Source organism: Mameliella sp. LZ-28, from assembly GCF_012274245.1.
Taxonomy (GTDB): Bacteria; Pseudomonadota; Alphaproteobacteria; order Rhodobacterales; family Rhodobacteraceae; genus Antarctobacter; species Antarctobacter albus.
The window spans coordinates 114,124-224,413 of record NZ_JAANYX010000037.1 but is presented as its reverse complement, the minus strand read 5'-3'; the positions used below and the strand labels follow the sequence as shown (position 1 = coordinate 224,413).

Here is a 110,290-nt window from a genome sequence, read left to right as displayed (position 1 = left end):
ACAGGATCCGCTCCGGCTTTGGCCGAGGCTGGGACATGCTGCGCCATCGCGGGCCGGGCCAGATCCAGTTCTGGTTCATCGCCTTGGGGCTGGGCGTGGCCTCTGGCCTTGCGGCGATCGCCTTTCGCTTCGCGATCGAGAGCCTGCAGACGCTGGTCTATGGCACACCGGACACGCAGACTCTGCATTCCTTTGCCGAAGGCCTGCCCTGGGTCTGGGTGCTGCTGATCCCGGTCTTCGGGGGCATCGTGGTGGGGATCATCCTGCATGTTGCCACGCCGGACGGACGGGTGCGCGCCGTGGCCGACGTGATCGAGGGCGCGGCGCTGAACGACGGGCGGGTCGAGAAAAAGGCCGGCATCGCTTCGGCGCTGTGTTCCTGGATCACCCTGTCGACCGGGGGCAGCACGGGCCGGGAAGGGCCGGTCGTGCATATCGCGGCGATGTGCTCCAGCTGGGTCGCCAACACGCTGAAGGTGGACGGGATCACCGGACGCGACCTGCTGGGGTGTGCGGTGGCGGCGGCGGTTTCGGCCAGTTTCAACGCGCCCATTGCCGGGGCGCTTTTCGCGCTGGAGGTCATCCTGCGTCATTTCGCCTTGCACGCGTTCGCACCCATCGTTGTGGCCAGCGCGGCGGGCACGGTGATCAATCGGCTGGTCTATGGCGACGTGACCGAATTCGTGCTGCCGGGCACGACCACGGTGGAATTCTACCTCGAGCTTCCGGCCTTCTTCATCCTGGGCCTCGTCTGCGGTCTGGTGGCGGTCATCATGATGCAGTCGGTGTTCTTTGCCGATGACATGGAAACGCAACTGCAGAAGAAGCTGGGTCTTCCCTATTGGCTGCGCCCGGCAGTGGCGGGGTTGTTGCTGGGCGGGATCGCGATCTTTTTCCCGCATATCATCGGGGTCGGGTACGAGACGACGAGCCGCGCCCTGACCGGCGGTCTTTTGATGCACGAGGCACTGGTCTTTGCGGTGGTCAAGGTGGCTGCGGTCTCGATCACGATGGCGGGGCGCATGGGCGGGGGGATCTTTTCGCCCTCGCTGATGGTGGGGGCACTGACCGGGCTGACCTTCGGCCATATTGCGACCGGCATTTTCCCCGAGGTGTCCTCGGCCTTCACGCTTTATGCGCTGGCAGGGATGGGGGCGGTGGCGGCCGCCGTCCTGGGGGCGCCGATCTCGACCACGCTGATCGTCTTTGAGCTGACCGGGGACTGGCAGACGGGGCTGGCGGTCATGGTCTCGGTCTCGATGTCGACGGCAGTGGCGTCACGGCTGGTGGACCGGTCCTTCTTCCTGACACAGCTGGAACGGCGCAACGTGCAGCTGGCGGCGGGGCCGCAGGCCTACCTGCTGGCGATGTTCCGGGTGCAGGGCGTGATGCGCAAACCCACGGACGAGGGCGCGGCGGACGAGGCAACCTGCGCGCAGATGATCGAGGACGGGCTATACGTCCAGGCGGGGGCAACGCTGAAGACGGCCTTGCCGATGCTGGACCGCACCGGGGAACCCTTCCTGCCGGTGGTGACGATGGACGCGGGCGAGCCGGTTCTCCAGGGGGCGCTGTTCCACGTCGACGCGCTGAAGGCCTACAACCGGGCCTTGGCGGCCACGGCCGAGGAAGAGCACAGTTGAGGCGGCACCCCTACTTCTGGATGTAGCGCAGGCCGTCGTCGCCGATTTCCTGCCCGGTCAGGTCGGTGTAGCTGGCCCCGGCGGCCTGGGCCATGTCCCAGACCTCGGCAAAGGAGCGGCGCACCTCCGGCGGCACGGTGCAGCCGCGGGTCTGTTCGATCCAGTCGAATTGCGCTTCGGCCATGCCGTGGCTACGAGACCAGTCCCAGACGTAGATTCCGTACTGGGCCGTCTGGCCCGAACAGTCGAAGCCGAGCGTGAACCGGCGGATCGTGGCGACAGGGTAATCGGTTTGGAACATGCGCAACTCATCCTCCGACCGGGGCGCCTGGCCCGAGGCGGTCAGTGACTGTTGCACGGCGCGGGCGGCCATCAGTCGATGCACGGGCCAGCCGCTGTCCTCTGACGGCGCGGCCTCTGCGGCGCGATCATAGGCCCGATAGGCAATGGTCAACGCCTGTGCGTGGTTTTCGGCGTCATGAAGGGCTTGCCAGAGGTCCAGCAGGGCCTGCGCATCGCCGGTGCTGGCGGCCAGGGTCAAGAGGCGCAGCAGCTCGTCCGGATCGGCAGGGGCGACACGTCCCGCGCGGATGTCCCCGGCCAGCCAGCCTGCGGCGCGGGGATCGCCCCCGGCGGCGGCCAGGCGGTATTCGACGGCGGCGGCCTCGTGGTCGGGGCTGTGCCCGTCCCCGTCCCGCAGCAGCAGACGCGCAGCATCCAGCCCCGCTACCGTGTCCCCGGCGCGCAGGGCGGCCCGGTACCATTCCAGCGCCTTGTCCAGGTCGCGGGCGGCGCCACGGCCATTTTCACGCGCGCGGCCCAGCCAGAACATTGCCTGGCCGTCCCCGGCCTCGGCAGCCTGGCGAAAGAGCGCGACGGCCCGTGCGTCGTCCTGCGGAAGGCCCTCGCCGTCCCAATGCAGGAAGGCGAGATTCGTCATGGCCATCGGCAGCCCGGCCTCTGCCGCGTCACGGAACAGGGTTATTGCGCGCTGCATGTCCTTTTCGACACCCCGGCCATCGGCATAGAGCGCGGCGAGATTGTTGATCGCCAAAGGAAACCCCGACTGGGCGGCGCGGTCGTAGAGGCGGGCGGCCTCTGCAAACTGGTCGTCCGAGGCGTCCAGCGCGCGGGCCAGCTGGTAGATGAGGCGCGGGTTGCCCGGTTCGGCGGCGAGGGCGGCGCGACAGGCGGGGATGGCGCGTTCCGCGTCCAGCTCCTCGAAGGGGACGCCCGGAAAGGCCGCGGGCAGGCCGCTGTCCAGGTTGCTGCCCGCAAGCCGGTGACAGGCCTCTTCCACGCCGGCAGTGGCGGGCAGGGCGGTTGCGGCCAGCGCCAGCGCGCTGACGGCGGCAAGGCAGAGGCGGTGTCCTGTCGAATCCATGTCGTCCTCGGGCTGTGTGCGGGCAATCCTAGCCAAGCCTCGGCAGAGGGAAAGGTCCGTGAATCCGGAACCTCCGGTCGGACAGCGCAAAGGCGGACCCCGAAGGGTCCGCCGTGCCGGCTGTCCTGGTATCGACTGGGCGGATCAGTCGATCTTGCCGAGGTTTCTCAGGACGCAGAGCTGCATGTCCTGGCCGCTGCGGCCCACGCAGGCGGTGACGGCATCGGCGAAGTTGTCATAGGTCTTGCCGTTCCTGCGTCCGCCGCCGTGGCCGTAGCGGTCGTCGCGGTCCCAACCGCCGCCCTTGTGGTTGTCCCTGTGGCCGTCATGGCGCCCGGCGTTCGGCGGCGCCACATAGCCCGGGTCACCGTTGACCAGGTAGTCGCCGTGGGCCCAGCCGGTCTTGCCGGAGGCATGGCGCAGGAGGATCCACTTGCCCTGGCGGCCAAGCTCGGTCACGCGGTCGCGCTGGTGCATGGTCATGACCACGGGGTAGTCGGTGCCGGGGCCGTTGCGGAGGTTCAGCCCGGCGTAGCCCGGTGCGTAGACATAGTAGGTCTGTCCGGCGTGGTCGCGGTCATGCCAGTGACCGTGGCCCTTGCCCGGACCCTTGCCATGTCCGGCGTCGACCTTGTGAGCGGAGAGGAACCGGCGGTGCGCATAGCCGACCTTGCCGCGATAGAAGACCTTGTACCACTTGCCGTCCTTGTCCAGCACCCGGAGCGCGTCGCCATGCGCCATCTTGTCGATGACGTGGTGCTTGCCCGACGGGCCGCTGCGCAGGTTGAGGTGGCCGTGGCGCGGCGCGTCGACCCAGTAGGGCTGCCCGCGGTCGTTGCCGCCATAATGGCCGCCATGACCGTGGCCGCGCGGGCGGTGATCGGACAGAAAGCGGCTGTGCGCCCAGCCGATGCGGCCGGAGACATGTCGGACCTTGACCCATTTGCCAGGAGCGCGCAGCAGTTCCACCTTGCTGGCGTGGGGCATCTTGCCGATCACCTGGTAGTGGGTCGAGGGGCCGGTGCGCAGGTTGAGAAAGCCGTCGCGAGGCGCATCGACCCAGAGGGTCGTGGCCGCTGCCGCGCTGGCGAAGAAAAGGGCCGAAAGAAATGTGAGCAATCTGAGCATGGGTTCGTCCTTTGTTGCCGGAAGCGATGACCCACACTTGGGCCATTTCGCTGCAATCAGGCAATTACGGGCGCTTGTTAGTAGATAGCATGCAATGATTTCAGAGGCTTCCGGCAGTCTCCCCGATTTGCCGATTTCCGCTTATTCGACGTTTGGGGCACCCTGTGACCGTGGATTCCGGCTTGGCCCAGGGGCGGCGACTGGGCTATGCCGCATCGACCCCCTGTGTAGCCGAAAGATCCGCCCGTGTCCCGAAGCCCGCTTGTCCTGGTCGTCGGCCCTCCGCACAGCGGCACGACGATTCTCGATGCCGCGCTGGGCGTCTCGCCGCATGTGGTGGGTGTCGGCGAGGCGTTGCGTCTGACCGCCGGGGCCAACCCCGGGCATCTCGACGGCGGCGCATCGGAACGGATCTGTACCTGCGGGACGCGGGCAGGGGACTGCCCGTTGTGGTCCGGTGTCTTGCCGCACCTGGGATCGGGTGTCAGCGTTGCCACGCATTTTCCGCTGGTCGCTGCCGCGGCGCGCGGATTGTCGCCCGAGGTGCGCCTTGTCCTCGACAGTTCACCGAACGCGCTGGACTATCTCGACGCGCTGGAGGCGTTTGACGTGCGGGTCCTGCAGATCACCCGCGATGTACGATCCTGGGTGGCCTCGCGCCGGCGCCGCAAGGGGGACAACCTTGTTTCGGCCCATGTGACCTGGTTGCGCAACGTGGTCGGGATCGACTCGGCGCTGACCGACAGCGGTTTGCCGCGTTTCCGGCTGGGCTACGAAGAGCTGGCCCTGCGCCCGCGCGAGGTTCTGGGGATGATCTGCGACTGGCTGGGAGTGCCCTTTGACGAGCAGATGCTGACCCCCTTCGGCAATACCGGCAGCCATATCATCACCGGCAACAGCAGCATCCGGACGCGCCGTCTGGCGGCGTCGATCCGCTATGACGGCAGCTGGATGGTCTCGGATGATTATCCGCTGGCCTCGGCTGTGCTGTCGGCGCTTTGTATGCGCACCAACCGGCGGCTGGTCTATTCCAACGATCTGCTGAAACGGTGCACCTGATCCGATGACAAAGGCCCCGTGCGCCGGTGCGCACGGGGCCGGAAACTTGCCGAAACGGCGTCTTCAGACGTGTTCGACCGTCACGCCGTCCTGGCCGTAGAAGGCCAGGTGATCCTTGATCTGGGCGACGTCGCCCTTGGGATCCTCGTAGGACCAGGCGGCGTTTTCATAGGTCTTCGACTTGGACACGATCGAGAAATAGCTGGCATCGCCCTTGTGCGGGCAATGCGTGCTGTGATCGGTCCGGTCGAGAAAGGCCATCGCGATGTCCGCGCGCGGGAAGTAGATGACCGGAGCATGGCCGTCCTCGTGCAGTTCCAGCGCATTGCCGGATTCACCCAGCACGGCACCGCCAGCGCGGACAACCCAAGTGCCGGTGGCCGGCGTGATGGTGATGTTGCTCATGTCTTATCCCCCATGTCTTTTCCCCGCATCACAGACACGGGCTTTGTAACGTTGTCATGTCAGATGACAGAACATGCGTCCGAGAGCCACTGCCCCGTTGCCGCATCCAGGTGCGGGGTCAGCAGGTCTTGCACCCGCCGGTGGTAGTCGTTGAGCCAGTTACGCTCATCCGCGGTGAGCAGGTTAGGGTCGATCAGCCGCCTGTCTATGGGCACCCAGGTGAGGGTTTCGAACTGCAGCATCTCTGCCACGGTCTGACCATAGAGCTTGGGCGCCATCTCCACCGCGATCAGGTTCTCGATCCGGATGCCATAGGCGCCTTCGCGGTAGAACCCCGGCTCGTTCGACAGGATCATGCCCGGTTCCAGCGGCACGGTGCCGGTGCGGGCGATGCGCTGCGGGCCTTCGTGGACCGACAGGTAGGCACCGACGCCGTGGCCGGTGCCGTGGCCGTAATCCAGCCCCGCCTCCCAGAGCGCCACGCGGGCAAAGGGATCTATGTCGCGGCCCGCCAGCCCCTTGGGGAATCGCAGGCGAGAAACGGCAATCATGCCCTTGAGCACGCGGGTAAAGGCCTCTGTTTCCTCGGCACCGGGGTTGCCGATGGCGATGGTGCGGGTGATGTCGGTGGTGCCGTCGACATATTGCCCGCCGCTGTCGACCAGCAGCAGCTCCCCGTTCTGCACCTTGCGGTTCGTGTTTTCGGTGACGCGGTAGTGTACGATGGCGCCATTGGGACCGGCGCCCGAGATCGTCTCGAAGGAAATGTCGCGCAGGGCATTGGTGGCGCGGCGTTCCTCCTCCAGCTTTTGCACGACGGCGATTTCGGTCAGGCTGCCCGGTGGTTGCAGGTCGAGCCAGGCCAGGAAACGCACCATCGCCAGCGCGTCGCGCAGGTGGGCGGCGCGGGTGCCTTCCAGCTCGGCGGCATTCTTGCGGGCCTTGGGCAACAGGCAGGGATCCGGCGCCTCTTCCGGGTCGTTCAGCGCCTCGGCCACGGCGACAGGGCAGGTGGCGGGGTCGATCTGGACCTTGCCTTCGAGGGCCGCAAGATCGCCAAGAAAGTCGCCGGGCGCGCGCAGCGTCACCTTGTCGCCCAGGTGGTCGCCCAGGTCGGCCAGCTTGGCCGCATCCATGTAGAGCGTCACACGCCCGTCACCGTGCAGCACGGCAAAACCATGCGGGACCGGGTTGCGGGGGATGTCGCTGCCGCGAATGTTCAGCAGCCAGGCGATGCTGTCGGGCAGGGTGATGACGGCGGCGCCCGCGGTCAGGTCTTTTGCCAGGCGGGCGATCTTGTCCTCATGCGCCTCGCCGGCCAGTTCCAGCGGTTGGGCAAAGACCGCGCCCTGCGGCGGGTCGGGCTGGTCTGGCCAGATGGCATCGACGAGGTTTCCGACCGGGGCCAGCGTCACATCGGGCAGCTTGGCCGACAGGGTGCGATGCTGCTCGACGCTCAGCAACCAGGGATCGAACCCCAGCCTGCCCTTGGGCAGGGCCGCGCCGATCCAGTCGGCCAGCGAGGTCTCGGGCCAGTCGACCTTTTCGAAATCCGCAGCCACCTGGGCCTTGACCTGCACGCGATAACGGCTGTCGACAAAGACGGCGGCGCGGTCGCCCAGGGCCACGCACCAGCCCGCCGAACCGGTAAAGCCCGTCAGCCAGGCCAGGCGGTCGTCCCTAGGGGCGACGTATTCGCCCTGGTGGGCATCCGCACGCGGCACGAGAAAACCGTCTAGGCCTGCCTCGGCCAGCTTGTCGCGCAGGGCCGCAAGGCGGGGCGGCCCCTGGTCGGGCGAGGCCGTCTCGGTGAAGGTCTGGAACATGGGTGACTCCTTTGCGGCGCAGGTTAGCGGGCGCGGCGGCGGTGACAAGGGTCGGCGAATTGATCCGGTTCGGGCTTTTTCGCACCGCCCGCGCAATTCATGTGCTAAGTCGCTGAAAACACGACAGGGGGAAACGAGCAGTGCAGGACGACGCGGAAGCCCGGCGCATCTTTCAGGACATGCTGGATCGCTGTGGGGAGGCCATGCTGGCGGGGGACATGGCGGGTGTTCTGCGCTGGTTCACGATCCCCAACACGGTCGAAAGTTTCGAGGGGCGCCGGGTGCTGGGGACGGTGGAAGAAACCCGGGACCTGTTCCGTACTATCATGGCGCGCCAGCGAGAGCTGAGCATCACGCATATGATCCGCAAGGTCACCCATGCCGAGTTTCGCGATGCGGACACGATCCGGGCCACGCATGAGACACGCTACATCCATCACGGAACGGTCCTGTCCGAAGCGCCGCATGTCGGCCTGTCGATTCTGCACCGTTACCCGGACTGCTGGAAGGTCCACCATGCCCAGTTCACGGTCGCGGGACGAAACCCGTTGAATAGCGCGATCCAGCGGGTGCCCGGGTCGAGCGACGGTCCGATCAGCCGGCGCGTTTGATCCCGGCAAAACGGGCCCGTGCACGCGGGTCGCTGTCAAAGAGCGCGGCAAGCTGTTCGGTCATCGCGCCCGCCAGCTGTTCGACATCGGTGATGGTCACGGCGCGTTCGTAGTATCGCGTCACGTCGTGGCCGATGCCGATGGCCAGCAATTCCACCTGGCGCTTGCGCTCGACCATCGCGATCACGTCGCGCAGGTGCTTTTCCAGGTAGTTGGCCGGGTTCACCGAAAGGGTCGAGTCGTCCACCGGCGCGCCGTCAGAAATCACCATCAGGATCTTGCGCGCCTCGGGCCGGCCCGACATCCGGCGGTGCGCCCACTCCAGCGCCTCACCGTCGATGTTTTCCTTGAGCAGGCCCTCTTTCATCATCAGGCCAAGGTTGTCGCGGGTGCGCCGCCAGGGCGCATCGGCGTGCTTGTAGATGATGTGGCGCAGGTCGTTCAGGCGGCCGGGCTGCTGTTCCCGGCCCGCGTTCAGCCAATCCTCGCGCGCCAGCCCGCCTTTCCAGGCGCGGGTGGTAAAGCCCAGGATCTCGACCTTGACGCTGCAGCGTTCCAAGGTGCGGGCCAGGACGTCGGCGCAGATCGCCGCAATCGAGATAGGGCGCCCGCGCATCGAGCCGGAGTTGTCGAGCAGAAGCGTCACGACCGTGTCGCGGAACTCCATGTCCTTTTCGACCTTGAACGAGAGCGGCGTCGTCGGGTTGGCCACCACGCGGGCCAGCCGCCCGGCGTCGAGGATGCCTTCCTCTCGGTCGAATTCCCAGCTGCGGTTCTGCTGGGCCTGAAGCCGGCGCTGCAACTTGTTGGCCAGCCGCGACACCGCGCCCTTGAGCGGTTCAAGCTGCTGGTCGAGATAGGCGCGCAGGCGTTCCAGCTCGATCGGTTCGGCCAGTTCCTCTGCCGAGATTTCCTCGTCGTGGTCGGTGGAATAGACGCGATAATCCGGGTCCGCCTCCGAGATGGGCTGCGGGGCGGGCGGCTCCAGCGGGGCCTCTCCCTCGGGCATCTCGGCCTCTTCACCCAGCTCCTGGTCGGCCATGTCATCCATCGTGACCTGGGCCTGGCTGGGGTCCTGCGTCTCTTCCTGGGATTGTTCGGGCGAGGCTTCGGATTCTTCGCCGTCCTCGTCATCCTCGCCGGTCGAATCGGGTTCCTGCTGATCGTCCTGCTGGTCGTCGACGCCCTCTTCCTCGGACTGGTCGTCGAGGTCGGGGTCATCGCCCAGCTGGTCGCCATAGCCCAGGTCGGTGATCATCTGGCGGGCGAATTTGGCAAAGGCCGACTGGTCGGCCAGCGTCTCGTCGAGCCGGTCCAGTGTCTCGCCGGCGTGATCCTCCATGAATCCGCGCCACAGTTCCATGACGTTGGCGGCGTCGGGCGGCAGGTCGCGGCCGGTGGCAAGATGGCGGATCAGGTAGTTGGCGGCCTGGGGCAGGGGCGCCTCGGCGGCCTCGCGGATCTGGCCATAGCCGCGCCGCGTCGCCTCGGAGGCGATCTTGGCGTCGATGTTGCCGGCGGTGCCGGGCATGTCGCGCGCGCCCATCGCCTCGCAGCGGGCGGTTTCCATCGCCTCGTAGAGCTCACGCGCCATGTCGCCCTGCGGCAGGTAGCGCGCATGGGTGCCCGCGTCGTGGTAGCGGTGGTACAGCGCCAGAGCGTCCGCGGTGCCACGCGCCAGCATCACCTCGTCCCGCGTCATCCGGCGCGAGACCTGCGGCAGGCGCATCGCCTCGCCGGAGACACCGGCGGGATCGACAGAGTAGCTGACCGAAAGATCCGGGTCGTCGGCCATCACCTTGGTGGCTTCGGCGAGGGCCTTCTTGAACGGATCGGCGGGGTTGTCGCTGGGCTTGTTCATGGCGCTTGTTATCCGTCCTTTGGACGCCGCCCGCAAGGGGGCGCGGGCTTGGTCAGGGCGGCTTCGTGGGATAGGATCGACGCATTCCCGGACCCATTTCCGACCTAAGAGGATTTCGATCATGCCGCGCTGGTTTCTTGCCCGAATGGTCTGCCTGTTGCCCGCCGCCGGGCGGGGCGATGTCACCTGTGCCGAAATGCAGGTTGCGCTGCATGTGCCGCCGCCCGTCGGCGCCGTGTCGGAGGACCCGGACGGCCCGCTTGGTTGCAGCCGCAAGGCGCTTGAGATGTTCGCGCTGAACACGGTGGCGGTGGCCGAGGCGTCGCCTGTGACGGATCTGTCGCAGCTGCACGGGGCCTGGCTGGGCGACCTGGTGCTGCCGTACCTGCTGGGCATCACCGTACCGGGGCAGGAGGTGCTTGTCTTTGCCCCGGGTGACGAGCCGGACACGGTCAGGGTGACGCAATACTGGATGCGGGCGCTGACCTTGCCACATTCGCCGCTTTGGTCCGATGAAGGGCAGTATGCCGGTGTGGCCGCCGAGGCTACGCTGGAACGTGACGACGATGGCCGGTTCAAGGTGGCCGATTTCGGCGAGTCGCTGCGCTATGGGACGCTGCGCCTCGAGGATCCGCGATCCTACGATCTGTTGGTGAAGGCGCAGCTCAACCATTTCGAATTGCCGTTTTCGCTGGGGCGGGCAGGGGATGTGCTGGTGCTGGACGGTGCGCTGCGCGATCCGACCACGCGCGATCCGGGTGCCTACAAACGCACCTATACCCGCATCGCGCCCGAGGCGGCAGAGCTGGCGCTGGCCACGGTTCTGACCTTCGAGTTGAGCCAGGCCCGCTACATGGACTGCCTCGCCCACCAGATCACCGAGGGGCAGGGGCCCCTGTTCGACGCGCTGGGAAAGGGCGGCTTGCCATCGCTGGAGCATTTCGTGCGTGAGTCCGTGGGCGATGCGATGGTCACTGACCGGCTGAGCGGCCAGTTGCGAAGTGCCACGGACGAGGCCGAGCGCAAGCGGCTCCGGGAGGTCCTGCGCGCCTCCGCCGAGGCGCGGGTCGCCCAGTTCAGCGATCCTGACCGGCGCGCCTTCATCGCGCGGATGATGGAGGCCTCCGGCGGTTTCTGTCCTGATTTCTTCTGAACGGGGTCAGCTCAGCAGCAGGGCAGAGCAGGGCCGCATGGCCTGCCATGCCGCCGCGGCGGCACGGCGCTTGCGGTCGGGGTCGGTGTGGAACGTCGCGATCTGCAGCAATTGTGCCTGCGCCATCTTGGCACGGATGCGCATGTCCAGGATCTGAGGTCCCGCCAGGCCCGAATTAGGCGCGACCGTGTCCAGCAGCATTTCGAACATCGCGCGGCGGTCCTGTTCGGCCTCTGCACCGCCACCGATCAGCCAGCGGTGTTCCATCTCTGCCGAGGCGCGGCCGAGACAGACGGCAAAGACCTGGGTTCTTTCCCGCGGCGCGTCAGTCAGTGCCGCCAGGGGCGTGGCGAGGAGGGAGAGGAGGCCAAAAAGGCCGATAAAAGTTTTCAAAGCGACCATAATTTGAGATTCGTAGCAGGATTTTCGCTCAAAAATAAGGCGAAATGAAAACTTTTCGTGCCGACGTGGCGCAGGCGACCCGGGCCAGTCACGCACCAGGCGGTATCCGCCCGATCACCAGGCGATCACAGGCAGAGAGTTGTTGAGAGATCACGCCCAGGGCGATCCGGCTGCGGCGCGGATCGGTGCCGAACCGTGCGGTGTCGAGCAGCCCGCTGGCGGCGTGTTTCTGGGCGATGCGAAAGCTGATCAATTGCCGCTTTATCTGATTTTGGTCCGGCGCGTCATGCAACGCCGCCGCCAGCATTGCGGCAAAGAGATCGCGCCGCATGGCGGCAGCCTCGGTGTCGCCCTGCATCAGCCAGGCATGTTCCAGAACGGCGGTATACCGCGCCTGGCAGGCGGCCAGCGTCAGTGCCTCTTCCGAGGGGGAGGCGGTGTTCGCCGCGTGCAGCGCCGATCCGAAAGCCAGGAGAAGCGCCGCGAGATATGTTCGCAAACCGTTCATGCAGGGAACGGTAGCAAGCAGAGATTTAAGAAGAGTTTTCGACACCGCGCGTCATCGGCGCAACGGGTGCTGTCAGGTGGCCAGGGTCTTGCGCCCGGTCAGAAGGTCGGCCAGTTCGGCCACATGCACGTCCAGCGCGTCGATTACCGGATAACCCGGGTCCTGCCCGTCGAAGGCAAGGCTGAGATCGGTGCCTGCCAGCACGATGGCCTCGGCGCCCTGGTCCTTGACCATGCGGCGCCCGGCGTCGTGAAAGACCCGGCGTTGCGCCTCTGTGCAGACCCCGGCAACCGCCATGTCCTGGTAGAGCTGGCCCAGCTCCTCGGTCTCGTCGTCGAGGGCCACGGCCTCTGTCCGGTCCAGTTGCCCGTAGAGACGCGTGCGCATGACCACGCGGGTGCCCAGCAGGCCGACACGGTGCAGCCCCCGTGACTGGAAATGCGCATCCAGTGGGGCGACGGCGGAGATCAACGGAAGGGCAGAGCGCCTGACCGTCTCGTCAAAACAGAAATGCCCGCCCAGCGAGGTGATCGCCACCGCATCGCATCCTGCCCGCGCCAGCCGGTCGATGTGGCGGGCGTAGATCTCTGCCTGCGCCTCGCGGTTGTCGGCCAGGTTGTTGCGGATCAAGGTCTGCACGTCCGCATGGTCGATGGTCAGGTCGCAGGCCCCGCCGACGACGGCCGTCAGGCGCTGGTAGTAGACGACGGTCGCGGCAACACCGATGCCGCCGATCAGGCCAAGGTGCATGGCAGGCTCCTGTCGGGAATGCGTCGGTTGAATGTTTACCGGCATATGGCCGGGCGCAAGGGGGCGCCGCGCATGACCTGGCCGCAAAAGAAAATGCCACCCGCTGCCGGATGGCATTTCGAAGGGATTGGCCAGTGTCGGCGGCGGCTCAGACCAAGCTGAGGCTGGCGGCGCTTTCCGGCAGTTCCTCGTCAAAGCAGCGCTGGTAGAACTCTGCCACGGTCTGGCGTTCCAGTTCGTCGCATTTGTTCAGGAAGGACACGCGGAAGGCATAGCCGACGTTGCGGAAGATCTCGGCGTTGGTGGCCCAGGCGATCACGGTCCGCGGGCTCATGACGGTCGACAATTCGCCGTTCATGAAGGCGCGGCGGGTAAAGTCGGCCACGGTCACCATCTGGCGGATCGTCTTGCGCCCCTTCTCGGTGTTGTAGTGGGGCGCCTTGCTGAGGACGATGTTGGTTTCCGCGTCGATCGAGAGATAGTTCAGCGTCGCGACCAGCGACCAGCGGTCCATCTGGCCCTGGTTGATCTGCTGTGTGCCGTGATAGAGGCCTGTCGTATCGCCCAGGCCCACGGTGTTCGACGTCGCGAAGATGCGGAAATACTTGTGCGGGGTGATGACCTCGTTCTGGTCCAGAAGGGTCAGCTTGCCGTCGGTTTCCAGAACCCGCTGGATCACGAACATCACGTCCGCGCGGCCGGCGTCGTATTCGTCAAAGACGATGGCGGTGGGGTTGCGCAGGGCCCAGGGCAGGATGCCCTCCTGGAACTGCGTGACCTGCTTGCCGTCCACCAGCTTGATCGCGTCCTTGCCGATCAGGTCGATCCGGGAGATGTGGCTGTCGAGGTTCACACGCACCGCTGGCCAGTTCAGCCGCGCTGCGACCTGTTCGATGTGAGTCGATTTGCCGGTGCCGTGGTAGCCCTGGATCATCACGCGGCGGTTGTTGCGAAAGCCCGCAAGGATCGCCAGCGTCGTGTCGGGGTCGAACTTGTAGGTGGAATCGAGGTCCGGCACACGGTCTGTCCGGTCGGGAAAACCGTGTACGATCATGTCCGTATCGATGCCAAAGACTTCACGGACAGAGATTTCCTCGGTCGGTTTCGCGTTGATATCGATCGTGCCGTCCGCCATTGTTCCCACGTCCCTCTGTCAAAGCTCGAATGCTTCGCGTTAGGTGCAACATATCTTCAGGAGTGGCAAGAGGAAGTGGTGAGACGATCCCTATGACTGCGCAGGATGAAATCGAGGCTCTGCTGGGCCAGGTGGCGGGTGGCGACCGTGGCGCCTTTCGCAGGCTCTACGCCGCGATGGCCCCGCGGCTTTACGGTCTCGCCCTGCGCATTCTACGTGATGAAATGCTGGCGCAGGACATTCTCGAAGAGGTTTTCACCGGTGTGTGGAAGGACGCGGGCCAGTATCGTGGCGCGCTGGCGGCGCCCGAAACCTGGCTGGTGACGATCACCCGCGATGCGGCCATCGCGCGGCTGGGCGTGGAACGGGCGGCGGGCCGGATGGCCGGGCCGCTGGAGATCACGGAGCGTCTTTATGCCACGCGCCCGGAGACAGAGGACCTGGCCGGAATGCGGGACGAGGCCCGCGCGCTGGAGATCTGCCTGCGGGAACTGCCGCGCGCCCGGGCCGACATGTTGCGCCATGCCTATCTCTACGGTGCCACCTACGATGACCTGGCCAGGAGTGCGGGAACCTCGAAGACTGCGTTGCGCGCGGCGGTGCGGACCGACCTTGTCCAGGTGCGTGAGTGCCTGAGCCGATGAACGCCCAGCTGGATACCGGACTGCCCGGCGGTGCCGAGGCGGGCGCGGCCGAGTATTCGCTTGGGCTGATGCCCAAGGCGGAAATCGCCGCCTTCGAGGCGCAACTGGCCGTCGACACGGACCTGCAGCAGGACGTGGCGGCCTGGACAGAGTACTTCGCCAGTTTCACCGACATCATCCCCGCCGAAACGCCACCGCCGCAGGTTTTGCGCCGGATCGAAGGGCAGGTCTTTGGCGCCGAGGATCGTCGCCCGGTGTGGCGTCAGGTACTGCCCTATCTCGTGGGGGCGGTCGCCGGGGCCGCGATTGCCTGGGTCGTGCTGACCTCCGGCCTGTTGGAGACGCAGGCGCCCACGCTGGGTGCGGATCTTGCCGGGGCGGAGGGGCTGGCATTGGACGCGCGGTTTGCGCCCGCGACAGGCGTTCTGACCGTGACCCTCCGGCAGGGCGATGCAGGTGAGGGGCGCGTGCTGGAGCTCTGGTTGCTGCCCGAGGATGGCGCGCCGGTGTCGCTGGCGCTGTTGCGTGGCGCCGAGACACTCGTCGCGGTCCCCCCGGCGTTGGCGGAGAGGATGGATGGGGCGCGTCTCGTGGTCTCCGAAGAGCAGCCCGGCGGATCGCCGGACGGCAGGCCCTCGGGCGATGCCCGGGCCGAAGGCGTCCTGGTCGGGCAATAGCAACGCGCCGGTCATCATGCAGTCACGCCAATTGGCCAGGCGGGGTTGCGTCCACGCAGGGCGGGGCCTAACGCTTTGCAGGAAATTCCTTTTGTATTGGAGAGTCGCGATGGTTCGCATGTTCAAATCCGCCCTGGTCACAACCGCCCTTGTCCTGGCCGGCGCACTGCCTGCTGCCGCGCAGCAAGGGCTGGTCGAAGTCCCGATCAACAACTCGTTTTCGGTCAATGAGCTGAACTGGGACAGCGCTCTCGGCAAGGTCGAGTTTGCCTGGGCGGTTCTGGATATCCGGGGTGTGACCTATGTCTGTGGAGCCAGCAGCGCCTCGACCAGCTTTGCCCATCGCAAGACCAAGACCGTCTTTCGCAAGGGCTGGGTCAAGGTCGGCAACACCAAGGTTCTGAAAGACCTGAGCTACTTCACCCGGGCGCCGCGCAACACCGACCTGGGCACGGTCAGGGCGCGCTGCAAGCCGCTACCGGGCAAAGCCGGCGCTGCCAATGACTTCCTGCTGGGGTTCGATCCGGTGCGCGTTCGGCTGTAAGCCCGCTTGCGGGGGCGAACCCATTAAAGGGCTTGGCAGTTTTGCCTCGCCCGAAAGGGCGGCGGCGCCTATAACGGCGCCGTGACGCCCGCGAAACCAAGGAGAGATCCATGACCGGAGAGCTGTCCCCGATCGACAAGGCCAAGTTCGCCGCGGCGAAACAGGCGGCGTCCCTGGTGGAGTCGGGCATGCGGGTCGGGCTGGGCACGGGATCGACCGCGGCCTGGCTGGTGCGCTGCCTTGGGGAACTGGTGCGCGAGGAGGGGCTGCGTTTTCGCGGGGTGCCGACCTCGAGCCGGACGGCGGACCTGGCGCGCGACGTGGGGATCGAGGTGGTTTCGCTGGACGAGGCGCGCTGGCTGGACCTGACGATCGACGGTGCGGATGAGTTCGACGGTGATCTGAACCTGATCAAGGGCGGCGGCGGCGCGCTGTTGCAGGAAAAGATCGTGGCCACCGCCAGCGACCAGATGGTCGTCATCGCCGATGCCGCCAAAGAGGTGGAAAGGCTGGGAAATTTCCCGCTTCCGGTCGAGGTGATCCCCTTTGGCTGGCAGACGACGCAGGCGCTGATCGAGGAAACTCTGGTGTCGATGGATGTCATGGGGCGCCAGACGACGTTGCGGATGAACGGCGAACGGCCCTTCTTCACCGACGAGGGCAACCACATCCTGGACCTGCACCTGGGCCGGATCGGGAATGCCCGGCAACTGGCGATGGTCCTGAACCAGATCCCCGGCGTGGTGGAGAACGGGCTGTTCATCGACATCTGCGACAAGGTCATCATCGGCTATGGCGACGGGCGGGTGGAAACCCGCGACATCAACGCCGGTACGGTGAGCGAAAGCCAGCTGGAATTCGTCGAGGACGACAACATCTTTCGCGACATCTGACCCTAGTCTGACGGTCGGAAAGTGAACCGTTCAGTCTGTACGTTTTGTACAAAACGTACGCTGTTTCCAGCATTTTGTACAAAGTGGCCGGGCAGTCTGGTGACAGCCCGGCCGGTCGATTTCATTCCATCGATTCAGGCACGGCGTATTCGTGGATGAATTCGATCACTGCCCGCGCGTCATCCGCGGCCAGAGTGAAGGCATCCAGCGAGCCGGAGTCCGAGGCATCGGTTCCCCCGAACACCGTGTCGTAGATATCGACGGTTTCGACCACGAAGGACCCGTCGTCCTGCTCGACCAGAACGGAGGCTGTCAAACCATCGTAGGTGTCGGACCGGTCATAGGAGAAATCCGAGTAGTCGATCACCGAATAGGTCACGTCGCCGGAGGTGGTCGTATTGATCCCGAGGAAGGCGTCGATGTAGGCGATCTCGTCGGAGGTGAACGCACCGGTCTTGTCCGTCGCGGCTGCGAGGAACGCAGCAGCGGCCTCGATGTCCGCGGTGGTGAACGTTCCGTCGACCAGGAAATCGAACTCCGTCCCGACCAGGTCATCGGGCGTAAGGCCCGGAATGCTGCCTGTGGTCAGGAGAGACACGTAGATCGCCAGGTTTTCCAGCGGCGAGTCGATGGTCTTTTCAACGCCATCGAGCGTCAGCACCAGGCGCCCCGCGGCATCCGTGGTGATCGCGGTCGCGCTGGACAGCACTTCGATCACTTCGGCGGCCCGGGTATCCAGGACCTTGTCGGGGGCGCGACCGACATTCAGCCGCCCAAGTTCGACCTCGACCGTCAGGGTCTCGTCGAGCGGATGCCCCTCTTCGTCGAGTGCGATCAGGTTGCCCTCGGCGTCGAGCGGCTGAACAAACCCGTCGTCCGTCAGGATCGGAACGCCGTTCTCGTCGCGCAGGATCACCCAGAGGTCGCCGAAGAGATCGCCCTTGTCCGGACCGGTATTCGCCGGCGGGCCGCCTGCGGTGCCACCGCCGCCGCCGCCACTGGCGGGTCCCGCCGTTGCCGGGCGACCGGTTCCCCGTTCAGCCTCGTCGGTGACGACAACGGGTGCATTGCCGCCACCGCCGCCGGTGATGTCGCGGAAGATAACGCCCAGGTCCCTGTCCGGGCCACGGTCGCCGGGCCCGGCACCGCCGCCGCCAGCACCGCCGCCGCCAGCTCCTCCGCCGCCAGCTCCTCCGCCACCGCCTCCGCCGCCGTTACCCTGGGCGTATGCGACATCGGGGGACACTGATGCGGTCGTCAGAACGGCGGCCGCGGAAAACGCAATGAGCAAACCACTTACCGATCCGAGAAACCTGTTTCGACTTTTCATGAGGTAAACTCCTGTATCGAGTGACCGCCAAACGGGCTCACGTTGTTGCAGCGGAACGCCAGCGGTGTGCAGGGGAGTGAAACAGAGCGGACAGGGGAGTACATTGACTTGAATCAACCGGCGCTTTGCCGCGCGTTTTCATGATCCGCGCGTCTCGAGCAGCCTGCCCCGGGACGCGGCGCCGAGGCAACGCGTCTAGCGGTCCCTGGGGTCCCACTCTGCCGGGGGCACATCGCGCCGCGCCAGCCGCAGGGCGAGACCAAGCCCGACGCCGACCGCGATCGCCACGGTCAGGTCTGTCAGCACCGTCAGTACCAGCGTCAGCAGCAGCAGCGTGACGTCAGAGGGACGCTCTGACAGGTAGCTGCGCCATTTGTGCGGCTCGGACATGTTCCAGGCGGTCAGGATCAGCAGGCCGGCAAGCGCGGGCATGGCCATGCCGCCGGCCAGCGGGGCGGCGAGGAACATCACCACGAGAATGGTCAGCGCATGGACCAGCCCGGCGACGGGCGTGCGTCCACCGGCGCGGACGTTGGTGGCGGTGCGGGCGATGGCGCCGGTGACCGGCAGCCCGGCAAAGAGCGACGACCCGATGTTGGCGGCGCCCTGGGCCAGCATCTCGGCATTGGGGCGGTGGCGGCCCGCGATCATGCGGTCGGCCACCATCGCCGAGAGCAGCGACTCGATTCCGGCCAGGAAGGCGATGACAAAGGCAGAGGGCAGCAGTTCCGTGACCCGCGCCAGGGTGATGTCCGGCAAGGCGGGCATGGGCAGGCCCCGGGGCAGGGCGCCGAAGCGGCTGGCGATGCTGTCGACCGGCAGGGCCAAAAGCGCGACCGTGGCAGAGACCGCGCCCACGGCGAGGATCAGGCCGGGAAAGCGCGGCCAGAGGCGGCGGAGCAGAACGATCAGCCCCATCGTTGCCAGGCCCGAGGCCAGCGCGGCGGTGTTCATCGTCTCGCGCGCGGCCCAGAGCGCGGCGAGCTTGGGCAGGAATTCGGCCGGAACCTCCTCCATCGTCAGGCCGAAGAGGTCCTTCAACTGGCTGGTGGCGATGATGATGGCGATGCCGATGGTAAAGCCGTTGATGACGGGCTCGGGCACCAGGGCGATCAGCCGCCCGGCGCGCAGGGCGCCCGACACCAGCAGGATCACCCCCGCCATGAGCGTTGCCAGCACCAGCCCATCATAGCCATGCTGGGCGATGGTGGCGAAGACCACGACGATGAAGGCCCCTGTCGGCCCGCCGATCTGCACCCGGCTGCCACCGAGGGCCGAAACGAGAAAGCCGCCGATGATGGCCGTGACCAACCCGCTGGCGGGATCGGCGCCCGAGGCGATGGCAATGGCCAGGCTGAGCGGCAGGGCGACCATCGCCACGGTCACGCCCGCCAGCGCATCGCGCGTCAGATCGGCCCGCGAATAGCCGGGCAGGGTGGTCAGCAGCTTGGGTTTCATGGGCAAAGAGCTACGCCTGCCGGGGTGGGGGCGGCAATGGACGCGTGGTCGCAGGAGCCGATCAGGCCTGAAGGATGAGCCAGCCGAGGTAGGCCGCGTATCCCGCCAGCAGCACCGCCGCCTCGCCGCGCGAGACGCGCGCGCCGGTGACGGCAAAGAGAAGCAACAACAGGGTTGTTCCGAGCATCACCCAGATATCCAGTTCCAGCACCTCTGCCGGGACCTGGATGGGCGCAACCAGCGCCGTCACGCCGAGGATGCCGAGCAGGTTGAAGATGTTGCTGCCGATGATGTTGCCGAAGGCGACCTCGCCTTCGCCCTTGCGCACCGCCATGACCGAGGTCACGAGTTCCGGCGTCGAGGTGCCGATGGCGACGATCGTCAGGCCGATCAGGGTTTCGGACACGCCCGCCGCAGCGGCCAGGCCCACCGCGCCGCCAACCAGCAGGCGGGCGCCGAAGATGGTCAGCGCCAGCCCCGCCAGCGCCATCAAAATCGCTGGCCAAAGTCGCTGCGGGCGGGTGGGCAACAGGTCGGCCTCACCCATGTAGACGGCCCCGGCAGCGGTGCTGCGGCGTCGCTCGGCAACCAGGGTGGCGGTCAGATAGGCACCCAGGACAACGATGAAACCGGCCCCTGCAAGACGCCCGATCTCGCCGCTGGTCAAGGCCCAGAGAGCCAGCCCCGTCGCCAGCAAAAGCATCGTGCCATCCCGCATCAGCGCCCGACGGTCGACGGCGATGGAGCTTACCAGTGCCGCGATCCCGAGGATCAGGAGCACGTTGCCGATATTGCTGCCCAGTACGTTGCCGACGGCGATGCCCGGCGATCCCGAGAGCGCGGCCTGCAGGCTGGTGACAAGCTCGGGCGCGGAAGTGCCGAAGCCGACAAGGGTCAGCCCGATGATCATCGGCGGCACGCGCAGCCCGCGCGCCACGGCCACGGAGCCGCGCACCAGGAGGTCGCCTCCGACGACCATCGCTGCCAGTCCGAGGAGAATGTAGAGCCCGTCGATCATCCCAGCGTTCCCGAAACTTGTCAGTCCTTACGGCGCAGGATGTGGGAGCGGGCGTTGCATGGTCAAGGTCATCTGCCGGGACCCACGCGGCCTGCCGGCAAAATCGCCGTCTGGTCATCGCGGGGTCCATGTGAAATACCTTGGCCCGCGGTATTGCAGGAGCGATGGATGAGCGATTTCGACTATGATCTCTTTGTCATCGGCGGCGGATCGGGTGGCGTGCGCGCGGCCCGGGTGGCGGCGGGCGAGGCGGGCGCGAAGGTGGGTCTGGCCGAGATGGACCGTTACGGCGGCACCTGCGTGATCCGGGGCTGCGTGCCCAAGAAGCTCATGGTCTTTGCCAGCGAGTATTCCCACATGCCCGCCGAGGCGCGCGCCTATGGCTGGGACATTGCCGATGGCGCCTTTGACTGGAGCCGGTTCCATGCCCAGCTGAAGACCGAGCTGGACCGGCTGGAGGGTGTCTATCGCAAGCTGTTGTCCGGGTCGGGCGTGGAAAGCTTTGACGCGCGGGCGCGGCTCAAGGATGCGCATACGGTCGAGCTGTCGAATGGCGAGGTGAAGACCGCGAAACACATCCTGATCGCCAGCGGCGGGCGCCCGGTGCGGCCCGACATGCCCAACGCGCACCTGGGACAGGTTTCGGACGACATCTTTCACTGGGAGCGGCTGCCGCGGTCGGTGCTGATCGTGGGGGGCGGCTATATCGCCTGCGAATTCGCCTGCATCCTGCACGGGCTGGGGGTCGAGGTGACGCAGTATTATCGCGGGGCGCAGATCCTGCGTGGCTTCGACGAAGAGGCCCGCGGGCTGATCGCCGATGCGATGAAGGAACGCGGCATCGACCTGCACACCGGCACGAACATCGTCGAGATGCACCGCGCCGACAGCCCCGAGGCGCAGGGCATGGAGGCGGCGCCGGTCGAGGCGAGCCAGTTCGGCGGTGCCCATGAGGATGCGCCGGGCAGCGGACCGGTCCGGGTCAAGGCGACCAACGGCAATATCCGCGATTTCGACGCGGTGCTCTTTGCGACCGGCCGGGCGCCCAACACCGCCGACATGGGGCTGGAGGAGCTGGGCATCGGGCTGAGCCGCAACGGCGCCATCGAGGTCGATGCCTACAGCCAAACCAAGGTGCCCTCGGTCTATGCGATCGGTGACGTGACCGACCGGGTGAACCTGACGCCGGTGGCAATCCGCGAGGGCATGGCCTTTGTCGAAACGGTGTTCAAGGGCAACCCGACCCCGGTGGATCATGAGCTGATCCCCTCGGCGGTCTTCACCCAGCCCGAGATGGGCACCGTGGGTCTGAGCGAGGAAGCGGCGCGCGACCAGGAGGAGATCGAAGTTTACTGTACCTCCTTCCGGCCGATGCAGACCGCCTTTGCCGACCGGCCCGACCGGGTGCTGATGAAGCTGATCGTATCGAAGGCCACGCGCAAGGTGCTGGGCTGTCACATCGTCGCGCCCGGCGCGGGCGAGATGATCCAGCTGGCGGGCATCGCGATCAAGATGGGCGCGACCAAGGAAGACTTTGACCGGACGGTGGCGGTGCATCCGACCATGTCCGAAGAGATCGTGACCATGCGCAATCCGATGCGGAGCGCTTGAATTCGCAGCCGGGGCGCACAGGTTACAAGGCAATCCGACAGACGAGGAAGGACCGAAGTTCATGGCAGGTAACAGCGGCGGCCCCTGGGGGGGCGGCGGTGGCAACCAGGGCGGAGGTGGCAACGGCCATCGTCCGCACAACGGCGGTGGCGGCGGTGGCCGCCGTCCCGACGACAACCAGATGCCCGAGATCGACGAGTTGATGAAGAAGGGCCAGGAGCGGCTGCGCGTCCTGATGGGCGGTCGCGGCGGCGGCAATGGCAGCAACGGCGGCGGCAGCGGTGGCTCGGGTGGACCCGGCCTGACCCGCGGAACCGTGGCCATCGGTGTTGCGATCCTGCTGGGTCTCTGGGCCTTTGGCAGCTTCTACACCGTGCGGCCCGAAGAAAAATCGGTCGAGCTGTTGCTGGGGCGTGAATTCGCCGTCGGCAACCCGGGCCTGAACTTTGCCCCCTGGCCCTTTGTCACCTACGAGGTGGTCAACGTGACCTCGGAACGGACCGAGACGATTGGCGGCGGCCGTGGCGGCAACGACGGGCTGATGCTGACCACCGATGCGAATATCGTCGACATCGATTTCCAGGTGGTCTGGAACATCTCGGACCCGGCGCAACTGCTGTTCAACATCCGCGACCCGCAGCTGACCGTGCAGGCGGTGTCTGAATCGGTCATGCGCGAGATCATCGCCGCGTCCAACCTGGCGCCGATCCTCAACCGCGACCGGGGCGCCATTGCCGACAGCGCGCGTGAACAGATCCAGGCGACGCTGGACGAGTACGAATCCGGCATCAGCATCGTCCGGATCAACCTCGACACCGCCGACCCGCCGCGCGAGGTCATCGACGCCTTCCGCGCCGTCCAGGCGGCGGAACAGGAACGTGACCGGCTGGAACGCCAGGCCGACGCCTATGCCAACCGCGTCGTGGCCGAGGCCCGAGGCAAGGCCGCCGAGATCCGCGAAGAAGCCGAGGGTTATCGCGCCCAGGTGGTCAACCAGGCGGTTGGTGAGGCCGCGCGCTTTACCTCTGTTCAGGAGGAATACGCGCTGGCGCCCGAAGTGACGCGCCGCCGTCTTTACATCGAGACGATGGAAAAGGTGCTGGGCGACGTGGACAAGATGATCCTCGACAATACCGTGACCAGCGGCGGCGGTGCCGGTGGCGGCGTGGTGCCTTACCTGCCGCTCAACGAGCTGCGTCGCAACAGCGGAGGTGACCAGTGATGCGCAAGGTAACCTATCTCCTGCCGGTCTTCGTGATCGCCATCGTGGTCTTCCTGTCGTCGATCTTCGTGGTTGATGAACGGGAAAAGGCCCTGGTGCTGCAGTTCGGCCAGATCAGGGCCGTCAAGGAAGAGCCGGGTCTGGCCTTCAAGATCCCGCTGATCCAGGACGTTGTCCGCTACGACGACCGTATCCTGTCGCTGGACACCCAGACCATCGAGGTCACGCCCTCGGATGACCGCCGCCTGGTGGTCGACGCCTTTGCCCGCTACCGGATCGCCGATGTGGTCCAGTTCCGGCAGGCCGTCGGCGTAGGCGGTCTGCGCACCGCCGAGGACCGCCTGACCGGCATCCTCAACGCGCAGATCCGTGAAGTCCTGGGCGCCGACCAGGTCACTTCGGACCGGATCCTGTCCGAGGATCGTCGTGAGCTGATGAACCGGATCCGCGACAGCGCCCGGGCCGAGGCGCTTTCCCTGGGTCTGGAAGTTGTGGATGTGCGGCTGAAGCAGACCAACCTGCCGTCGCAGAACCTTGACGCCACCTTTGACCGGATGCGGGCAGAGCGTGAACGCGAGGCGGCGGACGAACGCGCCCGCGGTAACGAGGCGGCGGCGCGCGTGCGCGCACTGGCTGACAGGACCGTGGTCGAGACGCTCTCCGAAGCGGACCGGGATGCCAACGTGATCCGAGGCGAGGCCGACGCCGAGCGCAACCGGATCTTTGCCGAGGCCTATGGTGCGGACCCCGAGTTCTTTGCCTTCTACCGTTCGCTGCAGGCCTACGAGGTCTCGCTGAAGGGCGGCAACTCGACGATGGTGATGACGCCGGACAGCCAGTTCTTCAACTACTTCAAGAGCGAAGTGGCTTCCGGCGATCCGTTCCTGGCACCGACGCTGCCGTCGCCTACGGCCAGCCCGGTGGCGCCTGACGCGCCCGCGCCGGAAACCGCCGAGGACCCGGCCCCCGAAGGCCCGGCGCCCAGCGACCCGGCCCCGGAACCGAGCGATCCGGCGCCCGCGCCGGAGGCCCCCGAGGCCGACGCCGCACCCGTCGACAATTGAGCGGGTCGGACATCCTGATGGGGATCGGAATGGTCCTCGTGATCGAGGGGCTGGTCTATGCACTGGCCCCTCAGCTTGTGGAGCGCCTGCTTGAGGCGCTCCGCGAGATGAGCCTGGAACAGCGCCGCCTGCTGGGCGGTCTGACGCTGGTCACCGGTCTGATCGTCCTGTGGCTGGCACGGGGCGGGCTGTTCTGAGGGGGGCGGTCTGGGTCTTGCGGCGGGGGAGCTGTCGATCTTTGCGCTCTGCGTAAATGTCAGCGAAGCGGGACAAAGCGCCAATTCGCTTCACCTGCACCAATGTCGGCTTTTGGTTGTCTAGCCGGTTTTTCCGGGGCGACCGGCTGCCCGTAAGAAGACGGGTGCAGCATTTCCATCCAAAACGGCAGCAGTCAACAACCCATTCGACGTGGCACCTGTGTCGATACAAATCCGATTGGCCTTAACCACAGGTTCGTCACCGGGCGTATGACCGTGTACGACCACATAGCCATGTTCCTCTTCGCTATCTAGGAAGCGCGATCTAATCCAGAGCATATCTTTGGTTTCCTGTTGATCGATTGGAACGCCCGGGGTGATCCCCGCATGAACAAACAGATAGGGTTCGACGGCTTTGTAGAGTGGTAGAGAATTCAGCCAAGCAATTCTATCTTCACCCAAACTTGCATGAAGTTCGTCAGGGTCGTAGCCGCCAAATCGAAGAGACATACCAAAGGACGAAAGTGTTTCCTCACCTCCGTTGGAAAGCCAAGTGTACCAAGCCTGCCGATTGTCCGTGGCCAGACATTCCAGCAGCATCGCCTCATGATTTCCGAGAAGGCATGTCATTTGAAAACCGTCTAGGCCCGACATCAGCCGATCAATGACTTCACGGCTATGCGCACCGCCGTCGATGTAGTCGCCGATGTGGATCAACTCAGCATCTCTGCCCGAGTGCATTAGTCGGTGGTAATCGCGAATGTGTTCGTGCAAGTCGCGAAGCAAGTCGTCGCGACCATGTACATCACCAATTGCATAGATAACTTTGTCCATGATTTCAGATTAGAAGCTATAAACAAGCAATGCCATCAATCCCGCGAAGCGGCCATTCGTACACGTTGCAGCATCGGTGACTTCGGGCTCGAAGCCGCCGTTCGCCGTGCGAGCCATTGATGGCGGTACTGGGCCGGTTCATTTCTTTTCCAACTGACAGGTCTCCCCAACCCGCACGCCCCCCCTTCCGCCCCTGCACAAAGCGGAAAAGCGCCGATCCACGGCCTGCACGCCTGCTCACAACCCGGTGAGGCTGCATTTCAGCCCTTTGGTGTTGCGCCTGCGCACCTATGTTTGTCACACTGATCGATAGGAGGCAGGCGGCATCGCGTGACCTGCGCGTCTGCTGACTGGCAGAGACAAGGAGACCCCATTGAAACCGCAATCCCTCGCTCTGACGCAGGAAAACAAGACACCGCTGAGGCTGTTCTGGCTGGCGACGCTGTCGATGTTCCTGATCGTTTCGCAATCCCTCATGGCCTCGGCCCGCGGCGCTCCGGACAGCTTTGCCGACCTGGCCGAACGGATCAGCCCGGCCGTGGTCAACATCACCACCTCGACCACCGTTGCCGGCCGGTCCGGCCCGCGCGGCATCGTGCCCGAAGGCTCGCCTTTCGAAGATTTCTTTCGTGACTTTCAGGACCGTGGTGGCCCCGACCGTCCGCGCCGCTCTTCGGCGCTTGGCTCCGGCTTCGTGATTTCCGAAGACGGGTTCATCGTCACCAACAACCACGTCATCGAAGGCGCCGACGAGATCACCATCGAGTTCTTCGAAGGCTTCGAACTGCCCGCCGAACTGATCGGCACCGATCCCAACACCGACATCGCCCTGCTCAAGGTCGAGGCGGACCGTCCGCTGACCGCCGTGCCCTTTGGCGACAGCAACACCATGCGCGTCGGCGACTGGGTCATGGCGATGGGCAACCCGCTGGGCCAGGGGTTCTCGGTCTCGGCGGGCATCGTGTCGGCCCGCAACCGGGCGCTGTCGGGCACCTATGACGACTACATCCAGACCGATGCGGCCATCAACCGCGGCAACTCGGGCGGGCCGCTGTTCAACATGGACGGCGAGGTGATCGGCGTGAACACCGCGATCCTGTCGCCCAACGGCGGCTCCATCGGTATCGGGTTTTCGATGGCCTCGAACGTGGTGGTCAACGTGGTCGACCAGCTGCAGAAATACGGCGAGACCCGCCGTGGCTGGCTGGGCGTGCGCATCCAGGACGTGAGCGAAGACATGGCCGACGCGCTGAACCTGGCCGAAGCCAAGGGGGCGCTGGTGTCCGACGTGCCGGAAGGCCCGGCAAAAGAGGCCGGTGTGGCCGCCGGTGACGTGATCGTTTCGTTCGACGGTGTCGAGGTGGTGGACACCCGCCAGCTGGTGCGCGTCGTGGCCAATACGCCGGTCGGCAAGACCGTCCGCGTGATCGTCAACCGCGACGGCGAGACCCAGACCCTGAAGGTCACGCTGGGCCGCCGTGAAGAGGCGCAGACCGCCGTGCCGGCTGCCGCGCCCTCGACCCCGGACGAGCCGCCGGCCAAGATGGAAACGCTTGGCCTGACGCTCAGCCCGCTGACCGATGCGATCCGCGGTGAGCTGGACCTGCCCGCAGCCATGCAGGGCCTGGCGGTCATGGACGTGGACCCTGCCTCGGAAGCCTACGAAAAGGGGCTGCGCGCCGGTGACATCATCACCGAGGCGGGCCAGCAGGCCGTGGCCAGCATCGAGGACCTGGAAACCCGCATCGCCGAGGCGCGCGACGAGGGCCGCAAATCGATCCTGCTGCTGGTGCGGCGGGGCGGCGGCGACCCGCGCTTCATGGCGCTGGGCCTGGCGGCGAACTGAGCCGGTCGGAGACCTTTGGACATGACAAGGGGCGGCCTGTCGGGCCGCCCCTTTTGCGTTCCGGGAGAGGGAGGCCTGGGCGTTCAGGGCCGCATGTCGCGGGCCTTTTGCGCGGCGGCGCTCAGCGCCTTTGAGATGTCGCCGCGCAGGGGGCTGTCCTCAAGCACCTGCAGCCCGGCTGCGGTGGTGCCGGCGTAATCGAGCATCTGGCGGACGTGATCCGCGGCGCGGGGCGGATCCTCGGCCAACATCTCGCCACTGGCGCGAAAGAGCTGCCGGATGGCGCGGTCGGCGGCCTCGGGCGGGATGCCCTGCGCTTCGGCGTGTTCGGTCATGGCGGCGGCAAACCAGGCGACGAAACCGGGAACCGGCCCTGTGAGGGCGGTGAAGTGATCCAGTTGCGCCTCGTCCTCGAGCGCGTCTTCGGTGCCGCAGGCGGACAGCAGGCGGCGGACGACCATGCGGTCGTCCTCGCTGGCCCCGGGGGCCGCGACCCAGGGCGAATAGGCCAGCCGCCGCGCGGCGGCGGGGCTGGACATGGCGCGGATGATCCGGGGGCTGCCGGTCAGGCGCTGCAGGTCCGCGATCGTGACGGCGGCCATGACCGAAAAGATCAGCTTGTCCCCGGCGGGCAGGTGTAGGTCGGGCACCCCGGCGGGCGGGATGCTGATCAGGATCGTGTCGCAGGCCCCGGCCAGCGTGGCGGGATCGTCGGTGACGGTGACCTCGGCGGGCAGATCGCCCCGCGTTCCGCTGCGGTTGGCGATCCAGAGGTCGCCGGGCGCGACGGCGTCGCTGTCCAGCCAGGCCTGCGCGATGGCGCTGCCCAGCATCCCCGAGCCTCCGACGATGCCGATGCTGCTCATGTCAGGTGTCCTTTCGTGGGGCCGCGCGGTCAGGTTTCGGGCAGTTCGACCGCCACCAGCCCCAGCGCGCGGGCGGTTTCCAGCGAGAGTTGCGCGCTTTCCAGTCCGCGTTCGGACTGGTAGGTGCGCACCGCTGCCGTGGTCGGCGCGTCCATCCTACCGGAGATATTGCCCGAGAAATAGCCGCGGGCGGCCAGCGCCCGCTGTACGGAGGAAATGAACTCGGGCGTCATCTCTTCGGGGCAGGGGGCCTCGAAGGTGATCTCGGCGCGTTCGCGCACCACCTTGGGTACGGGGGCCCTGCGGTAGATCGGTGGGCGGATCACGGTGCCGTCCTCGGCGATCTCGGCCTGAACCACCTGCACCTCGCCCATGACATGTTCGTAGACGGCCGGCCGCAGGTCGCGGGCCTGGCAGGTGCCATCGTCGAGATGTTCGGCAAGGGGGGGCGCGGTATCGGGACTTTGCGCCTCGCGGCTGACGGATTGCGGGGTGTCGCAGGCGGCCAGCAAGACCAGCGCCACCAGCGGGGCGGCCCGGGGCCGGGAAAAACGGGACATGACTGCTCGGGCCTCTGGTGTGCCTTTTCTTTGCGGCAGGATAGCCGGTTTGGCCCGGTCTGCCTAGAGGCTGGCGGCGGCGCGCGCGGGACCCTGCCTCAGGGCGTGTCAAGCAGCCGGTCGAGCAGGGGCGAGATGTCCTCGATCTGTTCGGAAATGACATGGGTGACGCCGTTCTCGCGCTGGACGCGGCCGGTGACGCGCAGCATGCGGCCCGCGATCACCGCGCGGCGGAAGCGTTCGTAGAGCTTGCGCCAGACGATGACGTTGACGACGCCGGTCTCATCCTCGAGCGTGATGAAGATCACGCCCTTGGCGGTGCCGGGGCGCTGGCGCAGGATCACCAGCCCGGCCACGGTGACGCGGGCGCCGTTGGGCGGCTCGCCCAGGCGGCTGGCGATCAGGCAGGAGGGGGGCTGTGGCCAGGTCATGCGAACGAATGTAGAACATGCGGCGGGGGCGACCAAGCCCTCCTGCCGCAATTGTCATCGGCAGGTGCGGCACACGCGGGGACGTGCGGCAAAAATATCGGATTCCGTCCATGTGCTGACGCAAATGGGACTGGCGGGGCAGGGGCGTCCCCACTAGGTAGGGGACGGATCAAGACGGAGCGGTGAAATGGCAAAGATCACCTATATCGAGCACAACGGCACCGAACATGTCGTGGAGGTGCCCACCGGGCTGACCGTGATGGAAGGCGCGCGCGACAACAACATTCCCGGCATCGAGGCGGATTGCGGCGGCGCTTGCGCCTGTTCGACCTGCCATGTCTACGTGGCCGAGGACTGGGTCGAAAAGCTGCCCGCGCGCGAGGACATGGAAGAGGACATGCTGGACTTCGCCTATGAGCCCGATGCCAAGCGCTCGCGCCTGACCTGCCAGCTGCGGGTGAGCGATGCGCTGGACGGGCTTGTCGTGCAGATGCCCGAGAAGCAGATCTGATGCCTGCCCGGGCGCCGCGTGTGCCGTGGCGCCCCTGGCGTGCGCCCGCCCGCGGCGCGTGGATGGCGCTGTGCCTGTGGCTGGCGGGCCTGACCCCGGTCGTGGCGCAAGAGGCGGTTGCCGCCAGGTACGAGGGCGAGGTGAGGCGTTATCCGCATGGCGTTCTGGGTGACGAGATCGAGTATGACACGCTGGCGGTGACCCTGTCGGACGGACGCGTGCTGCGCCGCCGATGGCAGGCCCCGCTGGTCTTCGAGGACCTCGCGCCGAGGCTCTGGGACGTGACCGGCGACGGGGTGCCGGAGGTGGTGACGGTCGAGAGCCACGCGGACCGCGGCGCCCGGCTGGCGATCTGGGAGGTGCGGCAGGGTGACCTGCAGCCGCTGGCCGCGACACCTTTCATCGGCCAGCGCTTTCGCTGGCTTGCGCCCGTGGGCGCGGCGGACCTTGACGGCGATGGCGCCATCGAGATTGCCTATGTCGATCGGCCCCACCTGGCAAAGACCCTGCGCATCTGGCGCTACCAGAACGGCACTCTGACCCAAGTGGCCGCCGCCGAAGGGTTTTCCAACCACCGGATCGGCTGGGATTACACCGTCGGCGGACTGCGGGTTTGCGGCGAGGGGCCGGAAATTGTCCTGCCTTCGGGGGACTGGCGGCACGTGATGGTGGTGGACCTGGCGGCGGGCAGCCTCGAGCGTTACGCCAGCGATCCCTACAGCCCCGAGATGCTGACCGCCGTGATGGAGTGTCGCTGAAACCGCGGCGCGGCGCCCTTGGCGGACCGGGTTTGGGTATTTTTGCCAAGAAGAAACACAAGGCGCGCGCCTGTGGCTTCTTCTTGGTTCAAATACCGCCGGGGGAGTCGACCGAAGGGAGACGGGGGCAGAGCCCCCTTTTCATCTCCTTTCGCGTGGAACGATTCGGGCTTAACTTTCCCGGACGCCCGAATTACCCATGTCGCCCATGAAGATACTCTTTCTAGGTGACGTGATGGGCCGCGCCGGGCGGCAGGCGATCACGGAGCGTCTGCCTTCCCTGCGCAAGGACTGGCGGCTGGATTTCGTCATCGTGAACGGCGAGAACGCGACCAACGGCCACGGGTTGTCGGCAGAGCATGCCAAGGCGATCTTCGAGGCCGGGGCCGATGTCATCACCCTGGGCGACCACGCCTTCGACCAGAAAGAGATGCTGACCCATATCGAGGGCGAGACACGCATCATCCGACCGCTGAACTTTGCCCGGCAGGCACCCGGACGGGGGGCGGCGCTGTACAAGGATGCGCGCGGGCGCAAGGTGCTGGTGGTGCAGGCCCTGGGGCAGGTCTTCATGAGCCGCAACTACGACAGCCCCTTCACGGCGGTGGACGAGACGCTGAAACGGCATCCGCTGGGCGGACAGGCGCAGGCCATCGTCGTCGACATGCATTGCGAGGCCACCTCGGAAAAGATGGGCATGGGGCATTTCTGCGACGGGCGCGCCAGCCTTGTCGTGGGGACGCATACCCATGTGCCGACCTCGGACACGCAGATCCTGCCGGGCGGCACCGCGTTCCAGTCGGACGCGGGCATGTGCGGCGACTACAACTCTGTCATCGGGATGGACCCGGCGGAACCGCTGCGCCGGTTCGTCAACGGCATGGCCAAGGGCCGGTTCAACCCGGCGTTGGGCGAGGCCACCCTGTCGGGCGTCTATGTCGAGACCGATGACATGACCGGCAAGGCGGTTTCCGTGCAGATGGTCCGCCAGGGTGGGCGGCTGGCGCCCGCCGGCCCCGCGTGAGCCGCCTCTTGCCCTTTGCCACGCTGGTGGTGACGGGCGCGGCCTGGGGGGCGACGCAGCCACTGATGAAAGTGGCGGTGTCGGAGGGCTATCGTCATTTCGGCCTGATCTTCTGGCAGACGGTGCTGGTGGGGCTGCTGCTGGGCGCGCTGACGGTGTTGCGTGGCAAGCGCCTGCCCATGCATGCTCCGGCGCTGCGGCTGTACCTGTTCATCGCCGTGGTCGGTACGGTGGTGCCGGGCATCGCCTCTTACCAGGCGGCGGTGCATCTGCCTTCCGGCGTGCTGTCGATCCTGCTGAGCTCGGTGCCCATGTTCGCCCTTCCGATTGCCCTGGCGCTGGGCATCGACCGGCCGGAGCCGCGGCGCATCCTGGGCTTGCTGCTGGGGCTGGGCGGCGTGGCGGTGCTGGTTCTGCCTGAGGCAAGCCTGCCGGCAGGGACTCAGGCGGTCTGGATCGCGGTCGCACTGATTTCCTCGGCCTGTTACGCGCTGGAAGGCAACATGGTGTCGAAATGGGGCACTCAGGGGCTGGATGCGGTGCAGGTGCTGACCGGCGCTTCGATCCTGGGGGTCGTGCTGAGCCTTCCCCTGGCGCTGGCCAGCGGACAGTTCATCACGCCGGCGCTGCCGCTGACAGGGCCGGACAAGGCGGTGATCGCCAGCGCCGCGCTGCATGCCTTTGCCTACTCCGCCTATGTCTGGCTCGTGGGCCGGGCGGGCGCGGTCTTTGCCGCCCAGGTGAGCTATCTTGTCACGCTGTTCGGTGTCTGCTGGGCGATGCTGTTTTTGGCCGAGGCCTACTCGGGCTGGGTCTGGGTGGCGCTGGCGCTGATGATGGCGGGCATGGCCCTTGTGCAGCCGCAGCGTAAACCGCTTGTGCCTGTCCCGCCAAGCGGTCAGAATGCGGCCGGTTGAGTGCGGGCGATAGGCTGAGCAATACATGATCGGGATCGAGCTGAGCCAGACAAGCCAGGCGGTGATGACGCTTGCCGTGGTGATCGGTATGTTCGTGCTTTTCGTCCGTGAAACCTATCCGACAGAGGTTACGGCCATTGGCGGTGTCGCGGTGCTGCTGGTGCTGGGCGTCCTGCCCTATGACGCGGCGCTCGACGTGCTGTCGAACCCGGCGCCCTGGACCATCGCGGCGATGTTCCTGGTGATGGGGGCGCTGGTGCGGACCGGGGCGCTGGATGCCTTCACGGGCTTCGCGCAGGAACAGGTGGCATTGCGGCCCAAGCGGGCCATCGGCGGCATCCTCCTTGTGGTGATCGTCGCCTCGGCCTTCATGAACAACACGCCGGTGGTGGTGGTGATGCTGCCGATCTTCGTGCAGATCGCCAAGACGATGGGCATCGCGCCGTCGAAACTGCTGATCCCGCTGAGTTACGCGGCGATCCTGGGCGGCACCCTGACGCTGATCGGGACCTCGACCAACCTGCTGGTCGACGGGGTGGCCCGCACCCAGGGGCTGCAACCCTTCACCATTTTCGAGGTGACGCCGCTGGCGATCATCCTGGTGGCCTGGGGGATGGTCTATCTCTATTTTGTGGGGCGGTTCCTGCTGCCCGAGCGGACCTCGATGGCGGGGATGCTGTCGGATCGCTCGCGGATGAAGTTCTTTACCGAGGCGGTGATCCCGCCGGATTCGAACCTGATCGACCGCGAGGTGCTGGGCGTGCAGCTGTTCAAGCGCGACGGCGTGCGGCTGATCGACGTGATCCGGGGCGATGAATCGCTGCGCCGCAACCTGCAGGGGGTAAAGCTGCAACTGGGTGACCGTGTGGTGCTGCGCACGCAGATGACCGAGCTGTTGTCGCTGCAACGCAACAAGGAGCTGAAGCGCGTCGACCAGGTGTCGAGCAAGGAAACGACCACCGTCGAGGTGCTGATCACGCCCGGCTGCAAGATGGTGGGCCGGTCGCTGGGCGCGCTGCGCCTGCGGCGCCGGTTTGGGGTCTATCCGTTGGCGGTGCACCGGCGGAACCAGAACATCGGGCGCCAGCTGGACGACCTGGTGGTGCGCGTGGGCGACACGCTGCTGCTGGAGGGCAACGCAGAGGACGTCAAGCGTCTGGCGGACGAGATGGATCTTGTCGACGTGGCGCATCCTTCGGCGCGGGCCTTTCGCCGGGGCCACGCGCCGGTGGCGCTGGGGGCGCTGGGCGGCATCGTGGCGCTGTCGGCGCTGGGCGTGGCGCCGATCCTGGCGCTGGCGGTGGTCGCCGTTGCGGTGGTGCTGCTGACCCGCTGCATCGACGCGGACGAGGCGTTTTCCTTTGTCGAGGGGCAGCTATTGGCGCTGATTTTTGCCATGCTGGCGATCGGTGCCGCGCTGGAGGCCAGCGGTGCGGTCGGGCTGATCGTGGGCGTGGTGGCCCCCCTGATGGCCAAGCTGCCGGCGCCGCTGGTGATCTGGGCGGTCTACCTGCTGACCAGTATCCTGACCGAAACCGTGTCCAACAACGCCGTGGCCGTGGTGGTGACCCCCATCGCCATCGGCCTGGCCAGCGCCATCGGGGTGGACCCGCGTCCGCTGGTGGTGGCGGTCATGGTGGCGGCCTCGTGCAGTTTCGCCACGCCCATCGGCTACCAGACCAACACGCTGGTCTATGGTCCGGGGGGCTACAAATTCTCGGATTTCTTCAAAGTCGGACTGCCGCTGAACCTGAGCGTGGGTGTGCTGTCGGCGCTGCTGATCCCCTATTTCTGGCCGCTTTAGCGGTCCGTCAGCCGTAGCGTTCCACGAAACCCTCGAGCAGGCGGGGCGGTTCGGTGACCTTTGCCGCGCGGCACATCTCGATCAGGGCGTCTGCCTCTTCGGGGGCGAAATAGCCCTTGTGGCGATAGATGCGGATGCGGGTTTCGAACTCGGCGGCGTCGGCCTCGGGGTGGAACTGGGTGGCGTAGACGTTCTGGCCGTAGCGGATCATCTGGTAGGGGCAGGGGCCGGACGAGACCAGGTGCACCGCGCCCTTGGGCAGGTTCTGCACCGCTTCCTTGTGGCCGACGAAAGCGTCGAACTGCTCGGGCAGGCCGGCGGTCAGGGGGTCCTTGGCGCCCTCGGGCGTGGTATAGCAGGTCACGGCGCCCACGGGTTCGTTGAACCGGCCCTTGGCCACCTCGGCGCCCAGGTGGTGGGCCAGGATGCCGATGCCATAGCAGCAGCCCATGAAGGGAATATCCTCGGCGGTGATGCGGGGCATCAGGCGCAGGATGGACTCTTCGATGCGGCGTTCCACCGGGTCCTTGTCTGCGGGCCTGTCGCTGACGCAGCCGGGGCCGCCGCCGACGATCACCCCGGCATAGTCGCCCGGGTCCATGTCGCGCGGCAGATCCTCCTGTTCCAGGCGCATCCGGTGGACGCGATCGGCGCTCAGGCCGGAGGTGTCCAGGATGGCGCGGTACTCGGACTCGCTGGCCTCGGGTTCGGGGCGCAGCTGGAGGAGGAGGAATCGGCTCATGACCTTGCGCTACCGCAGGGACGCGCGGCGCGCAACGCCACATGACCCGGACTTGGCACGCGGACTTGGCAAGGGGGGCGGGCGTGACTTATAGAGGCGCGGATATTCCAAGCACCCGAAAAGAGGCAACGCGACATGGCCGGCCATTCCAAATGGGCAAACATCCAGCACCGCAAGGGCCGTCAGGACAAGATCCGGGCCAAGATCTTCTCGAAACTCTCGAAGGAGATCACCATCGCCGCCAAGATGGGCGATCCCGATCCCGACAAGAACCCGCGCCTGCGTCTGGCCGTGAAAGAGGCCAAGGGCCAGTCGATGCCCAAGGACAACATCGAACGCGCCATCAAGAAGGCGACCGGTGGCGATGCCGAGGATTACGAGGAAATCCGCTATGAGGGCTATGGCCCGAACGGCGTGGCGGTGATCGTCGAGGCGATGACCGACAACCGCAACCGCACCGCCTCGACCGTGCGGTCGACCTTTACCAAGAACGGCGGCAACCTCGGGGAAACCGGCTCTGTCGGCTTCATGTTCGAGCGCAAGGGCGAGATCGTCTACCCGGCGGATGCGGGCGACGCGGATGACGTCATGATGGCGGCGATCGAGGCCGGCGCCGAAGATGTTGAATCCTCCGAGGACGGGCATGTGATCTACTGCGCGGACACCGACTTGAACGAGGTGTCGACCGCGCTGGAAGCCGACCTGGGCGAGTCCGAGTCGACCAAGCTGGTCTGGAAGCCCACGACCACGACCGAGTTGGACCTGGACGGCATGCAGTCGCTGATGCGGCTGGTCGAGGCGCTGGAGGATGATGACGACGTCCAGCGCGTGACCACCAATTTCGAAGCCTCCGACGAGGTCATGGCGCAGCTGGAAAACGCCTGACCGTCATGCCCTGCGGCAGGATGGCCCCCGCCTTGGCGGGGGCTTTTTTGCTGGTGGGGACGGACGTTCGTAGGATGGGTGGTGTTCACCCATCCTTAACCGCTCTGTCCGAGGCTGGTGTCATGACCAACTATCGCCGCCTGCGCCTGCCCGGCGCGACCTATTTCTTCACTGTCAACCTCTCGGACCGCCGGTCCGGGGCGTTGGTGGATTACATCGACGATCTGCGCGCGGCCTGGACCATGACCTGCCGGGATCGCCCGTTTCGCACCGAGGCGGTGGTTGTCCTGCCGGACCATCTGCACGCCATCTGGACCTTGCCACCGGGGGACGCGGATTTCTCGACCCGCTGGCGCCTGATCAAGACGCGGTTCTCGCTGGCCTGCGGGCTGGCCGGGCAGCGGAGCCATTCCAAGCGGCGCAAGGGCGAACGCGGTCTCTGGCAGCGGCGGTTCTGGGAACATGCGATCCGGGGCGAGGCGGATTTCCGGACCCATCTGCATTTTTGCTGGGGCAACCCGGTGCGGCACGGGCTGGTCGCGCAGGCCGAGGACTGGCCCTATTCCTCGTTGCACCGGGATTTGCCCCTGGGGCGGGTCCCGCGCAAGATCGACTGTTTGCCGGATGGCCTCTTCGGGGAAAGGATGGGTGAGGATCACCCATCCTACGGATCCCTGCGCGCCGGGTAGGGCACAGCCGCCTTGCGGCCCGGCCTTGAAACCGCCTAAGCCGGGGTATGCTTTTGCGGGCGCTCATATTGCTGGGGGTTTTCGTGGCGCTGTCCGGCGCCGCGACCTGGTATTTCGGACACGAGGTTCTGATTGCGCTGGGGCTGATCCTGACCCAGGCCAAGGTGCTGCTGAAGAAACTTGCCGGGCTCGATCTGCCGGTGATCCTGAGCTGGCTCAAGACCCAGGGTGCGATGTTCTTTCGCGTCGAGCTGATCAAGAAATGGATCACCACCTCTGTCGTGCCGTTGATGCTGGGCAAGGCGATCCTGCGGCGCATCCAGTTGCTGGTCAAAGGCTACCTGCAGATCGTGCAGCAGCGATACGCGCGGCTGATGGACTGGTTCAACGGGCTCAGCCGTGTCGAGAGGGCGGTGGCCTGGCTGGTGATCCTCTTTGCCACCCTGGCGCTGTCCGTCACGTCGATGGGGCTGTGGCTGATCCTGTTCTCGGTGCAACTGCCGCTCTGGCTGGTGGCGGCCTTTGGCGCGACGGTACGGATGACCTGGACCAGCCTGCAAAAGGGCCTGTTCAAGGCGCTGGCCTTTCTGCAGCTGGGCTGGCTGTGGAAGGGGCTCAAGCGGCTCTTGCCGGCCTCGGTGCTGGAACGCAAGCGGCGGGCGGAATTCCGCATCGCCCGGGCCATCGTGCGGCGGCGGCGGATGACGCTGAAACAGCTGGTCGAACGCAAGGGGCGGCTGCCGTTCAAGCTGGGCCTGCTGGCGGAATACCTCTTTCACCCCCCGGGGCGGCGCCCGCGCTGAGCGTGGTCAGGCCGGTGTGGCGGGGGGAAAGACCTGTCGGCGGACCAGCGGGCTGATCCCGATCAGCACCAGCATCACGGAAAAGAGGCACCAGATCGCCGGCATCTCGTTGGGGTTGCTGGTCAGGCCTGAGGCAATCAGCGGCCCCACCAGCCCGTTCAGAAGGGCAAAGCGCCAGGCGCCGTAGAGACAGGGTAGCAACAGGCAGGCCAGCAGGTAATCCGGGAACTGCCCGATGCCGCCCAGCCAGTGCGACAGGCTGAGGAAATTGTTGAGCTGCATGCTCCAGCCCAGGTGCCAGTCGCCGGAGATGGTGCAGAACTCGGGCCCGCAGAGCGGCACCCCGGGTGGACAGACCCCAAGCCAGGGCGCGGGGAGCAGGCGTGCCAGCAAGGTCAGGGAGGCGAGCGAGGCCAGCCCCAGCACCCAGCGCCTTGTGCGCGGGTCGATGGCGGGGCCGACCAGGGCCATGCAGAAGAGGTTGACGACAATGGGTTGCAGAACGATGTGCAGGTAGGACAGCACCGTGACCGTCGTGTTGCCCGGGGTGCCGCATTGGTCGATCACGCCATAGCCCCAGGCCTGCAACCCCTCCATCGCGGTGAAGAAACCAAGGGTGCCCCAGATCCCCGCGGGCTCGCCCTTGCGCCAGGTGACGAAGGTGGCAGCCGCCCCAAGCGCGGCCATCGAGTAGGTTGCGGTTTCGCTCCAGCACATGCTCTTTCCCCTTTGAATTGGGATTTTCGGGATTTCGCGCGGGGGGTCAATGCTGCCTTCGTTCGGGATTGATCTGGGCGGCAATTCCGGCCATCAGGCGGGTCGGGTTACGAAGGGCAAGGGTATGGAAGCGGCGATTGCGGGGTTTGCACTGGGGTTCAGCCTGATCCTGGCGATCGGGGCGCAGAATGCCTTTGTCCTGCGGCAGGGGCTGCGGCGGATGCATGTGCTGCCGGTGGTCCTGGTCTGCGCAATCTCGGACGCGGCGCTGATCGCTGCCGGGGTCACCGGGTTCGGCGCACTGGCCGAGGCGGTCCCGGGGCTGGAATGGGGGATGCGGATCTTTGGCGCCGCCTTCCTTGGGTGGTACGGGGCCAAGACGCTTTATGCCGCCTGGAAAGGGGGCGAGGCGCTGGCCGCCGGCGAGGGGGCGCAAAGCCTGCGGGCGGCGGTGCTGGCCTGCCTGGCGCTGACCTGGCTCAACCCGCATGTCTACCTGGATACGGTTGTGCTGCTGGGGGCGGTCTCGGCCCAGTATGACGCTCGGCTGGCCTTTGCGCTTGGGGCGATGACGGCCTCTTTCGTGTTCTTCTTTTCGCTGGGATACGGGGCGCGGGCGCTGGCGCCGATCTTTGCGCGGCCGCGGGCCTGGCGGGTGCTGGATCTGTTCGTGGGCCTGACCATGTGGGCCATCGCGGCCAAGCTGCTCTGGATGTGACCCCCCTTGTGCCCGCCGTCCAATGGTCTAAGCCAAGGGCATGGTTGACAAGGTGCAGACCCCGGCGCGGGGCGTTTTCTGGATGGTGGTGACCGGGCTGTGCTTTGTCGCGGTCACGGCATTGGTCAAGTCGCTGGGGCAACGCATTCCGGCGCAGGAATCCGCCTTTCTGCGCTATGTTCTGGGGTTGGTCTTTCTGCTGCCGATGGCCGGGCAGTTCATGCAGGTGCGCCTGACGCCGCGCCTGTGGCGGCTGTTTTCGTTGCGGGCGCTGTTTCACACTGGTGGGGTGGTGCTGTGGTTCTATGCCATGACGCGCATTCCCATCGCCGAGGTGACGGCGATGAACTATCTCAACCCGGTCTACGTGACGGTCCTGGCGGTATTTTTCCTGGGTGAGCGCCTGGCGTTGCGGCGGGTCATGGCCATCGTGGCGGCGCTGTTGGGCGCGGTGATGATCCTGCGGCCGGGCTTTCGCGAGCTGGACCCGGGGCATTTCGCCATGCTGGCGGCGGCCCTGTTCTTTGCCGGGTCGTACCTGCTGGCCAAGATCCTGTCGGGCGAGGTCAGCGCGGCGGTGGTGGTGGTGCTGTTGTCGTTGGGGGTGACCATCGGTCTGGCGCCCTTGGCGATCGCGGTCTGGGTCTGGCCTACCTGGTGGGAACTGCTGATCCTTCTGGGCGTGGCGCTGTTTGCCACCTCGGGGCACTATACGATGACGCTGGCCTTTGCCGCCGCGCCGGTGACGGTGACGCAGCCGGTGACCTTCCTGCAACTGGTCTGGGCGGTCGTGCTGGGCGCAGTCCTGTTCGCCGAGCCGGTCGACCCCTGGGTGATCGCGGGCGGGTCGCTGATTCTGGCCGCCGTGGTCTTTATCACCTGGCGCGAGGCGGTTCTGAAACGCCGGGTCACGCCGCTGGTGTCGGAAACAAAGAACTGATTTCCCGGGGAATTGTCCACGGATCGTCAAATCTCCGCCATCCGGGCGCAATCGCGCCGCATTCCTTAACGATGCTTCAAGCAATCAGAGGCAGCATTTGAGGAGTGAAAGGAATGTTTGCAGAGGGAAAGATGACCGAGAATATGGATGAAATTCAGGACTTCCTGATGAGTGAGCGGGAAAAGGTCCTGTCCGAGGCTGAATGGCGGTTCCGGATGCGGGGATACGGCTACAACCTGCGGCGCACCGATAGCGGCGTCGAAGTGGCACGCTTGCCGCAGAACCAGCTGCTGGGCACCCTGAAACTCTGATCCCGGACAAAAAGGCTCGACAGGGTGTCGAGCGCATGTGCCTGATGTGACCCGTAAAAACGGGAGGACGGGCATGAACAGATGGATTTCGGGCGCCACGGCGCTGGTGCTGGGGGCGTTGCCGTTGGCGGCGCAGGCGGGCCTTGAGGTCTGCAACACGACGGACCTGCGGCACAGCGTGGCCATCGGGTACGAGGCCCCGGGCGGGGTCTGGACATCCGAAGGCTGGTGGCAACTGGCCCCGGGAGAGTGCAAGCCCGTCATGGCCCGTGACCTTGGGCGGCGCTATTTCTACTACCGGGCAACGACGCCGGGCGGCGATTTCGACGGGCCGTTCTCGTTTTGCAGCACGCCCGATCCCTTCACTATCGCGGGCGACAAGGACTGCGCCGCGCGTGGATATGACAAGACGCGGTTTCGCAAGGTGGACACCGGGAACGCCGCGGACTTCACGCTGACCCTTGTGGCGGACGGACCGGCGCCGGTGGCGCCGAAGGGGGCTGCGGATCTGTCGGACGAAGAAGCCCCGCTGGAAAGCCTGCACCCCTTTGCCCGCGGCAGCCTGGGCGAACCCTTTACGCAGAATGGCATATTCACCGGCTGCGAGCTGATCGACGGGCTGGATTATTGCAGTTTCGAGGTCGAGGGCTGGCGCTATCACGCCTATTATGGCGCGGGCACGGCGGATGCCCTGCTGGATGACCTGCAATACTGGCCCATGCCGCTGGCGGTCGAACTCGAAGGCGACATGATCGCCTACGGCGACATCACGGTCGAGATCGCCTTGGGCCGGGTGATAGAGGTCTTTGACGGCGATTTTTTCTCCGAGGAACGCCACCTGATGCAGGGTGAGTGGCAATCGCTGGACGATCCGGCCTCGCGCATGACGATCCGGGGCGCGGATGTCTACGACTATTACAATGGCGCGTTTTCGGGGCACCAGTGGATGACCCTGGGCGGCACCTGTCCCGATGCCCCCTTCGAGGGCATCGGCTGGACCCGGACAGAGCTGGAGACGCAGGACAGCTGGTGCGTGCACCTGGGCGAGGTCACGGCGGACCGGCTGGAACTGATCAACCCGGGGCGGGGCAATATCCTGACCTATAGTCGCGTGGATTGACGCGGGCAGCCTAGGGCGCAACCTGGAACGGGCCGAAATCCCTTGTGGGTTTCGGCCCGTTCCCTTGGCCGACGACGGGGCAGGGTGCGGGGCATTCTTGATTGACTCGCCAGTCAATAAAAACCATCCTGCCGCCATGCCCAAGATTGGACAGGAACCCATACGGCGCGCTGCGCTTTTGGCGGCGACGGTGGCCGAGGTCGGCGAGGCCGGCAGCCTCGACGTGACCGTCTCGCGGATCGCGCGCCGCGCGGGCATGTCCAGCGCGCTGGCGCATCACTACTTCGGCGGCAAGGTGCAGATATTCCTTGCCGCCATGCGCCACATCCTGACCGAATACGGAACCGAGGTGCGAGCGGCCCTGGCCAAGGCCCCGCAGGACCGGCGGCTGGAGGCGCTGATCGCGGCCAATTTCGCGGAGAGCTTCTTTCAGCCCGAAACCGTGTCCGCCTGGCTGAATTTTTACGTCCTGGCCCTGCGCGAACCCGAGGCGGCGCGCCTGTTGCAGGTCTACCAGCGGCGCCTTCACTCGAACCTGGTGCACGCGCTGCGCGGGCGCACCGAGGCCCCCGAGGTGGTGGCGGACCGCATCGCGGCGCTGATCGACGGCGTCTACCTGCGCGCCGCCCTGTCCGGGCAGGGCGTCTCGGGGGCCGCGCAGAACGTGACTGAAACCGCCCATGCCCTGATGAGGACCCAATGACCAAGCCGAATATCCTGATCCTGATGGTCGACCAGCTGAACGGCACGCTGTTTCCCGACGGGCCGGCGGACTGGTTGCATGTGCCCAACCTGCGCGCGCTGGCGGCGCGTTCGGTGCGGTTTTCCAACGCTTATACCGCCTCGCCGCTTTGCGCGCCGGGGCGAGCCAGTTTCATGTCCGGGCAGCTGCCCAGCATGACGCGGGTCTATGACAACGCCGCCGAGTTCGCGAGCGACATTCCCACCTATGCGCACCACCTGCGCCGGGCGGGCTACCAGACCTGCCTCAGCGGCAAGATGCATTTCGTCGGGCCGGACCAGCTGCATGGATTCGAGGAACGTCTGACCACCGACATCTACCCGGCCGATTTCGGCTGGACGCCGGACTATCGCAAGCCCGGAGAGCGCATCGACTGGTGGTATCACAACATGGGCTCGGTGACGGGCGCGGGCGTGGCCGAGACCTCGAACCAGATGGAATACGACGACGAGGTCGCCTACAACGCCTCTTCCAAGATCTATGACCTGGCGCGTGGCAACGATGACCGGCCCTGGTGCCTGACCGTCAGCTTTACCCATCCGCATGACCCCTACGTGGCACGCAAGCGGTTCTGGGATCTTTACGAGGAGTGCGACCATCTGCTGCCGCAGGTCCCGGCGATGGACTACGAGGATCACGACCCGCATTCGAAACGGATCTTCGACGCCAACGACTGGCGCAGCTACGACATCACCGAGGAGAACATCCGCCGGTCGCGCCAAGCCTATTTCGCCAATATCTCGTACCTGGACGAGAAGATCGGGCAGCTGTTGCAGGTTCTGGAGGACACCCGGCAGGAGGCCATCGTGGTCTTTGTCTCGGATCACGGCGACATGCTGGGCGAGCGGGGCCTGTGGTTCAAGATGTCCTTCTACGAAGGGTCGGCCCGGGTGCCGATGATGATCTCGGTGCCCGGCATGGAGGGCGCGCAGGTCGCGGCCCCGGTGTCGAACATCGATATCTGTCCGACGCTCTGTGACCTGGCGGGTGTGGACATGTCCGAGGTCATGCCCTGGACCGAAGGCGAGAGCCTGGTGCCGGTGATGCGGGGCGGCGAACGTGTCTCGCCGGTGGCGATGGAATATGCCGCCGAGGCCTCATATGCGCCGTTGGTGTGCCTGCGGCGGGGCAAGTGGAAATACACCGATTGCACCCTGGACCCGGAACAGCTCTTCGACCTCGAGGCCGATCCGCATGAGCTGGTGAACCTGGCCGAGGCGCCGGAACAGGCCGAGATCATGGAGGAATTCCGCACGGCGGCGGCGCGGCGCTGGGACCTGGGGCGGTTCGACGCCGAGGTCCGGCAAAGCCAGGCACGGCGCTGGGTGGTCTACGAGGCGCTGCGGCAGGGCGGCTATTACCCCTGGGATTTCCAGCCGCTGCAAAAGGCCAGCGAGCGCTACATGCGCAACCACATGGATCTCAACGTGCTGGAGGAAAACAAGCGTTTTCCACGGGGGGAGTGATGCGGCCTGTCCACCCGGCAGGACGGTCAGGCCGGAACCTCGCTTTCCCCGTCGCCCTGGTAGGTGACGGTCGATCCGGGCAGGCTGGCCAGAACGGTCAGCGCGGCCACGGGCGCGCCACGGTCGTGGCGCAGGGTGCACTCCGTGCAGGAGACGCGGGCAAAGCCGGCCTCGTCCAGAAGGCCCGTGACATAGGCGCGGGAATGCCGGAAACGGCGCCCTTCGTGCAGCGTCACGGGACCGTCGCCCTGTTCCACGTTGAAGACCAGCGTGCCGCCCGGGGTCAGCGATCCGGCGCACCAGCCGATGGTGCGTTCCAGCGCGCCGATATAGTTGAACACGTCGCCCGCGGCGATCAGGTCATAGCTATCGCCGATCTCCAGCGCGGTGATGTCCGCCTGATGCAGCCGGTCGTAAAGCTCCTTTTCGCGGGCTTCGAAGAGCATCCCGGCAGAGATGTCGATGCCCGCCAGCCAGCCACTGCGCGGGCGCAAAACGGCGCCGGTCAGTCCCGTGCCGCAGCCGAGGTCCAGCGCGCGGTCCACGCGGATGATCCCCGCCCGGTCCAAGGCCTGACCCAGTTGTTCCGGGCCGCGATAACCCAACTGATCCACCAGCGCGCGGTCGAACCGGGGCGCGTATTGATCAAAGAGCAGTTCGACGAAGGCGGGCGGCAGGCGATCGGCCAGCGGCACGTCGCGCAGGAGGTCGCGGCGCAGCCCGGCGCCCAGCGGATCGGCCGGGTCGGCGGCGCAGGCGCGGTTGTAGGCCGTGACGGCGGCCTCGGTGTCGCCCGTGGCCTCGAGGTATTCGCCAAGGCGGAACCAGCCCGCCGCCCATCCGGGGGCCAGCTCCAGCGCCCCGGTCAGGGTCTCGATGGCGCCGGCGGCATCGCCCAGGTGGGCCAGGGTTTCGGCAAATTCGGCACGCCTGTCGGCCTGCGGATCGCCGGAGGGAAAACGCGTCCCATGCATCGGGTCAGACTTTCGAGAGGTCGCTCATGGACCGCGCGGGCGGTCATGCGGCGAAAGACATGTGCCGGCCAGTGGCGGGCGTTCTGGAATAAGGGGACAGGCGGTGCGCCTGTCAAGTGGGCGCCGTGCCCCTGTCCCCGGCAAAATCACCAGCGGTGAGGGAAATGGAAGCGGATTATGTGATCGTCGGTGCCGGTTCGGGCGGATGTGCGGTGGCGGGGCGCCTGACAGAGGCGGGCAAATCGGTGATCGTCATCGAGCATGGCGGCAGTGACTGGGGGCCCTTCATCAACATGCCGGGGGCGCTCAGCTACCCGATGAACATGGCGCGCTACGACTGGGGCTACCAGACAGAGCCGGAACCGCACCTTGGCGGGCGGCGGCTGGTCTGTCCGCGTGGCAAGGTCATTGGCGGGTCGTCCTCGATCAACGGCATGATCTATGTGCGCGGGCACGCGCTGGACTATGACCACTGGCGCGAGGCGGGCTGCGACGGCTGGGGCTATGCCGACGTGCTGCCCTATTTCAAGCGGATGGAGGACTGGCACGACGGCGGCCACGGCGGCGATCCGGCCTGGCGCGGGCAGGGCGGGCCGTTGCACGTCACGCGCGGACGCCGCGACAACCCACTGGTGCAGGCCTTCGTCGAGGCCGGGCGGCAGGCGGGCTATCCGGTCACCGGCGACTACAATGGCGAGCAACAGGAAGGCTTTGGCGCCTTCGACATGACGGTCTGGCAGGGCGAACGCTGGTCGGCGGCCAAGGCCTACCTGCGGCCCGCGCTGAAACAGGGGGCAAAGCTGGTGCGGGCACTGGCCCGGCGCGTGGTCTTTGACGAGGGGCGCGCCACGGGGGTCGAGGTGTCGCGTGGCGGCAAGGTCGAGGTGATCCAGGCCCGGGCCGAGGTGATCCTGGCGGCCAGCGCCATCAACTCGCCCAAGCTGCTGATGTTGTCGGGGATCGGACCGGCGGCGCAGCTGGCGGAACAGGGCATCGAGGTGCAGGCGGATCGCCCCGGCGTGGGGCAGAACCTGCAGGACCACCTCGAGCTTTATGTCCAGATGGCGGCGACGCAGCCGGTGAGCCTGGCGAAATACTGGAGTCTCGCGGGCAAGGCCTGGGTCGGGGCGCAGTGGCTGTTTGCCCGCAGCGGGCCGGGGGCGTCCAACCAGTTCGAAAGCTGCGGTTTCATCCGCTCCAAGGCCGGGGTGCAATATCCCGACATCCAGTACCATTTCCTGCCGATCGCCGTGCGCTACGACGGGCAGGTGGCGCCCGAGGGGCACGGGTTCCAGGCGCATGTGGGGCCGATGCGCTCGCCCTCTCGGGGGGAGGTCACGTTGCGGTCGAACGATCCCGAGGAGGCGCCGCGCATCTTCTTCAACTACATGAGCACGGAAGAGGACTGGCAGGATTTCCGCCGCTGCATCCGCCTGACGCGCGAGATTTTCGGACAAGAGGCCTTTGCACCCTATCGCGGCAAGGAGTTGCAGCCGGGCGCCGGGGCAGAGACGGACGAGGATCTTGACGCGGTGATCCGTGAACATGCCGAAAGCGCCTATCACCCCTGCGGCACCTGCCGGATGGGCCGGGCTGATGATCCGCGGTCCGTGGTTGACCCCGAGGGGCGGGTGATCGGCGTGGACGGGTTGCGGGTGGCGGACAGTTCGATCTTTCCGCGCATCACCAACGGCAATCTCAACGCGCCCTCGATCATGGTGGGCGAAAAGATCGCCGATCATGTGCTGGGCCGCCGCCTGCCGCCGGACAATGCGCAACCCTGGGTTCACCCGGACTGGGAGAGCGTGCAGCGTTAAGACATGTTAACCGCCTTCATGGGCGGTTAACCTTTCGTTAACTTTTGTCTTGAAACGGATCAGGAGCGTGCCGATCTTAACGGCATGTTAAGATTTTGTTTCGCTCTTGTTCTTGCTGCCTCCGCCACCGCTGCCTCTGCCGATCTCAATGGCCCTTTGCGGGTGATCGACGGTGACACGGTCGCCATCGGACAGACCAATATCCGCCTGCACGGCATCGATGCCCCCGAAAACGGCCAGCGATGCGGCGGGGGCGGGGCGCCCATGTGGGGGTGCGGCTCTTGGGTCAGCGGCGAGGTCCGCGCCCGCTACGAGGGCCGCACCGCCTCCTGCGTCGAGCTGGATCGCGACCGTTATGACCGCGTCGTGGCGCGCTGTCGGGTCGATGGCAAGGACCTTGGCGAAACCCTGGTCGAAAGCGGCCTTGCCTTTGCCTATGAACGCTACTCCGAGGCTTATGTGCCGCAGGAACGCATCGCCGCCCGGCGCAAGGCCGGGCTGCATGCAACGGGTGTGAAATCGCCCTCTGCCTTCCGCTCCGATACCCGTCGGGGCCACGCCGCGCAGCGCCTGGCCTCTGCGCCCGAAGGTTGCAGGATCAAGGGCAACATCTCGACCAACTCCGGCGCACGGATCTATCATGTTCCGGGACAGGCCTGGTACGAGGCCACCCGGATCAGCATGGACAAGGGCGAACGCTGGTTCTGTTCCGAGCAGGAGGCCCGGGCGGCCGGCTGGCGCCGGGCGCTGCGCTGACCGGTTCTTTTCGCTAAAAAGCGTATGCCGCGATCAGGTTTGATCCGCGTCAAAGTCTGTGCCCGCCGCCTGTGCAAATTGGAGGGCGGACACAAATGAAGGAGACGCCAATGTCCCACACGCCGCATGAACTGTCGGAGGAATTTCCGGAATTCACCGACAAGATGCACGCTCTGAAACAGTCGAGCGCGCATTTCGCCAAGCTTGCGGACGAGTACCATGAGGTCAACCGCCAGGTGCACCGCGCCGAAACCAACGTCGAGCCGATGGAGCAACTGGCGGAAGAGCAGTTGCGCAAGCAGCGCGCCGCCCTCAAGGACGAGATCTACGCGCTGCTGAGCGCCTGATCCCCGGGCTTGGCCCTGCCAGACAACACGCGCCCCGGTCCTATGGCCGGGGCGTTTTCAGTTCAGCGCCTCCTCGATGGCGCGGGTCATCTTGGCCGACAGTGGTCTGGTCGTCGATCCAAAGGTGGCCCGGACGGTGCCATCGGCGCCGATCAGGATCTTGTTGAAATTCCAGGCCGGGCTGAACCCGGTCTGATCCGCGACCCAGCGGTAGAAGGGATGGGCCTGTGCCCCGCGCACATGGGTGATGTCGGTCATCGGCATGTCGAGGCCAAAGTTCACTTCACAGAATTCCTTGACCTTCTCCGCCGAGGACAGTTCCTGCCGGAAATCGTCCGATGGCACGGCAAGGACGATCAGGCCCTGGTCGCGATAGCGGTCGTACAGCGCCTGCAGGCCGTCATACTGGGGCGTAAACCCGCAGCGTGAGGCGGTGTTCACAACCAGAACTGGGCGGTTCTGCCAATCGTCCATCGACAGGGTGCCGCCGTCGATACTGGCAAAGTTAAAGCCCTGCGCGGCCCAGGCGGGCAGGGCGATGATGGCGGACAGGAACAGGGCGGCGAGTCGGATCATTACGGGCACTCCTTTTGCACTGGAGGTAGCGCAGCGGCAGGGCGGTCAAGACCGGGATCGGCGCCGCAGCCCATCTTGCGCCGGTCGGGGCTTTTGTGCTGGACTGACGCGGTGGGGCCCTGGGCGGCAAAGAGGTGTGACATGGCAGGCGGATGGAGCAGGGACGGCGCGGTCAGCGAACAGATCGAGGCCAGCATTGCCGAGGAACTGGAACGGATGAAGCTGCGCCGCGGTCCGCAGGGTGACAGCCTGAAGGAATGTGCCGACTGCGGCGAGGAGATCCCGGAAAAGCGCCGCCTGGCGATCCCGGGGGTCAAGCTGTGTATCGACTGCGCCAGCGAACGCGATGGCCGTTCGGCACAGCGCGGGGGCATCAACCGGCGCGGGTCCAAGGACAGCCAGCTGAAGTGACTCAGCCTATGGTGCGGGCAAGGCAGGCTTGCCAGTTGTCGCGGGCCAGTTTGGCGATCAGCACATCGTCGTAGCCATGCGCCGACATGGCGCCCAGCAGACCCTGCACGCCGGTGACGTCGCCGATGAGGTCGGGCAGGACGCAGCCGTCGAAATCCGACCCCAGCCCGACGTGATCCTCGCCCAGGGTTTCGATCAGGTGGTCGATGTGGCGCAGCATCATTTCCCAGGGCGTGCCGGCATCGGCGCGGCCATCGGCATTGATGTAGAAGGTCGCATAGTTGAACCCCACCATGCCGCCCGTGTCGCGGATCGCGTGCAATTGCCGGTCCGTCAGGTTGCGCGGCGAGGCGCAGAGCGCATGGGCGTTGGAATGCGTGGCCACCAGCGGCGCTTTGGACAGGCGGGCGACGTCGTCGAAGCCGGCCTCGTTCATGTGGGACAGGTCGATCAGGATGTTCAGCTCGTTGCACAGCCGGATGAGTTCGCGGCCTCGGTCGGTCAGGCCAGGGCCTGTGTCCGGTGTGCCGGGAAAGGCCATCGGCACGCCGTGGCCAAAGATCGTCGGGCGGCTCCAGACGGGCCCCAACGAGCGCAGCCCCATATCGTGAAACAGGTAAAGCGCGTCGAGATCCGGGCCGATGGCCTCGGCGCCCTCCATGTGCATGACGCCGGCGATGCGGTCACTTTCCATTGCTGCGTTGATCTCATGCGCGCTGCGGCACAGGGCAAAGTCATCAGGCGCGGCACGTGCCATCCAGTGCAGCAAGCCCGCCATCTCCAGCGCGGTGGGCTGGGCGGTCGCGTGGTCCATCTCGGGTGGCAGTGGCAGGGCATAGGGCGGTTCGGCCATGAGCGTCTTGAAGTCGGGCGGCGGTGCTCCGTCCGGCACCGGCGGCACGAAGATCGCGAAGAGCCCGCCCGCGAACCCGGCCTGTTTCATGCGTCGCAGATCCATATGCCCGGCAGAGGTGCCCAGCCATGTCTCCTCGCGCGGGGCGGGGGACTTCATCAGCCTCAACAGGAAATCATTGTGGCCGTCAAAGAAGGGGATGGGCATGGGCGGGCTTTCGGGCAGGGACATGGCCGCGATCTGACCCGATTGGCGGCGGGCTTGGCAAGGGCGATCCTTGTCTCTTGGCGGCAAGGCAAGGCGTGGTTAGGATTTGCCCATCGTATCGGTGGAACGGGGGTGTCATGGCGAACGACGACGACAGGATCGAGGGGCGGCTGCACGGAGAGCAGCCGGAGGTCGAGGCAGAGCCGATGGGGATGCGGCTGCTCTACATGGTGCTGATCTGGCTGATGCTGAGCCTGGCGCAGACGGTGCTGACCGTTGCGACGGTGGTGCAGGCGATCATCCTGCTGGTCAACAAGCACGAGCCGAACGAAAGGCTGGCGGAGTTCGGCACAGACCTTGGCATCTGGATGGCCAAGGCGGCGCGCTACCAAACCGGGGCGTCGGAGGTGAAACCCTGGCCGTGGACGGAGCTGGACTAGGCGGCCGATGCCAGATCTCGTCGTGCATTGAACAAGACGAATGCAGTCCCGGACTGTGCGATGGGCTGTTGTGGCATCCGGACCACGATTCGGCTTTGCCGAGAGCACGGCGTCAGGGTGGGTTGAAAACCCACCCTTTGTTTTCACTGGGCCTGAAGCGCCGATTACCCCTCCATCGCCTCAAGCTGATCGATGAATCCCTCGATCATGCTCAACCCCTTGTCCCAGAATTTCGGGTCGCTCGCGTCCAGTCCGAAGGGTTCCAGAAGCTCCTTGTGGTGCTTCGATCCGCCCGCCTTGAGCATGTCGAAATACTTGTCCTGAAAGCCCTCGGGCGCCTCCTGGTAGGCGGCGTAAAGCGCGTTCACCAGACCGTCGCCAAAGGCATAGGCGTAGACGTAGAAGGGCGAGTGGACGAAATGCGGAATGTAGCACCAGAAGGTCTCGTAGCCTTCCATGAACTCGAAGGCGCCGCCGAGGCTTTCCGCCTGCACCGACATCCAGAGCGCGTTGATGTCGTCCGGGGTCAGCTCGCCGCCGCGACGGGCCTCGTGCAGCTTGCACTCGAAGTCGTAGAAGGCGATCTGGCGGACCACCGTGTTGATCATGTCCTCGACCTTGCCGGCCAAGAGGACCTTGCGCTCGGCATCGTTTTGCGCGTTCTCCAGCATGCGCTGGAAGGTCAGCATCTCGCCGAAGACACTGGCGGTCTCGGCCAGCGTCAGGGGCGTCGAGGACAGCATCTCGCCCTGTCCTGCCGCCAATACCTGGTGCACGCCGTGGCCCAGCTCATGCGCCAGGGTCATCACGTCGCGCGGTTTGCCCAGGTAGTTGAGCATGACGTAGGGGTGCACCTCGGTCACGGTGGGATGGGCGAAGGCACCCGGCGCCTTGCCCGGTTTCACCGCCGCGTCGATCCAGCCCTTGTCGAAGAAGGGGGTGGCGATCTCTCCCATGCGGGGGTCGAAGGCGTTGTAGGCGTTCATCACCGTCTCGCGCGCCTCGTCCCAGGTGACGGTGCGCGTGGCCTCCATCGGCAGGGGCGCGTTGCGGTCCCAGACCTGCATGGTGTCGAGGCCCAGCCACTTGCGTTTCAGCTCGTAATAGCGGTGCGACAGGCGCGGATAGGCGTCGACAACCGCGTTGCGCAGCGCCTCGACCACCTCGGGTTCCACGTCGTTCGACAGGTGGCGGCCGGTCTGCGCCGTGGGCATCCCGCGCCAGCGGTCCAGCACCTCCTTCTCCTTGGTCTGCGTGTTGTGCACGCGGGCGAAGGTGCGCAGGTTCTCGGCAAAGACACGGGCCAGTTCGCGGGCGGCGGCCTCGCGCGTGTCGCGGTCCTGCTCGGTGAGCAGGTTCAGCGTGCCCTCGATGTTGAGTTCCTCGCCGTCGACCTCGAAGGTCAGCCCGGCGATGGTCTCATCGAAAAGCCGTTCCCAGGCGTCGCCGACGACGCCGAGGTCGTGCAGGAACTTTTCCAACTCGTCGGACAGCTGGTAGGGCTTCATGGCGCGCATCCGGTCGAAGGCACGCTTGTAGCGGTTCAGATCGGGATTGGCTCCAAAGAGCGCCTCGTAGTGGTCGTCACCCAGGCGGTTGGCCTCGAGCGAGAAAAAGACCAGCGGGGTGGTGTAATTGGTGATCTTCTCCTGGCAGTCAGAGAGGAACTTGGCGCGCTCCGCGTCGGTGGTCAGCTGGTAATAGCGCAGGCCCGCAAAGGACATGATGCGCCCGGCGATGGTCGAGATCCGCTCGTTGCGCTGCACCAGGGTCAGGAAGGCGTCGGCATCCAGCGTGTCGAGCTTGCCCTCGTAATCCTCGGCAAAGCTGCGGCAGGCCTCTTCGAGCCAGTCGAGATCGCGTTTCAGCTCGGGCGCGTCGGGAGAGGCATAGAGATCGGTCAGATCCCATTCGGGCAGATCGCCCAGGTTCTTGCCCCCGGCACTGGCGTTGGCGTCGAAAAGCGGTGTTTTGGCGAACGTGTGCATGGAGAACCCTCTTGTCGTTTCCCTTCACATAGGGGGCAGGCCCGCGCGAAGGCAACCGGCGCCCCATATTTTTGGAGGGCTTGACGCAGAAAAGATTTCGGATCGGCGGCGGAGTCTGGCTAAGCTTGGGTCAGGGAAGAACCAACAATCGAATTCAGGGAGGAGATTTCAGCATGTCGAATACTTCGCTGCTTTTGGGTGCAGGCGGCCTCGTGATCGGGGTCCTGGCCGGCGTCGCCTTCAGCGGGTCGGACAGCCCCGCCGACCTGCGCAAGGTCATCGACGATACCGTGGTGCCCGCGCAGGAGGCGGCCGAAAAGGCCGCTAAGGCGCATGGGGAACAGCTGGCCGCCTTGCAGAAACGGCTGGACGCGCTTGAGACGGGTCTGGCCGAGAACGCGCCCGACATGTCGGCGCTGACGGCGGGCTTGTCGAAGGAGATGACCACCAAGCTGGACGACCTGCGGACCAAGCTGGGGGACGACATTGCCAAGACCTCGGCGGCACAGGCCGAGACGATCAAGACGTCGCTGGCCGACCTGTCGAAGGGGATCGAGGAAACCACACGCGTGGCCGCCGCCGCTGTTGCCGCGCCGGCTGATGCCGGACCAGATGCGACGGAGGTGCCGGAACCCGACAGCGGCATGGCCTCTGCCGATGCGCTGAGCGTCGGCGATACCGCGCTTTTCGCCGATGGCGCGGTGCGGGCCTTTGTGTCCCGGATCGACCCGGCGGGCGGGTCCGTGCGGCTGTCGGTGAACGGATCGCTGGTGACGCTTGGGGCCGGTGGCTCGACCCCTGTGTCGATGGATGGCCGGGACTGTTCGGTCACGGTTGCGTCGATGAGTGACCGGGGCGTGACGCTGGGGTCTGACTGCGGGATGATCCCGCCTGCGGTGACTGTCGCGGCCCCCGATAATGGCGTGTTGCCGGGTCACACGGTCAGCCTTGCCGACGGTGCCCTGCGTGTCTTCGTGTCCAGCGTGGACAGCGAGGGTCAGGAGGCGCGGATCGCCGTGAACGGAGTCCAGACACAGCGCGTTGCCGCCGACAGCAGCCTGGGTGTCGATGTGGGGGACCAGTCGTGCACCTTGCGCGTCACCGGGATCGGCGAAGGCATGATCGGCTTCGACGCGTCCTGTGGCTGAGGCCTGCCGGGTAAACTGACGATGCAGCGGGATCAGAATCGCCGTTCGAGCGTCAGGTGAATACCGCTGCCACCGCGTCCGTCGGTGGCAGCGAAGAGGACGCTTGTATCGGGGCGCAGCTTGTAGTCCAGCGCGATGCCATAAGCATCGTCCTTGCCGCCGTCGGTGAATTCGCCAAAGGCCATCATGTCCAGTTTCGTGGTCACGGGAAAGACGAGGTCCAGCGCGATCGCGTCCGGTTTGTCGTTGACCTCGGGGTGTAGCCAGGTCACGCCGAAATCCGCGCGACCGATGTCGAAGTGCGCGCCCAGCTTGGCGTTGATGCCGTGGTGATCCATCGTGCGCGAGGTCACGGTTTCAACCGCGCCTGCCAGTTGCCAGCCATCGCCGTTGTAGGTCACCGCCACAGAGGCGGCACGAAAGCTGCCCTTGACCGCGTCGTGCAGCGACACGGCGACATCGGTCCGGCCATAGCTCTGCTGCCAGGACAGTCCCCAGGGCACGGCGGTGCGGCGCATGGCCTCGACCGTGGCATGGGCGCGGGTGTATTCCGCGCGCTCATAGGCGAGATAGGGCGCCGCACGGGCAAAGACCGAGGGCAGCACCTGGTCATAGGCCGGACGCACGACGCCCGCGCGCCAGGTGTCGTTCCAGGCGAAAGCGGCGTAGGTTTCATGCGGCCGTTTGCCATCCAGCCCAAAGAGGTAGGTGCCGAATTCCAGCGTCAGAGGATAATCGCGGCTGAGCGGGATCGACGCGGTGGCATCGATCACACCGATGCCGGACAGGTTGCGGTAGTCATGCGCGCTGATCGCGACGGTCCCCTCGATGTTGAAGGACTGCGCATGGGCAGCAGCGGGCGCAAATAGCCCGAGGCAGAGCAGGAGGGGGCGAAGCATGTCGGCAAGGTCCAGTTCAGAATGCCGGGCCATGTACCCACAATGTCCCTTTTGCTGCCAGTCGGGAAAACCGGACATTGGTCCTGATGTGACTTTCCCGTCAACCGTAGGCTGCCAGGAGCGCCCGCAGATCGTCCAGCGTGTTGGCGTCCTGCGGGGTTTTGTCGTGACGCCAGCGCGACATGCGCGGAAACCGCAGGGCCAGGCCCGACTTGTGGCGCGGGCTGGGCTGGATGCCCTCGAAGGCGATCTCGAAGACATGTTCGGGGCGCACCTGCCGCACGGGACCAAAGCGTTGCTGGGTGTTCTTGCGCACCCAGGCCGTGATCGCGTCGAATTCCTTGTCCGTCAGCCCTGAATAGGCCTTGGTGAAAGGGACCAGTTCGTTGCCCTGCCAGACGGCAAAAGTGAAATCGGTGAACAGGTTGGCGCGGCGACCGTGGCCCTGCTGGGCGTAGATCATCACCGCGTCGACGGTCAGCGGGTCCAACTTCCATTTCCACCAGTCGCCCTTCTTGCGGCCCGACAGATAGGGGCTGTCGCGGCGCTTCAGCATCAGGCCCTCGGCGCGGAAATCGCGGGCCTTCGCGCGGGTCACTGCCAGTGCGTTCCAGTCTGCGAAAGGCACGACGGGAGAGGCCCGCACCGGCGCGTCGGAGGGCAGGTCGGCCAAGAGCGCGTCGAGCCGTGCACGGCGCGTGGAGAGCGGTAAATCCCGAAGGTCGGCGCCGTTTTCTTCCAGCAAATCGTAGGCCAGCAGGATCACCGGCGCCTCGCGCAGCAGTTTCTTCGGCACCGTCTTGCGCCCGATGCGCGGTTGCAATGCGCTGAAGGGCATGGGCTGCGTGCCTTCCCAGGCCACGATCTCGCCGTCCAGCACGGTGCCGGGTGGCAGGAAGTCGGCAGCGCGGGCAAATTCGGGGAAACGATCGGTCATCAGTTCCTCGCCGCGTGACCAGACGTGATGGGCCTGCTCGCGCACAATCAACTGGCCGCGGATGCCGTCCCATTTCCATTCCGCCTGCCAGTCTTCCGGGGCGCCAAGCGTTTCCGGCGCCTCGTCCAGCTGGTAGGCGAGGTAGAAGGGATAGGGTCGGCTCTGGTCGGCGGCAGGGTCCTCTGCCTCGATCAGGGCGTGGTAGCTGGTGGTTTCGGGTGTCCATCCGCCCATCAGCTTGTGCGCCAGCACTGCCTCGTCCTGGCCGGTTGCCTGGGCCAGGGCGCGGGTCATCAGCTTGCGGCTGACGCCGATGCGAAAACCGCCGGTGATGAGCTTGTTGAACAGGAACCGTTCGGTGGTGTCGAGCTGGTCCCAGGCATTCAGGATACGCGGTTTTCGCTCGTCCAGAGAAACATCATGAAGGCCACGCAGAACGTTGATCCAATGTGATAAACTGTGATCTGAGGCCTGCGCGGGAGGTGGCAGGACCAGCGCGATGGTTTCGGCCAGGTCGCCGACGATGGGATAGGATTCCTCGAGCAGCCAAAGGGGGATGCCCGCCCGTTCGGCCGCCCATTCCCGCAGGTTGGTGGTGGTCACGGCCCGTTTCGGGCGACGGCCCGAGAACAGCGCGATGCACCAGAGCTTGTCTGCCTCGGGTGCTTGGGTAAAGTAATTGGCCAAGGCCTTTGTTTTGACAGTAGTTTTCGTGGTCTGGTCGATCTCGGTGAACAGCCGGGAAAAGCGCTTCATGACGCGGCCCCGTCCTCGGCGTCATCTTCGACTCCGAACTCTGTCGGGACGATGGCGGCATCATAGCCCTGCTGGTTCAGCCAGCGCGAGAAGATTTCCGTGTAACCATGCGTGACATATATGGTTTCTGCGCCCGTGGACTTGATTGCCTCTTGCAGGCCGGGCCAGTCGGCATGGTCGGATATGACGAACCCGCGGTCCATGCCCCGGCGGCGGCGGATGCCGCGCAGGCGCATCCAGCCAGAGGCAAAGCCGGTCGACGCGGGGCCGAATTTGCGCGCCCATGTGCTGCCCAGGGCCGAGGGTGGTGCGATGACAAGAGCGCCTTTCAAGGCCTTTACATCGGTGTCGGGCGTGACCTGAATGGTCTCTGGCAAGGGGTAGCCCTGCGCGCGCAGCACGGCATTCGTGGCCTCGACAGCGCCGTGTGTCAGGATCGTGCCCTGGGGCTCCAGCATGGACATGAGACGCTGTGCCTTGCCCAGCGAATAAGCCCCCAGCATGGATGTGCGGCCCTCGGCGGCATTGGCGGCCCACCAGGCGTTAATTTCAGCCGCGACGTCTTTCTGCGAGGGCCAGGTGAAGACGGGCAGGCCGAAGGTGCATTCGCTGATGAACGCATGGCAAGGAACCGGCTCGAAAGGTTCCGACAGGCCGTCGTCCACCACCTTGTAATCGCCCGAGACGACCCAGACCTGGCCATCCACCTCGACCCGGATCTGGGCCGAGCCGGGCAAGTGGCCGGCGGGATGAAATGAGACGCGCGCGCCGCCGATCTGTCGCGCTTCGCCATAGGCGATGCCCTCGGCCGCGATCTCGCCCAGGCGGTGGCGGATGACGGGCAGGGCGCCGTCCGTGGCCAGGTAGGCGGCATGGCCGGGGCGGGCGTGGTCGGCATGGCCGTGGGTGATCAGCGCACGGTCGACCGGGCGCCAGGGGTCGATATGGAAATCGCCCGCGGGGCAGTAGATGCCGCGATCTGTGAAGGTGAGGACGGGCTGGCTCATGCGGCTGAGGATAGGCGGTTTCCGCCGTCGGGCCAGTGCCGGATTTTCGGGAGGTTGCCTCAGGCGCGCAGGGCGGTCCGGTCTGTTGCGCTGTCGAAATGCGCGACGATCTCGGACAGGACGCGTTCGCGGATATGCGGGCTTTCCATCAGGATCTCGTGCTCGCCGGCCTCGACCATGTCGAGGCGCCCGTTCGGCCATCGCGCCATGCGCGAGCGGATGCGGTCGATGTCGACGATACGTTCGTTGGTGCCGCAATAGCAGATGCAGGGCTGTTTCGGAGAGGGACGTCGGGCCAGGCGGCGGGTTTCGGCAAGCGCCTCGTGTAGCCAGTGTAACGAGGGGCCGCCCAGTTGCAGTTCGGGGATCGCCAGCACCTGGCGGCGCATGTAATCCCATTGCTCGGTGTCGGTGGTCAGCAGGTTGTCGTCAAAGGCGTTGGAGGCGATGTAGCTGTCGGCCCCGGTGCCCGGTGCAAAGAGATGGCCCAGGCCCACGGTTTTCGACATCCGCGAGATCGCCCAGGCGGCGGGGCGGACCGGGTCGGCGATGCGGATGCCCCACATCGGGCCGGTAAACACGCAGGAGGCCACGTCGAGACCGTCAGAGACAGCGCGGAGCCCGATACAGCCGCCCATCGAATGGCCGATCAGGTGGCGCGGACCGGGCAGGCCGAGGTCGTCGGCCAGTTGCACCATGCTGGCGACATCGCGCTGGTAGTCCTCGAAGACGCCGACGTGGCCGGTGCGGCGTTCGTCCAGCATCCGGTCGGCCAGTCCCTGTCCGCGCCAGTCGATGGCAAGGACATGATAGCCGGCATCTGAAAGATGGCGGCTGACACGGCCGTATTTCTCGACGTATTCGGTCCGGCCGGGGAACATGAAAACCGTGCCCCGCGCCCCGTTGCTGCCATAATGCGCGATGCGCACACGCAGCCCGTCCGAGGTGGTCATCCACCAGGCACGGGCGTCTGCCGGACCTTCTGCAAGATCGGCGTGGAAGGGCGCGGGAACGGCGTTCATCAGGCCAGGACCTGTGCCAGGCGCATGGCGGCGGACATGTCGCCCTCGATGGCAAGCTTGCCCGACATGAAGGCCGAGGTCGGGTCCAGATCGCCTTCGACAATGGCAAGGAAGGTGTCGGCGCTGGCGGTCATGGTCACATCTGCGGACTCGTCACCGGCATGTGCGCCGTTTTCGTCGATGATCAGGCTGCCTTCGTCCTCAATGGTCATTTTCGCGGTTCCGTCGAACCCGTTTCCGCCCATTTTTTCATTCAGGGCTTTGACGGCCGCGTTGACTGTGTCGCTCATTTTCGCTCCTAAAGCTTGCTCTCATAATCGTGCGCTGGCCAACTGGCGTTCAGACGCTACACTCAGCCCAAGTTATGAGGACGGCACATATGGATTACAAACGTATCCTCGCGGCATTTTGCGCCCTAGTCATGATTTCCCTACCCTCCCTCGGGAGGGCGGAAGATCGCTCGGCAGAGCTGCTTGCAGAGCTGCAGAAGGCCGAGACCGCGACCGCCGCGCAGCGGCTGGAAAACCAGCTGATCGCCGAGTGGTCCAAGTCAGGTTCGGCAAGCATGGACCTGCTCTTGAAGCGCGGGCGTGATGCGCTGGAGGTCAAGAACCACAAGGCCGCGATTGAGCATTTTCGCGCCCTGACGGACCATGCGCCGGATTTCGCCGAAGGGTGGCACGGGCTTGCGCTGGCCTATTTCGGGGCCGAGAAGTTCGGCCCGGCGATGGACGCCCTGGAAAGGGTTCTGGCGCTGAATCCAAACCATTTCGCGGCGCTGCGCGGGGTCGGGGCGATCAATGAACAGGTCGGAAAACCGGCCCTTGCCTATCGCGCCTTCGAGAAGGTACTTGAACTCAGGCCGCATGATCCCGACGTCCAGAAGGCGATGGAGCGGCTCGAGCGCAGGGCCATCGGCATCACGCTCTGACGAGGCAAGAGAGGCGCCGCGCCGACAGGTGCGGGGCGCCTGAGACATAGGCGGCCCAATGGCCCAGAATTCCCGGATCGCGGCCGTTCTCGGCCCGACCAACACAGGCAAGACCCACTACGCCATCGAGCGGATGCTTGGCTATCGCACCGGCGTGATCGGATTGCCGCTGCGCCTGCTTGCGCGCGAGGTTTTCGACAAGATCGTGGCGATCCGCGGCCCGTCTGTGGTGGCCCTGGTGACCGGCGAGGAACGGATCGTTCCGCCACGGGCGAAATACTGGGTCTGCACGGTCGAGGCGATGCCCGAGGGCATGGGCACGGATTTCGTCGCAATCGACGAGATCCAGCTTTGCGCCGATCCAGAACGCGGCCATGTCTTTACCGACCGCCTGCTGCGGATGCGCGGCACGCATGAGACTCTGTTCCTGGGGTCCGACACGATGCGCGGACCCATCGGGGCGCTGGTGCCGGGGGTGGAATACGTCCGTCGCGAACGGATGAGCCAGCTTGTTTATACCGGCTCGAAAAAGATCAGCCGCCTGCCGGCGCGGACCGCCATCGTCGGTTTCAGCGTCGACAATGTCTACGCCATCGCGGAACTGCTGAAACGGCAGAAGGGCGGGGCGGCTGTGGTCATGGGGGCGCTGTCACCCCGGACACGCAACGCGCAGGTCGACCTCTACCAGAATGGCGAGGTGGATTACCTGGTGGCGACAGATGCCATCGGCATGGGCCTGAACCTCGACATAGACCATGTTGCCTTTTCCTCGCTGACGAAATTCGACGGGCGGCGGATGCGCCCCCTGCAACCGAACGAGCTGGCACAGATCGCGGGGCGTGCGGGGCGCGGCATGTCGAACGGCACCTTTGGCGTCACCGGCGATACGGGGCCGATCCCGGACGAATGGGCAGAGGCGATCTGCAACCATTCCTTCACCCCGCTGAAGAAACTGAACTGGCGCAGCTCCGCGCTCCGCTTTGGGTCCATCGACGCTCTGGATGCCAGCCTGGACGCCTCGCCGGACCACGAGATGTTGACCAAGGCGCGCGAGGCCGATGACCTGCGCGCGCTCCGTGCCCTGGCCTCCGAGGCAGAGGTGCGCGCCCGGGCCTCGGACACGGCATCGGTGCAACTGTTGTGGGATGTCTGCCGAATCCCCGATTTCCGCGGAATTTCGCCGGCGGAACACGCGGGCCTTTTGGGCGTTATCTTTGGGCACTTGCATCAAAACGGACGCGTGCCCGATGATTTCCTGGCCCGACAGGTCAACAGGATCGACCGGACCGATGGCGACATTGACACATTGTCGAAACGGCTGGCGTATATCCGCACATGGACTTATGTGGCTCAGCGAAAGGGCTGGGTCGCGGACGAAGACCATTGGCGCGGGCGAACGCGCGCTGTAGAAGACGCCCTGTCGGATGCCCTGCACGAGCGTCTGACGCAGAGATTTGTAGACCGGCGCACCAGTGTTCTACTGCGCCGGTTGAAACAGAAGGAGGCCCTCTTGGCCGAAGTGAACGATCAGGGTGAAGTCACCGTCGAAGGTCATCTCGTCGGCAGGCTCGAGGGGTTCCGGTTCCGGCAGGACAAGGATGCGACAGGCCAGGAGGCCAAGACGCTGCGCCAGGCAAGCCTGCAGGCGCTGACACCGCATTTCCACCTGCGCGCCGACCGATTCTACAACGCGCCCGATACCGAGATCGACTTTACCGAACAGGGTGGGTTGATGTGGGGCGACCAGGCGGTCGGCAAACTGGCCAAGGGCGACGATCCGCTCAAACCGCGCGTGGTGGCATTCGTCGACGACGAGGCCGGGCATGACGTGGCCGAGAAGGTCACGCGCCGGTTGCAGCATTTCATGGACCGCAAGATCGCGGCGCTGTTCGAGCCGCTGCTGAAAATGCGCGACGACGAGGCCCTGACCGGGCTGGCGCGCGGATTTGCCTTCCAGATGGTCGAACAGATGGGCGTGATCCCGCGGTCGCAGGTGGCCGATGACGTCAAGGCGCTGGACCAGGATGCGCGTGGCTCCCTGCGCAAGCACGGTGTGCGGTTCGGTCAGTACACGATCTTCATGCCGCTGCTGCTGAAACCGGCGCCGACGCGGCTGCGGCTGGTGCTGTGGTCGTTGGCCAACGGGCTGGACGAGTTCCCCGAGGCGCCGCCGCCGGGGTTGGTCACGGTGCCGAACATGGACGAGGTGCCGGCGCAGCATTACACGCTGGCGGGCTACCGTAAATCCGGCGCCCGGGCGATCCGCATCGACATGCTGGAGCGTCTGGCCGACATGCTGCGTGCCGAGGACAGCCGCGGCGGGTTCGAGGCCAAGGCCGACATGCTGTCGATCACCGGTATGACGCTGGAACAGTTCGCCGACCTGATGCAAGGCCTGGGCTATCGCGCCGAAAAGGGAGAGCGCGAAAAGGTCAAACCCGCCGATGCGGTGGTTGCAGGTGAGGCAGGGGCGCCGGCCGACGACAAGCCGGTCATGGACGCAGCGGGCGAAGAGCCCGCAGGCGTCAGCCCGGACGCAGGTGAAACGCCGGAGCCGGCCGATGTGGCCGCGCCGGTGGCGCAATTGGAAGACGAGGGCGAGGCGCCGGTTTCCGCCGAGCCCGCTGAACCCGTGGCCGAGAGCCCGGTGCCCGAGACGCCCGAAGAAGAGCTGACCCCGGGCGAGGCCCCGGACGAGGCGCTGGCCGGTCCCGAGATGGAGATCTTCTATTCCTTCACCTGGGGCGGCAATCGGGGCAACCAGCGGCGTGGCGGGGGCAAGCCCCGGCGCGATGCGCGCGGCGGCGACGGCGCCAAGGGCGGCGGACGTCCGCAGCGCGGCGACCGGCAGGACAACAAGGGCGGCGAACGTCCCCGTGGCAAGGGTGGCAAGCCGAAGGGCAAGCCGCCGCGCGACGGTGGTGGCCGCAAGTTCGAGGCGCGCCCGCCCAAGAAGGACAAGCCGATTGATCCGGACAACCCCTTTGCGGCAGCGCTCATGGGGCTCAAGGACAAGACCTGAATGGGGGAAGGCCCCGCCAAGATCCGCCTGGACAAGTGGCTCTGGCATGCGCGGTTCTTCAAGACGCGCTCGCTTTCGGCCAAGCTTGTATCGGGCGGGCATTGCCGTGTGAACGGCTCGCCGGTGGCGAAACCTGCCTTCATGGTGGGGCCGGGGGACATCCTGACCTTCCCCAAGGAACGCGACGTGCGGGTGATCCGTATTGTCGCGCCCGGAGAGCGGCGCGGGCCTGCGCCTGAGGCGCAGGCGCTCTACGAGGATCTCGATCCGCCCAAGCCACGCGAGCGTGAACCGCGGGCGCCGCGCTATGAGGGCGGCGGTCGCCCGACCAAGAAAGACCGCCGCGCATTGGACAAGTCGCGCCCCTCGGCGCTTGAATGATCCGGACCGCTGGATTAGCTAGGCGCAAAAGCGCGCCGCGAGGAACCAGAAGCTCATGACCTACATCGTCAACGATGCTTGCATTGCCTGCAAATACACCGACTGCGTCGAGGTGTGCCCTGTGGATTGCTTCTACGAGGGCGAAAACATGTTGGTGATCCACCCCGACGAATGTATCGACTGCGGTGTCTGCGAGCCGGAATGCCCTGCCGACGCCATCCGCCCGGACACCGAGCCGGACATGGAGAAATGGGTCGAGTTCAACCGCAAGTACGCGGAACTCTGGCCGGTGATCATCTCCAAGAAGGATCCGCTGCCCGAGGCCGAGGAACGTGACGGTGAAAGCGGCAAGCTGGAGAAGTACTTCTCCGAGACACCGGGCGAGGGCGGTTAAGAACGATTCGCTCCGTCGCTTTTGGCAGGGCATGGAATTGCTTGCCTAAATCCCTGATATTCAACTGGTAAACCTCACTTCGTGAGGGCGCTAGGATGCTTTCGTATTCTATGCTATACATGTTGTTCACATGATGACTGCACGTTCGGGGCGTAACGCCCGACGTCCCTACGGGGCATAACCAGACTGTATGACATGAGATGAGCGGGAATCCAGCGATCCCCGGTCGTCTTTTTTGTCGCCTAGTCAACTGATGAGTTGCGAGGAACGACCTATATGACCAAGACCAAGAAAAACGACTTCCGTCCCAATGACTATGTGGTTTACCCGGCGCATGGCGTAGGCCAGATCGTGTCCATCGAAAAGCAGGAGATCGCCGGGATCAGCCTCGAACTCTTCGTGATCTCCTTCGAGAAGGACAAGATGACCCTGCGCGTGCCGACGCACAAGGCCACCGAAGTCGGAATGCGGTCGCTGTCGTCCCCGGACGTTGTGAACGAGGCCATGAAGACCCTCAAGGGCAAGGCCAAGGTCAAGCGCGCGATGTGGTCGCGCCGCGCCCAGGAGTATGAGCAGAAGATCAACTCGGGTGATCTGATCGCCATCGCCGAGGTGGTGCGCGACCTGCACCGCGCCGACGATCAGCGCGAACAGTCCTACTCGGAGCGTCAGCTGTACGAAGCCGCGCTGGAGCGTCTGACCCGCGAAATCGCCGCCGTTTCCGGCGACGAGGCCGCCGCCGCCAAGCAGGTGGACGAAGTTCTGGGTCTGCGCGCCGCGTAAGCGACCTGCGAAACGGAAATGAACTGACCGCGTCCCCCGGGGCGCGGTTTTTTCGTTTCCGGTTGCCGCCTATGCCGCGTCCTGCTTTCCGCGTTCGGTGAGCGCGGTGTAGAGTTCCGTCTCCAACTCGCGTTCCAACTCCTTCGAGCGGGCCACATAGGCGGCGTTCTCGGCCGGGGGAATCGACGGATCCCAGAGCTGGGCCAGCTCGCGGATGGTACGTCGGTCATGGTGATAGAACGTTTCTTCCGCAATGGCGGCTTCGAATTCGCTCATACCGACGTTTTCCAGAACGTACCGGCCGGCACGAAGACTGCTGTCGAACATCTCGCGCACGATGTCATTTGCCCCCGCCTGGTAGAGCGCATAGACGTGCGTCCGGTCCCGTGCGCGGGCGACGATGTGCAGATCGGGGCGGATGCGGCGGGCATAGGCCACCAGCTTGGTCGTGGCCTTGGGATCGTCCAGGGCTGCCACCAAGACACGCGCGGAATCTATCCCGGCGGCGTGCAAGAGTTCGGGCCGCGTGGGATCGCCGAAGAAGCCCTTGACCCCGAACCGCCGGATCAGCTGGATCGTCTTGATGTCATGGTCAAGCACCACGGTACGGTGCCCCGCAGAACGCACGAGACGATTGACGATCTGGCCAAAGCGCCCGATCCCCGCGATCAGCACCGGGCCTTCTTCGTCGATGGCGTCTTCCTCGGCGCTTTCGGTGAGCTTGCTGAACCCCTTGTTGAGATAGTCGAACAGAAGGAAGAGCAGGGGGGTGATCAACATGGTCATGGCGATGATCAGCAGCAGCCGACCGCCGAGATCGGCGGAAAAGACGCTTTGCTGACGACCGAAGGAGATCAGGACAAAACCGAACTCGCCGGCCTGGGCCAGGCCCAGCGTGAACAGCCACAGCCCGCGCTTGCGCAGCCCAAAGGCGCGCCCCAGACCATAGAGCACGACGCCCTTGACCAGGATCACCGCCAGCGCCAGCCCGAGGATGGTCATGGGTTCGCGCAACAGCGACTCGACGTCGATCCCGGCGCCCACGGTGATGAAGAACAGCCCCAGCAGCAGACCCTTGAAGGGTTCGATGTCCGATTCAAGCTCGTGCCGGAACTCGGAGTTGGCAAGGACAACCCCTGCGAGGAAGGTGCCAAGCGCCGGAGACAGGCCGACCAGCATCATCAGAAAGGCGATGCCGATCACGATCAGCAGGGCGACGGCGGTGAACATCTCGGGCAGATGCGCGGCGTGGATGTAACGGAACAGGGGGCGGGCCCCATAGATACCGGCAAGGATGATCGCGGCGATCACCGCCAGCGTCACCAGCGCAGCACCCCAGCCGGGCAGGCCTTCGACCAGGGACATGGCCGCGTGATGCGCGTCTGTGCCGTGATCTCCGCGCTCGGCGTTCTCTTGCAGGAAGGTTCCCGGACTGACGAAGGCGGGTATCGACAAAAGCGGCAGGATGACCAGGATCGGGATCACCGCGATGTCCTGCGTCAGAAGAACCGAAAAGGCGGATCGCCCGCCATTGGTCTGCATCAGGTTCTTTTCATTCAGTGTCTGCAGCACGATGGCAGTCGACGACAGCGCCAGCGCGAGGCCCACGGCCAGGGCCGTCGGCCAGGCCAGGCCAAGCGCCATGCCCCCGGCGAGGATGGCCGAAGTGGTCAGCACGATCTGCAATCCGCCGAGGCCGATCAGACGATGCCGCATGTCCCAGAGCGCGCGGGGTTCCAGCTCCAGCCCGATGATGAACAGCATCATGACCACGCCGAATTCGGCAAAATGCTGGATGTCGTCCGTCGCCACGATCAGCCCGAGTCCGGGTCCGATCACAAGTCCGGCCAAGAGGTAGCCAAGTACCGAGCCCAGCCCCAGGCGCGCTGCGAGAGGCACAGCGATCACTGCGGCAAGAAGAAAGACAGAAGCCTGAAAAAGAAAGGAGTCCACACGCTTCTCCGCTGGTTGGCTACTCTTCCATATTGGGCCGGGGAAGGCCGGAGAGGCAACCGGAGACATGTGAAATCTGCCTGCAATACGGGCAGGTTGCCCTATACGAGGCAGCGGCGGGTTACTCGGCGGGCACCAATGGTGGTTGCGGGCGCGGCAACCGTGGGCGCAAACGCGACCAGCGTGGGGCGCAGGCGGTGGGCAGGACCGCCCGAAGGTCGTCCATCGGTAGGGTGCCGCTCAGGATGGCGCGGTAGAGCGGAAAGACACCCTCGCGCAGGTACGGCGACCAGTGGCAGATCAGGCGTTGCGGCGGTGCGATCGGAAAGCCCAGGCGGCGCAGGGCTGTTAAGCTTTGTTCATCGTCGAGCTGCAACGTCACCATTTGCGGCAGGTCTACGCCACCATGCCCCAACATCCGGTCACCCGGATGCGTCGGAGGCACCAACCGTTCCAGCATGAAATCGAACAGGTCGTTTTCGCGGCTGGTGACGTTCAGGACCTGCGTCCGACAGCCCCTTGCGCTGTCCAGCGTATGACGCGCCACCGCGCCGTATTCCGCCGCAGCCAGCAGAATGGCGCGGGTGATGGCGCCGGGGGCGCCCGCACGCACTGCCGCAAGGGCAACCCGGGCACCAAGCGAGTGGGCGATGACATTGACCGGGCGCCGCGGGGCCAGGTGGCGTACCTCGCGCACGAGCGCCGCCAGCGCCTCTCCCGCCAAAGCTGCGCGACGGTGTGCTGCCCAGATCGAGCCGCGCGCCTGCCAGCCAAAGGATATGGCGACACGCCCCTGAAGGCCCAGACGGTCGGGCCAGCTGACGACCCTGCGGTCCTTGGCGCGCGGGGCTGGGGACATCAACGAGGTATGTGGACAGTGCACTGGGTGGCCGGGCTGGTACTTGTAGCCATGCACCATGATCGTGACCGGCCCGGAATCGGTTGCCAGCGCATCGGCGAGCGCGGGCAGCAGGGGGGCAGTACCGCCATGCAGGCGGGCCTCATGTTCGATGACTGTGATCCGTAGCATTGGCATGGCAGCGTCCCACTACATCTTGTGCGTGGCCCTACCTCAATGCTGCGACGGTATCGTGAAGAGCGGGTTACAACGTCGTGACGCCCTTGCAATGTGATCTTAACGTCTCTATGCCAACGCCCGTGGCGATTTGTTACCGGATTGCGGGCCACGGAGGGCATCGCCCCTTGAAATTCCGCTAAAGAGGTCAGACGGAAGGCTCCTTTCGCTTGACCGCGATCGGGGCTTTTTTGTTGGGAGTGGACCCATGAGCATCGAAGTGAAACAGGCGCACGGCAAGGCGACGAACCTTGTGCACGGCGGCACCAAACGCAGCCAGTGGGGCGAGGTCAGCGAAGCGATCTTCCTGACGCAGGGATTCGTCTATGACACTGCCGAGGCGGCGGAGGCGCGCTTTCTCAAGGCGGGCGAAGACGAATTCATCTATGCCCGCTACGGCAACCCCACCGTGGCGATGTTCGAAGAGCGCATGGCGCTTCTGGAAGGGGCCGAGGACGGATTCGCCTGTGCCAGTGGCATGGCGGCGGTCAGCGGCGCGCTGACCTCGATGCTGCGGGCCGGCGATCACGTCGTCTCCGCCAAGGCGCTGTTCGGTTCCTGTCTCTACGTTCTCGAAGAGGTTCTGACGCGCTACGGGGTCGAAGTGAGCTTTGTCGATGGTGAGGACCTGTCTCAGTGGCAAGCGGCGCTGCGCCCCGACACCAAGGCGGTCTTCTTCGAGAGCATGTCGAACCCGACGCTGCAACTGGTGGACATCGCCGGGGTCGCGGACCTGGCCCACAAAGTGGGTGCCACGGTCATCGTTGACAACGTCTTTTCGACGCCGATCTACTCGAAGGCCATCGCGCAAGGCGCTGACCTGGTTGTCTATTCCACGACCAAGCATGTCGACGGGCAGGGCCGCTGCCTGGGCGGCGTGATCCTTGGCACCCGTGAGCATATCCGCGGCGTGGTCGAACCCTACATGAAGCACACGGGCGGTTCGATGAGCCCGTTCAACGCCTGGGTGATGCTGAAGGGGCTGGAGACGCTGAAACTGCGCGTCCGCGCCCAAACCGAGGGCGCCGTGGCCTTGGCGGAGGCATTGGTGGATCATCCCAAGGTATCGCGGATGATCTATCCGGGGCATGCCAGCCATCCGCAGAACGGACTTGCCCAACAGCAGCTTGGCGCTGGCGGCACCCTGATCGCCTTCGAGGTCGAGGGCGGCAAGGAGGCAGCCTTTCGCATGTTGAACGCGCTGCAGGTGGTCATCATCTCGAACAACCTCGGCGATGCCAAATCCATCGCGACCCATCCGGCGACCACCACGCACCAGCGTCTGAAACCCGAACAACGGGCGGCTTTGGGCATCGGTGACGGGATGATCCGGCTGTCGGTGGGGATCGAGGACCCCGAGGATCTCGTTCGGGACGTTCTGCAGGCGCTGGACGCGGTCTGACGGCCATGTGCCGCCCGCGAGTGATCCGGGCTTCGCTTGGCGACGTATACTATTTCGAGATTGGAATTGATGTGAACAATTCCTAGGTTAAGCATCGAAGACATGCTCGAAAGGGGTGGCCATGAACGTCCACACACCGGAAATCGATCGGAAGCCCAGCCAGGAAGAGGCGGCAGAGGCACTGGAACTGCTGCGTCGCTGGGCTTCGAAGGCGCAGGACGCCGAGATCGAGGCGCTGGATCCCCTCGTGGCCCGTCTTGCACCCGATTCGGCGCCGGATTCCTATCCGGCGCTGTCGCGTGCCTACCCGGACAATTTCAGCGTCGATTCTGACTACAAGGCGGGTTTGCCGGACCTGCAGAATGGGCCGTCCTCGCTGATTCGTGGGGCGAATCGTGCCATTCAGCACGTAGGCATTTCCAACTTTCGCCTGCCGATCCAGTATCACACCCGCGACAATGGCGACCTGCACCTGGAAACCAGCGTGACCGGCACCGTCAGCCTGGAGGCCGACAAGAAGGGCATCAACATGAGCCGCATCATGCGGTCCTTCTATGCCCATGCGGACAAGACCTTCAGCTTCGAGGTGATCGAGGCGGCGCTGGACGATTACAAGAGTGACCTGGAAAGCTTTGATGCCCGCATCAACATGCGCTTCTCCTTTCCGATGAAGGTCGACAGCCTGCGGTCGGGCCTGTCCGGTTACCAGTACTACGACATTGCTCTGGAGCTGGTGGAACAGGACGGCGTGCGCCGCAAGGTCATGCACCTTGACTATGTCTATTCCTCGACCTGCCCGTGCTCTCTGGAATTGTCGGAACACGCGCGACGGACGCGTGGGCAGCTGGCCACGCCGCATTCGCAACGTTCGGTTGCGCGCATTTCCGTCGAGGTCAAGGAAGGGGAGTGCCTCTGGTTCGAGGACGTGGTGGACATGTGTCGCCGCGCCGTCCCGACAGAGACGCAGGTCATGGTCAAGCGCGAAGACGAACAGGCCTTTGCCGAACTGAACGCGGCCAACCCGATCTTTGTCGAGGATGCCGCCCGTCTGTTCGCGGAGCAGCTGCAGGCGGATGCGCGTGTCGGCGATTACCGCGTGGTCGCCAGCCACCAGGAAAGCCTGCACAGCCACGACGCGGTCTCCGTCCTGACCGAGGGCGATCTTTTCGCGGCAGAAAGCCTGGACCCCAAGCTCTTCTCGACACTGTTTCACGTCGGCTGATGGAATAGGCGGCAGGGCCCCTGGTCCTGCCGCGCCTTTGTGCAGCGACTGGCGCCTCACGGCAACGCTCGGCGCTTTCATGGATTGGTTACCTCTTTTGTGAGAGGGTAAACCGCAGGGAGGAAACCGGCCACGCAGGATAAGGTTTCCAGTCATGACACGCGACAATGTTCAGATCGGGATGGGCCACAGGTCCCTCAACAGCCGGATCGATGTCTTCCTGTCCGAAGTGGGGTTCGGGATGAACCCGGGACAGCTTCGCAGGGCCAAGTTGCGGCAGATCATTGCCCTGGAATGCGCGTCGGACGCGGAACTTGCCGCTCTGGGTATTGCGCGCGACGATATCCTGTCCTTCGTCTTTCGCGACCTTCTGGCCGCCTGACGGACGGCGTTGCGGCAAGGGTGCGCAGGGCGCTTGACAGTCCTGCACCGGCGGGCCAACGCTCCGTCTCATGTTCGATGTTCGCCCCGTCGCCTATGTGATCGGCCTGCTGGTCGCCTGCCTTGGTGCCTGCATGTTGCTGCCGCTCGTGGTCGACCTGGCAGAGGGGCGGGGTGAATGGCCGGTCTTCCTTGAAAGCGCAAGCATCACCATGCTGGCGGGCGGCCTGACGTCTTTGTCCTGTGCCAACGCGGTCAAGAAAGGGCTGACCCTGCAACAGACGTTCCTGCTGACCACGGGCGTCTGGGTGGCGCTGCCGGTCTTCGGGGCGCTGCCCTTTGTCCTGGGGGCCACAGGGGTCAGCTATACCGATGCCTTTTTCGAGGCGATGTCGGGCCTGACCACCACCGGATCGACCGTTCTGACGAACCTTGACGGATTGCCCAAGGGGCTGCTGCTGTGGCGGGGACTGTTGCAATGGCTGGGTGGGATCGGGATCATCGTCGTCGCGATGGTCTTTCTGCCGGAGTTGCGGGTCGGTGGGATGCAGATCTTTCGATCCGAGGCTTTCGACACGATGGGCAAGATCCTGCCCCGGGCGACGCAGATTTCGGCCTCGATCTCTTCGATCTACATCTCGCTCACGCTGTTCTGCACGATCAGCTACCTGCTTTGCGGCATGAACGCCTTTGACGCGACGGTGCATGCGATGACCACCGTCTCTACCGGCGGGTTTTCAAACTACAACGCCAGCTTCGGCACGTTCTCCGGGCCGGCGGAATATGTCGCTTCTGTCTTCATGATTCTCGCCGCTCTGCCATTCGTGCGCTACGTCCAAATGGTAGCGGGGCACAGGTTCGTCCTGTTGTCCGACAGCCAGGTACTGACCTTTCTCGCCATCATCGGAACCCTGGTGGTCGTGACTTCGATCACGCTCTTGTCGATCTTTCCGCATCATCCTGAACAGGCCGTGCGCGAGGCGCTGTTCAACATCACCTCGATCATCTCGGGCACCGGATTTGCCAGCGTCGACTACATGAGTTGGGGACCTTTCCTGATCGCCATGTTCTTTTTCATCGGGCTGATCGGCGGCTGCGCCGGGTCCACGGCTTGCTCCGTCAAGATCTTCCGCTACCAGTTGCTCTTTGCCTCGATCCGGGTGCAGTTGCGCCGCATCCGCGCGCCGCACGGGGTCTTTGTGCCGCGCTACCAGGGGCGCCCGGTGGGGCCGGACGTCCTGAGCTCGGTCATGAGCTTCTTCGTCTTTTTCGTGGTGTCGCTGGGCGTCCTGTCCGTTGCGCTCAGCCTGACGGGCCTTGACTTCATCACCTCGGTGTCCGGCGCAGCGACCGCCATTGCCAACATTGGCCCGGGACTGGGCGACACGATCGGACCGGCGGGCAATTTTTCCAGCCTCAGCGACACGGCGAAATGGATACTCAGCTTTGCCATGCTGGTGGGGCGGCTTGAAATCCTGGCGGTCTTCGCACTCTTTACCATCGGCTTCTGGAGGGCATGATGACGAAACCCCTTGGCGCACAGGTCAGCCATGCTCTCAAGGCGCGCGGGGTCGAGGTGATCTTCGGCATCCCCGGCGTGCACAACATCGAGATGTATCGTGGCATCGAGGAGGCCGGGATCACCCATGTCCTCGCCCGTCACGAGCAGGGCGCCGGGTTTATGGCCGATGGCTATGCCCGGGCAACCGGACGGCCCGGTGTCTGCTACCTGATCACGGGTCCCGGGTTCCTGAACGCGATGACGGCGCTGGGACAGGCCTATTCAGACAGCGTTTCAGTGCTGGCGCTGGCCTCCTGCCTGGACGAAACGGCGGCCCGGCGGGGACAGCTGCACCAGATGCGCGACCAGCGCGCGGCGGGGGCCACGGTCTGCGACTGGTCCGAGGAGGCGGGGAAGCCCGCGGCTGTCTATGCCTTGATCGACCGCGCCTTTGGCGAGTTCGCCAGCGCGCGGCCCCGGCCCAAGGCCCTGCACATGCCGATCGCGGCCCTGGGCGCGCCGGCCGAGCCTGCCCCGGAACCGCCTCTGCGGCCAGAGCGCCCGCACCTGACCCACAACCAGATCTACGCGGTGATCGACGCGCTGAGCGAGGCGGAAAAACCGCTGTTCATCTTTGGGGGCGGTGCGGTCTCGGGGGCGGCGCATGTGCCGGAGCTGTTGCAGCAGACCGGGGCGGCCAGCTTTGTCACCTATGCAGGCCGGGGGATCGTGCCGGCGGATCAGCCGCTGTTCTTTGGCAGTTCGCTGGCGCGGCCCGAAAGCGCGGAAGTGGCCGCGCAAGCGGATCTGGTGGTCGCGCTGGGGACGGAGCTGTCCGAGGTCGATCTCTGGCGTGACGAGCTGGGTCATTCGGGGCGAATGATCCGGGTGGACCTGGATCCGGCGGTCCTGTCCGGCCTGCGGGTGGGCGACCTTGGCTTGATCGGGGACGTGGCGGCACTGATCCGGGCAATGACCATTGCCATCCCGGCGCGCAATGATGACCGTCCGCCCTGCTGGTACGCGGAAGAGGTGGCGGCGGCGCGGGCGCGTTGGCGGGCGCAGGTCCGCGCGGAACGGCCCGGCGTGGTGGAACTGTCAGAGGCACTGCAGGCGGTCATGCCGGCAGAGGCGATGATCTATTCCGACATGACCCAGTTTGCCTATGGCGCGCTGGAGGTCTGGGACATGCCCCGGCCCGGCCACTGGCACCATCCCAGCGGTTTCGGCACGCTGGGGTATGCGCTGCCTGCTGCCATCGGTGGTGCCGTCGGCCGACCCGGTTTGCCGACCTGCGCGATCCTCGGGGACTATGGACTGCAATACACGCTGCCAGAACTGGGGACGGCGGTGGAACTGGGCCTGCCGCTGCCGATCCTGCTCTGGGACAACGGTGCACTGGGCGAGATCCGTGAGAACATGGTGAGCGCCCAGATCGAGCCCAACGCGGTTGTGGCGCGCAACCCGGATTTCCTGGCGCTGGCGCGGGCCTATGGGGCAGGAGCGGTGGAACCGGCGAGCCTGGCCGGGCTGCAGCGGGCGGTGACGGCGGCCTTCGAGGCGGACGGGCCGACGCTGATCCGGATGACGCAGGCGCTGTTCTAGGTTCGCGCGGGCAGCGGGAAAGAGAGGGGGCTCTGCCCCCGTCTCCCTGCGGTCGACTCCCCCGAGGTATTTGGAAAACCAAAGAAGCTGTGACCGGGCACCGGAGGCGCCCGGTCAGCGGTCAGGCCGTTTCAGCCGATTTCGGCCAGCCGGGCGAGTGCCTCTTTCAGCTTGGCCTCTTCGCCTTCGCGGGCGGCCAGGTTTTCCTGTGCTTCCTCGACCACCTCGGGCGGGGCGCTTTCGGCGAACTTGGGGTTGTTCAGCCGCCCCTTGAGGCCGCCTATCTCCTTGGCCAGCTTGCCCAGCGATTTTTCCAGCCGGGCCTTTTCTTCACCCACGTCGATGATGTCGGCCAAGGGCAGGCCAAAGGTGGCCTGGCCCACGGGAACCGTCACGCAGCCCTTGGGGAAGTCATCGACCGAGGTCAGCCCCTCGATCCGGGCCAGTTTCAGGATCAGCGCCTGGTTGCGGTCCCAGGCGGCCTGTTCCTCGGCGCCGATGCCCTTGACCAGCATCGGCACATAGAGCCCCGCCGGTACATGCATTTGCGACCGGGCCGAGCGCACGCCCTCGATCAGCGAGATCACCCAGGACATTTCCGCATCGGCCTTGGCATCGCTGACCTTGGCGGCGCTATAGGTCGGCCAGTCGGTGTGAACCAGCATGCCGTCGCGCGTGCCCAGCGTGTCCCAAAGCTCTTCGGTGATGAAGGGCATGACCGGGTGCAGCATGATCAGGCATTGATCCAGCACCCAGGCCATCGTGGCGCGGGTCTCGGCCACCACCTGAGCGTCCTCCGAGCCGAAAAGCGGCTTGGAGAACTCCACATACCAGTCGCAGACCTTGCCCCAGACAAAGCTGTAAAGCGCGTTGGCCGCGTCGTTGAACCGGTAATCGGTCAGGGCCGCATCGACGGTTTCCCGCACACGCGCGGTTTCCCCGATGATCCAGCGGTTGACCGTCTGCTGGGCCGTGGGGGCAAATGCCGGGTCGGAGCTGGACTTGTGCGTGTCAAAGACCTGGTTCATCTCGGCAAAGCGGCACGCGTTCCAGAGCTTGGTGCCGAAGTTGCGGTAGCCTGCGATCCGGTCGACTGAGAGTTTCAGCACGCCACCGATGGAGGCCATCGCCGCATTGGTGAAGCGCAGCGCGTCCGCGCCGTATTCGTCCACGATTTCAAGCGGGTCGATGACGTTGCCAGTGGTCTTGGACATCTTCTTGCCCTTCTCGTCGCGGACGAGCTGGTGCAGGTAGACGGTGTGGAAGGGTTTTTGATCCACGACGGCCAATTGCATCATGATCATCCGGGCAACCCAGAAGAACAGGATGTCGAAGCCGGTGATCAGAACCGAGGTCGGGAAATAGCGGCGCATTTCCTCGGTGTCCTCGGGCCAGCCCAGCGTGCCGATCGGCCAGAGACCGGAGGAGAACCAGGTGTCGAGCACGTCGGATTCGCGCCAGACCGGGTAGATAAGCTGCGTCGGGTCCTGTGTCGCCTCGTACTGGGCGAGGGCCTCGGCGAACTGGTGCACGGCGGTATTGCGGTCCTCGACCTCGATCACGCGGGCGTGGTTCAATGGCGTGGGCAGGCCCGCCAGGACATCCTCGAATTTCGCGCGGACGGCCTCGAAATCATGCGCGGCGTGGTGGCGTTCCTCGCCGATCAGCAGGCGCTGGTCGTCCAGAAGCTCGCGCATCTCGACGAGGTCGAGCACGCCGTCGTTTTCCTGGTCGTATTGCTTGCCGGACCTGGCGGAGAGGTCGAGCCCGTACCAGACCGGGATCTGATGCCCCCACCACAGCTGGCGGCTGATGCACCAGGGCTCGATGTTTTCCAGCCAGTGATAATATGTCTTCTCGCCGCTCTCGGGCATGATCTTGATGTCGCCGTTGCGCACGGCGTCCAGCGCCGGGCCGACGACCTTTTCCGCATCGACGAACCATTGGTCGGTCAGCATCGGTTCGATGACCACCTTGGACCGGTCGCCGAAGGGCTGCATGATCGGCTTGGTCTCGACCAGCGGCACCTGCGTGACGGGCGGTTCTTCCTCGCCTTTCTTTAGCTTGGGTTTCGGCCCAAGGCGCGGATCGTCGGAGGTGGTCATGACCGCCAGACCTTCGGCGGTGATCTCGGCGATGACCTTTTCGCGTGCTTCGAAGCGGTCCAGACCGCGCAGGTGATCCGGGACCAGGTTGATCGAATCCGCCTCGGCCTCGGTCAGGGCGCGGTCGCCCTCTGCCACCTGCATGGCGATTTCAGCAGCCTTGGCATAGGCTTCGCCGTCGGCGCGCATCTGGCCGCGGGTGTCCATCAGACGGTACATCGGGATGCCGCCGCGCTTGGCCACCAGGTAGTCGTTGAAGTCATGCGCGCCGGTGATCTTGACCGCACCGGAGCCGAAGTCCGGATCGGGATATTCATCGGTGATGATCGGGATAAGGCGGCGGTGGTCCTTTGGGCCGACCGGGATCTCGCAGAGCTTGCCCACGATGGAGGCATAACGCTCGTCGTCCGGGTGCACGGCGACGGCGCCATCGCCCAGCATGGTTTCGGGGCGCGTGGTGGCGATCGAGATATAGTCGCGCGTCTCGCGCAGGGTAACGTTGCCGTCCTCGTCCTTCTCGACATATTCGTAGGTTTCGCCACCGGCGAGCGGGTACTTGAAGTGCCACATGTGGCCTGCGACCTCGATGTTCTCAACCTCGAGATCGGAAATCGCGGTTTCGAAATGCGGATCCCAGTTGACCAGCCGCTTGCCGCGATAGATCAGCCCCTTGTCGTACATGTCGACAAAGACCTTGATGACCGCATCGTGGAAATTCGGGCTGTTCTCGTGCCCGGTTTTTGGATCACCCGGCGCACCGGCCATGGTAAAGGCGTTGCGGTTCCAGTCGCAGGAACAGCCCAGCCGTTGTAGCTGGTTGACGATGGTGCCGCCATACTGGCCCTTCCATTCCCAGACCTTGTCGAGGAATTCCTGCCGCGTCAGGTCTGTGCGGCGCAGGTTGCTTTCGGCCTTCAGCTTCTTCTCGACCTGCAGCTGCGTGGCGATGCCGGCGTGGTCTTGTCCGGGCTGCCAGAGCGTGTCGAAGCCGCGCATCCGGTGCCAGCGGATCAGAATGTCCTGCAGGGTGTTGTTGAAGGCATGACCCACATGCAGCGCGCCGGTCACGTTCGGCGGCGGGATCATGATGGTAAAGCTTTCGTCGCGGCTCTTGTTGGCGCCGGCGCGGAAGGCGCCGGTGTCGAGCCATTTCTGGGTGAGGCGCGGTTCGGCCTCGGCGGCGTTGAAGCTCTTTTCCAGCGGCATGGGTCTTGTCCTCGTCCAGTGTTGGCGGTGGGTCTACGACAAGGGCGCGCCAAGGGGAAGGGGGCCGGTGGCCGCGTGCTCCCGGCGGAGCGGGCTATGGGTGCAAGCACCCATCCTACGGGCGGACCAAAGCGCAGAAAAAAGCCCGCGATGCAGTGCATCGCGGGCTGAGGCTACGGAACCCCAGGGAGGAGGAGAGGGGCCCCGAAACTGATTTGGGCAGCGGCGCCAGGGAGGAGGAGAGGCGCCGCTGCCATTGAAAGACCCCAGGGAGGAGGAGAGGGGCCTGACAAATTGGTCGGGTCGCGCGACCCGGAATTCCTGTGCGGCGGTGCCAGGCAGGAGGAGAGGCACCGCCGCTTATGCGAGATCCCAGGGAGGAGGAGAGGGACCCGACATGTCGTTCGGACCGCGAGGCCCGGAAAACTGGTGCGGCGGCACCAGGGAGGAGGAGAGGTGCCGCCGCGTATGAAAGGTCCCAGGGAGGAGGAGAGGGACCAGACATATCTGTGGGCCGTTTGGCCCTGAATTCTTGCGCGGCGGTGCCAGGGAGGAGGAGAGGCACCGCCGCATATGCGAGATCCCAGGGAGGAGGAGAGGGATCCGACATCACGTTCGGGTCATGCGACCCTTGAATTTCGTGCGGCGACACCAGGGAGGAGGAGAGGTGTCGCCGCTCTGTCTGCGGGCCGAATGGGAGGAGGGCCCGCATATGGTGTTGGGGTCATGCCCCGAAACTTTTGGGTGCCGGCTCCAAAGGGAGGAGAGTGGAGCCGGCACCAGAACAGGAGGGACTGGGAGGAGGAGTGTCCCGCCTGAAAGGCTTAGTTCTCGTTGGCGGCCTGCCACGCGATGCGAGAGATTTCGCTGCGGGCCAGACCCAGATCGGCCAGGTCGCGGTTGCTCAGCGAGGCCAGCTCTGCGTAGGTCTGCTTGAAGACCCGGCGGCGGGCGCGGCGTGCCTGAAAGGTTGCGACCAGCCCGGAAATGCGGGCGCCCAAACCGCTTTGGGCATTGGTGATGTTCGCCGTTGCATGTGCCATTATTTCCGTGCCTCAGTGTCTGTGCGTTGCCTTGGTTGCGACAAAGATGGGGCAAATGCTGCGACTGCACAATGGCTACGGCGTCATTTCTGCTATGCAGAAAGTGCATATGAAAACTGTTCAATTCTTGGCAGTTAAGGTTGATTGCTGTGCAGCTGCATGATCTGAGGTTGCGCTAACGCAAGGGAAGCGCCACTGAAAATGGCAAAACCACGGGGTAAGACATGTCGGAAATGAAGGACGCGGTCGAGGCGGCGCTGGAGCGGGTTGATCTGCCGGATGGGGGAAACCTGATTTCCAGAGACATGATTCGAGCGTTGCGCGTCGAAAACGGCGTGGTGCGCTTTGTCATCGAGGCGCCGAGCGCGGAACTGGCACGGCAGATGGAGCCGCTGCGCGCCATTGCGCAGAAGGCGACCGAAGCGGTGCCCGGGGTGACCTCGGCCAGCGTGGTGCTGAGCGCGCCGACCGAATCCAAGGCGCCGCCACAGCTGAAGATGGGCGGACATCCGAAACCGCAGGACAGCGTGATGAAACCGGCAGGGGTCAAGACGATCCTCGCCGTGGGCTCTGGCAAGGGCGGCGTGGGCAAGTCCACCGTCTCGGCCAACCTGGCCGTGGCGCTGGCGCGCGCGGGCAAGCGCGTGGGCCTTCTGGATGCGGATATTCACGGGCCCAGCCAGCCGCGCATGTTCGGCCTGACGGACAAGCCGGCCAGCCCGGACGGCAAGACGATCATTCCGCTCAAGGCGCATGGAGTCACCGTCATGTCCATCGGGTCGATGCTGGCAGAGGACAAGGCGGTGGTCTGGCGTGGCCCGATGTTGATGGGCGCACTTCAGCAGATGTTGATGCAGGTGGACTGGGGCACGCAGGATGTGCTGATCGTCGACCTGCCTCCGGGCACGGGCGACGTGCAGCTGTCGCTGTGCCAGAAATCCGAGGTGGCGGGCGCCATTGTGGTGTCGACGCCGCAGGACGTGGCGCTGCTGGATGCGCGCAAGGCACTGGATGCCTTTGCCACGCTGAAAACGCCGGTGCTGGGGCTGATCGAGAACATGGCCGTGTTCACCTGTCCGCATTGTGGCAAGGACAGCCACATCTTCGGCCATGGCGGCGTGGTGGCCGAGGCGGAAAAGATCGGCGTGCCGCTGCTGGCGCAACTGCCGATCGACCTGGACACGCGGCTGGGCGGCGACGGAGGCACCCCGGTGGCGATGGGCGACGGGCCGATTTCCCAGGCCTATGCGCAACTTGCCGAGCGTCTGATCCAGGGGGGGATCGTCTGATCCCCGCCGGGCGCGCCTGCGGCAGATGTCGCGGGCGCGCCTGCGGCGCGTGTTGGGGTATTTTTGCCAAGAAGAAGCCGGGACGCGGTTCGCGATGGGCAACCGGTTTTCAAGATTGGCCAGGGCGCGGCGCATGCGAGGCCGGGGACCGAGCGGGTCGGGGCCGGTTTGTACAAAACGTACAAAACGTACGCGGAAATCAGCATTTTGTACAAAACGGCCCGGGCGGGGCATTTTCCAGAGAGGCGTCCCCCCGGCAAGGGCTTGCCCGGTCCCCATGCGGGCTTCGTGGGGTCGGGGGAGGCGTGGCGATGCCAAGGGCGGGCGGCAGGCGTGTCTTCATGCTGCCTTGCAGCATGAGCGGAGCTGGCCTCGGGTCGTGGCTGGACATTTTTCCGGATTTGCGCTGCGATGCAGAAAGGGCGGCTTGAATGTCAGGATAGCTGACGCACTCCGGCCAAAGCGCTTTCGAATTTCGCTGAAAAGCGGGTTGGTCAGGCGGCTTTTTGCAGTTGCAGGAAGAGGTCGGTGACAAGGGCCGCCGGGTCGATGTTGACGGCGCGGGCATGGCGGGCGCGGTCGCCGGCCTCTTGGGCCACGTCGGCCCAGCGGCGGCCTGCCGCCGGATCGCCTGCGAGGCGGCTGAGCACCTCGCCTTCGCCGGGCAGGACCTGTGGCGGCGGGTGGCCGGTGACGCCGGTGCGGGCGAGGCGGGCGGCCAGTTGTCCGGCCAGGGTCAGCAGCAGGTCCAGCCTTTCGTCCTTGCCCTTGCCGGCACAGGACTCGGAAAGCGACAGCAGGCGGGACCGGTCGAGCGCGGGCAGGCTGCCCAGCAAGCCCAGGATCTCGCGGTAGAGCGCCAGCCCGTCGTTGTTCAGAAGCCGCATGGCGGCGCCGACCGATCCCTCGGCCAGCATGGTCAGCGGTTCGACCTGGTCCGGCGGCACCTCGGCCCCGGCCTGCGCCAGTGCCTCTGCCATGTCCTCGGGGCTGAGCGGCGAGAGCCGCAGGGTGCGGCAGCGCGAGCGGATCGTCGGCAAGAGCCGCGCGGGCTGGTGACTGAGCAGCAGGAGCGTGGTGCGCGCAGGCGGTTCCTCGAGCATCTTGAGGAGCGCGTTGGCGGCCTGGGTGTTCAATTCATCCGCGCTGTCGACGATGACGACGCGGCGCCCGCCATCGGCGGCGGAAAGGCCGAAGAAGGCGTGCAGCTTGCGGATCTCGTCCACGCGGATGTAGTCGGAAAAGCGGCCCTCGCGCAGGGCCTTGTCGCGTTCACTGTCGGCAGATCCCGCGCCGCCCCGGCGCAACAGGAACAGCCCGGGTTCCGAGAGCGCACGCATCCGGTGGGCGACCGGGTGCTCGGGGTCGATGTGCAGCGACAAGGGCGGCGGCGGTGCGCCGAACAACCCGTCATCTTCTCCGGCGGGCGGGGTGGCCAGCAGGAAACGCGCGATTTCCCAGGCCAGTGTCGCCTTGCCCAGCCCGCGCGGGCCGGTCAGCAGCCAGCCGTGATGCAGGCGCCCGGAGTTATGCGCGGTCAGGAAAGCCTGTTCCGCCTCGGCCTGGCCGATCACGCGCGGGGTTTCGCGCGGGTGCGGCGCGCCGTCGAGACGGTCGGGTTCGGGCAGGTTTTCGGTGTCGCTCATGATGAGGGGGCCAGTTCCCGGAGCACGGTGGCGTGAACGTCGCGGGCAACGCTGTCCATGTCGCGGTTGCCGTCGATGACGCGAAACCGCGCCGGGGCCTCTGCCGCCAGCGCCAGAAAGCCGTCGCGCATCCGCTGTTGCAGGTCGAGGCCGAAATCCTCGAACCGCTCTTCGTCGGTGGCGCGGGATTTCGCGCGGGCCAGCCCGGCCTCTGCCGGCATGTCGATCAAGAGGGTCAGGTCCGGGTCGATGCCGATCATCAGGTCATGCAGGGCGTCGACCTTGTCACGCAATCCGCCGCGGCCCTGGTACATGCGGGTGCTGTCGGCGAAACGGTCGCAAATCACGGTGCGGCCCGCCTGCAGCGCGGGCAGGATCGCCCGTTCCATGTGGTCGCGCCGGGCGGCGGTGAAAAGCAGAAGCTCTGTTTCCGCAGACCAGCGGTCCGGATCGCCCTGCAGCACCAGGGCGCGGATCTCTTCTGCTCCCGGGCTGCCGCCAGGTTCGCGGGTCAGCAGCGGATCATGTCCCTCGGCGCGCAGGCTCTCATACAACTGGCGCGCCTGGGTGGACTTGCCGGAGCCGTCAATGCCTTCGAAGCTGATGAAGAGACCGGGCCAGGGCCGGAGCGGGGTGGTCACATCGCCTCCTCGGCGTCTTCGGCAAAGCGTTTGATGAGCAGCCCGCTGACGGTCATCATCCGGTCGAGAAAGCCGCCCGCATCCACCTTGTCGGCGGCAAAGAGCGGCACGCGGGTTTCCGGCAGGCCCTCGGGCTGGATGATGAGCTCGGCCAGTTGCTGGCCCTTGGTGACGGGGGCCTGGATCGGGCCGGTATAGACGACCTCTGCCTTGATGCCGCCGGGGGTCATGGTGGGCAGGAGCAGGCGGACGTCCTTGTCCGAGACGAGGCCGACCTGTTCGGCGGAGCCCATCCAGACCTCGGCCTGGGCGATGGCGGTGCCCTTGGTCACGACGGTCTGTTCGGCGAACTGGCGGAAGGCCCAGTTGACGATGGCCTCGGATTCCTCGGCGCGCGCCCGGGTGCTGTCCAGCCCGGTGATGGCAAAGACGACGCGGCGTTCACCGTTCTTGGCGCTGCCGACGAGGCCGTAGCCGGCCTCTTGCGTGTGGCCGGTCTTGAGCCCGTCGGCGCCCGCAACGAGGCCAAGGAGCGGGTTGCGGTTGTTGACGTTCGAGGGGGCGCGGCCGTCGAACTCGAACTTGCGCTCCGAGAACATCGGGTAGAATTCGGGGAAGTCGCGGATGATGTGCGAGGCCAGCAGGGTGAGGTCGCGCATCGACATGGCATGACCCTGCGCGGGCCAGCCGGAGGCGTTCTTGAAGGTCGAGGAGGTCATGCCCAGCTGCTGGGCGCGCTGGGTCATGAGACGGGCGAAACCGGCCTCGGTGCCGTCGGGGCTGAGCGCCTCGGCCAGGACGACGCAGGCGTCGTTGCCCGAGAGGACGATGATGCCGCGCAAGAGGTCCTCGACCCGGACACGGTCGGTGGTATCGAGGAACATGGTCGAGCCGCCGAAGGACATGGCGTGGCCCGAGACGGGCAGCCGTTCGTCAAGCTTCAGGCGGCCTTCGCGGATCGCCTCGAACGCGATGTAAAGCGTCATCAGCTTGGACATGGAGGCCGGAGGCAGCGCGTCGTCGGCGCGCTTGGTCAACAGAACGGTCCCCGTGGTCTGGTCGATGACAAAGGCCGCCTTGGCGCGGGTGTCGAAGGCGGGGGCCTGGGTGGCAAGCGCCGTCACAAGGGCGGCGGAGGCCAGCAGGCTGCGGGCAAAGATGGTCACGTTCGGGACTCCTGTCCTGTGCTCGATTCAGGCTCTTGCCCCGTTATCGCGTATCGCGGCGGGCGTGTCACGCCGCGCCGTGCCCAGACGGGCGGCTCATCGCCGGGGCAGGCGGCTCAGGGTGAGAGAAACTTCGACGACATCCAGCCTGTGGTGCCCGAGGCGGTACGGACCTTCCACCAGACATCGTTCGACCGGGCGCAAGAGTTCATCGCGGAAATGGTTGCGGCGGTCAGGCGCCCACTGGAGGCCGGGCGGCAGGTTTCCCCGCATTTCTTCGAGAGCAGGGCGGCGCCGTCGAGGCTGCGGTCCAGCGGGACAACGACACGATCCCTGCCGGCTTCCATTACGACGGGTTCGCCGAATCCGGGGTTGGCGCGCAAATTGGAGAAGGTCTGTACCCCGACCACGCGGTAGCCCTGGGCGATTGACGCGCAGGTGCCTTCGGCGACGCGGGCGTCGGTCACGCCGGGGCGGGGATCGGCAATCGTGTCGAGGCGCGTGCCGATCGGGGTGGCAAGCGCGGGCAGGGCGCTGCCGAAACCGTCGGCCTGTCGTGACAGCTGTGAGGCGAGGAAACGCGCGCTGGGAGGTTGCGGGTCGTCCTATTGGCCGCGATCCGTTTGGATGTCGCGAAAGAGCCGCAGCGCGATCCGGTGCGGCGCACGCCATTCGACACGACAGGCGTCGATCATCAGCGTGCCCTCGGCGGTTGTGCCAGACAGGTAGACCCAGTTCCGCGCGCCGCTGTTGCTGTCTGGCAGGGCTAGTATCCAGTCTCCGGCGAAACGGGTGCCGCTGTTCTGGTCCTGGTATTGTGCCGGTCCGAGGGACGGAAATTCCGCCGTGCAGAGATCGCGGATGCGTTCACGGTCGATACGCTCTGGCAGGGGGCCTGTCCCGGTCAGGGTCACACCGAGTTCGCGCGCCCGGTCCGGCGTATCCACGAAATCGAAATCCTGTCCCGAGACAACGAAGACGGAAATCGCGAAGTCCCGGCTGATCCGCAGGTCTTCCAGGCTGCCGAAGATCTCGGCAGAGGCGCGGATGGCCATGTCGAAGGCCTGTCCGACGACCGTTTCCGAAAACTGTCCGGCGGGCACGTTCAGTTGGGGCGCGTGTAACCCAAGGTCGCGGTGACATGCATCGACCGGCTGCGATTGCGGGTCAGACCGTCCTCGACCCAGAATTGCGTGCCTCCCAAGAAGGCCAAAGCCCAGGCGGACAGGCAACTGTCCTGTTCGGCGACCTGGGTGCTGATCCCGGTTTCGCCGAGATAGGTGGCCAGGTCGAGGCCTTCGGGAAAGCTGCCGCCGGGGCTGTCGAGACACAGGCGCGTGTGGATCATTGCGCGGTCAAAGGCGTTTTGGCCCGGGGGAAGGATGGCGCGCAGCCGGTCGGTATCTTCATCCACGATCTGCCCCGAGAGCATCGCGTGGCATCCCTCGGGGTGGTCGTTCAGTATCGTGATGTCGGTGGCCTTTGTCGGCGCTGCCAGCGTGAGGAAGGCCAGTGAAAGAAGGGGCAGGGGCGCGACGAAGAATGCCGTCAGAGTAGCTTTGTGCGAATACATGCGGGGATCGGGTTTGGTCGAAACGGGCGGGACTGGTGCATCGTCCCGCCAGAAGGCTCAGTCCGTCACCGCGTAGGCATCGGTAAAGCCGGTCTTCTTGATCTTGGCGAGCAGCGTTCCGCGTTCGTCGGCGGACATGGCCGGGCCGACGACAACGCGCCAGAAGGACTTGCCCTTCGAGCTGAAGGTCTTGATCGTCGGCACCATGCCGGCCTGGCGCATCGAGGTCGCGGTGTCCTTGGCGTTCTGCTGAACGCTGAAAATGCCGATCTGGATATAGGGCTTGTCCAGTTTCGAGGCCTTCGGCGTTGGAGCGGGCGGCTTGGCCGAGGCGACCACGGCGGGTTTGGCGGCGGGCCGTGCCGCCGGTTCGGGACGGGCCGGGGGCAGGGGGGTGCCGTCGATCGCTGCGGCGGCTCCGTCGATCACCGGGTCAAGCGCACCTTCGCTGACGTCGGGGGCCGCGGGCATGGCTCCGGGCGCCGCGGCCAGCGGGTCGCCCGCGGCGGGATCGGGGTCCGGCGCTTCCTCGCGGCGCAGGGCGACAACGTCAAGGTTGGTCGGTTGCCCGGCCAGGACGCCAAGTGCGGCGGCGGCATCGGAGGAGACCTGCAGGCGGGGGCCGGGTGTTTCGCGTTCCTTGCGGAACAGGGCGCCGATCACGAACTTGCCGTTCTGCTGGTTGCGGATGATGACGCGTTCGGGGTCCTTGGCATCGGGATGCGCGACCCAGACGCCACCCAGCGAAGGGCGTCCGTCCCAGAGCCCGGCTTCCTTGGCCTCGAAGACCTCGGGCGCCTCGACATCGCGTGCGGCGCGGGGGCTGTCGGCGGTGCTGGCGCGGGCAACGACATCGCCGTCAGCGTCTTTCGCCTGCAGGAAACCCGGCATCTGCCCATCGGCACAGCCCGAGGCCAGCAGGAGCACGGCCCCCACGGAAGAGAAACGCAGAGTCCTGGAAAGATTGGAAGATTTACCGCTCATGTCTTGCCTCTTGCCCTAGTCGCGCCTCGGGTTGTTTCCCGGGCCCACGCCGGGTTTTCCCGGTCGCGCACTGCCTCAGAGGGGCTCTGACGGCCCCATTCACATGCAAGAATACCCTGTCAAAGCCCACATGGAAAGCCTGCAAAGGGTTTGTACGCGGATTTTCGGAGAGGCGCTTTCAGAATCGGAACAGGCGCACTATCGATGAGCGCCACGGAGGTTTGGCAGAGTGGTCGAATGCGGCGGTCTTGAAAACCGTTGGGCGTGAGAGCGTCCCGTGGGTTCGAATCCCACAGCCTCCGCCACCCACACATTTTTTCTGATGGCAGGAAACAGCGTACAGTGACCGAGGGCCCTGCAAACGCGGGGTTCTATCCTTGTCCGGGGTTTCTCGGGATTTTGTTCGTTTTCGCCTGTGTGCTTCCCTTGCGTGGTCGGAATGGTGGTAAGACGGCGGCGCTGGGCGGCAAGCTGACAAGGCGACTGGTGGAGAACCTGGGGCCGGGGCGGCATGGCGACCGTGTGGGCCTTTACCTGGTGGTTGACCCGTCAGGCGCGCGGCGTTGAGTCGCGCGGGTCACAGTGAAGGGACAGAAGAACCGCAAGGGCGCGCGACTGCGCACGGATTTCGGGCTGGGCGGGGCCGATGTGGTGACCCTCAATCAGGCGCGCGAGCGGGCGCTGGAGTATCGGCGCATGGCAAATGTGGTGCTAGCCGCGCACCCGAGCGATGCTGTCGAGCTCATGGCCAACGCGCTGCCCTGACAGCGAGGTGGCCACGACCGCGGCCAGGCATTCCCGGCTGTAGCTCTTCTCTGTCCTGGCCCAGTCCACTGCTCGTCGCCTTGCACCGGGCTTCAGACGTTTTTTTCCCGGCATCACCTTGAGCGTGGCCACATCCAGCATCTGCTCCGCGAGCATCTTCTTGAGCTGCGCGTTCTCAGCCTCCAAGGCCTTAGGCCGTTTGGCCTCCGACACTTGCATGCCCCCAGACGTCGAGCGCCACTTGTAAAACGTGCCATCGCCGATGCCATGCTTCCGGCAGAGCTCCCTGGCGCCTATCCCGGCTTGGTTCTCCTTCAAGATGCCAATGACCTGCTCTTCGCTGGAACGGCTTTTCCGCATCGTCTGTCTCCTCGTTTCGAGAACAGGCTAACCTCAAACCGCAGACGTTTCAGGGGAGCAGGTCAGAGGCGCCCTATCGCTTGCCGGATCTCGGAGCGAAGCTCGGCTTCTTCGAGGCCGTATTCCTCTGCCGCTTCGGCCACCGTGTGGAACGGTGCAACGGGGCAGCCGGGGCACAGCATCTGTCGAGAAAGAAAGGGCACAGCTGCAGAAGGCCAGAAGACGAACAATTTTTCCAGCGTCAGCTCCGGGTCGTCGATGTCGGGGCGTCGCATGAACGGATCTCCTTTTGCTGCAGCGACCCTGCCACCCTCTTTCCGCGTGGTCTTTGCGATTTCGCAACAAGCCCCGGCAGGGCCCCGGCTATTCGGATCGTGTTCGAAACGAAAACCGGAACGCGAAAGATGTCAGAGATCTTCACCAAGTCGCGGGCCAGGAACGTGTTCTACGGGGGATCGATCTTCTTCGTTGCCGTGTTCGTGGCCCTGACGGCGCAAAGCCACCTCCATATCACCCGAACCGCGACGGCGGGCATGCCGCTGACCGACGAGGTCCGCCTTGGCAAACATGTGTGGGAACGGAATTCCTGCATCAATTGCCACACGCTACATGGCGAAGGCGCGTATTTCGCCCCCGAGGTCGGCAATGTGATGACCCGCTGGGGCGTCATGGACGATCCCGAAGGCGCCTACGAGATGCTGGACGCCTGGATGGCCGCGCAGCCCTCGGGGATCGAGGGGCGCCGGCAGATGCCGCATTTCGAGATCACAGAGGAGGAGATGCGCGCCCTGTCCGAATTCCTCCGCTGGGCCGATCAGACCGACACCCAGAACTGGCCGCCGAATGACGCCGGCTGACCCCTTCGCAAGGAGAAAACCATGAAATACCAATCGCAACGGGTGGCCTACTGGTACTTTCTGGCCGCCATGACCCTGTTCGGCATCCAGGTGCTGGGCGGGCTGCTCGCAGGCTGGGTCTATGTCTCGCCGAACTTTCTGGCCGAGATCCTGCCTTTCAACGTCATCCGCATGATCCATACCAATTCGCTGATCGTCTGGTTGCTGCTCGGCTTCTTCGGCGCGGCCTATTACCTTGTCCCGGAAGAGGCCGAGCGCGAGGTGTTCTCGGTCAAGCTGGCCTATCTTCAGTTGATCATCCTGCTGGTGGGCACACTGGGCGCGGTGGGCAGCTATCTCGTCGGCATCCACGGCGGACGCGAGTTCCTGGAACAGCCCCTTTGGGTCAAGTTCGGCATCCTTGTCGCGGCGGTGATCTTCCTGGTGAACATCTCGCTGACGGTTCTGGCGGGCAGGAAGACGGCGATCACCAACATCCTGCTCATGGGGCTGTGGCTCTTGTGCCTGCTGTGGGTCTTTGCCTTCATCAACCCCGACAACCTGAGCCTTGACAAGATGTACTGGTGGATGGTCGTGCACCTGTGGGTCGAGGCGACCTGGGAACTGGTCATGGCCGCGATCCTCGGCTACCTGATGCTGAAGCTGACGGGCGTCGATCGCGAGGTGGTTGAGAAATGGCTCTATGTCATTGTCGCCACGGCGCTTTTCTCGGGCATCCTCGGCACCGGGCACCACTTCTACTGGATCGGCACGCCGGGTTACTGGCAGTGGATCGGGTCGATCTTCTCGACGTTCGAAGTGATCCCCTTCTTCGCCATGATGTCCTTTGCCTTCGTCATGGTCTGGAAAGGCCGCAAGAACCACCCGAACAAGGCCGCGCTTCTGTGGTCGCTGGGGGCATCGACCGTGGCGTTCTTCGGGGCGGGCGTCTGGGGCTTCCTGCACACGCTGCATGGGGTGAACTTCTATACCCACGGCACGCAGATCACCGCCGCGCACGGGCACCTGGCCTTCTACGGCGCCTATGTGGCCCTGAACCTTGCCATGTTCAGCTATGCCATGCCGGTCTTGAGGGAACGCGCGCCCTACAACCAGGTGCTGAACATGGCCTCATTCTGGCTGATGACGGGGGGGATGGCCTTCATGACCTTCGTGCTGACCTTTGCCGGCACCATCCAGACGCACATGCAGCGGATCGTCGGCGAATACTACATGGTCGTCCAGGACCAGCTGGGCCTGTTCTACCTGATGCGCTTCGGCGCGGGGGCGGCCGTGGTGATCGGTGCGATCCTGTTCATCTACAGTCAGCTCGTGGTGCGCCGCGAGTTGGTGAAACCCGGCCCGCTGGCCGTCCCGGGAGAGTGATCCGATGAAAGATGTATTCCCCTCCGACCTGCCGTTCTACACGCCGCAAGCCGATGAGTGCGCGCTGTTCGAGACGGCCCATGCAAACGGTCTGCCCCTTCTTCTGAAGGGGCCCACCGGCTGCGGCAAGACGCGCTTTGTCGAACATATGGCGGCGCGGCTGGGACTGCCGCTGCACACCGTCGCCTGCCATGACGACCTGTCCGCAGCCGACCTGATCGGGCGCTACCTGCTGAAGGGCGGAGAGACCGTCTGGGTGGATGGCCCGCTCACCCGTGCGGTGCGCGAGGGCGGCATCTGCTATCTCGACGAGGTGGTTGAGGCGCGCAAGGACGTGACGGTCGTGCTGCACCCGTTGACGGATGACCGGCGCAGGCTGGTCATCGACCGGACGGGTGAGGACTTGCAGGCTCCGCGCGGCTTCATGCTGGTGGCCAGCTACAACCCCGGCTACCAGAACATCCTGAAAAAGCTGAAACCGTCCACGCGGCAGCGGTTCCTGTCCATCGGTTTCGATTTTCCCGATGCGTCCGTCGAGACACAGGTCGTGGCCGCCGAGTCCGGCCTGGACACGACCCGCGCGGCGGCGCTGGTCCGGCTGGCGGGCCATGTCCGTCAGCTGTCCGGCATGGACCTGGAAGAGGGTGTATCGACCCGGTTGCTGATCTACGCGGCCTCCCTGATCGCAAGCGGCATGCAGGTCGACCGCGCCATCGAGGCCGCCATCGTCGAACCGCTGTCTGACGAGCCCGACGTTCAGCAGGCCCTGCGCGACCTCTCCGCCAGCGTCTACGGGTGACGTCATGATGCACCCGCTGGATTTCCTCGAACCGGAAGAGGCCGTCGGAAGCCTCTGGCACGGCTTTGCCTCGCGGCTGGGACGGGCAGAGGCGGATGCCGGCGCGGCCGTCCCGCTGGAGGTGGCGCGCGCTTCGGTGGTGGCCTTGTTCCGCGCGCTTGGCGGGCCCGCCGGGGTCGAGATCACGTCCGCTCCGGCCCGGGCGTCGGACCATCGCACCGGACGTTTGCGCCGGATCGGCACGCCGCGAGAGACCTTGCATGTGCCCGAATACGATGGCGACCGGCTGCGCTTGCCGCCCGTCATGGATGTCTTTCCCGATGCCGCGCTCAACCGCCGTGCCTATCTCTGGCTTGCGGCCCTCGCAGCGTTCATCGAGCTACCGATCCCGCACCCTGACCGGTTCGAGGCGGACAGGGTCGAGATTGCGGCCAACGTCGCGGCGGCGCACCGGGTGAGGGCGGCCTGCCCGGGGCTGTGCAGCGCGCATGACATGATGTCTGTCTACATTGCCAACCACCGCCGGCGCAGCGGGCTGCCTTTGTGCGAGGACTGGATCGAGCGCCTGGTGATCGACCACCTGGCAGGGCGAAACGAGGCCGGAGAATGCCCGGCTGGCGACCGCCCGCGCGGCTACCGCCCCTATGCGCCCGTGCCGATCTGGCTGCGGCTATCCGCCCGCTCCACGGGCAAAGGCGCCGCCGTCGACCCGTCGGAGGCGCCACAGGCTCTGCTGGCCCTGCCGTCGCGCAAGACCGGCAAACGCGAAGACCGCGCGCAGGCCGACCGGCGCGACAGTTTCATCGTCCACCGGTTCGAGGCACTGCTGTCCTGGGCCGAGAGCCTCAACATCAACCGCATGGTCGATGACGATGACCAGGACAACGCGGCCAAGGCCGCAGAGGACCACGACGAGATCGTCCTGTCGGAGAACGGCAAGCGTGCGGCGACTCGGCTGCGCCTGTCGCTGGACCTGTCACCGCAGGATGCCGACCACGAGCGGCTGGCCGGCACGCATTGCTATCCGGAATGGAACCGGCGCACCGGAGACTACATGCCGGACCATGTGCGCGTGCTGGAGGCAGAGGCGACGCCGGCCTGCGATTTCACGCCGGATGCGCGGCTGGTGTCGCGCGTGCTCAGGCAATTCGCCCCGCTTCACCCGCGCCGCGTGGTGCTGCCGCGCCAGATCGACGGCGACGACCTGGACCTGGACGCGCTTGTCGCGCGCGAAACGGATCTGCGTTCGGGGCATGATGCCTCTGACCGAGTCTGGCAGGCGTCGCGGCCGATGGCGCGGGATCTGTCCGTGGCCCTCTTGATGGATTGTTCCCGCTCGACAGAGGCCGTGGTCGGTGACCGCGCCGTGATCGATACCGCCAAGGACGCGGTGGCGGCGTTGGCCGCAGGTATCGACACGGCGGGGGACCGGTTGGCGATCTGGGGCTTTGCCTCGCTCCGTCGCGACCGCGTCTTTCTGCACCGCTGCAAACACTTCGCGGAAAGCATGGGCCCGGATGTCACCGCGCGTATCGGCGGGCTGAGGCCCGGCCACTACACCCGTCTCGGCGCCGCGATCCGCCATGCCTCGGCGCAACTGGCCGGGGAGGGGGCGACCCGGCGTCTGCTTCTTGTGCTGACCGACGGCAAGCCCAACGACCTGGATCATTACGAGGGCCAGCACGGTATCGAAGACAGCCGCATGGCCGTCCGCGAAGCGCGCGCCCTGGGCCATGCCGTGCATGGCGTTGTCATCGACCAGGACGGACAGGATTGGTTTGCCAGGATTTTTGGCCGGGCAGGTCATACCCTTCTGCCTGATCCGGCGCGGCTGCCGCGCGCCTTGCCCGAAATCTACCAATCCCTGACGATGGAGGCGTGACATGCGCTATTTCCTGCCCTTCCTGCTGTTCCCGGTCCCGGCTTTTGCCTTTGACCGCCCGATCCCCCAACCGCAGACGGAGACCGCCGAATTCTGGTTCCTCGTCGCATCGGTCGCGCTGATCGCGGCGCTGGCGGCGGTTCACTGGTTGGTTGCGCGGCGATGAAACCGGGTTGCATGCTGGTCGCCGCGCTTTATCCCTTTGGCATGGGCGCGGTTGCGGTGAACCTGTTCTTTGCCTCGCTGATCGGGTCCTGGGTCGGCCTTCCGGTCCTGACACCTTGGCAGGCGGTCTTTTGGGGTGTGCCTCTGGGGCTGCCCGTGGCATGGGCCTTTGCCGCGCATGTCGAGCGATTGAAAGCGGAGGCGGATGGATGAGCGGCTGGACGGAGTTCGCCCTGGCAATGACGGCCTTCGTCGGCAGCCATTTCCTGCCCCGCCTATGGGGCTTGCGCGAAAAGCTGATCGGCAGTTTGGGTCGGCGCATCTACTTCAGCCTCTACGGCCTGCTGTCTCTTGCCATCCTTGCATGGGTCATCGGGGCAGCAGGGCGCGCGCCCTATGTCGAACTCTGGCCGGAGACGGGGTGGGGCCGTTGGGTGCCGAATATCGCGATGCCCGTGGCGCTGGTCCTGACCGCACTGGGCGTCGGTATCCGGCAGCCGCATACGCTCGGGGCCAGGCGCGGCGCGGATTTCAATGCAGAGGCACCCGGCCTTGCAGCTGTCACGCGCCACCCGTTGCTGTTGGCGCTGGCGCTTTGGTCGCTGGCGCATCTCTTTCCGAACGGCGATCTGGCGCATGTCATGCTGTTCGGTGGCTTTGCCGCGCTGTCCCTGGCGGCGATCCCCTTGTTCGATGCGCGGGCGCGCAGGGATGAGGGCAAGGAGTTCTTCGACGCTACTGCCATCCTGTCGCTGCGACCGCTGTTGCGGGCCGATTGGTGGCGGTCTGCGGGGAAAGGGGCTTTTGTCCGGGTGGCAGGCGCGCTTGTGCTATGGATCGCCTTGCTGCACGCGCATGCGACGTTGTTCGGGGCCACGCCGTTTCCGGGCTGAACCTTTCGACAGATCCCAGCGTGGTTTGACGATTGCCCTGCGGCTACGACCGGAGCGCCGATCCACCGGTGCCGCTGAGCATGACCAACCGGTGTGGATCGGTCACGACGACATGTTTGCGTGTGGATTTGACAATGCCGTCCTTCTGCCATCCCGACAGCAGCCGGCTGACCGTGTGCAGCGTCGTGCCCGTCATGTCGGAGATGTTCTGGCGCGTCACCGGAAAGGCGATCTCGATGCCCTCTTCGGTCTTGCGCCCGCTCTGGTTCAACATGCGCAACAGCGCAGCCGCGACCCGCTGCTCGACGGCCTTTGTGGCCATCTCGGTCAGGGTTTCCTGGATTTCGCCAAGGCGACGGCCCAGCGTCTTGTAGCTTTCCGAGGCAAAGCCCGGGTAGGTCTCGGTGAAACCGTCCCATAGCCGCGTCGGCCAGCGCAGCGCGATGCATTCCGCCGCCGCGACGGCGGTTGCCGGATAGGTCTCGCGCTGCAGCGCCTTCGCGATCCCGAACAACTGGCCTGGGGCGACGTGCAGCACGATGATCTGCTCGCCCCCTTCGGTCGACCGGACCACGCGGATATGCCCATCCAGCAGCAGGTAGAAATGGTCCGCATCGAAGCCTTCACGGAAGATCGCCGCGCCCTCGTCAAAGCGCAGGGACGTGGCATGATCGAGGATCCGCCGGACCTGCGGGCGGTCAAGCTGGCTGAACGGGGGCAGGCCGGTCAGCAGGCTTTCGTCGAGCTTGGGCAAGAAAGCACCGGGAGTTTGTGAAAGGGCAACGTTCGAGAGGTCGCGGTATCGCATATCGGGGGCAACCGACACAACCGGATAGACAGAAAGGACGATCCGATGCTGAAAACCCTGACCCTCGCCGCAAGCCTGGCCCTGACCGCGGGCCTCGCCCATGCCTCTGACGGCGCGGTGCACGAGATCCAGATGCTCAACAAGGGCGCTGACGGCGCGATGGTGTTCGAACCGGCCTTCGTCCAGGCGGATCCGGGCGATGTCATTCGATTTGTGCCCACCGACAAGGGGCACAATGTCGAGGCCATCGACGGCATGCTGCCAGAGGGCGTGAAGGGCTTCAAATCGAAGTTCAACAAGCCTTTCGACCTGAGTGTCGAGGCCGAAGGCGTCTACGGCGTCAAGTGCACGCCGCACTACGCGATGGGGATGGTTGCGCTGATCCAGGTCGGCGACGCCGTCAATCTCGACGCGGCGCAGGCGGTCAAGCAGCGCGGCCAGGCCGCCAAGCGCTTTGGCCCGCTGTTCGAGCAGGTGCAGTAAGTCCCTTCGACTGAACCTGCCAAGGCGGGGCGGCGCCATGCCTGGCGCCGCCCCTTCGTCATCCCCAGGAGGCTCAACAATGCCCAGGCAATCCGACTACGCGGGTCCCGCGCTCTTTTCCTACGGGTTTCGCCCCTTCTTTCTTGCCGCGACCCTGTTCGGCCTCGGTGTCGTCCCGATCTGGCTGTTGGTCTGGCGTGGCGTTCTGATGCCGTCGGGGCCGTTCGCGCCGGTGGACTGGCATGTGCACGAGATGATCTTTGGCTATGGCGCGGCAGTCGTGGCGGGGTTTCTGTTCACCGCCGTGCCGAACTGGACCGGGCGCATGCCAACACGCGGTTGGCCGTTGATGGCCCTCCTGGCCGTCTGGGTGGCGGGACGGCTGGCCATGACCGGGTTGGGCGGGCTGGGGCCGGTTGCGGTCATGGGGATCGACATCGTGTTCCTTCTGGCAGTTGCCGCGATGATCGCGCGCGAGATCGTAGCGGGAAAGAACTGGCGCAATCTCAAGGTGCTGGTGCCGGTTTCGATGCTTGCGGTCGCGAACGCGAGCTTTCACCTGGAGGCCATGACGCAAGGCAGCGCACCCACGTCGCAGCGTTTCGGCATCGCCGTTCTGGTCTTTCTGATCATGCTGATCGGCGGCCGCATCGTGCCCAGCTTTACCCGCAACTGGCTGGCGCAGAGCGGTTCGACCAGCCGCCCGGTGCCGTTCGGGCGCTTTGACATGCTGACGCTTGCCGTATCCGTTCCGGCGCTGGGGCTGTGGGTGACCGCGCCCTTGACCGTAATGGCCGGCGTGGCCTTGGCGGTTTGCGCCGCGCTGCACCTGGTTCGGATGCTGCGCTGGGTGGGCATGCTGACGCTTGGGTCGCCGTTGTTGACGATGTTGCACGCAGCCTATGCCTTTGTCCCGCTGGGGCTGTTCGGCGCGGCGCTTGCGGCCTTTGGCATGGCTAGCCCCGCGGGGGGTGCGCATCTGCTGGGTATCGGGGCCGTCGGGGGCATGACCCTTGCGGTCATGATGCGCGCCACGATGGGCCATACCGGGCGCGACCTGGTCTCGGGGAGGGCGCTCAACCTCGGGTTCCTTGCCATCACCGGGGCCGCCCTGGTGCGCGTCGCGGGCGTGTCCGAGGTCGTTCCCGGGCTGGATGGCATCCATTTGTCCGCCGCGCTGTGGACGTTTGGGTTCCTGCTGATCGTTCGCCGGCTGCTGCCCTGGCTGGTGGGGCCGCGTGTCGCGACACGCAAACCGTCGACCGTGCAGCAACGTGCATGAGGGGCCGAATTTTTCTCTTACGCTCAGAAGGTTGCGAAACCGCAACGTTTGTCTCGGCCCGTCGGCATACTCTTGGACCAGACAGCATCGTCTACACGAAAGGAGAGAAAGATGCTTACCCGAAGAGCCACCCTGCTGGGCCTGTCCGGAGCTGCGGCGACCCCGTTCCTCGCGAAGACGGCAGATGCCAGGCAGGCGCTCACCCCCGCCGCGGCGAAGACGGACCTGTCGCGCCTGACGCGGATCAAGCGCGACCTCGTCGCGCCCCCCTTCGTTCACGAACACGAACAGGTCGCACCCGGCGCACCGCGGATCGTCGAATTCACCATGACGATCGAGGAAAAGGAAATGCAGGTCGACAGCGGGGCCTGGGTGCAGGCCATGACGTTCAACGGCTCCATGCCGGGACCGCTGATGGTGGTGCATGAAGGCGACTATGTCGAGCTGACGCTCATCAATCCCGGCACCAACATGATGCCGCACAACATCGACTTTCACTCGTCCACCGGTGCATTGGGCGGCGGTGCGCTGACCCATGTGGCACCGGGCGAGATGACCGTTCTGCGGTGGAAGGCGACGCGCCCGGGGACCTTTGTTTACCACTGCGCGCCCGGTGGCCCCATGATCCCCTGGCATGTCGTCTCCGGCATGAACGGCGCCATCATGGTCCTGCCGCGCAACGGGCTCACCGATCACAACGGCGACCCCGTGCGATACGACCGCGTCTACTATATCGGTGAGCAGGATCTCTATATCCCGAAGGACGCGGACGGCAATTACAAGCGCTTCTCCGATCTGGCCGAAAGCTATCCCGAGAGCGAGGCGGTGATGAATGGCCTGATCCCGACCCATGTCGTGTTCAACGGCAGGGTGGGGGCGCTGACCGGCGACAACGCGATGACCGCGAACGTCGGTGAAAAGGTGTTGTTCGTCCACAGCCAGGCCAACCGGGACTCGCGCCCGCACCTGATTGGCGGGCATGGCGACCTTGTCTGGGAAGAGGGCAAGTTCAACAACGCCCCGCTGCGCGACCTGGAAACATGGTTCATTCGCGGCGGCTCTGCCGCGGCGGCGCTCTACGGGTTCCTTCAGCCCGGCGTCTACGCCTATGTAAACCACAACCTGATCGAGGCGGTGAACCTTGGCGCCACCGCCCATGTGAAGGTCGAGGGCGCATGGGACAACGACCTGATGGAGCAGGTCGTGGCCCCGACCGCCATCGTCACCTGAAGGCATAACCGCGCGGAACACCGGGATGGCCACCGCCGTGGCCGTCCCTTTCACGACGTGAGGACTGGCAGATGAAAGGCGTTCTTCTGGTGTCCGCTTTGGCGGTTTTCGGTGTTCTTGGTGTCACGCTTACCCCGATCCCGCCGCAATTGCCCGGCCCGGAAACCGTCCGGGTGCCGACCGGCGAGATCGACTACCGCCCCGAAGGCAGCTTTCAGAACGCCGGGACAGCAAAGACGCCCGCTGTCCAAAGGATCACCGTGCCCGCCTTCGACATCATGCAGCGGCAGGTGTCGCGCGGCGACTATTCCGAATGTGTTGCAGACGGTGCCTGCAAGGAAACGCCACGGGGTGGTGCGGGCGACGCTCCGCAGACACATCTCAACTGGTATGACGCGCAGGCCTATGCCGCATGGCTGTCGATCCGCACGGGAGAGCGCTGGCGGCTTCCGACCGATCTTGAATGGCAGCGCGCCGCCGCCGAGGGGTTTGGCGAAGCATCGGCCCGCAGTGACGGGCGCGACCCGGGGCAACGCATGCTGCAAAGCTACGAGGCGGGGGTGTCTTTGCGCGGACGTGCCCAACTCTCCGGCCGGGACATTTCGGAAACCAACAGCCTTGGACTCGCCGGTATCTCCGACCTTGTCTGGGAGTGGACGGACGGATGCATGCAATACGGGACACTGGATGGGAAGGGCCGGGTGATAACAGCCGCGCCTTACTGCGCCGCCCGCATCGTCGGGGGACAGCACCGCGCCGTTGTCATCGACTTCATCCGCGATGCCAGCGTCGGAGGGTGCGCAGCCGGGCTGCCGCCGGATTTCCTGGGGGTGCGTTTGGTTCGGGGCATTGCGGGGCAGGGCGCCCCCTAGTCCAGGTCTCCGATCCGGGTCGGGGCGGCAACCGCACGTGGCAAACCCTGCCGGTCAATGCGCAACAGCGCGCCCCGCCAGAGGGTTTCTGCCTCGATCCCATCGTAGATTTACTGACAGGCCGTTTCCGCCTAGTGGCTGGGATCGTCGATGAGCGGTGTCGGCTTGGCCAGGCGGCGCAGATCCGTGTCGTCCGCGATCCCGACGCTCTGTCCGTTGATGACAACGCCGTACTCTTTCAGCGCCTTGATCGCCCGGCTGAGGTTTTCCGGGGTCATCCCAAGGAAGGAGGCAAGGCGCCGTTTCTCGATCGGCAGATCGAACAGCGTCGGGTCTTTCGACGTTTCGGCGCAGCGTATCAGGTAGTTGGCCAGCCGTTCCAGGGACGTCCGCAGCTTGAGGTTCTTGGAGTGCTTGACGACGTGTCGGTAACACTGCGCAAGTTCCGTCACGACGGCGCGGGCGAATTCCTGGTCCTGGTCGAATACCGCGCGCACGTCGGACGAGGGCAACAGAACGATGCGCGATTTCTCCAGCGTGCGCGCGGACATAAGGTAGGGGGCATCCTTGATGGTCGCGGCAAGGATGAAGGTCGAGACCGGCCGGACCGTCGCCATCGTCGTTTCGCGCGTGCTCCATCCGGCGAACAGCTCGACCGAGCCTTCGATCACCACGTGCAGAAAGTCGCTGGGTTCGCCCTCGCTTATCAGTTCGATGGCCGGGGGGAAATTCTGCACGTAGGCCCCACGCATGAGCGTTTCGAAATGCGCGTCCTCCATGTCCGAAAACAGGTCGAGCTTGCGCAGTTCCGACGATTCGTTCTGGCTGGTTCTGAGTGGCATGTGTCCTCGGCGTGTCTGGCTCCGACCATCTCACTTGATAATTGTCAAATCAAGGCTTGATCCATTTCGACGATCGGCTTGATTGACCAAAAGAGCCGACTTGCGCGATGTTAGCGGCCAACTTGTTTTGCCCTCGCTACACCCGAAGCTTGACATGGATCAACCATGAGGTGCGACGAGGCATGGTCAACCACTCCCTGACACGTGGCCGGAACGGCGGCCCGCGTAGCCGGAGGGACAGATGGAAATACAGAACAAGGCCACGTCGTTGTGGCGAAACTTCTTCAACGTGAAGATGGTTCAGATGCGGACGTTCCACATGACGTGGTTCGCCTTTTTCTCGTGCTTTTTCGCATGGTTCGGCATCGCGCCCCTGATGACGGTCGTGCGCGACGAACTGCAGTTGACCAAGGATCAGATCGGCTGGGCGATCATCGGGTCGGTATCGATCACGATTTTCGCGCGCCTCTTCATCGGCTGGCTGTGCGACCGCATCGGGCCGCGCAAGGCCTATACCTGGTTGCTGATCCTCGGCGCCTTCCCGGTGATGGGCATCGGCCTGTCGTGGAACTTCGAGTCCTTTCTGCTGTTCCGGGTGCTGATCGGCGGGATCGGCGCGGCTTTCGTCATCACGCAGTACCACACCACGGTCATGTTCGCGCCCAACGTGGTGGGGCAGGCGAATGCGACCTCGGCCGGGTGGGGCAACCTCGGTGGCGGCGTCACGCAATTCGTCATGCCGCTGCTTTTCTCGGTCTTTGTCGTGGGCTTCGGCTTTTCCGAGGCGGTGGGCTGGCGGCTGGCAATGGTCGTGGTCGGCACGATCATCCTGCTGATCGGCATTGCCTACTATTTCCTGACCCAGGATGCCCCCGACGGGAACTTCGACGAGTTGCGCGCCGCCGGCAAGATGGAGCAGAAAAGGGAAGTCACCGGAAACTTTAAAAGGGCCCTGCGTGACCCCCGCGTCTGGATCCTGTTCGTGATCTACGGCTGCTGCTTTGGCATCGAACTGACGGTCAACAACGTCGCGGCGCTGTACTTCTTCGACTACTTCGACCTCAGCCTGGTGGCGGCCGGTTTCGTGGCGGCATCCTTTGGCCTGATGAACCTCTTTGCCCGCACGCTGGGCGGGATCTTCGGTGACAACTTCGGCGCCCTCTGGGGCCTGCGGGGCCGCAGCGTCTGGCTGTTCATCTGCCTGTTGTTCGAAGGCATTGCGCTGATGATCTTCAGCCAGATGCATGTGCTTTTCCTGGCGCTGCCCTCGCTGATCGTCTTCTCGCTGTTCACGCAGATGGCCGAAGGTGCGACCTATTCCGTGGTGCCCTTCGTCAACAAGAAGGCGCTGGGCGCGGTGGCCGGTGTGGTCGGCGCGGGCGGCAATGCCGGGGCGGTTCTGGCCGGGTTCCTGTTCAAGAACATGATCGACTGGTCCGAAGCCTTCCTGATCCTCGGCATCGTGGTCAGCTGCGCCTCGTTCCTTGCCTTCTTCGTGCGGTTCTCCGCCGAACAGGAAACAGAGCAACGTGCCGCCTTTGCCGCCGCCAACATCGACACGCTGCGCAAGAAGGCCATCGAGGCGAACAAAGCGCTCGAAGAAGGCATCAAGGCCCTGGGCGGCAAGCCGGGCGCGACGCCCGCCGAATAACTCCTGAACCCTGGCGGGTCGCAATGGCGTGGCCCGCCCCCACCGGGGGACCCCTGAAACGGGCGCGTGGCGCGACCCGACCGGCCCTCCGCACCTTCATGACCCCATTCCGGCTGCAACGCGGCAGCCGACATTGCCAAGGAAGGACACTGAAATGGCTATCACCGAGGCCTCAAGCGCCAACAGCGGGCACACGCTCGAAGATTGGCGCCCCGAAGACCCGCAGTTCTGGGCAAGCCAGGGCCGGGCCATCGCCACCCGCAACCTCTGGATCTCGATCCCCAACCTGTTGCTGGCCTTTTCGGTCTGGATGGTCTGGTCGGTCGTCGTGGCCAAGCTGCCCGCCATCGGCTTTGCCTATTCCACCGACCAGCTGTTCTGGCTGGCGGCGCTGCCGGGATTGTCTGGCGCGACGCTGCGGATTTTCTACAGCTTCATGATCCCGATCTTCGGCGGGCGCCTCTGGACGACGCTTTCCACCGCTTCGCTGCTGTTGCCGGCGCTTGGCATCGGTTTCGCCGTGCAGAACCCCGACACCTCCTATGTCTGGTTCCTGGTCCTGGCGCTGATGTGCGGTTTCGGCGGCGGCAACTTTGCCTCGTCGATGGCCAACATCGCCTATTTCTACCCGAAAAAGACCAAGGGCAACGCGCTGGCGCTGAACGCCGGGCTGGGCAATGCCGGTGTGTCGGTCATGCAGTTCGTCGTGCCGATGGTCATCACCGCTGGCGTCTTCGGCGCGATCGGCGGTGAGCCGCAGCACCTGTCCGACGGCGGTCAGCTGTTCCTGCAGAACGCCGGTTTCGTCTGGGTGCCCTTCATCGCGCTGTCGGCTCTGGCGGCATGGTTCGGGATGAACGACATCGCGTCGGCCCGCGCTTCGTTCAAAGAGCAGTCGGTCATCTTCACCCGCCGCCACAACTGGATCATGTGCGTGCTCTACACCGGCACCTTCGGCAGCTTCATCGGCTATGCCGCCGGTTTCCCTTTGCTGATGAAGACGCAGTTTCCGGATGTGAATGTGCTGTCCTACGCCTTCCTCGGCCCGCTTGTCGGCGCGTTGAGCCGCGCAGCCACGGGCTGGATTTCCGACAAGTTCGGCGGCGGGCGCGTAACCTTCTGGACCTTTGTCGGCATGATCGTCGCGGTCTGGGGCGTGTTGCAGTTCCTGCCGTCCGACGCCAACCCGGCGGGCAATTTCTGGGGCTTCTTCGCCTGCTTCATGGCGCTGTTCTTCCTGACTGGCGTGGGCAATGCCTCGACCTTCCAGATGATCCCGTCGATCATGCGCCAGGAAGTGCCGCGCCTGAACCCGCAGCTGGACGACGCCGCGAAGCTGAAACAGTCGGAGCTGGAAAGCTCGGCCATCATCGCCTTCACCTCGGCGATCGCGGCCTACGGCGCCTTCTTCATCCCCAAGTTCTACGGCACCTCGATCAGCCTGACCGGGGCCCCGAACGGCGCGCTCTGGGGGTTCATGGCCTTCTACGCGGTCTGCGTTGTCGTCACCTGGGCCTTCTACAGCCGCAAGAACGCGCCCGTTTCCTGCTGATCCCCTGACACCTCTGGCGGCGGCCCGCCGTGGCCGCCCCACACTCAAGACAATCGGAGACATCAGATGAGCCACCTGCTCGACAGACTGAACTTCCTCCAGTCCAAGGAGTTGGAGACATTCTCCAACGGGCACGGGCAAGTGACCCGCGAGAACCGAGACTGGGAAGACACCTACAGAAACCGCTGGCGGCACGACAAGGTCGTGCGCTCGACCCACGGCGTGAACTGCACCGGGTCATGCAGCTGGAAGATCTATGTGAAATCCGGGATCGTGACCTGGGAAACCCAGCAGACCGATTATCCCCGTACCCGCGCGGGTCTGCCCAACCACGAACCGCGCGGGTGTGCGCGCGGGGCCAGCTATTCCTGGTATCTCTATTCCGCGAACCGGGTGAAGAACCCGCTGATCCGGGGCCGCCTGATGAAGATCTGGCGCCGCATGCGCGAGACCATGGACCCCATCGAAGCCTGGACCGCGATCCAGAACGATCCCGTCCTGCGGGCCAGCTACACCGAAACCCGCGGCAAGGGCGGTTTCGTCCGCGCCACCTGGGACGAGGCGACCGAGATCGTCGCCGCCGCCAACGCCTATACCGCCAAGACCTATGGCCCCGACCGGGTTTTCGGCTTTTCGCCGATCCCGGCCATGTCGATGGTCAGCTATGCCGCCGGCTCGCGCTACCTGAGCCTGCTCGGCGGCGTCTGCATGTCCTTCTACGACTGGTACTGCGACCTGCCGCCGGCCTCGCCCATGACCTGGGGTGAACAGACCGACGTGCCGGAAAGCGCCGACTGGTACAACGCGGGCTACCTGCTGCTCTGGGGGTCGAACGTGCCGCAGACGCGGACGCCCGACGCACATTTCTACACCGAAGCCCGCTATCGCGGCGCCAAGTCCGCGGTCATCAGCCCCGACTACTCCGAGGCGGCGAAATTCGGCGATGTCTGGCTGAACGTCAAACAGGGCACCGACGCGGCACTTGCGATGGCCTTTGGTCACGTCATCCTGCGCGAATTCCACCTCGACCGTCAGGCCGAGTACTTCGAGGACTACTGCCGCAAGTACTCCGACTTCCCGATGCTGGTGAAGCTGGAGGAGAAGGACGGGCGCCTTGTGCCGGGCCGTTTCCTGCGCGCCGATGATCTGGACGGCAAGCTGGGCGAAGAGAACAATCCCGAATGGAAGACCGTCGCCATCGACGGGACGTCGGGCGGGCTGGTCTCTCCGAATGGGGCTATCGGCTATCGCTGGGGCGAGGATGGCGAGTGGAACCTGGAGGAAAAGGCAGCCGGCACGGACACGCACCTGAAGATGTCGCTGGTTCTGGAAGAGGATCATGACGATGTGCGCGGCGTCGACTTCCCCTATTTCGGCGGCGCGGCGACCGAGCAATTCGCGACTGACGCCGAACACCCCGACGTTCTGACCCGCAACATCCCGGTCAAGACCGTCAGGACGCCCGAGGGCGAGGCGCTGGTGGCCACCGTCTTTGACCTGTTCTGCGCCAACTACGGGCTTGACCGTGGCCTGGGCGGCGATTGGGTCACCGATGATTACGCGAACGACATGCCCGGCACCCCCGCCTGGGCCGAGAAGATCACCGGCGTCTCCGCCGACAAGATCATCCACGTCGCCCGCGAATTCGCGCAGACGGCCGAGAAGACCAACGGCAAGTCGATGGTCATCATCGGGGCCGCGATGAACCACTGGTACCACATGGATATGAACTATCGCGGCGTCATCAACATGCTGGTGATGTGCGGCTGCGTGGGTCAGTCCGGCGGTGGCTGGGCGCATTATGTGGGACAGGAAAAGCTGCGTCCGCAGACCGGCTGGCAACCTTTGGCCTTCGCATTGGATTGGGGTCGCCCGCCGCGGCACATGAACTCGACCTCTGCATGGTATGCGCACACTGGCCAGTGGCGCTATGAGACGCTGACCGCGAATGAAATCGTCAGCCCCACCGCGCCGGAGGGCGATTGGGATATCTCGTTGATCGACTACAACATCCGCGCCGAGCGTATGGGCTGGCTGCCCTCTGCGCCGCAGTTGAGGACCAACCCGCTGGAGGTCGCCAAGGCCGCCAAGGTCGCCGGGCAGGACATCCCCGCCTATGTGGCCGAGCATCTGAAATCCGGCGATCTGGAAATGTCCTGCCAGGACCCGGACGCGCCGGAAAACTGGCCCCGCAACCTGTTTGTCTGGCGCTCGAACCTGCTGGGGAGCAGCGGCAAGGGGCACGAATACTTCCTCAAGCACCTTCTGGGCACCGATCACGGCGTCATGGGCAAGGACCTGGGGCAGGAGGGCGCGCAACTGCCGAAGGAGGCGAAGTGGCACGCCGACGGCCCGCAGGGCAAGCTGGACCTGCTGGTGACCATCGATTTCCGCATGAGCACGACCGCGGTCTATGCCGACGTGGTTCTGCCGACGGCCAGCTGGTACGAAAAGAACGACCTGAACACCTCGGACATGCACCCGTTCATCCACCCGCTACAGGCGGCTGTGGACCCGGCGTATGAATCGAAATCCGACTGGGAAATCTTCAAGGCCATTGCCAAGAAGCTGCAAGAGATCGTGCCGGGTTACCTGGGGCAGGAAACGGACATCGTCGCGCTGCCGATCCTGCACGACACGCCCGGGGAAATCGCCCAGGACCAGGTGCTGGACTGGAAGAAGGGCGAATGCGACCTGATCCCGGGCAAGACCGCGCCGAACTATATCCCCGTGGAACGGGATTACACCGCGATCCACGACCGGTTCACCGCGCTTGGTCCGCTGATGGACAAGATCGGCAACGGCGGCAAGGGCATTGCCTGGAAGACAGAGCACGAGGTGCAGGCGCTGCGCGACCTGAACGGTGTGCACCTTGACGGGGCGGCCAAGGGGTGCGCGAAAATCGTCACTGATATCGACGCGACCGAGGTGATCCTCATGCTTGCGCCGGAAACCAATGGCGAGGTGGCGGTCAAGGCATGGGACGCGCTGTCGAAGTTCACGGGGCGCGATCACACCCACCTGGCGCTGCCGAAGGAAGACGAAAAGATCCGCTTCCGCGACATCGCCGCCCAACCGCGCAAGATCATCTCCAGCCCGACATGGTCGGGGATCGAGTCGGAAAAGGTCTGTTACAACGCCGGTTACACCAACGTGCACGAGCTGATCCCGTGGCGCACGCTGACAGGCCGTCAGCAGCTGTATCAGGATCACCTGTGGATGCGGGCCTTTGGCGAGGGGTTCGTGGGCTATCGCCCGCCGGTCGACCTCAAGACCATCACCAAGGATGTCCACGACGAAGGCGACTGCCTGGTGCTGAATTTCATCACGCCGCACCAGAAATGGGGCATCCACTCGACCTATTCCGACAACCTGCTGATGCTCACGCTGAACCGTGGCGGGCCGGTGGTCTGGCTGTCCGAGACCGACGCCAAGAAGGCGGGGATCGAGGACAACGACTGGGTCGAAGCCTACAACGTGAACGGCGCGCTGACGGCGCGGGCGGTGGTCAGCCAGCGCATGAAGGACGGCACCGTCTTCATGTATCACGCGCAGGAAAAGATCGTGAACACGCCGGGATCGGAAAAGACCGGCCTGCGCGGGGGCATCCACAACTCGGTGACCCGCGCCACGCTGAAACCCACCCACATGATCGGCGGCTATGCCCAGCAATCCTACGGCTTCAACTACTACGGCACCGTGGGGGCGAACCGGGATGAATTCGTCGTCGTCCGCAAGATGAAAAAGGTCGACTGGCTCGACCGCGAAGCGACCGAAAAGGAGGCCGCGGAATGAGAGTGCGCGCACAAATCGGCATGGTGCTGAACCTCGACAAATGCATCGGGTGTCACACCTGTTCCGTGACCTGCAAGAACGTCTGGACCACACGCGACGGCGTCGAATACGCGTGGTTCAACAACGTCGAAAGCAAACCCGGCACCGGTTACCCGACCGACTGGGAAAACCAGAAACGCTGGAACGGCGGCTGGACCCGGACGAAATCCGGCAAGCTGCAGCCCAGGCAGGGGTCCAAATGGCGGATCGCGGCGAACCTCTTTGCCAACCCCGACCTGCCCGAGATCGACGACTATTACGAGCCCTTCGATTTCGACCACGATCACCTGAAATCCGCCCCGGAGATGGAGGCGTTCCCCACGGCGCGCCCCTATTCCAAGATCACCGGTGAGCGGATTGAGAAGATCGAGAAGGGTCCGAACTGGGAGGAAATCCTGGGCGGTGAATTCTCGAAACGCGGGCAGGATTACAACTTCGAAGGCATCCAGAAGGAGATCTATGGGGAATACGAGAACACCTTCATGATGTATCTCCCCCGGCTGTGCGAACACTGCCTGAACCCGGCTTGCGCGGCGTCCTGCCCCTCGGGGGCGATCTACAAGCGCGAGGAGGACGGGATTGTCCTGATCGACCAGGAGAAATGCCGCGGCTGGCGTATGTGCGTCTCGGGCTGTCCCTACAAGAAGGTCTATTACAACTGGTCCACCGGCAAATCCGAGAAATGCACCCTGTGCTATCCCCGGATCGAAAGCGGCAACCCGACCGTCTGTTCGGAAACCTGTGTCGGGCGCATCCGCTACCTGGGCGTGATGCTGTACGATGCGGACAAGATCGAAGCGGCCGCCAACGCGCCGCATGAAAAGGACCTGTACGACGCGCAGCTTGACGTCTTCCTCGACCCGAACGACCCGGTGGTGATCGAGACCGCCCGAGCCGACGGCATCCCCGAAGACTGGATCAAGGCCGCGCAGGAAAGCCCGGTCTGGAAGATGGCGATGGAGTGGAAGGTCGCCTTTCCGTTGCACCCGGAATACCGCACGCTGCCGATGGTTTGGTACATCCCGCCGCTCTCGCCGATCCAGAACGCCGCCGAGGCCGGCAAGATAGGTACCGATGGCGCAATGCCCAACGTCCATGACCTGCGTATCCCGGTGCGTTACCTCGCCAACATGCTGACGGCGGGGGACGAGGCCCCGGTGGTCAGCGCGCTGGAACGGATGCTGGCGATGCGGTCTTACATGCGGTCCAAGACCGTCGATGGCGTCATCGACGAGGCCATCGCCGCCCGCGCCGGCCTGTCGGGCCGGGTGATCGAGGACATGTACAAGATCATGGCCCTGGCCGATTACGAGGATCGCTTCGTCATCCCCACGACCCACCGCGAGCAGGTCGAAGAGGCCTATGATCTCAAGGGCGGTTGCGGCTTCACTGACGGCAATGGCTGTTCTTCGGGCATCTCCAAGGGCTCGCTCTTTGGTGGTTCCAAACGTCCCCTGAAAATGCCCGAGGAGGTGCGCTGATATGGACCGCACGATCAAATCCCTGTCGCTGCTGCTCAGCTATCCGACGCGCGAGTTGCAGGCGGCGATGCCGGAAATCGGGGGTGTTCTCGCCTCCGACACCCGGTTGACGGCGGCGGCGCGGCGCGCGTTGCGCCCGCTGGTCGAGGAGCTGGCGACGCGCGACATCTATGACCTCGAAGAGCAGTTCGTCATGCTCTTCGATCGCTCGCGCACCTTGTCGCTCAACCTGTTCGAACATGTGCACGGCGAAAGCCGTGACCGGGGCGGCGCGATGGTCTCGCTGGTCGAAACCTACCGCGCGGGCGGGTTCGACCCGATGACCTCGGAACTGCCCGATCACCTGCCGGTGCTGTTGGAATTCCTGTCCACGCGTCCCTTCGTCGAGGTGCAGGAAACCTTGGCGGACGCGGCCCATATCTTTGAGGCGCTGAACGCCCGGCTGGCCCGGCGTGACAGCCCCTATGGCGCCGTGTTCGCCGCCCTTTTGCAGCTGTCGGGCGCCGAGGCCGACCGCGAGGCGGTGGCGGAACTGCTGGACCAGCCGGATGTCGACCCGAACGACCTGGAGGCGCTGGATCAGGTCTGGGAGGAATCCGAGGTCGTCTTCGGCCCCGATCCCAACGCCGGCTGTCCTCAGGTGCGCGATATGCTTGCCCAGATGGACGTTCCCGTCAATTCCGCCCCCGCCGCGACGCCGGCTGAATGAAGGAGGCCATGATGAACCAGTTTTTCTTCGGAACCTTTCCCTATATCGCGCTGGCGATCGGCATTGTCGGCTCTATCGCGCGCTACGAACGCGATCCCTTCACGTGGAAGACGTCTTCCTCGCAGCTCTTGCGCCGCAAGCAGCTGGTCATGGGGTCGATCCTGTTCCATGTCGGCGTGCTGGTGATCTTTGCCGGGCATTTCGTCGGGCTGCTGACCCCGATCTGGGTGTTCGATGCGCTGGGCATCAGCCACGGGGCCAAGCAGACGCTGGCCGTAGTCGCGGGTGGTATTGCCGGGATCATGGCGCTGGTGGGCGGCGGGATGCTGTTCCACCGCCGCTGGACCGATCCGCGCATCCGCAAGACGTCGAGCTTTGCCGACATCGCCATCCTGGCCATGCTGCTGGCCCAACTCGTGCTGGGCCTGTTGACCATCATCGCCTCGCTGGGGCACCTCGACGGGCACGAGATGGTCAAGTTCATGGCCTGGGCGCAGGGCATCTTTACCCTTGATGGCGCGGCGGCCAGCCACATCGCGGACGTGGCGCTGATCTTCAAGTTGCACATCGTGTTGGGCCTGACGATCATCCTCGTCTTCCCGTTCACGCGCCTCGTGCACATGCTGTCTGTTCCGGTGCGCTATTTTAACCGGCCCGGATACCAGATCGTGCGGTCGCGCCGCCAGGTTCCGTTGCCCGAACGTGGCGCGGCATTGGCGACCGCGCAGGCAAAGCCCGCGCCTGCGTCGGATGCGGCGGCGCAACCGGCGGAGTGACCAAGATGAATGCGCTCTTTCCCGATGTCGTCGTGAACGGCACCACCATCCCCTCGGCGGCCATCGCTGCCGAGGCCCAGAACCACGAAGCGCCGCGCGGCAAACCCGGTGTTGCCTGGCGCAAGGCTGCCAATGCGCTGGCGGTGCGTGCGCTGCTCTTGCAAGAGGCCCAGCGGCGCGAGATCCCGGCAGATCCGCAAGAGCTCGAACCGGGACGGTTCGAGACCGGGAACGAGGCCCGCATAAGGGCCCTTCTCGAAGATGCGGTGCAGGTGTCGCCGCCATCCGAGGAGGAGGTGCGCGCCGAGTGGTCCCGCGATCCGTCAAAGTTCCGCGCTCCGCCATTGTGGAGCGTCTCGCACATTCTCTTCGCCTGCGACCCGCAGGACGAGGAGGCGGGCAAGCAGGCCCTTGCCCGTGCAATTGACGTGACAGGCCGCGCGCTGGGCCATCCCAAGAGCTTTGGGCGCCTCGCGCGCCAGGAAAGCGATTGCCCCTCCAGGGATCGCGACGGAATGCTTGGCCAGATCGGACCGGGCGACACGGTTCCTGAATTCGAGGCAGCGCTGCGTACCTTGTCCGCAGGCGACATCACATTCGAACCGGTGCGGACTCGGCATGGCTGGCATGTCATTCGCATGGATGACCGTGCCGAAGGCGACGTGCTGCCCTTCGAGGCCGTCGCGCCCCGGCTACGCGCCGCGATGGAAAAGCGCGCCTGGGGGCAGGGGGTCCGCGACCTGGTCACCACGCTTTCGCAAAAGGCCGACATCACCGGGGCCGATCTGGGCAACTGTCCCTGAGGCGCGGGTGCGGACGAGATGACAACCTTCACAACACAGGGAGTGGCAAGCCCATGCTGAACGATCTCCTGGACAGGAACAGGACCTGGTCGGCCGAGCGTCGCGCCGCAGATCCCGGGTTTTTCGCCGGGCTTGCGGCACAGCAGACGCCGGAATTCTTCTGGATCGGCTGTTCGGACAGCCGGGTGCCGGCCAACGTGGTGGCGGGGCTGGACCCGGGCGAGGTCTTTGTCCATCGCAATGTCGCCAACGTGATCCACTCGTCCGACATGAACATGCTCAGCGCGCTGGAATTTGCCGTCGAGGCGCTGAAGGTCCGCGAGATCATCGTCTGCGGTCACTATGGATGCGGCGGCATTCGCGCCGCGACAGAGGATATTCCTCACGGGCTGGCGGATCACTGGCTGGAACCGATCCGGAGGTTGGCGCGCCAGGCGCAGGCCGAACTTGACGTGCTGACGGACATGGAGGAACGCCGGGACCGGCTGGCCGAACTCAACGTGATCGAAGGCGTCGCACGTGTCGCCGAGACACCCATCATGCGCCGCGCCTGGGCCGATGGCCAACCGGTGCGCCTCCACGGCCTGATCTATGGATTGCGGGATGGGTTGCTGCGCAATCTGGAATGTTCGGTTGGTCTGCCCAACCTGAAGAAAGGAGCCTGCCATGAAGCTGCATGACCTGAGTGACCGCACCTGCGGCTGCGATGAAAGCGAAGGGGCACCCGGTCTCACGTCGTTGAACGAGGCGCTTGCCCTCTGTGCCGCCGAGACACCCCTGGTGCCGGGGGTGGATATACTGCCGATTGGCGAGGCCCTCGGGCGTTGTCTGTCGGAACCGGTGATGTCCCGGGTGAATGTGCCGCCCTTCGCCAATAGCGCGGTCGACGGCTACGCCGTGCGGTGCGGGGACCTGATCGGACCGGGTCCGTGCATCCTGCCGGTCGTGGACCGGACCGCCGCCGGGGACGCCCCTGCACAGCTTGATCGTATTGCGACGGTGCGGATCTTTACCGGCGCGCCGCTGCCCGCCGGGGCGAACGCGGTGGTGGCACAAGAACACGTCACCCTGCGTAACGGCATCGCCCGCTTTGATCGCCTGCCCACCGTCGGGGCCAATGTGCGCAGGGTCGGAGAGGACATGGCGGCTGGCGATGTCATTCTGCCCGCGGGCAGGCGCATCGGACCGCGCGACATTGCCGTGATGGCCGCCGCTGGAGTGGCAGAAGTCAGGGTACGCCGAAGGCTGCGCATTGCGCTTCTGATCACCGGATCGGAATTGGTCGCGCCGGGGCAGGAGGCTGCTCCGGGCAAAATCAATGACGTCAACGGCCCGATGCTGGAGGCCCTGATCGCACAGCCGGGTGTCTCCATCGTGGAAAAGGCCCGTATCGGTGATGACCTGGGCAGGTTGTGTGCCGAACTGGAGCGTCTCTCGGGGGCGGTTGACCTGATCGTCACCACGGGGGGCGTATCCGTCGGAGAAGAGGACTACCTGCGGCGCGCTGTCGAGCGGATCGGGGACCGTCTCCACTTCGCGGGCGTCGCCCTGAAGCCCGGAAAACCCGTCAGCTTCGGCCGCATCGGCACCGCGCTCTGGCTCGGGTTGCCGGGCAACCCGCAAGCCTCGTTCGTGGGCTGGCATCTTTTTGGCCGTGCCATCGTGGATGCCTTGCAAGGGGCCACCGGCAAACCGCGCAAGATGATCGTGTCGTCCGCCGTAAACCTCCGCCACAAGCCCGGTCGCTGCGAATTGCGTCCCGCGCGACTCGTCGGTTTCGACCTGCGCGGGCGCGCGACGGTCACCGCCGAGGCGGCCACCTATTCCGGTCGGGTCAGCCCCCTTGCCGACGCCGACGGCCTGTTGCTGTTGCCGTCGGAGGCCGACCAGATCGATACGAGCATGTTGCTCGAATTCCTGCCTTTCGAAGAAAGTTGAGATGACCCATGACTCAGATCGCGACCCTCATCATGCCCGGACGTGGCGATACCGATGAATTGCTGTACGCCTTTGCTCAGCAGATGCTGGCGCGTGGGTATAAGGTGCGTGGCCTCGTGCAAATCAACACCGAACGTGAAGGCGACCATCCCTGTGACATGGACGTGCAGGTTCTGCCCGACGGACCGGTTTTTCGCATATCCCAGAACCTCGGCAGTGCTTCGCGCGGTTGCCGGCTCGATCCCGAAAACCTCGAATTGTCCGTGGCGGCCGTCGAAACGTCCCTGGCCGCAGGCGCAGACCTCATCGTCCTGAACAAGTTCGGAAAGCAGGAAGCGGCGGGCCGAGGGTTCCGCGACGTGCTTGCCCGCGCCGTTGCGGATGACATACCGGTCGTGGTTGGCCTGAACGCGATGAACGAGCAAGCCTTCGAGGACTTTGCCAGTGGATTGGCGGACCGTTGTGCCCCCTCTATCGAAGCCTTGACCAGCTGGGCATTGAAGGCGCTGGACGCATCCGAGGACATGGTTGCGTGATGCTTGAGACCGTCCCGGGAGGGGTGTTGGGGGTGGGCCGTGTGCGGCACCCACTCAAGTGATGAAGGCGCGTTCACCGCCGTTTGTTGAAGTAATCCGGCGCGCCCGCCGGGTACGCGTTCCGGGGATGCCTGGGGGCGATCCCCGATCCAGGTGGTCACGAACCGGGGGGGGCGGTGGCGGGAAACCTGCTCAAGGAATAAATTTTCACCGCTCAAAATCCGATTATAGGATCAATAGAGGAAAAATGATCCGATAAATGGTCTTGTCTTCGTCTGTGCCAGGTCTCGCGCTAGACCGGCGGGTGACGGTAACGAAGACGGGGTGGGGCGATGGCCTGGCGCATCGGCATCGATTCTGGCGGCACATTCACGGATGTCTGCCTGATCGACGAAGACAGGGGCGATGTTCATATCTGGAAGGTCAGCTCGACCCCGGACGACCCCTCGCGCGGGATTGCGCAGGCCTTTGCCGAAGGGCTGTCGCGAACCGGGATCGCGGCGCGGGATGTCGGCTTTTTCGGGCACGGCACCACGGTTGCAACCAATGCACTGATCCAGCATCGGGGCGTCAGGACGGGCCTGATCACCACCGAAGGCTTCCGTGACCTGTTGGCCATCGGTCGGCAGAAACGCCCGCATCTCTATGACATGAGCGCGGACAAGCCGCAGGAGCTTGTCACGCGAAATCTGCGCATCGGTGTGCCGGAACGCCTGCGAGGGGACGGCAGCACCGAGGTTCCGCTGGACGAGGCGGCGC

107 protein-coding genes, 1 tRNA gene and 1 pseudogene (2 of these 109 running past the window's edge) are annotated in these 110,290 nt (G+C 65.3%); 67 read left to right on the top strand and 42 right to left on the bottom strand.

The window, feature by feature from the left end:
- On the top strand, window positions 1–1,643 hold the 3' portion of the coding sequence (locus tag G9Q80_RS26515) for a chloride channel protein (protein WP_052244294.1). Its footprint begins 4 nt before the window's first position; 1,643 of the gene's 1,647 nt are visible here — the last part of the coding sequence; the start codon falls outside the window, past its left edge; it ends in the stop codon at window positions 1,641–1,643.
- Between the two features lie 10 nt (window positions 1,644–1,653).
- On the opposite strand, the gene G9Q80_RS26510 is transcribed toward G9Q80_RS26515, so the two are convergent.
- Together G9Q80_RS26510 and G9Q80_RS26505 are read right to left on the bottom strand one after the other, a co-directional pair.
- Window positions 1,654–3,027 carry a DUF2610 domain-containing protein gene (locus tag G9Q80_RS26510; RefSeq protein WP_088716185.1) on the bottom strand — a complete coding sequence of 458 codons (1,374 nt, stop codon included), beginning with the start codon at window positions 3,025–3,027 and terminating at the stop codon, window positions 1,654–1,656.
- A gap of 144 nt (window positions 3,028–3,171) precedes the next feature.
- Window positions 3,172–4,155: an SH3 domain-containing protein gene (locus G9Q80_RS26505; RefSeq protein ID WP_088716186.1), complete on the bottom strand. Its 984-nt coding sequence runs from the start codon at window positions 4,153–4,155 to the stop codon at window positions 3,172–3,174.
- A 246-nt stretch (window positions 4,156–4,401) separates the two neighbouring features.
- Between G9Q80_RS26505 and G9Q80_RS26500 the strand changes: the two genes are divergently transcribed.
- Window positions 4,402–5,214, top strand: a complete 813-nt coding sequence (locus tag G9Q80_RS26500; RefSeq protein WP_088716187.1) for a sulfotransferase family protein — start codon at window positions 4,402–4,404, stop codon at window positions 5,212–5,214.
- 63 nt (window positions 5,215–5,277) lie between these two features.
- Here G9Q80_RS26500 and G9Q80_RS26495 read toward each other — a convergent pair whose 3' ends face one another.
- Both G9Q80_RS26495 and G9Q80_RS26490 read right to left on the bottom strand, forming a co-directional pair.
- Window positions 5,278–5,619 (bottom strand): DUF427 domain-containing protein, encoded by a 342-nt coding sequence (locus G9Q80_RS26495; RefSeq protein WP_088716188.1) that lies wholly within the window; start codon window positions 5,617–5,619, stop codon window positions 5,278–5,280.
- 59 nt (window positions 5,620–5,678) lie between these two features.
- Window positions 5,679–7,445, bottom strand: coding sequence for an aminopeptidase P family protein (locus tag G9Q80_RS26490; protein WP_088716189.1), 1,767 nt, complete (start codon window positions 7,443–7,445; stop codon window positions 5,679–5,681).
- A 140-nt stretch (window positions 7,446–7,585) separates the two neighbouring features.
- Between G9Q80_RS26490 and G9Q80_RS26485 the strand changes: the two genes are divergently transcribed.
- On the top strand, window positions 7,586–8,056 hold the full coding sequence (locus G9Q80_RS26485; RefSeq protein ID WP_043137876.1) for a hypothetical protein: 471 nt from the start codon (window positions 7,586–7,588) through the stop codon (window positions 8,054–8,056).
- Here the strand turns inward: G9Q80_RS26485 and cobT are convergent.
- Complete coding sequence (gene cobT / locus G9Q80_RS26480; protein WP_088670847.1) at window positions 8,040–9,917, bottom strand: cobaltochelatase subunit CobT; 1,878 nt, start codon at window positions 9,915–9,917, stop codon at window positions 8,040–8,042. The two genes, G9Q80_RS26485 and cobT, sit on opposite strands and share 17 nt — an antisense overlap.
- Window positions 9,918–10,038: 121 nt before the next feature.
- Here cobT and G9Q80_RS26475 point away from each other — a divergent pair, with 121 nt between their 5' ends.
- Window positions 10,039–11,070: a hypothetical protein gene (locus G9Q80_RS26475; RefSeq protein ID WP_088716190.1), complete on the top strand. Its 1,032-nt coding sequence runs from the start codon at window positions 10,039–10,041 to the stop codon at window positions 11,068–11,070.
- Between the two features lie 6 nt (window positions 11,071–11,076).
- On the opposite strand, the gene G9Q80_RS26470 is transcribed toward G9Q80_RS26475, so the two are convergent.
- The 4 genes from G9Q80_RS26470 to cobS all read right to left on the bottom strand — a co-directional run bounded on the left by G9Q80_RS26470 (window position 11,077) and on the right by cobS (window position 13,865).
- Window positions 11,077–11,337, bottom strand: a complete 261-nt coding sequence (locus G9Q80_RS26470) for a hypothetical protein (protein WP_133066440.1) — start codon at window positions 11,335–11,337, stop codon at window positions 11,077–11,079.
- Window positions 11,338–11,560: 223 nt separating this feature from the next.
- Window positions 11,561–11,980, bottom strand: coding sequence for a hypothetical protein (locus G9Q80_RS26465; protein ID WP_133066441.1), 420 nt, complete (start codon window positions 11,978–11,980; stop codon window positions 11,561–11,563).
- Between the two features lie 72 nt (window positions 11,981–12,052).
- Complete coding sequence (locus tag G9Q80_RS26460) at window positions 12,053–12,730, bottom strand: aspartate/glutamate racemase family protein (protein ID WP_088716193.1); 678 nt, start codon at window positions 12,728–12,730, stop codon at window positions 12,053–12,055.
- Between the two features lie 148 nt (window positions 12,731–12,878).
- The gene (gene cobS, locus G9Q80_RS26455) at window positions 12,879–13,865 is read right to left on the bottom strand and encodes a cobaltochelatase subunit CobS (protein ID WP_043137864.1); all 987 of its coding nucleotides are present in this window, start codon (window positions 13,863–13,865) and stop codon (window positions 12,879–12,881) included.
- A 92-nt stretch (window positions 13,866–13,957) separates the two neighbouring features.
- On the opposite strand from cobS, the gene G9Q80_RS26450 reads away from it, so the two are divergent.
- From G9Q80_RS26450 to rpiA, 4 genes are all read left to right on the top strand, one after another.
- Window positions 13,958–14,509, top strand: a complete 552-nt coding sequence (locus tag G9Q80_RS26450) for a sigma-70 family RNA polymerase sigma factor (protein WP_043137862.1) — start codon at window positions 13,958–13,960, stop codon at window positions 14,507–14,509.
- Window positions 14,506–15,186, top strand: a complete 681-nt coding sequence (locus G9Q80_RS26445; RefSeq protein ID WP_088716194.1) for an anti-sigma factor — start codon at window positions 14,506–14,508, stop codon at window positions 15,184–15,186. Before G9Q80_RS26450 ends, G9Q80_RS26445 begins: the two co-directional genes overlap by 4 nt.
- 109 nt (window positions 15,187–15,295) lie before the next feature.
- Window positions 15,296–15,730: a hypothetical protein gene (locus G9Q80_RS26440; protein ID WP_088716195.1), complete on the top strand. Its 435-nt coding sequence runs from the start codon at window positions 15,296–15,298 to the stop codon at window positions 15,728–15,730.
- 110 nt (window positions 15,731–15,840) lie between these two features.
- Window positions 15,841–16,623, top strand: a complete 783-nt coding sequence (rpiA, locus tag G9Q80_RS26435) for a ribose-5-phosphate isomerase RpiA (RefSeq protein ID WP_088716196.1) — start codon at window positions 15,841–15,843, stop codon at window positions 16,621–16,623.
- Between the two features lie 121 nt (window positions 16,624–16,744).
- Here rpiA and G9Q80_RS26430 read toward each other — a convergent pair whose 3' ends face one another.
- The 3 genes from G9Q80_RS26430 to G9Q80_RS26415 form a co-directional block, all read right to left on the bottom strand.
- Window positions 16,745–17,869 carry a hypothetical protein gene (locus G9Q80_RS26430; protein ID WP_184757107.1) on the bottom strand — a complete coding sequence of 375 codons (1,125 nt, stop codon included), beginning with the start codon at window positions 17,867–17,869 and terminating at the stop codon, window positions 16,745–16,747.
- Window positions 17,870–18,148: 279 nt separating this feature from the next.
- Window positions 18,149–19,411, bottom strand: coding sequence for a SulP family inorganic anion transporter (locus G9Q80_RS26420; RefSeq protein WP_088716198.1), 1,263 nt, complete (start codon window positions 19,409–19,411; stop codon window positions 18,149–18,151).
- 61 nt (window positions 19,412–19,472) lie between these two features.
- Window positions 19,473–20,429, bottom strand: coding sequence for a calcium/sodium antiporter (locus G9Q80_RS26415; RefSeq protein ID WP_088716199.1), 957 nt, complete (start codon window positions 20,427–20,429; stop codon window positions 19,473–19,475).
- A gap of 168 nt (window positions 20,430–20,597) precedes the next feature.
- Here G9Q80_RS26415 and G9Q80_RS26410 point away from each other — a divergent pair, with 168 nt between their 5' ends.
- From G9Q80_RS26410 to G9Q80_RS26395, 4 genes are all read left to right on the top strand, one after another.
- On the top strand, window positions 20,598–22,040 hold the full coding sequence (locus G9Q80_RS26410) for an FAD-dependent oxidoreductase (RefSeq protein WP_088716200.1): 1,443 nt from the start codon (window positions 20,598–20,600) through the stop codon (window positions 22,038–22,040).
- Window positions 22,041–22,101: 61 nt separating this feature from the next.
- A complete protein-coding gene (gene hflK / locus G9Q80_RS26405) occupies window positions 22,102–23,262 on the top strand; it encodes an FtsH protease activity modulator HflK (protein WP_088716201.1) in 1,161 nt (386 codons plus the stop codon).
- The gene (gene hflC / locus G9Q80_RS26400; RefSeq protein WP_043137850.1) at window positions 23,262–24,326 is read left to right on the top strand and encodes a protease modulator HflC; all 1,065 of its coding nucleotides are present in this window, start codon (window positions 23,262–23,264) and stop codon (window positions 24,324–24,326) included. The genes hflK and hflC overlap by 1 nt, the downstream gene beginning before the upstream one ends.
- 17 nt (window positions 24,327–24,343) lie before the next feature.
- Window positions 24,344–24,523, top strand: coding sequence for a DUF2065 domain-containing protein (locus G9Q80_RS26395; protein ID WP_052244320.1), 180 nt, complete (start codon window positions 24,344–24,346; stop codon window positions 24,521–24,523).
- 120 nt (window positions 24,524–24,643) lie between these two features.
- Here the strand turns inward: G9Q80_RS26395 and G9Q80_RS26390 are convergent, their stop codons facing one another.
- Window positions 24,644–25,357 carry a metallophosphoesterase family protein gene (locus tag G9Q80_RS26390; RefSeq protein WP_088716202.1) on the bottom strand — a complete coding sequence of 238 codons (714 nt, stop codon included), beginning with the start codon at window positions 25,355–25,357 and terminating at the stop codon, window positions 24,644–24,646.
- 373 nt (window positions 25,358–25,730) lie between these two features.
- Here G9Q80_RS26390 and G9Q80_RS26385 point away from each other — a divergent pair, with 373 nt between their 5' ends.
- Entirely contained in the window at window positions 25,731–27,203 is a 1,473-nt protein-coding gene (locus tag G9Q80_RS26385) for a DegQ family serine endoprotease (RefSeq protein ID WP_043137844.1), read from the top strand.
- An 83-nt stretch (window positions 27,204–27,286) separates the two neighbouring features.
- Here the strand turns inward: G9Q80_RS26385 and G9Q80_RS26380 are convergent, their stop codons facing one another.
- The 3 genes from G9Q80_RS26380 to G9Q80_RS26370 form a co-directional block, all read right to left on the bottom strand.
- Window positions 27,287–28,069 (bottom strand): pyrroline-5-carboxylate reductase family protein, encoded by a 783-nt coding sequence (locus G9Q80_RS26380; RefSeq protein ID WP_088716203.1) that lies wholly within the window; start codon window positions 28,067–28,069, stop codon window positions 27,287–27,289.
- A 29-nt stretch (window positions 28,070–28,098) separates the two neighbouring features.
- Window positions 28,099–28,629 (bottom strand): peptidoglycan-binding domain-containing protein, encoded by a 531-nt coding sequence (locus tag G9Q80_RS26375; protein ID WP_088716204.1) that lies wholly within the window; start codon window positions 28,627–28,629, stop codon window positions 28,099–28,101.
- A 98-nt stretch (window positions 28,630–28,727) separates the two neighbouring features.
- Entirely contained in the window at window positions 28,728–29,060 is a 333-nt protein-coding gene (locus tag G9Q80_RS26370; protein ID WP_043137836.1) for an OB-fold nucleic acid binding domain-containing protein, read from the bottom strand.
- A gap of 187 nt (window positions 29,061–29,247) precedes the next feature.
- Here G9Q80_RS26370 and G9Q80_RS26365 point away from each other — a divergent pair, with 187 nt between their 5' ends.
- The 5 genes from G9Q80_RS26365 to G9Q80_RS26345 all read left to right on the top strand — a co-directional run bounded on the left by G9Q80_RS26365 (window position 29,248) and on the right by G9Q80_RS26345 (window position 34,074).
- Window positions 29,248–29,571, top strand: a complete 324-nt coding sequence (locus G9Q80_RS26365; protein ID WP_043137834.1) for a 2Fe-2S iron-sulfur cluster-binding protein — start codon at window positions 29,248–29,250, stop codon at window positions 29,569–29,571.
- Between the two features lie 62 nt (window positions 29,572–29,633).
- Window positions 29,634–30,329, top strand: a complete 696-nt coding sequence (locus tag G9Q80_RS26360; protein ID WP_088716275.1) for an FG-GAP repeat domain-containing protein — start codon at window positions 29,634–29,636, stop codon at window positions 30,327–30,329.
- A gap of 208 nt (window positions 30,330–30,537) precedes the next feature.
- On the top strand, window positions 30,538–31,353 hold the full coding sequence (locus tag G9Q80_RS26355; protein ID WP_088670867.1) for a TIGR00282 family metallophosphoesterase: 816 nt from the start codon (window positions 30,538–30,540) through the stop codon (window positions 31,351–31,353).
- Window positions 31,350–32,270, top strand: a complete 921-nt coding sequence (locus G9Q80_RS26350; RefSeq protein WP_232788276.1) for a DMT family transporter — start codon at window positions 31,350–31,352, stop codon at window positions 32,268–32,270. Before G9Q80_RS26355 ends, G9Q80_RS26350 begins: the two co-directional genes overlap by 4 nt.
- Window positions 32,271–32,295: 25 nt before the next feature.
- Window positions 32,296–34,074, top strand: a complete 1,779-nt coding sequence (locus G9Q80_RS26345; RefSeq protein WP_088716205.1) for an SLC13 family permease — start codon at window positions 32,296–32,298, stop codon at window positions 34,072–34,074.
- Between the two features lie 7 nt (window positions 34,075–34,081).
- On the opposite strand, the gene G9Q80_RS26340 is transcribed toward G9Q80_RS26345, so the two are convergent.
- The gene (locus G9Q80_RS26340; protein WP_074623322.1) at window positions 34,082–34,816 is read right to left on the bottom strand and encodes a glutamine amidotransferase; all 735 of its coding nucleotides are present in this window, start codon (window positions 34,814–34,816) and stop codon (window positions 34,082–34,084) included.
- Window positions 34,817–34,951: 135 nt separating this feature from the next.
- On the opposite strand from G9Q80_RS26340, the gene G9Q80_RS26335 reads away from it, so the two are divergent.
- From G9Q80_RS26335 to G9Q80_RS26325, 3 genes are all read left to right on the top strand, one after another.
- Window positions 34,952–35,701 (top strand): YebC/PmpR family DNA-binding transcriptional regulator, encoded by a 750-nt coding sequence (locus G9Q80_RS26335; RefSeq protein WP_069209437.1) that lies wholly within the window; start codon window positions 34,952–34,954, stop codon window positions 35,699–35,701.
- A 122-nt stretch (window positions 35,702–35,823) separates the two neighbouring features.
- Window positions 35,824–36,390 carry an REP-associated tyrosine transposase gene (locus G9Q80_RS26330; RefSeq protein WP_088716206.1) on the top strand — a complete coding sequence of 189 codons (567 nt, stop codon included), beginning with the start codon at window positions 35,824–35,826 and terminating at the stop codon, window positions 36,388–36,390.
- 47 nt (window positions 36,391–36,437) lie between these two features.
- Window positions 36,438–37,193, top strand: coding sequence for a hypothetical protein (locus tag G9Q80_RS26325; protein WP_074623320.1), 756 nt, complete (start codon window positions 36,438–36,440; stop codon window positions 37,191–37,193).
- Window positions 37,194–37,199: 6 nt separating this feature from the next.
- Here G9Q80_RS26325 and G9Q80_RS26320 read toward each other — a convergent pair whose 3' ends face one another.
- Window positions 37,200–37,910: a DUF5765 domain-containing protein gene (locus G9Q80_RS26320; protein WP_043137820.1), complete on the bottom strand. Its 711-nt coding sequence runs from the start codon at window positions 37,908–37,910 to the stop codon at window positions 37,200–37,202.
- A gap of 124 nt (window positions 37,911–38,034) precedes the next feature.
- On the opposite strand from G9Q80_RS26320, the gene G9Q80_RS26315 reads away from it, so the two are divergent.
- The 6 genes from G9Q80_RS26315 to betC all read left to right on the top strand — a co-directional run bounded on the left by G9Q80_RS26315 (window position 38,035) and on the right by betC (window position 43,207).
- Window positions 38,035–38,628: a LysE/ArgO family amino acid transporter gene (locus tag G9Q80_RS26315; RefSeq protein WP_088716207.1), complete on the top strand. Its 594-nt coding sequence runs from the start codon at window positions 38,035–38,037 to the stop codon at window positions 38,626–38,628.
- Between the two features lie 40 nt (window positions 38,629–38,668).
- On the top strand, window positions 38,669–39,568 hold the full coding sequence (locus tag G9Q80_RS26310; RefSeq protein WP_074623319.1) for a DMT family transporter: 900 nt from the start codon (window positions 38,669–38,671) through the stop codon (window positions 39,566–39,568).
- Window positions 39,569–39,699: 131 nt separating this feature from the next.
- Window positions 39,700–39,879 carry a hypothetical protein gene (locus tag G9Q80_RS26305; RefSeq protein WP_229754953.1) on the top strand — a complete coding sequence of 60 codons (180 nt, stop codon included), beginning with the start codon at window positions 39,700–39,702 and terminating at the stop codon, window positions 39,877–39,879.
- Window positions 39,880–39,952: 73 nt separating this feature from the next.
- Window positions 39,953–40,999 carry a DUF1036 domain-containing protein gene (locus G9Q80_RS26300; RefSeq protein WP_088716208.1) on the top strand — a complete coding sequence of 349 codons (1,047 nt, stop codon included), beginning with the start codon at window positions 39,953–39,955 and terminating at the stop codon, window positions 40,997–40,999.
- A gap of 136 nt (window positions 41,000–41,135) precedes the next feature.
- Window positions 41,136–41,702 carry a choline-binding transcriptional repressor BetI gene (gene betI, locus G9Q80_RS26295; RefSeq protein ID WP_043137809.1) on the top strand — a complete coding sequence of 189 codons (567 nt, stop codon included), beginning with the start codon at window positions 41,136–41,138 and terminating at the stop codon, window positions 41,700–41,702.
- Window positions 41,699–43,207, top strand: coding sequence for a choline-sulfatase (betC, locus tag G9Q80_RS26290; RefSeq protein ID WP_088716209.1), 1,509 nt, complete (start codon window positions 41,699–41,701; stop codon window positions 43,205–43,207). Before betI ends, betC begins: the two co-directional genes overlap by 4 nt.
- Before the next feature lie 26 nt (window positions 43,208–43,233).
- On the opposite strand, the gene G9Q80_RS26285 is transcribed toward betC, so the two are convergent.
- Window positions 43,234–44,181: a class I SAM-dependent DNA methyltransferase gene (locus G9Q80_RS26285; protein ID WP_088716210.1), complete on the bottom strand. Its 948-nt coding sequence runs from the start codon at window positions 44,179–44,181 to the stop codon at window positions 43,234–43,236.
- Between the two features lie 164 nt (window positions 44,182–44,345).
- Here G9Q80_RS26285 and betA point away from each other — a divergent pair, with 164 nt between their 5' ends.
- The 3 genes from betA to G9Q80_RS26270 all read left to right on the top strand — a co-directional run bounded on the left by betA (window position 44,346) and on the right by G9Q80_RS26270 (window position 47,101).
- A complete protein-coding gene (gene betA, locus G9Q80_RS26280; RefSeq protein ID WP_088716211.1) occupies window positions 44,346–45,998 on the top strand; it encodes a choline dehydrogenase in 1,653 nt (550 codons plus the stop codon).
- Window positions 45,999–46,082: 84 nt separating this feature from the next.
- Window positions 46,083–46,754 (top strand): thermonuclease family protein, encoded by a 672-nt coding sequence (locus G9Q80_RS26275; protein ID WP_043137802.1) that lies wholly within the window; start codon window positions 46,083–46,085, stop codon window positions 46,752–46,754.
- Between the two features lie 110 nt (window positions 46,755–46,864).
- Window positions 46,865–47,101, top strand: a complete 237-nt coding sequence (locus G9Q80_RS26270) for an HP1242/YdcH family protein (RefSeq protein WP_043137800.1) — start codon at window positions 46,865–46,867, stop codon at window positions 47,099–47,101.
- A gap of 57 nt (window positions 47,102–47,158) precedes the next feature.
- Here G9Q80_RS26270 and G9Q80_RS26265 read toward each other — a convergent pair whose 3' ends face one another.
- On the bottom strand, window positions 47,159–47,677 hold the full coding sequence (locus G9Q80_RS26265; RefSeq protein ID WP_088716212.1) for a glutathione peroxidase: 519 nt from the start codon (window positions 47,675–47,677) through the stop codon (window positions 47,159–47,161).
- Window positions 47,678–47,818: 141 nt separating this feature from the next.
- Between G9Q80_RS26265 and G9Q80_RS26260 the strand changes: the two genes are divergently transcribed.
- Complete coding sequence (locus G9Q80_RS26260; protein WP_043137795.1) at window positions 47,819–48,088, top strand: DksA/TraR family C4-type zinc finger protein; 270 nt, start codon at window positions 47,819–47,821, stop codon at window positions 48,086–48,088.
- A gap of 1 nt (window position 48,089) precedes the next feature.
- Here the strand turns inward: G9Q80_RS26260 and G9Q80_RS26255 are convergent, their stop codons facing one another.
- On the bottom strand, window positions 48,090–49,172 hold the full coding sequence (locus tag G9Q80_RS26255) for a dipeptidase (RefSeq protein ID WP_232788277.1): 1,083 nt from the start codon (window positions 49,170–49,172) through the stop codon (window positions 48,090–48,092).
- 113 nt (window positions 49,173–49,285) lie between these two features.
- Here G9Q80_RS26255 and G9Q80_RS26250 point away from each other — a divergent pair, with 113 nt between their 5' ends.
- Entirely contained in the window at window positions 49,286–49,588 is a 303-nt protein-coding gene (locus G9Q80_RS26250; protein ID WP_043137790.1) for a DUF4389 domain-containing protein, read from the top strand.
- Window positions 49,589–49,752: 164 nt separating this feature from the next.
- Here the strand turns inward: G9Q80_RS26250 and G9Q80_RS26245 are convergent, their stop codons facing one another.
- Window positions 49,753–51,576, bottom strand: a complete 1,824-nt coding sequence (locus G9Q80_RS26245; RefSeq protein WP_088716214.1) for a M3 family oligoendopeptidase — start codon at window positions 51,574–51,576, stop codon at window positions 49,753–49,755.
- Window positions 51,577–51,749: 173 nt separating this feature from the next.
- Here G9Q80_RS26245 and G9Q80_RS26240 point away from each other — a divergent pair, with 173 nt between their 5' ends.
- Complete coding sequence (locus tag G9Q80_RS26240; RefSeq protein WP_088716215.1) at window positions 51,750–52,724, top strand: hypothetical protein; 975 nt, start codon at window positions 51,750–51,752, stop codon at window positions 52,722–52,724.
- Between the two features lie 32 nt (window positions 52,725–52,756).
- Here G9Q80_RS26240 and G9Q80_RS26235 read toward each other — a convergent pair whose 3' ends face one another.
- The 5 genes from G9Q80_RS26235 to G9Q80_RS26215 all read right to left on the bottom strand — a co-directional run bounded on the left by G9Q80_RS26235 (window position 52,757) and on the right by G9Q80_RS26215 (window position 57,635).
- A complete protein-coding gene (locus tag G9Q80_RS26235; RefSeq protein ID WP_069210426.1) occupies window positions 52,757–53,656 on the bottom strand; it encodes a hypothetical protein in 900 nt (299 codons plus the stop codon).
- A gap of 67 nt (window positions 53,657–53,723) precedes the next feature.
- Window positions 53,724–55,316, bottom strand: coding sequence for an ATP-dependent DNA ligase (locus G9Q80_RS26230; protein ID WP_088716216.1), 1,593 nt, complete (start codon window positions 55,314–55,316; stop codon window positions 53,724–53,726).
- Complete coding sequence (locus tag G9Q80_RS26225; protein ID WP_088716217.1) at window positions 55,313–56,323, bottom strand: ligase-associated DNA damage response exonuclease; 1,011 nt, start codon at window positions 56,321–56,323, stop codon at window positions 55,313–55,315. Before G9Q80_RS26225 ends, G9Q80_RS26230 begins: the two co-directional genes overlap by 4 nt.
- A gap of 59 nt (window positions 56,324–56,382) precedes the next feature.
- Window positions 56,383–57,345 (bottom strand): alpha/beta fold hydrolase, encoded by a 963-nt coding sequence (locus tag G9Q80_RS26220; RefSeq protein ID WP_043137775.1) that lies wholly within the window; start codon window positions 57,343–57,345, stop codon window positions 56,383–56,385.
- A complete protein-coding gene (locus G9Q80_RS26215) occupies window positions 57,345–57,635 on the bottom strand; it encodes an SCP2 sterol-binding domain-containing protein (RefSeq protein WP_043137772.1) in 291 nt (96 codons plus the stop codon). The genes G9Q80_RS26220 and G9Q80_RS26215 overlap by 1 nt, the downstream gene beginning before the upstream one ends.
- Before the next feature lie 89 nt (window positions 57,636–57,724).
- On the opposite strand from G9Q80_RS26215, the gene G9Q80_RS26210 reads away from it, so the two are divergent.
- The 5 genes from G9Q80_RS26210 (at window position 57,725) to G9Q80_RS26190 (ending at window position 62,856) form a co-directional block, all read left to right on the top strand.
- On the top strand, window positions 57,725–58,276 hold the full coding sequence (locus G9Q80_RS26210; protein WP_332835997.1) for a tetratricopeptide repeat protein: 552 nt from the start codon (window positions 57,725–57,727) through the stop codon (window positions 58,274–58,276).
- Window positions 58,277–58,334: 58 nt separating this feature from the next.
- Window positions 58,335–61,298, top strand: coding sequence for a helicase-related protein (locus tag G9Q80_RS26205; RefSeq protein WP_069210423.1), 2,964 nt, complete (start codon window positions 58,335–58,337; stop codon window positions 61,296–61,298).
- The gene (locus G9Q80_RS26200; RefSeq protein WP_074623304.1) at window positions 61,299–61,679 is read left to right on the top strand and encodes an RNA-binding S4 domain-containing protein; all 381 of its coding nucleotides are present in this window, start codon (window positions 61,299–61,301) and stop codon (window positions 61,677–61,679) included. It abuts the gene before it with no gap.
- 55 nt (window positions 61,680–61,734) lie between these two features.
- Window positions 61,735–62,073 carry a ferredoxin FdxA gene (gene fdxA, locus G9Q80_RS26195; RefSeq protein WP_043137766.1) on the top strand — a complete coding sequence of 113 codons (339 nt, stop codon included), beginning with the start codon at window positions 61,735–61,737 and terminating at the stop codon, window positions 62,071–62,073.
- Window positions 62,074–62,349: 276 nt separating this feature from the next.
- On the top strand, window positions 62,350–62,856 hold the full coding sequence (locus G9Q80_RS26190; RefSeq protein ID WP_043137763.1) for a CarD family transcriptional regulator: 507 nt from the start codon (window positions 62,350–62,352) through the stop codon (window positions 62,854–62,856).
- A gap of 69 nt (window positions 62,857–62,925) precedes the next feature.
- Here the strand turns inward: G9Q80_RS26190 and G9Q80_RS26185 are convergent, their stop codons facing one another.
- On the bottom strand, window positions 62,926–64,809 hold the full coding sequence (locus tag G9Q80_RS26185) for a monovalent cation:proton antiporter-2 (CPA2) family protein (protein ID WP_088716218.1): 1,884 nt from the start codon (window positions 64,807–64,809) through the stop codon (window positions 62,926–62,928).
- Between the two features lie 121 nt (window positions 64,810–64,930).
- Window positions 64,931–65,839, bottom strand: a complete 909-nt coding sequence (locus G9Q80_RS26180) for a T6SS effector phospholipase Tle3 domain-containing protein (RefSeq protein ID WP_088716219.1) — start codon at window positions 65,837–65,839, stop codon at window positions 64,931–64,933.
- A gap of 253 nt (window positions 65,840–66,092) precedes the next feature.
- Here G9Q80_RS26180 and metZ point away from each other — a divergent pair, with 253 nt between their 5' ends.
- From metZ to G9Q80_RS26155, 5 genes are all read left to right on the top strand, one after another.
- Window positions 66,093–67,286: an O-succinylhomoserine sulfhydrylase gene (gene metZ / locus G9Q80_RS26175; protein WP_088716220.1), complete on the top strand. Its 1,194-nt coding sequence runs from the start codon at window positions 66,093–66,095 to the stop codon at window positions 67,284–67,286.
- A 121-nt stretch (window positions 67,287–67,407) separates the two neighbouring features.
- Window positions 67,408–68,508, top strand: coding sequence for a GTP cyclohydrolase FolE2 (gene folE2 / locus G9Q80_RS26170; protein ID WP_043137754.1), 1,101 nt, complete (start codon window positions 67,408–67,410; stop codon window positions 68,506–68,508).
- A gap of 154 nt (window positions 68,509–68,662) precedes the next feature.
- Window positions 68,663–68,890, top strand: a complete 228-nt coding sequence (locus tag G9Q80_RS26165) for a hypothetical protein (RefSeq protein ID WP_043137751.1) — start codon at window positions 68,663–68,665, stop codon at window positions 68,888–68,890.
- Window positions 68,891–68,960: 70 nt separating this feature from the next.
- A complete protein-coding gene (locus G9Q80_RS26160) occupies window positions 68,961–70,409 on the top strand; it encodes a TrkH family potassium uptake protein (RefSeq protein WP_088716221.1) in 1,449 nt (482 codons plus the stop codon).
- Entirely contained in the window at window positions 70,409–71,995 is a 1,587-nt protein-coding gene (locus tag G9Q80_RS26155) for a 5-guanidino-2-oxopentanoate decarboxylase (RefSeq protein WP_088716278.1), read from the top strand. The genes G9Q80_RS26160 and G9Q80_RS26155 overlap by 1 nt, the downstream gene beginning before the upstream one ends.
- A 131-nt stretch (window positions 71,996–72,126) precedes the next feature.
- Here G9Q80_RS26155 and G9Q80_RS26150 read toward each other — a convergent pair whose 3' ends face one another.
- Window positions 72,127–75,306, bottom strand: coding sequence for a valine--tRNA ligase (locus G9Q80_RS26150; protein ID WP_088716222.1), 3,180 nt, complete (start codon window positions 75,304–75,306; stop codon window positions 72,127–72,129).
- Window positions 75,307–76,130: 824 nt separating this feature from the next.
- Window positions 76,131–76,349, bottom strand: a complete 219-nt coding sequence (locus G9Q80_RS26145; protein ID WP_043137743.1) for a DUF1127 domain-containing protein — start codon at window positions 76,347–76,349, stop codon at window positions 76,131–76,133.
- A 224-nt stretch (window positions 76,350–76,573) separates the two neighbouring features.
- Between G9Q80_RS26145 and G9Q80_RS26140 the strand changes: the two genes are divergently transcribed.
- Complete coding sequence (locus G9Q80_RS26140) at window positions 76,574–77,638, top strand: Mrp/NBP35 family ATP-binding protein (RefSeq protein ID WP_043137741.1); 1,065 nt, start codon at window positions 76,574–76,576, stop codon at window positions 77,636–77,638.
- A gap of 494 nt (window positions 77,639–78,132) precedes the next feature.
- Here the strand turns inward: G9Q80_RS26140 and G9Q80_RS26135 are convergent, their stop codons facing one another.
- The 7 genes from G9Q80_RS26135 to G9Q80_RS26105 all read right to left on the bottom strand — a co-directional run bounded on the left by G9Q80_RS26135 (window position 78,133) and on the right by G9Q80_RS26105 (window position 83,648).
- Complete coding sequence (locus tag G9Q80_RS26135) at window positions 78,133–79,284, bottom strand: DNA polymerase III subunit delta' (RefSeq protein ID WP_069210416.1); 1,152 nt, start codon at window positions 79,282–79,284, stop codon at window positions 78,133–78,135.
- On the bottom strand, window positions 79,281–79,925 hold the full coding sequence (gene tmk / locus G9Q80_RS26130; protein WP_088716223.1) for a dTMP kinase: 645 nt from the start codon (window positions 79,923–79,925) through the stop codon (window positions 79,281–79,283). The genes G9Q80_RS26135 and tmk overlap by 4 nt, the downstream gene beginning before the upstream one ends.
- Complete coding sequence (locus tag G9Q80_RS26125) at window positions 79,922–81,091, bottom strand: D-alanyl-D-alanine carboxypeptidase family protein (protein WP_052244281.1); 1,170 nt, start codon at window positions 81,089–81,091, stop codon at window positions 79,922–79,924. Before G9Q80_RS26125 ends, tmk begins: the two co-directional genes overlap by 4 nt.
- Before the next feature lie 116 nt (window positions 81,092–81,207).
- The gene (locus tag G9Q80_RS26120) at window positions 81,208–81,558 is read right to left on the bottom strand and encodes an SH3 domain-containing protein (RefSeq protein ID WP_088716224.1); all 351 of its coding nucleotides are present in this window, start codon (window positions 81,556–81,558) and stop codon (window positions 81,208–81,210) included.
- A 138-nt stretch (window positions 81,559–81,696) separates the two neighbouring features.
- Complete coding sequence (locus G9Q80_RS26115) at window positions 81,697–82,146, bottom strand: hypothetical protein (protein WP_133066442.1); 450 nt, start codon at window positions 82,144–82,146, stop codon at window positions 81,697–81,699.
- Between the two features lie 50 nt (window positions 82,147–82,196).
- A complete protein-coding gene (locus G9Q80_RS26110; RefSeq protein ID WP_088716226.1) occupies window positions 82,197–82,664 on the bottom strand; it encodes a hypothetical protein in 468 nt (155 codons plus the stop codon).
- 57 nt (window positions 82,665–82,721) lie between these two features.
- Window positions 82,722–83,648 carry an SPOR domain-containing protein gene (locus G9Q80_RS26105; RefSeq protein WP_088716227.1) on the bottom strand — a complete coding sequence of 309 codons (927 nt, stop codon included), beginning with the start codon at window positions 83,646–83,648 and terminating at the stop codon, window positions 82,722–82,724.
- Window positions 83,649–83,863: 215 nt separating this feature from the next.
- Between G9Q80_RS26105 and G9Q80_RS26100 the strand changes: the two genes are divergently transcribed.
- A tRNA-Ser gene (locus tag G9Q80_RS26100) sits at window positions 83,864–83,953 on the top strand.
- Between the two features lie 505 nt (window positions 83,954–84,458).
- On the opposite strand, the pseudogene G9Q80_RS26095 reads toward G9Q80_RS26100, so the two are convergent.
- Both G9Q80_RS26095 and G9Q80_RS26090 read right to left on the bottom strand, forming a co-directional pair.
- A pseudogene (locus G9Q80_RS26095) lies at window positions 84,459–84,773 on the bottom strand (transposase); the annotation flags it as partial.
- A 62-nt stretch (window positions 84,774–84,835) separates the two neighbouring features.
- On the bottom strand, window positions 84,836–85,048 hold the full coding sequence (locus tag G9Q80_RS26090; protein WP_088716228.1) for a hypothetical protein: 213 nt from the start codon (window positions 85,046–85,048) through the stop codon (window positions 84,836–84,838).
- Window positions 85,049–85,177: 129 nt separating this feature from the next.
- Between G9Q80_RS26090 and G9Q80_RS26085 the strand changes: the two genes are divergently transcribed.
- The 7 genes from G9Q80_RS26085 to G9Q80_RS26055 are packed head-to-tail and all read left to right on the top strand — an operon-like array spanning window position 85,178 to window position 90,734.
- A complete protein-coding gene (locus tag G9Q80_RS26085) occupies window positions 85,178–85,630 on the top strand; it encodes a c-type cytochrome (RefSeq protein ID WP_043145525.1) in 453 nt (150 codons plus the stop codon).
- Between the two features lie 21 nt (window positions 85,631–85,651).
- On the top strand, window positions 85,652–86,995 hold the full coding sequence (locus G9Q80_RS26080) for a cbb3-type cytochrome c oxidase subunit I (RefSeq protein ID WP_043145524.1): 1,344 nt from the start codon (window positions 85,652–85,654) through the stop codon (window positions 86,993–86,995).
- Window positions 86,996–86,999: 4 nt separating this feature from the next.
- The gene (locus G9Q80_RS26075) at window positions 87,000–87,794 is read left to right on the top strand and encodes a CbbQ/NirQ/NorQ/GpvN family protein (RefSeq protein ID WP_069208448.1); all 795 of its coding nucleotides are present in this window, start codon (window positions 87,000–87,002) and stop codon (window positions 87,792–87,794) included.
- Window positions 87,795–87,798: 4 nt separating this feature from the next.
- Complete coding sequence (locus tag G9Q80_RS26070; protein WP_088716229.1) at window positions 87,799–89,676, top strand: nitric oxide reductase activation protein NorD; 1,878 nt, start codon at window positions 87,799–87,801, stop codon at window positions 89,674–89,676.
- A gap of 1 nt (window position 89,677) precedes the next feature.
- On the top strand, window positions 89,678–89,842 hold the full coding sequence (locus G9Q80_RS26065; protein WP_162846287.1) for a hypothetical protein: 165 nt from the start codon (window positions 89,678–89,680) through the stop codon (window positions 89,840–89,842).
- Entirely contained in the window at window positions 89,839–90,054 is a 216-nt protein-coding gene (locus G9Q80_RS26060; RefSeq protein WP_088716230.1) for an NnrT protein, read from the top strand. Before G9Q80_RS26065 ends, G9Q80_RS26060 begins: the two co-directional genes overlap by 4 nt.
- Window positions 90,051–90,734: an NnrU family protein gene (locus G9Q80_RS26055; RefSeq protein ID WP_088716231.1), complete on the top strand. Its 684-nt coding sequence runs from the start codon at window positions 90,051–90,053 to the stop codon at window positions 90,732–90,734. The genes G9Q80_RS26060 and G9Q80_RS26055 overlap by 4 nt, the downstream gene beginning before the upstream one ends.
- Before the next feature lie 43 nt (window positions 90,735–90,777).
- Here the strand turns inward: G9Q80_RS26055 and G9Q80_RS26050 are convergent, their stop codons facing one another.
- Window positions 90,778–91,488: a Crp/Fnr family transcriptional regulator gene (locus tag G9Q80_RS26050; protein WP_069208484.1), complete on the bottom strand. Its 711-nt coding sequence runs from the start codon at window positions 91,486–91,488 to the stop codon at window positions 90,778–90,780.
- Between the two features lie 99 nt (window positions 91,489–91,587).
- Between G9Q80_RS26050 and G9Q80_RS26045 the strand changes: the two genes are divergently transcribed.
- The 4 genes from G9Q80_RS26045 to G9Q80_RS26030 all read left to right on the top strand — a co-directional run bounded on the left by G9Q80_RS26045 (window position 91,588) and on the right by G9Q80_RS26030 (window position 95,409).
- A complete protein-coding gene (locus G9Q80_RS26045) occupies window positions 91,588–92,025 on the top strand; it encodes a pseudoazurin (RefSeq protein ID WP_043145517.1) in 438 nt (145 codons plus the stop codon).
- Between the two features lie 79 nt (window positions 92,026–92,104).
- Window positions 92,105–93,307: an NnrS family protein gene (locus G9Q80_RS26040; protein WP_088716232.1), complete on the top strand. Its 1,203-nt coding sequence runs from the start codon at window positions 92,105–92,107 to the stop codon at window positions 93,305–93,307.
- Window positions 93,308–93,418: 111 nt separating this feature from the next.
- Window positions 93,419–94,537, top strand: a complete 1,119-nt coding sequence (gene nirK, locus G9Q80_RS26035; protein ID WP_043145511.1) for a copper-containing nitrite reductase — start codon at window positions 93,419–93,421, stop codon at window positions 94,535–94,537.
- 71 nt (window positions 94,538–94,608) lie between these two features.
- Window positions 94,609–95,409 (top strand): SUMF1/EgtB/PvdO family nonheme iron enzyme, encoded by an 801-nt coding sequence (locus G9Q80_RS26030; RefSeq protein ID WP_088716233.1) that lies wholly within the window; start codon window positions 94,609–94,611, stop codon window positions 95,407–95,409.
- A 131-nt stretch (window positions 95,410–95,540) separates the two neighbouring features.
- Here G9Q80_RS26030 and G9Q80_RS26025 read toward each other — a convergent pair whose 3' ends face one another.
- Window positions 95,541–96,251, bottom strand: a complete 711-nt coding sequence (locus G9Q80_RS26025) for a helix-turn-helix domain-containing protein (protein WP_043145507.1) — start codon at window positions 96,249–96,251, stop codon at window positions 95,541–95,543.
- A gap of 241 nt (window positions 96,252–96,492) precedes the next feature.
- On the opposite strand from G9Q80_RS26025, the gene G9Q80_RS26020 reads away from it, so the two are divergent.
- From G9Q80_RS26020 to G9Q80_RS25970, 11 genes are all read left to right on the top strand, one after another.
- Window positions 96,493–97,902, top strand: coding sequence for an MFS transporter (locus tag G9Q80_RS26020; RefSeq protein ID WP_088671462.1), 1,410 nt, complete (start codon window positions 96,493–96,495; stop codon window positions 97,900–97,902).
- Between the two features lie 154 nt (window positions 97,903–98,056).
- Window positions 98,057–99,454, top strand: a complete 1,398-nt coding sequence (locus G9Q80_RS26015; RefSeq protein WP_088716234.1) for a NarK family nitrate/nitrite MFS transporter — start codon at window positions 98,057–98,059, stop codon at window positions 99,452–99,454.
- 66 nt (window positions 99,455–99,520) lie between these two features.
- Window positions 99,521–103,249, top strand: a complete 3,729-nt coding sequence (locus G9Q80_RS26010; protein WP_088716235.1) for a nitrate reductase subunit alpha — start codon at window positions 99,521–99,523, stop codon at window positions 103,247–103,249.
- Window positions 103,246–104,769: a nitrate reductase subunit beta gene (narH, locus tag G9Q80_RS26005; protein WP_088716236.1), complete on the top strand. Its 1,524-nt coding sequence runs from the start codon at window positions 103,246–103,248 to the stop codon at window positions 104,767–104,769. Before G9Q80_RS26010 ends, narH begins: the two co-directional genes overlap by 4 nt.
- A gap of 1 nt (window position 104,770) precedes the next feature.
- Window positions 104,771–105,478, top strand: a complete 708-nt coding sequence (narJ, locus tag G9Q80_RS26000) for a nitrate reductase molybdenum cofactor assembly chaperone (RefSeq protein ID WP_069208439.1) — start codon at window positions 104,771–104,773, stop codon at window positions 105,476–105,478.
- 11 nt (window positions 105,479–105,489) lie between these two features.
- A complete protein-coding gene (gene narI / locus G9Q80_RS25995; protein ID WP_088716279.1) occupies window positions 105,490–106,254 on the top strand; it encodes a respiratory nitrate reductase subunit gamma in 765 nt (254 codons plus the stop codon).
- A gap of 5 nt (window positions 106,255–106,259) precedes the next feature.
- Entirely contained in the window at window positions 106,260–107,057 is a 798-nt protein-coding gene (locus tag G9Q80_RS25990) for a peptidylprolyl isomerase (protein ID WP_043145494.1), read from the top strand.
- Window positions 107,058–107,110: 53 nt separating this feature from the next.
- Complete coding sequence (locus tag G9Q80_RS25985) at window positions 107,111–107,737, top strand: carbonic anhydrase (protein ID WP_043145491.1); 627 nt, start codon at window positions 107,111–107,113, stop codon at window positions 107,735–107,737.
- Window positions 107,724–108,995 (top strand): molybdopterin molybdotransferase MoeA, encoded by a 1,272-nt coding sequence (locus G9Q80_RS25980; protein ID WP_088716237.1) that lies wholly within the window; start codon window positions 107,724–107,726, stop codon window positions 108,993–108,995. The genes G9Q80_RS25985 and G9Q80_RS25980 overlap by 14 nt, the downstream gene beginning before the upstream one ends.
- Window positions 108,996–109,003: 8 nt before the next feature.
- Window positions 109,004–109,531, top strand: coding sequence for a DUF2478 domain-containing protein (locus G9Q80_RS25975; protein ID WP_088716238.1), 528 nt, complete (start codon window positions 109,004–109,006; stop codon window positions 109,529–109,531).
- A gap of 332 nt (window positions 109,532–109,863) precedes the next feature.
- Window positions 109,864–110,290: the beginning of a hydantoinase/oxoprolinase family protein gene (locus G9Q80_RS25970; RefSeq protein WP_088716239.1), read on the top strand. 1,628 nt of this gene lie beyond the right edge of the window; 427 of the gene's 2,055 nt are visible here — the first part of the coding sequence; it begins with the start codon at window positions 109,864–109,866; the stop codon falls past the right edge of the window.

Coding starts and splice junctions, on each gene's coding strand:
- cobS (WP_043137864.1), bottom strand. CDS start 13,865: ATGGCGGACGGCACGATCGATATCAACGCGAAACCGACCGAGGAAATC.
- G9Q80_RS26270 (WP_043137800.1), top strand. CDS start 46,865: ATGTCCCACACGCCGCATGAACTGTCGGAGGAATTTCCGGAATTCACC.
- G9Q80_RS26085 (WP_043145525.1), top strand. CDS start 85,178: ATGTCAGAGATCTTCACCAAGTCGCGGGCCAGGAACGTGTTCTACGGG.
- G9Q80_RS26370 (WP_043137836.1), bottom strand. CDS start 29,060: ATGACCTGGCCACAGCCCCCCTCCTGCCTGATCGCCAGCCGCCTGGGC.
- G9Q80_RS26070 (WP_088716229.1), top strand. CDS start 87,799: ATGATGCACCCGCTGGATTTCCTCGAACCGGAAGAGGCCGTCGGAAGC.
- G9Q80_RS26315 (WP_088716207.1), top strand. CDS start 38,035: ATGGAAGCGGCGATTGCGGGGTTTGCACTGGGGTTCAGCCTGATCCTG.
- G9Q80_RS26065 (WP_162846287.1), top strand. CDS start 89,678: ATGCGCTATTTCCTGCCCTTCCTGCTGTTCCCGGTCCCGGCTTTTGCC.
- G9Q80_RS26470 (WP_133066440.1), bottom strand. CDS start 11,337: ATGGAACACCGCTGGCTGATCGGTGGCGGTGCAGAGGCCGAACAGGAC.
- G9Q80_RS26010 (WP_088716235.1), top strand. CDS start 99,521: ATGAGCCACCTGCTCGACAGACTGAACTTCCTCCAGTCCAAGGAGTTG.
- G9Q80_RS25990 (WP_043145494.1), top strand. CDS start 106,260: ATGAATGCGCTCTTTCCCGATGTCGTCGTGAACGGCACCACCATCCCC.
- G9Q80_RS26080 (WP_043145524.1), top strand. CDS start 85,652: ATGAAATACCAATCGCAACGGGTGGCCTACTGGTACTTTCTGGCCGCC.
- G9Q80_RS26200 (WP_074623304.1), top strand. CDS start 61,299: ATGGGGGAAGGCCCCGCCAAGATCCGCCTGGACAAGTGGCTCTGGCAT.
- G9Q80_RS26375 (WP_088716204.1), bottom strand. CDS start 28,629: ATGTCCCGTTTTTCCCGGCCCCGGGCCGCCCCGCTGGTGGCGCTGGTC.
- G9Q80_RS26015 (WP_088716234.1), top strand. CDS start 98,057: ATGGCTATCACCGAGGCCTCAAGCGCCAACAGCGGGCACACGCTCGAA.
- narI (WP_088716279.1), top strand. CDS start 105,490: ATGAACCAGTTTTTCTTCGGAACCTTTCCCTATATCGCGCTGGCGATC.
- G9Q80_RS26410 (WP_088716200.1), top strand. CDS start 20,598: ATGAGCGATTTCGACTATGATCTCTTTGTCATCGGCGGCGGATCGGGT.
- G9Q80_RS26345 (WP_088716205.1), top strand. CDS start 32,296: ATGATCGGGATCGAGCTGAGCCAGACAAGCCAGGCGGTGATGACGCTT.
- G9Q80_RS26305 (WP_229754953.1), top strand. CDS start 39,700: ATGACCGAGAATATGGATGAAATTCAGGACTTCCTGATGAGTGAGCGG.
- G9Q80_RS26275 (WP_043137802.1), top strand. CDS start 46,083: ATGTTAAGATTTTGTTTCGCTCTTGTTCTTGCTGCCTCCGCCACCGCT.
- G9Q80_RS26465 (WP_133066441.1), bottom strand. CDS start 11,980: ATGAACGGTTTGCGAACATATCTCGCGGCGCTTCTCCTGGCTTTCGGA.
- G9Q80_RS26115 (WP_133066442.1), bottom strand. CDS start 82,146: ATGGCCATCCGCGCCTCTGCCGAGATCTTCGGCAGCCTGGAAGACCTG.
- rpiA (WP_088716196.1), top strand. CDS start 15,841: ATGACCGGAGAGCTGTCCCCGATCGACAAGGCCAAGTTCGCCGCGGCG.
- G9Q80_RS26495 (WP_088716188.1), bottom strand. CDS start 5,619: ATGAGCAACATCACCATCACGCCGGCCACCGGCACTTGGGTTGTCCGC.
- G9Q80_RS26440 (WP_088716195.1), top strand. CDS start 15,296: ATGGTTCGCATGTTCAAATCCGCCCTGGTCACAACCGCCCTTGTCCTG.
- G9Q80_RS26045 (WP_043145517.1), top strand. CDS start 91,588: ATGCTGAAAACCCTGACCCTCGCCGCAAGCCTGGCCCTGACCGCGGGC.
- narJ (WP_069208439.1), top strand. CDS start 104,771: ATGGACCGCACGATCAAATCCCTGTCGCTGCTGCTCAGCTATCCGACG.
- G9Q80_RS26320 (WP_043137820.1), bottom strand. CDS start 37,910: ATGTGCTGGAGCGAAACCGCAACCTACTCGATGGCCGCGCTTGGGGCG.
- G9Q80_RS26180 (WP_088716219.1), bottom strand. CDS start 65,839: ATGCTACGGATCACAGTCATCGAACATGAGGCCCGCCTGCATGGCGGT.
- G9Q80_RS26055 (WP_088716231.1), top strand. CDS start 90,051: ATGAGCGGCTGGACGGAGTTCGCCCTGGCAATGACGGCCTTCGTCGGC.
- narH (WP_088716236.1), top strand. CDS start 103,246: ATGAGAGTGCGCGCACAAATCGGCATGGTGCTGAACCTCGACAAATGC.
- G9Q80_RS26255 (WP_232788277.1), bottom strand. CDS start 49,172: ATGTCCCTGCCCGAAAGCCCGCCCATGCCCATCCCCTTCTTTGACGGC.
- folE2 (WP_043137754.1), top strand. CDS start 67,408: ATGAACGTCCACACACCGGAAATCGATCGGAAGCCCAGCCAGGAAGAG.
- G9Q80_RS26310 (WP_074623319.1), top strand. CDS start 38,669: ATGGTTGACAAGGTGCAGACCCCGGCGCGGGGCGTTTTCTGGATGGTG.
- G9Q80_RS26365 (WP_043137834.1), top strand. CDS start 29,248: ATGGCAAAGATCACCTATATCGAGCACAACGGCACCGAACATGTCGTG.
- G9Q80_RS26260 (WP_043137795.1), top strand. CDS start 47,819: ATGGCAGGCGGATGGAGCAGGGACGGCGCGGTCAGCGAACAGATCGAG.
- G9Q80_RS25985 (WP_043145491.1), top strand. CDS start 107,111: ATGCTGAACGATCTCCTGGACAGGAACAGGACCTGGTCGGCCGAGCGT.
- G9Q80_RS26220 (WP_043137775.1), bottom strand. CDS start 57,345: ATGAACGCCGTTCCCGCGCCCTTCCACGCCGATCTTGCAGAAGGTCCG.
- G9Q80_RS26245 (WP_088716214.1), bottom strand. CDS start 51,576: ATGCACACGTTCGCCAAAACACCGCTTTTCGACGCCAACGCCAGTGCC.
- G9Q80_RS26020 (WP_088671462.1), top strand. CDS start 96,493: ATGGAAATACAGAACAAGGCCACGTCGTTGTGGCGAAACTTCTTCAAC.
- G9Q80_RS26205 (WP_069210423.1), top strand. CDS start 58,335: ATGGCCCAGAATTCCCGGATCGCGGCCGTTCTCGGCCCGACCAACACA.
- G9Q80_RS26140 (WP_043137741.1), top strand. CDS start 76,574: ATGTCGGAAATGAAGGACGCGGTCGAGGCGGCGCTGGAGCGGGTTGAT.
- G9Q80_RS26380 (WP_088716203.1), bottom strand. CDS start 28,069: ATGAGCAGCATCGGCATCGTCGGAGGCTCGGGGATGCTGGGCAGCGCC.
- hflK (WP_088716201.1), top strand. CDS start 22,102: ATGGCAGGTAACAGCGGCGGCCCCTGGGGGGGCGGCGGTGGCAACCAG.
- G9Q80_RS26165 (WP_043137751.1), top strand. CDS start 68,663: ATGACACGCGACAATGTTCAGATCGGGATGGGCCACAGGTCCCTCAAC.
- betA (WP_088716211.1), top strand. CDS start 44,346: ATGGAAGCGGATTATGTGATCGTCGGTGCCGGTTCGGGCGGATGTGCG.
- hflC (WP_043137850.1), top strand. CDS start 23,262: ATGCGCAAGGTAACCTATCTCCTGCCGGTCTTCGTGATCGCCATCGTG.
- G9Q80_RS26390 (WP_088716202.1), bottom strand. CDS start 25,357: ATGGACAAAGTTATCTATGCAATTGGTGATGTACATGGTCGCGACGAC.
- G9Q80_RS26090 (WP_088716228.1), bottom strand. CDS start 85,048: ATGCGACGCCCCGACATCGACGACCCGGAGCTGACGCTGGAAAAATTG.
- G9Q80_RS26225 (WP_088716217.1), bottom strand. CDS start 56,323: ATGAGCCAGCCCGTCCTCACCTTCACAGATCGCGGCATCTACTGCCCC.
- G9Q80_RS25975 (WP_088716238.1), top strand. CDS start 109,004: ATGACTCAGATCGCGACCCTCATCATGCCCGGACGTGGCGATACCGAT.
- G9Q80_RS26030 (WP_088716233.1), top strand. CDS start 94,609: ATGAAAGGCGTTCTTCTGGTGTCCGCTTTGGCGGTTTTCGGTGTTCTT.
- G9Q80_RS26460 (WP_088716193.1), bottom strand. CDS start 12,730: ATGCACCTTGGCCTGATCGGCGGCATCGGTGTTGCCGCGACCGTCGTC.
- betI (WP_043137809.1), top strand. CDS start 41,136: ATGCCCAAGATTGGACAGGAACCCATACGGCGCGCTGCGCTTTTGGCG.
- G9Q80_RS26145 (WP_043137743.1), bottom strand. CDS start 76,349: ATGGCACATGCAACGGCGAACATCACCAATGCCCAAAGCGGTTTGGGC.
- G9Q80_RS26395 (WP_052244320.1), top strand. CDS start 24,344: ATGGGGATCGGAATGGTCCTCGTGATCGAGGGGCTGGTCTATGCACTG.
- G9Q80_RS26415 (WP_088716199.1), bottom strand. CDS start 20,429: ATGATCGACGGGCTCTACATTCTCCTCGGACTGGCAGCGATGGTCGTC.
- G9Q80_RS25980 (WP_088716237.1), top strand. CDS start 107,724: ATGAAGCTGCATGACCTGAGTGACCGCACCTGCGGCTGCGATGAAAGC.
- G9Q80_RS26160 (WP_088716221.1), top strand. CDS start 68,961: ATGTTCGATGTTCGCCCCGTCGCCTATGTGATCGGCCTGCTGGTCGCC.
- G9Q80_RS26135 (WP_069210416.1), bottom strand. CDS start 79,284: ATGAGCGACACCGAAAACCTGCCCGAACCCGACCGTCTCGACGGCGCG.
- G9Q80_RS26335 (WP_069209437.1), top strand. CDS start 34,952: ATGGCCGGCCATTCCAAATGGGCAAACATCCAGCACCGCAAGGGCCGT.
- G9Q80_RS26340 (WP_074623322.1), bottom strand. CDS start 34,816: ATGAGCCGATTCCTCCTCCTCCAGCTGCGCCCCGAACCCGAGGCCAGC.
- G9Q80_RS26110 (WP_088716226.1), bottom strand. CDS start 82,664: ATGTATTCGCACAAAGCTACTCTGACGGCATTCTTCGTCGCGCCCCTG.
- G9Q80_RS26510 (WP_088716185.1), bottom strand. CDS start 3,027: ATGGATTCGACAGGACACCGCCTCTGCCTTGCCGCCGTCAGCGCGCTG.
- G9Q80_RS26025 (WP_043145507.1), bottom strand. CDS start 96,251: ATGCCACTCAGAACCAGCCAGAACGAATCGTCGGAACTGCGCAAGCTC.
- G9Q80_RS26420 (WP_088716198.1), bottom strand. CDS start 19,411: ATGAAACCCAAGCTGCTGACCACCCTGCCCGGCTATTCGCGGGCCGAT.
- G9Q80_RS26265 (WP_088716212.1), bottom strand. CDS start 47,677: ATGATCCGACTCGCCGCCCTGTTCCTGTCCGCCATCATCGCCCTGCCC.
- G9Q80_RS26060 (WP_088716230.1), top strand. CDS start 89,839: ATGAAACCGGGTTGCATGCTGGTCGCCGCGCTTTATCCCTTTGGCATG.
- G9Q80_RS26475 (WP_088716190.1), top strand. CDS start 10,039: ATGCCGCGCTGGTTTCTTGCCCGAATGGTCTGCCTGTTGCCCGCCGCC.
- G9Q80_RS26235 (WP_069210426.1), bottom strand. CDS start 53,656: ATGGCCCGGCATTCTGAACTGGACCTTGCCGACATGCTTCGCCCCCTC.
- G9Q80_RS26360 (WP_088716275.1), top strand. CDS start 29,634: ATGGCGCTGTGCCTGTGGCTGGCGGGCCTGACCCCGGTCGTGGCGCAA.
- G9Q80_RS26490 (WP_088716189.1), bottom strand. CDS start 7,445: ATGTTCCAGACCTTCACCGAGACGGCCTCGCCCGACCAGGGGCCGCCC.
- fdxA (WP_043137766.1), top strand. CDS start 61,735: ATGACCTACATCGTCAACGATGCTTGCATTGCCTGCAAATACACCGAC.
- G9Q80_RS26075 (WP_069208448.1), top strand. CDS start 87,000: ATGAAAGATGTATTCCCCTCCGACCTGCCGTTCTACACGCCGCAAGCC.
- G9Q80_RS26285 (WP_088716210.1), bottom strand. CDS start 44,181: ATGCATGGGACGCGTTTTCCCTCCGGCGATCCGCAGGCCGACAGGCGT.
- G9Q80_RS26445 (WP_088716194.1), top strand. CDS start 14,506: ATGAACGCCCAGCTGGATACCGGACTGCCCGGCGGTGCCGAGGCGGGC.
- G9Q80_RS26240 (WP_088716215.1), top strand. CDS start 51,750: ATGTCGAATACTTCGCTGCTTTTGGGTGCAGGCGGCCTCGTGATCGGG.
- G9Q80_RS26505 (WP_088716186.1), bottom strand. CDS start 4,155: ATGCTCAGATTGCTCACATTTCTTTCGGCCCTTTTCTTCGCCAGCGCG.
- G9Q80_RS26105 (WP_088716227.1), bottom strand. CDS start 83,648: ATGAGCGGTAAATCTTCCAATCTTTCCAGGACTCTGCGTTTCTCTTCC.
- betC (WP_088716209.1), top strand. CDS start 41,699: ATGACCAAGCCGAATATCCTGATCCTGATGGTCGACCAGCTGAACGGC.
- G9Q80_RS26190 (WP_043137763.1), top strand. CDS start 62,350: ATGACCAAGACCAAGAAAAACGACTTCCGTCCCAATGACTATGTGGTT.
- cobT (WP_088670847.1), bottom strand. CDS start 9,917: ATGAACAAGCCCAGCGACAACCCCGCCGATCCGTTCAAGAAGGCCCTC.
- G9Q80_RS26040 (WP_088716232.1), top strand. CDS start 92,105: ATGCCCAGGCAATCCGACTACGCGGGTCCCGCGCTCTTTTCCTACGGG.
- G9Q80_RS26150 (WP_088716222.1), bottom strand. CDS start 75,306: ATGCCGCTGGAAAAGAGCTTCAACGCCGCCGAGGCCGAACCGCGCCTC.
- G9Q80_RS26355 (WP_088670867.1), top strand. CDS start 30,538: ATGAAGATACTCTTTCTAGGTGACGTGATGGGCCGCGCCGGGCGGCAG.
- G9Q80_RS26330 (WP_088716206.1), top strand. CDS start 35,824: ATGACCAACTATCGCCGCCTGCGCCTGCCCGGCGCGACCTATTTCTTC.
- G9Q80_RS26215 (WP_043137772.1), bottom strand. CDS start 57,635: ATGAGCGACACAGTCAACGCGGCCGTCAAAGCCCTGAATGAAAAAATG.
- G9Q80_RS26325 (WP_074623320.1), top strand. CDS start 36,438: ATGCTTTTGCGGGCGCTCATATTGCTGGGGGTTTTCGTGGCGCTGTCC.
- G9Q80_RS26230 (WP_088716216.1), bottom strand. CDS start 55,316: ATGAAGCGCTTTTCCCGGCTGTTCACCGAGATCGACCAGACCACGAAA.
- G9Q80_RS26250 (WP_043137790.1), top strand. CDS start 49,286: ATGGCGAACGACGACGACAGGATCGAGGGGCGGCTGCACGGAGAGCAG.
- metZ (WP_088716220.1), top strand. CDS start 66,093: ATGAGCATCGAAGTGAAACAGGCGCACGGCAAGGCGACGAACCTTGTG.
- G9Q80_RS26155 (WP_088716278.1), top strand. CDS start 70,409: ATGACGAAACCCCTTGGCGCACAGGTCAGCCATGCTCTCAAGGCGCGC.
- G9Q80_RS26210 (WP_332835997.1), top strand. CDS start 57,725: ATGGATTACAAACGTATCCTCGCGGCATTTTGCGCCCTAGTCATGATT.
- G9Q80_RS26300 (WP_088716208.1), top strand. CDS start 39,953: ATGAACAGATGGATTTCGGGCGCCACGGCGCTGGTGCTGGGGGCGTTG.
- nirK (WP_043145511.1), top strand. CDS start 93,419: ATGCTTACCCGAAGAGCCACCCTGCTGGGCCTGTCCGGAGCTGCGGCG.
- G9Q80_RS26450 (WP_043137862.1), top strand. CDS start 13,958: ATGACTGCGCAGGATGAAATCGAGGCTCTGCTGGGCCAGGTGGCGGGT.